Here is a 102,217-nt window from a genome sequence, read left to right as displayed (position 1 = left end):
TCCTGAATAGGCTTCTTCTGCGCCTCGCGCGCAATTTCAATGTCCGATTTATAGCTCATTGGGCAAAACCCCCGGTTAGAAAAGTCTGACAACGTCTTGGCCGGATCGGCAGCGCACCAACCCAGATTCGTTTATTTTTCTTTAAAGTAAATAATTATTCCCCTGGGTCAATACACGAGTTGTAGTTGCCAAACAGCCCACAGCCAAACTCACCATCAATGCCCAGCCACCAACAACCCAATTCAGGCGTATCTTTTCCGACCTTCACTAAGACCCAGCAGCCAATCTTCGACTATCAACTGCTCTGGAAAAGCACTGTTGAAAGGCCTTTTCAGCAGGTAATATCCCGACTCAGTTCGCACCGATGCGCCCTGGACTGGCCTGACCAAAGCGCCGCTTTCAAGCAATGGGTCAACAAGATGGGCCCAGCCCAACGCAATGCCCAATCCATCAACCGCTGCCTGTACTGACAATGGGTAAGTGTTGAACGCGACTGCCTGTTCCATTGATGATGTTGATACACCATTGCCGCTGAACCACGCTCGCCACGTCATCCATTCTGCATGCGCGCTGGTGACCTCAATAAGGTCAAGTTCCGGTAACGCAGAAATATCCGCGGCATTGGGATTACTTTTGAGGTACTCGGGGCTGCAAACCGGAAAAACGGTTTCTCCGAACAGAAGCTTTGCCTCGTACCCCGGCCAGTCGCCATCCCCCCGCAGAATTGTCAGGTCCATAGAATCTGACAGGCATTCTGCGTCACTGTCAGAAGACACTAAAGAGATACGTATTCGGCCATTGGATTTGTTGAACTTGCGAAGTTGCGGCATCAGCCAAAGAGACGCAACAGAATTGGTCGCCGAGATCGAAACCGTATTTGCCTGATGCTTGGCCAGCATGTCTCGGCTGACATCCCGCATCAGGTCCAGTGATTTTTCCACGGTCGCCAACAGGATGGCACCCTGTTGAGTAAGGGAAACAGAACGATGACCCCTTACGAATAAGGGCACGTCATAGTGCTGTTCCAGCAAGCGTACTTTGCGGCTGATTGCGGTCTCTGAGATGTTCAGCACCTTGCTGGCTCGCGCAAAACTCTGTGCCTTGGCGGCGGCTTCAAATGCCAACAAATAGTCTAGCGGCGGCAAGACTTTCCCGGTGACTGGCGCTTTTTTTGGCATTTGGGGGCCTTTTCCCGAGCTGGACGACGGCGCGATCAAAAACATTTGCCCGCATCTGGCAACATTCGATCAGGCAACTGTCTGTTAAGATAGCAAAAAGTCGGATTAGCCTCAAGAAATTATGGTCAAAGCCCCTCAAATTTCTGTTCTGCACATTAGACGATCTTAGGCAGAATGCATGAATTCGGGGCCGGAAGAGTCCTCAACTCAAAAATGAATGTCACTCAGGGAGCAAACATGAAACTTACAAACCTACTTTCTGCTGCAACCTTGGCAGCAGTAGCGGGAACTGGCGCGGCTGCCGAAGACAGCAGCGACCCGATCGTAATCCCCATTCACAACTGGTCCAGCCAGATCGTGATGTCGAACGTTGTAGGCCTGATCTTCGAAGAGATGGGCAACAACGTAGAATATGTCACCACCGACAGTCAGGCCGTCTATGAATCGGTACGTTTGGGCGATGTCGCGCTGGAGATGGAAGTCTGGGAAGGTGCCTTTGGTGCATCCTACCGCGCGGCACTGGAAAAAGGTGGTCTGCATGATGCGGGCGATCATGATGCGGTCACGCGCGAGGATTGGTGGTATCCGATGTGGACCAAGGAATCCTGCCCGGGCCTGCCTGACTGGCAGGCACTGAACGACTGTGCGCACCTGTTCGCCACAGCCGAAACCGGTGACAAGGGCCGTTATCTGGATGGGCCGGTCGACTGGTTGAAGCATGGTAAAGAACGCGCCGAAGCACTGGATCTGAACTTTACGGTGATCAATGCGGGTTCAGCCGCAGCCCTTTGGGCTGAGATTGGCGCGGCAGAGGCCGACAAAACGCCGGTTTTGGTCTTTAACTGGACGCCAAACTTCGCCGAAGCTGTTTGGCCAGGTGAGTTCGTTGAATTCCCGGCATGGGAAGATGGGTGCGACAAGGATCCAGCCAAAGGTCCCAACCCGGAAGCGCTGTATGATTGTGGCAACCCTGCCGAGGGTTACCTGAAAAAGGCGGCTTGGGATGGCATGAAAGACAAGTGGCCGGCCGCGTATTGCGCCCTGACCGAGATTTCTTTCACCAACCCGCAGATTGCTGAGATGGCGAAGCTGGTCGACACTGATGAGCTTGAGCCGGAAGAGGCAGCCGAAGAATGGCTGGACGCCAACCGCGCCGTCATTGATCCTTGGATCAGTGCCTGCAGTACATAATCCGGTTGCATCCACCGAAACTGGCGCGGCCTTGAACATCTCAGCGATGCAAGGCCGCGCTCAACACGAAAGAAAGGCAGCCATGTCCGCCTCAGCGCCTGTCATCTCAGCCAAAAACGTCTGGAAACTGTTTGGGCCCTCGCCAGAGAGCTATCTGAAATCTCTGGCCGCTGGCCGCAGTTTCGATGAGATCCGCGCGGATGGGTACATCGCCGGTGTCAAGGACGTCTCGATTGAGGTCGCTCGTGGCGAGATGCTGGTCATTATGGGCCTGTCAGGATCAGGCAAGTCCACGCTAGTGCGGTGTTTTTCACGCCTACACGATATTACAGGCGGAACGATTGAAGTTGACGGTCAGGACATCATGAGCCTGACTGAACGCGAGCTGATTGAGCTGCGCCGCAACAAGATGGGGATGGTGTTCCAATCCTTCGGTCTGTTGCCACATCGCACGGTATTGGACAACGTCGCCTTCCCGTTGGAAATGCGCGGGCAAGATCGCTACGACCGGCGCGAACGCGCACTGGAGGTCATCAAATTGGTGGGCCTTGAAGGTCGGGAAGAATATTTCCCGCGTGAACTCAGCGGCGGTCAACAGCAAAGGGTCGGTATCGCCCGATCACTGGCGATTGAGCCGGATATCTGGTTTCTGGATGAGCCCTTCTCGGCGCTGGATCCGTTGATCCGCCGTGAAATGCAGGATGAATTCCTCCGTCTGCAAGAAATGCTGGGCAAAACCATCGTCTTCATCACGCATGACTTCGATGAGGCGCTGCGTCTGGCCGATCGGATTGCCATCATGCGCAACGGCGCGGTCGAACAGTGTGACACCCCCGATCAGATCGTGATGAACCCTGCCACCGAATATGTGGCCAAATTTACCGAAGATGTCGACAAGGCCCGGGTCGTACATGCGAAGGGGCTTGCAAAGCCCGTGAATGGTCATGCTTTGGAAGGCGCGCCGATCAATGGCGGCTCGACTATTCACGAATTGGCGCGGGTACTGGTAAATGACAAGCGCATCCTGTTGCCGGTCGCGAATGACAAAGGCGTTGTCACCGGGGTTCTGGAACGTGACACCGCGTTGAATGTTCTGCTTGGGGCGGAATGATGGCGACGCTGTCCACCGACATATCGGACACAAGGGACGGCCCGTGGGGGCAAACCAAAGTCCTAACCGCGCTGCTGGTCACCGCTATTGCACTGATCCTGGCTAAGGCAATTGGCATTCTGCCCGAGTGGCTGAATCGCATTCCTGAGGCTGCAATCCCGCCAACGGCACAGGTTTTGGACGCGATATTCAACTTCATTCAAAACGATCTCGGTCTGATCTATGTCACCCGCTTTATTGCAGAAGGCCCGCTTGAGTTTCTGCTGGATACCTCGGCGAACCTATTGGAGGGCAAGCGTCGCTGGCCCTATCTGGGCCCGATCCCATGGTCCGCGATTGCCGCAGTGGCAGCCGTCGTCGGCTATGCCGTTGGTGGATGGCGGTTGGCTGCCTTGGGCGCGGGCACCTTCATCTGGACCGCGGCAATCGGACAGTGGAAAATCGCCATGCAGACGATGTCCGTCATCGTGGTTGCGGCTCCATTGGCTTTCTTGCTGGGTCTGGTACTGGGCATCGCGGCCTGGAAATACGGTTGGTTCGAGCGGTTGCTGAAACCTATCCTGTCCGTACTGCAAACCCTGCCCTTCTTTACGTATCTCCTGCCAGCAGTGATCTTCTTTAAGGTCGGACCGACAGCTGGGGCCGTCGCAACAATTACCTTTGCCATCCCACCAATGATCCTGATGACCACTCTGGGCCTGAAAAAGGTCAGCCCCGAAGTGATCGAAGCAGGCCAGATGTCTGGCTGCACACGCTGGCAGATGTTGCGCCACGTCTACGTTCCAGCCGCGCGCACCGAGGTTCTGGTCGGCGTCAATCAGGTGATCATGCTGTGTCTTGCGATGGTTGTTCTGACCGCTTTTATCGGAATGCCCGGTCTTGGCGCGAAACTGCTGGCGATGATGGGTAGTTTCAAACTGGGCCGTTCTTTCGAGATTGGCGTAACCATCGTCCTTCTGGCTGTCACGTTGGATCGGATGTCAAAGGCCTGGGTCGTTAAGCAGCCGGTGCACTTCGAACGCGGGACCCCGTGGTGGAAACGGCACCAGATTTCGCTGGTCGCGCTGGGTCTGTTTGTTGGATTTACTCTGCTGGCACAGGTGTTTCCGATCCTGGCTGAAGTTGGTCGCAAACAGCATCTCAGCCAGGGCAAGGAAATCGACGTGGTGATCAAGTCGTTCTTGGCCATAGACGCGATCAAGGGCACAACCGAATGGCTGCGCTGGTTCCTTAACGTCAAGGTTTTGATCCCGTTCCGGAATACGCTACTCGCCATTCCGACTCCTGCTTTTATCCTGCTGGTTGTGTCCTTTGCGTATTGGGTCGGTGGCCGAAAGCCCGGCATCTACGCCGCGATCTTCTTTACGATTGTCGCCTTCTCGGGCTGGTGGGATCGGTCGGTCATCACGCTTTATACTGTGATTTCAGCAGTCGCGCTGGCGACTATGATCGGTATCCCCTTGGGCGTTGTTGCAGCGCGGTCCAACCGCTGGTCCAAAAGCATCCTGCTGGCCTGCGACACCGCGCAAACCTTCCCAAGCTTCATCTACCTGATCCCCGCGATCATGCTGTTTGGGGTCAATGATGTGGCAGTTGTGTTCTCAATCCTGATCTTCGCCGCCGTGCCGCTGATCCGGTACACGATTATTGGCCTCAGTAATGTACCGCCGGAAATGACCGAGGCGGCAGACATGTCCGGCTCGACCCGTCGGCAAAAGCTGATGTCGGTGCAATTTCCGCTGGCACTGCCGACAATGGCGGTCGGGTTTAATCAGGCAATCATGTTCGCCTTTTTCATGGTTATCATTGCCGCCTTCATCGGTACGCAGGATCTGGGGCAAGAACTGCAGCGAACACTGGCGGGCACCGAACTGGGCAAGAATTTTGTGCTGGGTCTGAACGTGTCCCTGATGGCGCTGACCTTTGACATGGCGATCAGCAGTTGGGCTGAAAAACGAAAAAAACGGTTGGGGCTTGATTGAGATGGCACAGTATCAAATCCCACGCACCGTTACCCGTTTCGACGATCCCGGATTTGTCCGGATGCGTATGGAAGGCCGACCCGACGAGCAAGTCTGGTGGAAGAATGTCAGCTTTGATGAGGGAACCGGGCAAGGCAGTTATCTGATGAAGATGGCAGCGGGCACACGTTCAAGTCCGCATATCCACCATGGGCCAGAAGAGTTCTTCATCCTCGAAGGCGATCTGACAGATCACGATGGATTTAACTATCGCAGCGGCGACTTTGTCAGCCTCGCTGCTGGGTCCGGCCACTATTCGCGAACCGAGGCGGGATGCCTATTGGTTGTCACCCACCGCGGTGCAACCGAGATCATTCAGGAAGATGCACTATGAATGTGAAGCCGGTATTCGAAGTTCCGTTCGAACGCAGCGGAGTTCTGGCCCCCGGCCTTCCGATCCTGCCGCATGGAACGGAACGCCACCCGGTCCCAGGAATGGGGTCGCGCGCTGTTCCGATTTCCAAAGGTGATACGATAACCTTGTTGGACCGCGACGGGATGCAACAGGCCGAGATGGTCTTCTTTGGCCCTGACCGGAGTTCTGATGCGGCCATGCTGGGTGCTTTGGGACATGGACGTCCGGATGGTTTGATTGCGACGCTGGCAAATGGATCGCCGTCTGGCAAGAAAGTGCTGCGCGCTCTGGAAGTTGCCGGATTTGACATCGGAGTAGGTGACGCGGTTCGGGCGTTTACCGACGGGTCGCGCCCCGGTGACATGGTGCATTTCGTCGCCGAATGTGATGGCCTTCTGATCGTGGCTGCACCCGGCAAGGCGATGCGCCCCGAAGATAACGACCCTCCCACGGATATCATCCTGTACATTCAGCGCTCTGCACCCGGTTTGGAAAAACCCGATGTGGGCCCACCCGAACCGCTGGCCGATCCGCTCAGGGACTTCAATATTCAGCCGGGCAATGCCCACTCGTACGAGGTCAGGGCCGGTGAGTTCATTCAGATTGTCGATGTTCGCGGGCGTGAGTGCTCGGATTTTCAGGCCTTCAGCCGACGGGCACTGGATCAGGGGATCGAACGCGAGATTGATCCCACAACAACGCGTAGCCTGATGGGCAGCTTGTATCCGAAACCGGGGATTTTTTCGAAGTATTGGTCAGTTGATCAGGAACCGCTGATAGAGATCGTTCAGGATACGTGCGGACGCCATGACACGTTTGGCCTTGCCTGTACGGCGCGGTATTATGAAGATCTCGGTTACCCCGGCCACGTGAATTGCTCGGACAATATCAATAAAGACTTGGATCAGTATGGCATCAAATCACGTGGTGGTTGGCCTGCAATCAACTTCTTTTTCAACACGATGCTGGACGACACCAACGCCATTGGCATGGACGACCCCTGGTCGCGCCCCGGTGACTTCGTCTTGTTGCGCGCGCTGACCGATCTGGTCTGCGTCAGCACCGGCTGTCCCTGCGACATTGATCCAGCAAATGGCTGGAATCCAACCGATATTCAGGTGCGAACCTACAAGGCGACCGAGGATTTCAAAAGATCCTACGGCTATAGAAAATCTGCGGAGGCGGATGTGGAAGAAACCAAGAAAACTGCATTTCACGACTGCTTTGCACGGCACACCCGTGATTTCGTCGAATATAACGGCTATTGGCTGCCCAACACGATGACCAATCACGGCGCGATTGCCGAATACTGGGCCTGCCGCGACAAGGTTGCGGTTATGGACCTCAGCCCTTTGCGGAAATACGAAGTTGTCGGACCCGATGCAGAAGAGCTGTTGCAGCTTTGCGTAACCCGCAACATGAAAAAGCTAAGCGTTGGTCAGGTCGTGTATACCGCGATGTGCTATGAACACGGCGGTATGATCGACGATGGTACGGTTTATCGATTGGGTGAAACAAACTTTCGCTGGATTGGCGGGAATGACACGAGCGGATTGTGGCTGCAGGAACAGGCCCTCAAACGCAATATGAATGTCTGGGTGCGCAATTCGACTGATCAATTGCACAACATTGCGGTTCAAGGGCGGTACAGTCGCGACATCCTTTCCAAGATCTTTTGGACACCGCCTCAGCAACCGACGATCGAAGAACTGCCATGGTTCCGGCTTACCGTGGCTCGGGTTGGTGATGTGCAGGGGACATCTGTCGTAATTTCTCGGACCGGGTATTCAGGTGAGCTGGGATATGAAATCTTCTGCCATCCCAAAGATGCCGTCGAGATCTTTGATCGCGTCTGGGAGGTTGGCCAGGAATATGGCATAGCTCCGCTTGGACTTGCGGCACTGGATATGGTGCGGATCGAAGGTGGCTTGATCTTTGCCGGGTCCGAATTCGACGATCAAACCGATCCCTTCGAGGCAGGCATCGGCTTCACCGTTCCACTGAAGTCAAAGCCCGACGATTTTATCGGGCGGGCAGCGATTGAAGAACGCAAGACCCATCCTCATCGCAAACTGGTCGGTTTCGAGATTGAGGGCGGCACGGTCCCCTCGCCCGGCGACTGTGTGCGTTTAGGAAAGGCGCAGGTTGGAGAGATTACCAGCGCGATGAAATCACCCGTTCTGGGCAAGGTTATTGCGTTAGGCCGGGTTTCGGTCACTCATGCCGTCGTCGGAGCTGACATTGAAATCGGGCAACTGGACGGCCAACAAAAGCGTCTGAAAGCCAAAATAGTGCCTTTCCCTCATTTTGACCCGACAAAGGAACGTGTAAAGGGCAACTATTCAATTGTTGATGTTCCTGATGCAGCAGAATGACGACTCCTTAACAAAACTGTTGGTCACAGAGAGTCTCCCGTCAGGGTGCATCGTATGCGAAGAATGACCTTCGCAAAACTGCGCGACAGCAAGAGTTTTGTCTGCCCCGCTCCAGCATCCGATATCGAACCTCGCAATAGCGTCTCGTTGTGTTTTTGGCTTTCACTTTTAACGGTTATACTCGTTCATCCGACCATTGGACTGGCTGCCGGATGCGCACGAATCTCTGCACTTGAGAGCTTTAATGACACCGGGGTTGCTCCATTTGGGTCGGTATGTCTGGCATTCGATGGTTTAGGTAATTCCCGCGGCGTTTCGTGCTATTGGGAATTTCAGTTTAGAAGCGATGAGGCCGCAAGCTACTTTGACGACACATGGGCTGAAATAACCCATTGTCGAGACGGTACTCCTGCTCCAAACGATCCGCATGTCAATCATCCCGACAGCTATAAGCTTAGAGAATTGGACGCCGGAATCCGTGTCTATCGGGTTGCCATTAAAGACAAGAGCCAAGAGGAGCGCACACTGGTTTTCCTGAGCGTCGAGCACAACAACTGAGACGACTGTTTGACGTCATTTCCATTGGGATCGTTGAAAACTGCGTTTGCTACAACCAACTTGAATGTGAAAAGGGTTCTGTCTGGCGTCAGGAACCGTGATCTTTAATGACTTTGTCGCAAACTTTTTACCTTCTGACTGAGGTGAGGCCATCGTGTAAAAGGCGTTACGGATATAGACGGAAGCTAGCCGCGGCAATCTCATTCAAAGGTGCGCATTTTCCAAAAGAAGTGATCCTGCAAGCGGTGTTCCTCCACCTCCGGCACTCAGTTTCGGCTACCCGATCCTGATTGATGTGGTCAGGCGGAAATCCATGAATAGCATCATTGAGCAAGATCACCCTTTCATCAAACGGCTCACCATCTCAATTGGCATCGGACAACCGAAGCTCTTCAGCATTTGTTGGTAGCCTTGAGGCTCGCAATGTTGGCACCGTTTTTGTCGATCACAATCTTCTTCGGCAACGCATTGGTCTCCAACATTTGTCTCTCTCGGTTTGATGACTTTTTCTGGCCAGTTCTCAGCCCTTCTTCCTGTGCCTCATCGCTATGTTTTTTTGGCCGGCGTCTTTGGTTTCACTCTGACGGCAAAAGTTCAGGCGTGGACTTGGGCTGGCCTGGCTTATGATCCAAGCGGCCTGTCAGAAGGGGCAGCGCAATTGCCGTGCTGGGATTTGGTGAGACCAAAAATATTCCACCCTGGTTGACCTGGCTCAGTATAGTATTTGGTGTTGAACAGACCATCGAAACCATCTCGAATTTCGGGCATTCCGGGTTCAATGCATCGGGTGAAAAAATGAATGTCTATCTTGGTTGTTTGCTCGGATTTATCTTGGTGGGCGGGGTCATTAGCTGGTCAATGCAACGGTTGGAAAAAGCGTAAAGGTTAGCATCTTCCGTGCGAATTGATTGTGGGTGTCCATCGTTCCGCGGTGTCGAGTCCGGGCACAATGGAAGCGGTAGACCGATTAACATTTTCGTATTTGGGACACGGCTCTTTTGACTATCCCTAGCTCCAGAGACTGGCAGTACTCCGAACTGCTTGCGACCTATCTGTTGGATGAGATTCCCGGCCAAAATCCGCTTCGGGGAATCTGCAATGCAGCGTGAGCAACTGAGACGAATGGCGGTTCTGGGCCGCGAATTACTCGGGCACGCCATCGCGCGCGAGTGTGTTGGCTCAATCCGGAAAGTTCCAGTCGCAAGCTCGTTGCATTTTTTGTCGTATAATGCTGACCTTACCAGACAGATGCGTGCAACCTGTGCGTGCCGATCCGAAAGGGCATCCTATGGCCAATACTGATCCTGCAAATTTGCACTTTGTGACAAACCCGCTCCTGAACAAAGGTACTGCCTTTTCTCTAAACGAACGAGAAAAGTTTGGATTGTTGGGTCTTCTTCCACCACACATCGAAACGCTCGAAACCCAGGTTGACCGCGTCTATGCCGCCTTTGAACGTGAAGAGACGTCGCTGGATAAGCATGTCTATCTGCGTGGCCTGCAGGATGACAACGAAGTTCTGTTTTACGCTCTATTGGTGCGACATCTAACAGAGATGATGCCGATAATTTACACACCCGTCGTGGGTGACGCATGCAAGAAGTTCAGTGAGATCTACGATCACCCACGCGGATTGATCATTTCCTACCCCGAGCGTGACCGGATCGATGACATACTTGAGAATGCCGTCCTACCCTCAGTTGAGGCCATAGTCGTCACCGATGGAGAGCGGATTTTGGGTTTGGGCGATCAAGGCGCGGGCGGCATGGGAATTCCGATCGGAAAGCTCTCGCTTTATACCGCTGCGGGCGGAATAAGCCCGTCTGTAACGCTCCCGGTGGTACTGGACATCGGCACCAACAATAAAGAACGGCTGGAAGATCCCCTCTATATCGGATGGCGGAATGAACGCGTCAGCGGCGATGAGTACTTTGACTTTGTCGATCTTTTTGTACAGGCGGTAAAGCGCAAGTGGCCGGATGTTTTGCTGCAATTCGAGGATTTTGCTCAGCAACATGCGGCACCCCTGCTTGCGCGGTATCGTGATCAGCTCTGTACATTCAATGATGATATTCAGGGCACCGCAGCGGTAACGGCGGGCACTTTGCTGGCTGCCTCAAATGTCACTGGCATACCACTAAAGGACGCTACCATCGCGTTTCTTGGAGCGGGATCAGCGGGAGTGGGTATCGCCGAGCAACTTGTTCAACTCATGGTCCGCCAAGGATTACCCGAGACCGAGGCGCGCGCGCGTATCTACATGGTGGACCGGAATGGGTTGTTAACCGATGCGATGAAAGACCTCCTGCCGTTCCAAACGCAAATCGTCCAATCCCTCACCAAAGTGGAAAGTTGGTCCGATGGTAATATTTCACTGCTGGATGTGATTAATCAGGCCAAACCCAACATATTGGTGGGTGTCAGCGGTCAGGCAGGCTTGTTCTCTGAAGAGATCATTCGGGCGATGGCGGCTCACACAGAACATCCTGTCGTATTGCCGCTGTCGAACCCGACATCGCGAATTGAGGCCGTACCAGCGGATATTATACGCTGGTCAGATGGTCATGCATTGGTTGCCACCGGAAGCCCGTTTGATCCTGTTGTCTACAACGGCAAAACGCATCATGTCGCGCAGTGCAACAACTCCTACATTTTCCCCGGTATGGGGTTGGGCGTGCTGGCGTCAGGCGCGCGCCGCGTCACGGACGGAATGTTCATGGCCGCCGCCGAGGCGCTCGCCACGTTGTCACCTGCGAAGTCCGATCGCACAGCCAGCTTGCTGCCCGATGTGGGGGACATTCGCGAGGTCGGCAAGGCTATCGCATTTGCCGTTGGTCAACAGGCGCAGTTGGATGGGGTTGCGCCTAAATCCTCGGGGAATGACTTGAAAGCGGCAATAGATGCGAAGTTCTGGACCCCGCATTATGAGGAGATTGCCTAAAGCAGGTCAGGTTGGAGTGACCGGAAGGTCTCACATTGCGCATTCAGAACCCACCGCGTCCAAATAGGGAATGAATCAGTATGGTTCTGAATACGACGGCTACGCCGCCTCACGCCTGAGCGGCTTTTGCATCGCAGCACAAAGGGCACCCACCAGCAGGACCGCAGAAGCCACGACGAGGCTATCTCCTATTTCTCCGGTTAAGTCGCCAATGATACCAGCCCCGATTGGTCCCAGTGTCTGTGAAATTGCGAAAACAACTGTAAAAAAGCTTATGGTTGCACCCCAATCCTGCTGATCCACGTTCTGGCGGACAAAGCTGGTGACTGCAGTGGGTGGCATAAAGACCGATAGCCCGAACACCAGTGCCGACAAAATCAATCCATATCCAGATGGAACCAAGATTGGCAGGGCTGATCCAAATGCGACCCCGGTAAGGATTAGCGCCAACGGCGTTCCGGATGGAAAGCGGGCCAAGACCCCGCGCCAAACAAAAGGAGACGCCATAATACTGACCCCAAGAACCATCCATGTTGCGGTGGTCAACAGGACGCTGGAGTGCTGCTCTTTCATCCAGACCGAGATAAAAGTGACGTACACAATGTAACCCAATCCAAACAGCGCATACCCGCCGAGTTCGCCAAGCATTCTGCGCACCGGCGGGATGGAAGGCAGTGCGGCGTCGTGTTCGGTTTCGTTCAATTTTGTGGAAGCCCAAACCGAAAATGGGCAAATGACCAGGGCTGCCAACCCGACCCCGATCCACGCCCAGTCCCAATATTGTGGTCCGAAAACCTCCAACATACTCGGAAGGATCGCGCCACATAATGCGATACCAAATCCACCGCCACCGCCAAAGTATAAGGCGATGGCCAACGCATTCTTTCGGGCGCTGGTTTGGAACAGAGATGCTGCCAGTACGCCGCCGGACACAAAGGAAAGTGCACCAAACAACCCAACCAAAGTACGACAAGCAGTTTGAAACACGAGGCTCTCATCAAACCCGGTTGCCAAAAGGCACAATGCGGTCACCACAGTTCCGCTTGCAAATAATCGCGACGGAGAAAAATGCCGGATCAGTAAAAGCGTTAGAATCGAACCCACTATGTAGCCAATCGAATTGGCCGTATTGAGCCACCCGGATTGAGTGAGGCTCCAACCAAGGCTACTTTTCATTGATGGCAGGATTAGTCCGTATGCAAAGCGACCAAAAGCGTTGGATATGCTGACGCCAAGCGCAAGGCCAAGCAATATGAGCCACGGGTTGGTAGGTTTTGCAGCGGCCATGAACATCCTTCCAGGTTGAACCACACCGTGCCTCAAGGCACCTGACCGTGCAATCCCAACTGTTCGGGCGCGGATACTTTCGGTAGGGCTTGAGCAGCTTAAGAGTGCCTATTTACAACAAGTTGCGGTTCGACTTCCAATGCCGCATTCCGCGCTGAGGGAATGAGATCCTCAGTTCCGTTGCCCATCGTCACCGCTTCTTATCTCAGGTCAGCATTTCGCATCTGCGACCTGATCGTCCACGGTATCACAGTATATGCGCGGCACCGCTTTCTTTCGCCGCCATCCGCTTCAACGCCATCCGGTCCAACTTGCCTCCCATGGTCAGCGGCAATGCACTAACGATCCGAACCACATCCGGCGCCTTGTATCCGATCTGTTTCTGCGCGAAGGCGATGATATCTCCGGGGCGCACCGGTTTCGCCCCTTCGACCAAGCTCACAAACGCCCATACATCTTCACCGTGCATCTCATCTCGCACCCCAACCACCACTGCCGCTGCAATGGCGGGGTGCGCTGTCAGGACATCTTCAACCTCTGCCGGACTGATGTTCGAGCCGTCATGCACGATGATCTGTTTTTGCCGCCCCCGGAACCAGAAATAGCCATCCTCATCCCGTCGCATCAAATCGCCTGTATCGAACCAGCCATCCCGAAACGCTGCCGCTGTCGCACCTGGATCGTCCCAATACCCGGTCATCATAGTCGGGCTCTTGACCCAGTGCCGGCCGTCCACTCCCACGGGCACCTCCAACCCGGCCTCATCACGAAGCGCCGAGACATAGCCTGGATTGTTCAATCCAATGGAACCGACTTTCTCAACTCCTCCATGTGTGTTCGAATGTGACGTCCCCATTTCAGTCATTCCATAAAACGCCCCGATCGGCACACCCGCCAACGCGCCAAAGGCGTCGACCAGTGTCTGCGAGGGTTTGTCGCCACCTGCCATCATCGTTCTTAATGAAGCAAAGTCTTCGCGCACTGCACCGTGCCCCGTTACCAATGCAGCCAATGGCGCAGGCAATATCTGCGCCACTGTCGGCTTCGTCTGTCGCAGGAGCCCTAGGAGTTCGTCGGGCGAAAACAGCCGCACTACGTTCGTTCTGGCACCGGCCCAAAGCCCTGCAAACGTCAGCCGCAACCCGGCTGTATGGGAAATCCACGACGCCGGAAGCACCACATCACCGGGTCCCAACCCCAACCCCTGAGCATTGCTTGCCACCATAGCCCCCATGCTGGCATGGCTATGCGTCACGCCCTTCGGCTTGCCCGTGGTCCCTGAAGTAAAAAATATAAACGCCGGGGCGTCCGCCCCAATCGTCGGCAATGTCCCCTCAACCTCACCGTCCATCAGGTCCTTCAAGACGAGCGCCCCGTCCACTTCGCCTGCATAGGATATCAACCCCAAAGGCAGTCGCCCGACGCCTGGCACTGCGGCCACATCCTTGGCGCGCTCGCCATGCACCAACAGCGCCGCCGGCGTCGCCAACCGAAGCGCATGGTCGATATCCGCGGCCGTATAGCGATAGTTGAGCGGCATCGCCACCAAACCGGCCCGCATGCAGGCCAGATAATGGATCACCAACACCGCGCGGTTCGGCATAATCGAAGCTATTCGGTCCCCCGGATTAAGCCCCAGGCTCAGATATCGAAGCGCCAGCCGTGTACAGGCGGTATCCAGCTCCTGCCAGGTCAAAGCCCCGTCCAACGCGTAAAGCGCAATCGCCTTGGGATCCGCCGACAATCCCCGCCGAAAAAGGTTCGTTAAATCCGCGGGAGCGGCCAGCGGTGGCCCGGTTACCGGCATGCTTTTCTCTCCAAATGGACCCGCGTCCGAGGGTGCCCTCAACAATCTTCAGTGGACGCGCAACGAGCGGAAACCAAACACACAATTGGTTGGTCGGTGGATCGAGCATACTGCATTGTTATCCACTTCCAATAGGGAGCGGCAGAAACGCCCACAAAGAGTAAATTTGTCCAATCTGTGGTTCGAGTTGATGTAAAGGCCCATTCAGGCTCAGGATCTTTTCTGTCGATTTTATCGCGCGATGTCATTCGACTGGGTGGCCGCACAGACCGATAGCTGAGTTTTGACGCAGACAGCACCCACTAGTTCAAAACAGATTTCGGCTTCCAGCTTCTCCGTGACAGAGCCAAGCGCAACTCTCTTGGTTTTGCGAATCCGGCTTTCGTGAATAGGATGTGCCAAGTTCTTTTTGATAAATTGTATTGGAGTAATGGCATGGCAACAGAGCGCTGGACTGTCGGATCATATCTGGCGAAGAGACTGCAAGAAGCTGGAATTGCGGATTATTTTGTGGTTCCCGGCGATTACAATTTGGTGCTGCTGGACGAGCTGCTTGGCAATCGGGATCTGCGGATGATCAGTTGCTGCAACGAGCTCAACGCAGGCTACGCAGCAGACGGGTATGCTCGCGCAACCGGGGGGCCGTCAGCGGCTGTCGTCACTTATTCGGTCGGAGGGTTGAGCCTTTTGAATGCCGTCGCAGGCGCCTATGCCGAAGATCTTCCATTGATCGCGATTTCCGGTGGGCCGAACACAAACTCAGAAGCCGAGTGGGAATATCTGCACCACACGCTTGGCGAGGTTGAATACGATTACCAACGCGAGATGTTCGCCCGCGTCACTGCAGAGGCTGTCACGATTCATCATCCGTCTCTTGCGCCTGTCGCGATCGACAGGGCGATAGACACCGCAATGCTTCGACGCAAACCGGTCTATATCGAAATCGCCTCGAACATTGCAGGTGCACCTACGTCCGCGCCTGTACCGCGTAGTTTCGCCAGGCAGTCCAGCAGTGATCCGAACACATTAGCGACTGCGGTCTCTCAAGTTTCTGAATTCCTGAATACGGCAGAGCGGCCAGTACTTGTCGCGGGAAGCAAAGTGCGCGCGGGTCAGGCCGAACGCCCCTTGCGCAGCCTTGCCGCGGCCTGCGAATACGCCCAGGCATCTATGCCCAACGCCAAGAGCTTCCTGCCTGAGACAAGCGAAGGCTTCATGGGGATTTATTGGGGGCCGGTCAGCACGCCGGGCTGTGGGGAAATTGTCGATGCCGCCGACGGGCTGCTGTTTGTCGGCCCTGTTTTCACCGATTACACTACGACGGGTCATCAGCTTGGTTTTGATCCCGGCAAAGCGGTTATGGTGCATCCAACGTCCATACAGTTGGGTGACACACATTTCAGCAATGTCCGCATGGATGAATTTCTGGATGCGCTAACTGACAAGCTTACGCCGAACAGCGGTGCTGTCGCGGCCTTCGAACGTGTCAGAACCGAACAAAACCCGCCAGCGCCCGGTGAAGCCGAAACACCGGTGACGGTTCGCCAACTATTCGCCCGCGTGCAGAAGATGCTGGATAAGGACAGCACGTTGCTCGTGGAGACGGGTGACTCATGGTTCAACGGCATAGAGACCAAACTGCCCGAGGGCACGCGTTTCGAGATACAGATGCAGTATGGATCCATTGGCTGGTCTGTCGGTGCATCGCTGGGATACGCCTTAGGTAACAGGAAGCACCGGTTGATCTCGTGCATTGGCGACGGTTCGTTCCAACTGACCGCGCAAGAGATTTCGACCATGATCCGGTACGATGCAAAGCCAATTATTTTCCTCATCAACAATGGCGGCTACACAATCGAAGTAGAAATCCACGATGGCCCATATAACACCATCAAGAATTGGGACTACGCCGGTTTGATTGATGTGTTTGGCGCCGGAGAGGGTAACGCCTGGGGATGCAAGGTGAAAACAGAAGGCGAGTTGGACACGGCCATCAAAACAGCTCTGGATCATGACGGTCTTTGCCTGATCGAAGTTCTGATCGATCGGGATGATTGCAACGTCAACCTATTGCGGTGGGGTAATCAGGTCGCGCGAAACAACGGTCGGCCCAATCGATGCAGATAGAGAGTTACTCGGGACAATCCGGACAGTTGGTCAATTGACAACACATGACTGGCGCAATCCGATCCGCGGTGTTTTTTTCGCCGAACATAGGGAATTAATATGCTGAATGGTGCGATGCTCGTCTGGTTTCTTTTGACTGGTGTCAGCGTGGGCTTTGTCATTTGGGATTCGATCAGCAACGGCGTTACGAGTTGGGTACAGCGAACCGCATGGATACTCGTAACGTTATACACCGGTCCGGTCGGCTTGTTCTTCTACTTGCTTGCATGTCGCCGCCCATTCCCGGGAGGTCACGACCAGTATACGCGCGCAACTTGGAAACAAGGTATCAATAGCGAAATGCACTGCGTTGCAGGTGATGCCACGGGCATCATTTTTGCTGCCATCCTCGTCCACTTCCTGGACCTTTCAAATGGGTGGGACATCTTGGTCGAGTATGCCTTTGGGTTCGTATCTGGTTTGTTTATCTTCCAGGCTCTGATGATGATGCCAATGTTCGGGAGTTACGGGCAGGCCGTTCGAAAGACGCTCTTTGCAGAAACGGTTTCGATGAACATGGTTATGACCGGAATGATCCCGACGATGGTTCTGCTTACGGCTGCGTGGCCGGGATCCGAGGACCCGCTTACCCCACAATTCTGGTTTCGCATGAGCCTTGCGACTGTTGTCGGTGCGGTTGTCGCCTTTCCGATGAACCGATGGTTGGTGGCGAACCACCTGAAACACGGTTGCATGACACTTCCCGGTGCTGATGGCCCGGCACCAGCACTTGGTCATGTTTCCCACGAACACAGCGAAATGGCAGGTCAAAACGGGCGCCAAATGGCCGGGCATCATCACATGCAGATGAAAAGCCTGCCTATTAGAGAAGCAACCGCTTGGGTTCTTTCAACTTACGTAATCCTTATCGCAGCACTGTGGCTGACATCTAAATTCGTGCTGATCAAATTCTGAACAACTCGATTGCGAATTTGTGTTTTCCTGCTTGTCGGCAGAAAAGCGAAATTTCAGCGTCGAGTGACCACGCAAAAAACCTCAGGAGGCTATTACTTCGCCAAAAGTAGCGCCCGGTTTTCAAGGCGCTCAGCCTGAATGTAGAAGGAGGTTTGTTTGGCTCCGAACTCGCCACTGGCCTCAGTGTCGCAAGCTGGTTCCCGCACGTGTCACATATCTGTCATATTCGTGCGCTAGTCCAAAGTTGCAAAAAAGAGAAAACATAGGAGGCTCCGATGACCTCTCTCAATACTCAGCTATGGGAGCTGATTAAGACGCATAAAATGCCTGATGATGCTGCAGGCTCGCCGTTCATTGAACAACTAATGGCCGAAAACCGCATCTCTCGCGATACCGCCAATGTGGCGATCGCCGAATATCAAAAGTTCATGTATCTTTGTGCCACCCGACCAGAACGCAACGTGCCCTCAAAGGCGGTCGATTTGGTTTGGCATTTGCACATGCAACACAGCCGCGACTATTGGGACGTCTTTTGCAAGAAGCTGGGCAAACCAGTACATCACAACCCCGGCGGTCAAGGTCTCCAACATCTGGATGACTACAAATCCACAGTCAAAGCCTATTCGGACTTGTTTGGAACGCCCCCAAAAGGGATTTGGAAGCGGAAAAACAGAGTTGGAACTTTCATAGTGCTGATCTTCTTGCTGGTGTTCATTTGCATCGGCGCCAGTTCCATCGTTCAAAGTGGCGGTTTTTTGTTTGGAGTGCTTTGGCTAAGCGTACCTCTCTTCGTTTTTGTGATCACGCTTAATAGCCTGACCTCCAAAAGTGAGCTGACGCTAATTTTTGAATGCAACGACCCCTTCGCCGACGAGGATTCAGGTGATTGTGGCTCAGGAGATGGCGGCGGTTGCGGCGATTGAATCGCCAAACGTTCAATCTGATTAAATTTGCTCTGCACCGTACTCCAGTCGTAGAACTGAAGCTTCGCCCTCGATCCGTGTACCTCGTAATCGTGATCCTATGACTTTCGGTTAGCCGTTGTAGCACGATGCCACGCAGACACAGATAGCTCATCGCTGGGGTTTCAGGAGTTTGGTTTGGGCACCAAAGATGAAGGCAAGCGAGTTTCTGAAACGTATGAGGACTGCGAACGCTTCAAGTTGGGTTGTCGATCAATTCACTTTGATATCCAAAGAGTGCGGGCAATCCACCCGAATGTAACAATACGATTTTTTCGCCTGGCTTGATCTTCCCGCTTTCGACCAGGTTCAGCAAACCAGCGAACGTTTTCGCAGAATAAACAGGGTCAAGGAAAACCCCTTCCGTCCGTGCCATCTTTTCCAATGCAGCGCGCGTTATTGCATTCACTTTGCCATAACCCGGCGGCAAGGCTTCGTCGAAAACATCGATCTTGTCCTGTAGAAGTCCTGCGTCGATATCCAGCAAGTCTGCAAGCTTCTGCAAAACGGCCTTCATTCGGGCCTGCTGCTTTTCACGATCTCTGCGCACGCAAATCCCAAACACCGAGGCAGTGCTTTCTTCTAACGCCAGACCGGTCAGCAGTCCGCCATGTGTGGCACCGCTACCCGAGGGGACGACGACCGCGTCGAAGTCCGGCATCTGCTGATACAATTCCTGTCCGGCCACGACGTAGCCCAAGGCACCCAAGGGCGGATGGCCCAGCCCCAGATGAATAACGTACGGTTTGTGACCTTTGGCTTTCAATTCTACTGCGCGCGCGTGCAGTGCTGCGTCGGCTCCCGCTTCGTCTTCACCTTCAGGGTAACCCATTTGCTCGGCACCAAGGATTTGTGCCAGCAGCACATTCCCGGACGAATAGTACTCCGCCCCCATGTCAGGGACACGCTCTTCCAACTGAAGCACGGATTGCATGCCCAGCTTGGCTGCCGCAGCGGCCGCAGACCGAACGAAATTGGATTGAACGGCGCCGGTGATCAGTATGGTATCAGCACCCTGCTGACGCGCATCTCCGAGATAAAATTCAAGCTGCCGTGTTTTGTTGCCACCAAAACTAAGCCCAGTCAGATCATCACGTTTCAGCCAAAGGTCGATATCCAGTTCTGCCGACAAGTTGTCCAAACGCTCCAAAGGGGTTGGACCCGACATAAGTTTGGCACGTGGAAACCTGTGCAGATTGTTGTTTCGTGTCATCTTGTGACCTTTAAGGTTAAGCCATTGAAAAAGCCCGATGGAACAGAACGCAGCAGGCAATCAAGGATACCACGCGGATCACTGCGATGACGATCGGCTGTGGCAAATAAGGGCCTGCTGCACGACCAATTATGCTGCCGATCAGAGTGATCGCAACGAACCCTATTAACTGCGGTTCATATGAGATTGCTTGGGTTTCGGACAAATTGTGCAACAAGAAAGCTATGCCGTATGCCACCAACGCTATCGGTTGAACCAGTTTCGCTACTTCTTTGGCGGAACGGCCTTTAGCTATCAAACCGAACACCATAAGAGGGCCCGGTGTCGCTGCCCAAACAGTCGCAAGCCCAGACAGTCCTGTAACGACTAAAAACCCAGCGTTGCCAATGGATCCCCGCAAGGGGAGCAAGGTCGTAATCAACCCGATCAGCAATAGACACGCCGTCAGGGCAAGAACAAATGCTTCGCTCAAAAAGGGATACACAACAAGGCCGACGGCAACTCCAACACAGCAACCAATGACCGCGGTGCGGATTAGTTGATGGTTGTTTTTCAGAACATGCCGGTCCGTCGCTACTACTGATACAAACGTGTTCAGCAAAAGCAAAACGGGAACCGCTGTCGACGTGCCAAGCAAAATCATCATGGGCGGTCCCGCGATGATGCTGAACCCGATACCAACGCCGACTTGCAGCATTGCGCCAAGGCAGATGGCAATCATCAGGATGGACAAGTCAACGGACACTCACAACTCCTAGGGACCAAAGCAATGTCGCAAGGCCTCAGATATCCTGAGTTCCCGGCCAGGGTCCATTCTATTTCTCTTTCATTGACTGTTTTGGCACGGTCAGCGCTGCCACGGCATCATTCCCAAGTATGGCACCCGGGTCGTCACAGCGTGCGCCATTTGCGCCAGTGTGGTCAGGTCAAAGACAGGAAGCTGCAGCTCTTCCTGAAGCCGCGATGCGTAAGGCGGCAGGTCCGTGCATTCCAAAACCAACGACCGAATGTCCGGAGCTTCAAGAACCAGATTACGGGCCGCATCCATGACCTCGGTCTTGATCAGGTCCGTGTCCATCCGGGTCCGCGTGTTCCGCAAGATCACTTCGGCGAATTCTGTTGTATCCTCCAATCCCTTCACGGCCACAGGAACACCTGATGCACCAACACCTTCGAAATGCCGGGGCGTCAATGCGGATGCATCCGCAGTTAGCACGCCCACTGGCGCGTTGGCACCGGTCATTTGAAAGGCCAGCGGCACCTGGATCAGGCTGGAGGCAAAGACAGGCACTGAAACCGCAGCAGCCAATTCTTTTTGAAACAAGGCTAGAAAGCCGCAACTGCCTGTGATGGCTCGCACGCCTTCAGCCTCAAGCCGCTTGGCGCCTTCGATGAACGGTGCCAGTAACTCGGGCGAAGGGTTGTTCAGCAAGTTTGGTACCGTCACACCGTCGATCATCTCATACAGAACCGGAAATGGCAGACTGGAAGGGTTCTTGATATGTCCCGGTGGTTTTGGAAAATAGCTTTCAAGGCACAGAACACCAATTGACGCCCCGCAAATGTTCTGACCACCGTTGTAGATTGGCATAGTCATCGGATCCTTCTGATTTGAAACTTTAAAACCGGGCCAGAGAAAACGGAGCCAGATCGATGTTTGGGCTGCGACCGGAAACCAGATCGGCCACAAGCTCGCCGGTCTTTGGGGCCATCATCAGCCCATAGTGAGAATGCCCGAACGCGGTATAGAGCCCTTCCCGCCCGTTAACTGGTCCGATCGCCGGCAAACTGTCCGGAAAGGACGGGCGTCGACCCATCCAAAATTGTGCCTCGCCTGTATTGAGGCCTGGGACCATGGCCTTGGCTTGTTCGGTCAGGATTTTTTTCTTACGTGGATCAGCGGGCGCGTCGACGCTACCAAATTCGGCCGTGCCAGCGACTCTCAGACCGTCCTGCATTGAACTTGCGACCACCTTTGCGTCTACATCCATGACCGAATTGTTCAATTGGGCCGAGGGCTTAGGGAATTCGACGTGGTAACCCCGCTCGGCCACAAGCGGCACAGGCATCCCCAGTGGTTTCAGCAGGTCGGCGGACCACACACCGGCCGCGAGGATGATGCTGGCGGCACGCAACGTGCCCTGCGAGGTTGTAATCTGCCAACCACCATCTTCAGCCGGTGTCAGTTTGGTGACTTCGGTTTGTACTATTTCGGCGCCTTGCGAGCGCGCTTTTTCAGCCAGTACCGCCCCCACACGTCCTGGTGAGGTTACGCGTGCCTGACCTTTGATCATGATCGCGGCTTTGAATTCCTCTGACAGTGCAGGTTCCAGGCCGCGCAACTCGGCACCATCGACAAGCTCCAGATCGCCTCCTTTTTCCTGGCGGATCAGATATCCAAGCCCATTCAGATCAGCCTGCTTCCGGTGGCGAAAAGCGTGAATATAGTAGCTGTCAGTGATCAGGTTTTCGTGCCCGGTGCCTTGAAGATGACGACGATACAGGTCGATGGAAGGCCGGCACAAAAGCTCCATCGCGTCCGAGATTTCGCGCACTGATCTTTCGCCAGAGTTTCCCAAAAACCGCAGCCCCCAGGGGATCATTTTTGGCCAGTAACTGGTTCTGACCGAAAGCGCGCTTTTAGGGTCCAGTAGCATCTGGGGCAGAGATTTCCATATGCCCGGCATCGCTTGCGGAATGATTGACCACGGCGACACTACACCTGCGTTCCCGAAAGAAGTTTCCTGACCTGGTTCACCACGGTCAATCAATCGAACCGGAATGCCGCGTTCCTGTAACGACAAAGCGCAACAAATGCCGACGATCCCTGCGCCGATGATGGTCACTTGTTCTGTCATGGTTTCACGCCGGAGAGTGACTGCGATTGCGGGCAATCAGTTGGGTGACGATGACAGGTGATGCCACGGCCAGCGCGATCAGATCAGCAGTCAGGCTGGGCGCGACAAAGATAATCCCAGCGATGGCCAACAGAATGCGCGATGCAATATTCAGCGGACTCAACCAATACCCAACCACAGCCGCAGACAGGGCAATAACCCCGGCGATGCAACTGGTCGCGGTATAGGTGAATTCCCATAGGTTGAACCCGGTTGACGAGACGAACAGCAGGACCGGCGCATAGACAAAGGCCATGGGCGCGATCACTTTGCCCAATCCAAGGGTGAAAGCAGAAAGGCCAGTTCGGAACGGGTTTGAGTTCGCAATGGCAGCCGCGGCATAGGCTGAAGTACAGACCGGTGGTGTAATCTCGGACACCACACCATAGTAGAGCACGAAAAGGTGGCTGGCGATGGGTGGAACACCCAGTTGCGCCAGCGCAGGCTGCGCCACTGACACCAGCATGATATACAGCGCGGTGGTCGGAATGCCCGCGCCCATCAGGATACAGACGACGGCGATGAACACCAATGAGATGAACAATTGTAAGTCTTCCATCGCAAAGAACTGGAAGCTGCCGAACGAGATCATGTTGTACAGATCCGATGCCAGGTTGCCTGCGCCCTGTGTAACCATGAAACCGATGCGGAACCCGATGCCAGTGGTGTTGATCACGCCTACCACAATACCGACCGCAGCAGCGGCGGCGCCCACGGCTAGCGAGTATTTCACACCCAGTTCTACCGCCTGCAGCATCTCGGGCACTTCGATGCGTTTTTGAGGGTTCAATGTTGCGACCACCGTCAATCCGCACAGGATTGTAGTCATGGTCAGGTCAAAGCCGCCGTCTGAGAACTTCCACAGTACAAAACTGAGGAACGCTGCCGCATAGATCAGTGTCGGAGGTTGCCTCAAGCGCGACATGCCCGCGATTACAGCAAGTGATATGCCGCAGAAGGCCGACATGAAGGGCGTGTAACCCGTGAACAGAACCACTAGCAGGCCGATCAGGGGCACTATGTTGGCCCAGCCTTCGGCCCAGACGGCTTTGAGCTGCGGCAGTTGCTCTTTGGTGAGACCTTTGAGATTCAGCTTGCGTGCCATCAGGTGCACGACAGCAAAGACGCCAACATAGTGCAGGAGTGCTGGGAAAATCGCAGCAATAACGATGGTGGTGTAGGGAACCTCAAGAAACTCTGCCATGATAAAGGCAGCGGCACCCATGATCGGCGGAGTGATCTGACCACCCGCCGAGGAAGCAGCCTCGACCCCACCCGCAAAATGGCCGGGGTATCCAAGGCGCTTCATGTTGGGAATTGTCAGCGCGCCGGTTGATACGGTGTTGGCCACCGAAGAACCCGAGATCGTGCCGAAGAAGGCCGAGGATACCACCGACACTTTTGCCGGACCGCCGGTATAGCGGCCCGCCAAAATGGTGGCGTTATCGATGAAAAGTTGCCCTAACCCGGTGCGTTGCGCGATCACGCCGAACAACACGAAATGGAAGACGATCGTCGAGACGACCCACAACGTGACGCCGTAGATGCCCTCCTGCGGGAAGTACATCGACGAAACGAAGGTTTTGAAGTTCACGCCAGGATGCTGCAACAATCCGGGGAAATACGGCCCAAGCAAAGCGTATGAGATAAATACGCAGATGATCAGCGGCAGTACCCAACCAAGCGTGCGGCGTGCGATATCCAGCACCAGCAGGATGATGATCACACCCAAAATCACGTCATAACTGTTGGGGTTACCCATACGGAAGGTCTGTTCCTCAATCCCAAGAAACGGAATGCCACGCCAGGCGACGCCCACATACAGCGCCGCTATGATCCCAAGAGCCATGAAGACCAGATCGTAAAGAGGGATGTTGCCGATCCGGAACCGGCTGACCTTAAGCGCATATAGGCTTTTGGCCCCGATAATCGGGATTGTCGCGTAGACCAGAATGAACAGTAGAGCCAGATAGATGCCCATGTGCCAGTGATCGGCCGGCAGGCCAAAACCGGCCGTTAAGAATTCGTAAAACGCAAAGATCAGGGCCACAACGCGCAGGACCTTGCCAGTTGTCGGCGTAACCTGCCGGACGGCAGCACCCTCGTCGAACTGTTCTTCGATAGCCGCTAATTCTTCGGCTGTGAGTTCGTGGTCATCAAGATTCTTAGTCGTGGACATGATGGCCCCCTGATTTCGCGCATTTAGAGTGTGCGGTGCCCCAAATAGGGGCACCGGACGATGAGTTGAGATGAGAACGGGTTACTGAAGAAGTCCGGCTTCTTTGTAGAATTTCTCCGCACCCGGATGCAGCGGAACGCCCAGTGCTTCGACACCATCCAAAGCAGTATCAGGGGTGATCTGCTTGCCCTTAGCATGGCCGTTGTCCAGTAGCTTGCGGGTATTGTCGTTCCACATCGCCTTGGTCAGCTCATAGACCAGATCGTCAGACAGGTCTGACGACACAACCAGCATCGCGCTGACCGCAGGGGTCTTGGTTTCGCCGTCGATGCCTTCATACACGCCACCTGGAATGGCTGAGGGGATATAGGCCGGAATGATCTCGTTGATCTTGCCCAGATCTTCGTCGGAGAAGGAGTGCAGGTTCATACCTTTTGTCGAAGACAGCTGCACCATCGCTGCAACCGGCCAGCCTGCCGCATAGAAATAGGCATCAAGCTGACCATCGGCCAGACGTTCGGCGCTCTGACTGTTGTTCAGCTCGGCCTCATCCATGTTGTCACGGTTGACGCCCCAAGCATCCAGCATCTGCAAAACGGCAACCTGCGTGCCGGAACCAGCCTGCGCAATACCAACGCGCTTGCCTTCCAGATCACTCAGATCATTAATCGTCGAGCCGGCCGGAAGCACCAGGTGCAGGTCTTCGGGGAACAGATTGGCGACGATGCGCAGTTTGGGATGAGGTTTACCTTCGAACTTACCTTCACCCAGATACATCGAACGGGTGACGTCGGCTGCAGCCAGCCCGGCCTCAAGTTCTCCGTTCTGCACGGCGGCATTGTTGAAGACCGAAGCGGTGGTGGATTGCGCGATCGCGATCAGGCCCGGAACACCGCACTGGCCGCCTTCTTCACACGGGCGCGATCCCGGAGGGGCGGAGATTCCGTTTGCGATGGTGCCACCGATGGGGAAGTAAGTGCCGCCAGCGCCACCAGTGCCAATACGGAAGAACGTTGGGTCCTGCGCCAGCGCGGGGGCTGCCAGCGCGCCCGCCAATGCAAGACCAGTCAAGCATTTCACAAATTTCATTATCATCTCCCTTGTTGGAATTTCGGTTTTGGTTTTCCCAAACTTCGATCCTGCAAGCGTAGAGACAAACTGCATAAATACAAATTTGTTATATTTCACTAAACTAAAGTTTTGCTTATATTTAAAAATATGAACCTAACTCAGCTAACTGTATTTCGTGAGGTGATGGAGTCCGGCTCCATCTCTCAAACCGCTAAGAAACTAAATCGCACGCAGCCCGCGATTAGCCTTGCGTTGAAAAACCTTGAAAAGACATTGGGCCTGACGCTTTTCGAACGTAAGGGAAGACGATTGGTGCCAGTCCCCGAGGCGCACTATCTCTTAGCCGAAACTACGGGTATTTTGGATCGCTTGGCGACAATCTCCAGCACGATGGAAGGACTTATCAAAGGGCATGCCGGAAGCTTGAATATTGCAACGATGCCGGGTCCATCTGCCTTTTTGTTCCCACGTTTCATAAGCCAATCAGTTGGTGAAAACCCCGATATTCGCATCACACTTTCGACACGCAGCTCACCGCAGATTATGGAACTTGCCGGGACGCAAAATATCGACTTCGGCTTTGCTGACTTCGAGCATTCAGCCGGCAAAGAACCCCAGTATTCCGCTGAACTTATCCGGGCTGATTGCTTCTGTGCTATTGACTGTGAACATCCTCTTGCGTCGCGCAAGTTCCTGACACTATCGGATCTTGACGGAACGCCAATGGGCGGCCTGCATCCTTCACACCCGTTCCAACGGAAAGTCCGGCAGGAGTTTGAGGACGTTGCCGCGGAGTACAATCAGACTGTTACCTGCCAGTATTTTCTACCTCTTATCCCCTTTGTCAGTTCGGGGCAGTGTTGCAGCATCGTTGACCCGCTGACTGTTGCGACCGAAAAAGAGCTTAATCTATCCAACGGAAAGCTTGTGTTTTTGCCTTTCGAGAAACCGCTAAGATATGAATACGCTCTCCTCGAACCCGACCACCGACCACCGTCCCAATTGGCAATTCAGATTAAAGCGGGCTGGAAAGCAGAAGTGTTAAAGAAATTGGAGGCGGTGCAGGCAAACCCTCACGCAACATCGGTTGATGATGCGCGGCGCGAACAGAATTAAAGCTGTGAGGATTGCGACCTGAAATCCAATAAGAACGAATATCGGCAATGACCAATGTGCTTTTATCCGAGGCTGTTTTGCTCAAATTGCGAGCGTTCCACCCAACTTCCCCTACCGCCTTGATGCCTGTACTGTCAAAGAGCAGGTTCAGCGGGCTATTGCCAACGCGATAGGGCAGGCTCACGTTCCATGATCCGAACGAGGAAACCGTTTGCTCAACCGTTTGCGTCCCGGAGACTTTGTTTTGAACGAACCGCGCGCTCGATCAACATTTGCGCCTTTTGACTTTGGGCAACCGAGATAGCTTGGTCAAAGGCGGCATTTGCTGAATCGATATCTCCTTGTGCTGCACTGATTTCTCCTTTGATACGGAGCAACTCAGCCTCAGCCCAGTGTTCTCCTGTGATATCCTGTTCTCGCAATGCGCGATCCACTGTACGTTGGGCAGCGCTAGGATCACCGGCCCTGAGAAGGGCTTTCGCGTGTTCAGCCAAATAGAGCGTTACCCAAAGCCAGCATCCTTTTGCGCGATACTCTTCTAAGGCCTTGTCCAGTTGATGGACAGCGCCGGGAACATCGGTCATGCAGGCTAGGACAGCATCATGAATGGCAACAAAATCCTTCCACAACGCCATGTCGTGCTCGTCCGAGACCCGTCGCATTTCCTCATTGATCTCGGTTGCGTTTTCTATGTCGCCAATCCAGATCGTCAGGGTGACTGCGTGCAGACCTGCGTAACAGATTGTGTTGGCGTGTTTGAGCTCGCGGGCTCGGGCAAGAGCCTTGTCGCAGGTCTGCCGTGCCATGTCTTCGTCGCCGCACATCCATTGTGCAAGGAGCATGTAGCACCAGATCTGCACACCCGGATCCTGAGCGAATTTCGTAGAGAAATCTACGATCTCGGCCGAATGATAGAGCTCATAAGCGACTTCGAGATCTTGAAGTGCCTCAGCAGACCGGCCCTTAGCGATCAGGGTCGCAGCCCGCATCCGGCGAGAAATCAGTTTTGGGATCGGGTCAGGTTCGTTCGCCACGTCCTTTACCAGTCTCGAAACCAGATCGAACGCTTTGTGCAGATCGTTGCCGATATATGGCGCGATCCAGGTCCCATAGTAGATTGCGACCGTGAGTTCCGGGTCCTTGGTTGCCTCTATCCGTTCCAATGCTTTCGAGAATGCTTCGCTGGCTTCAGCTGATGCATAGCCATCCTTCGCGATATGTACTTGCGCGAGTTGCACCAGAAGCGCTAGCTCTCGTTCGCGCCAATCCGGTTTGTCCAGTAAACCCGCGACCAGCGTCAGGGCATTTCGCAGGTGATTTCCCGCCTCAATATATGCCGGTCGGGCCTGAGCTTTTCTGGCAGCCTCGCCCCATAAAGTAATGGCCTTTTCCCTCAACCCAGCCTCAGTCGCATGATGTGCGATCAATTCCGGGGGTGCATTCGGGTCAGCCTCAAACAGATCCGTAAGTCGGTGATGGATTTCCAGACGTCGGCGTTTCAGCAAGCTTTCATAGGCTACGTCCCGAACCAGAGCATGCTTGAATACATATGTCGCATCCGGAGGAATCCCCCGCCGAAATACAAGTTCGCTGCGCTCAAGCTGTCCCAGCGCATCGTCCAGCGTCAGATCATCGACGCGGGCGATTTTTGCCAAGGAGGCTCGGTCGAAACTTCGGCCGATGCAGGCGGCTATCTGGGCGATTTCTTTAACCGGCTGAAGCCGGTCGATCCGGGCCATGAGGGAATCATGCAATGTCGCAGGTATAGTCACCCGGTCGATGGGACCTGTGAGTTGGAAACTGTCCTCGGTCTCAATAAGGTCGCCGGACTCCAATATGGTCTTTGTCAGCTCCTCGATAAACAGTGGCACGCCGTCAGTTCGGTGGATGATTTCCCTGATCAGTTCGTCGGGAAGGGTTTTTCCACCAGATATCTTTGCGAGAACACCTTCGATCTGCTCCGAGGCCAGCCGGTTCAATGTTAGCTTGGATACAATTGGATGGCCTCCAAAAGCGTGCTGGAAAGTCGGCCTTGCCGTAATCAAGATCATGACCCGCTCGGCCGCAATCCGGTCCAAACAGGCTTCTAACATCGCAAGCGTCGAGGCATCGCACCAGTGTGCGTCCTCCACCACCAGCAGAACTGGTTTTTCCCGTGAAAGGGCCTGCACTTCTGCCGAGGTTTCTTCCATGATCCGGACGCGAAGTTGTTGTGGCGTCAGAATGAGCTTTTCGGCGGATGGACCCGCCTCAATCTGAAGGAGTTCAGCAATGATCTTTGGGTCGGCAGCCCGGAGTTGCTGGCGGAGCTTTTCGATTTTTACACTTGCCGAGTCGGTTTTCTGGTGGCTCATGGCATGTGTAAGCTGCTGGATAACAGGAAAGAAACTCGAATCCGTGTGATAGGGAGAGCAGTGATAGTTCATCCGGAAATGATCCTGCGTTGAGACCGCATCAATGACGGCACGTGTCAGCCTGGACTTGCCGATGCCTGCCTCACCAATAAGGACAGCGACTTGGCCTTCGCCAGAAGTTGCGCGCTGCCAGCGATCCATGATCAGCCCCAATTCATGATTCCGCCCGATCATGGGCGGAACGGGATTGAGATCTTCCGTTTCGAAACGGCTTTCTAGGCTGCGCTCAGTTCCCACCCTCCAGGCCGGTACCTGCGAATCCAATCCCTTAACGTCGAAATGACCTAACTCTTCTAACTCGAACGTGTCTTGGATCAATTGCTTAGTCGATTCCGGAACCAGAACCTGTCCCGGCTCGGCCAATGCCTGAAGGCGTGCAGCAAGGTTTGGCGTGTCGCCAACAACAGTTTCTTCCCGCGATGCCCCTTCCCCGATGAGGTCGCCGACGACAACCATGCCGGTCGCCACTCCGGCTCGAGCAGATAGTGCCTGCCCATCAGGGGTGCGTATTTCGGCGATCGATCCTACGATTTCCAACGCGGAGCGTGCGGCGCGTTTGGCGTCGTCTTCATGCGCCACCGGCCAACCAAAATAGCACAGGACACCATCACCCATATATTTGGCTACATTCCCTTCATAACGTGTGACAATACCGGCGACCGTGTTTTGATAGTGCTTGATCACCTCGCTCATGTCTTCGGGGTCCAGCCGCGCCGACAATGCCGTTGATCCGGCCAGATCCACAAACAGAGTCGTTAGATGGCGACGCTCGGCCTCGCGTTTGATTTCCGTTACACTGGTCGCGTCAGAATGAGATTGATTGGGTTCTCCAGCATCGATGGCAGTCCGCAACCGCTTTCGCGCGCCCAGTGAAAGGCCGATCTCGCGCATATCCTCATCTGTTAGATCAAAAAGGATATCAAGATCGACCTCATTCTCGACCAGAACCGGCTCCAGATTAAGGAGCTTCATTCGTGACAGCCATTCAACGAGATCGGACATTAGGTGACGGGTCCTCGACGAGGGTCTAAGAACCGTAGTTTTCCCGATCAAGAAGGTTTGGGCAATCAGTAATCCCCAGACGTCGAGTTTGCACAAATCGCAAAAGATATCGCCATATATGGCATGTGGGCATAAGAACAGAGAGCCAACTAGGTTGGCTTGGGACCTAGAGATGAGAAAGCCAGAATGCGGCTAAACAAAAGAGCATTCAAAAAAAATTACCTGTGTAGAAAACGCTGGGAACCGCATCGTCGGGCTGGGAACCATTTGATAGTTTGTCGAAATTGCAAATGTGCTAGTTAACCGCGGTGTGTGAGTGCACCTAACTCCAGGGTTCTGCGCCCGCGGGGGTCGGCAGGTTCGACGGGCCGCATTGCGGCTTCCATTATAGCAGGTAGGTGTCGGCCAAGATCTGGAACCGGCCCAGAGCAGTCAGTCGTTGGGGTCTTGCCATGCGGCGCTTGCAGCTCGCATTGCTACCATTCGCTGCGGACGCGAAGACATGACCTCATGTTGATATCCACGTCTTTTGCATTGTTCCGGCGGACGCCTCTGATGCGTATGTTCTTCATTTTAGATCGACCTGACATCACCTGCTGCTTGACCAAGAATCCAGTCGATCCCACACAGAAAGTCATCTATTGTGAGCGGATTGTTTTCTCCGCTGGATGCAGAGAGTACAAACCCATGTGCATAGTCGATGAGCACGTGAACAAGGACGTTACCGCCATCGCTGTTTTCAAGTTGGTCCGTGCTGGCCTTTAGTTCTACCGCCACGTTCATAAGGTCCGCGCTCATGAGCGTCACATCGTCCAGGATGGCACGGAGTAGATTGGCGTTCTTCAAAGCGTATGCATAGTAAGTCGCCATAATTGCTCGGGCACGCTTGACCGGAGCACCTCCGCCCACACCATCCAACACGCCTGCAAACGCCACTTCTACCAGATCGGTCAAAAGCTGTTTCTTGCTACCTGCGTGATAGGTCACGGCCATCGGAGTGACGCCGAGTTGATCCGCAAGAATGCGAAAGGATAGCGTATCAACACCGGCGCTTTGGGCGATCGGCAATGCAGTCTGCAGGATCACCTGTTTCGAAAGGCGCTGCTCAGCCTTTGGCGGCCGCCCCGGTGGGGCAGTTTTCGTCATCTGATTTTCAATCTGTAATCGAGATCAACCAGACCAGAGGGAAAGCTGCTAACCGAAACCAGTTCTAGATCAACGTCGCCTTGTGTCTCGCCGAATATCCGAATGCCTTCACCAATCAGGATGGGAATCAAAGTGATCCGCATGTCTTCAATCAGCCCGGCTTTGAGGAATGAACAGATGATTGATCCGCCATCCACGTAAACTCGACTGAAACCACGCGCGTCAAAGCTCATCATCAATTCGTTTGGTGTTTTGTCTGAAACCTCAACCTTCTCACGTAGGTCATTAGGGATGTCGTCGGCTGTCATCGAGCGACTGAGAACCACCACAGGTTTCGTGTATGGCCACGCTCCAAACCCCCTAACCGTCCGGTACGATCCCGACCCCATTACGATCACATCGACACTGTCCTGAAAGGCTGTGAACCCGTGATCTTCATCCTTGGTGGGTTGCTTATTCAACCAATCCAGCCTGTGATCCGACCTTGCAACAAAGCCGTCCAGACTCATTGCCATCATAATATGTCCTGTGGGCATCGTCTGGATCTCCTACACATTTTTATATGCCGTATAATAATATCCTTGCGACGCTCAAGGGGGAAAAACTTCAGGCTTAGCTCTGAACCCAATCCGAGAATGCCCGCACTGCGCCAATTGGAGCGGTTCTGTGCGGTTGAACTAAGAAATACCCGTATTCAGGCAGAACGGTTTCCGACAATCTAAACAGCCTTTCCGCATTCAAATCGCCCCCAACCAAGTCATCCATCAAAGCGATGCCCTGTCCGTCGATGACCGCTTGCACCCGAACATTCGGGTCAGGAACGATCAGCACATCTCGCCTTGATTGCCGAGGAAGCTTTGCGGCGTTCAGCCAATCTGACCAAGCGCTGCTGTCATCACGATCTCTCAGCAACGTAAGTTGCGATATTGCCGGCCCTATTCCCAACTCATTCACCAGGTCGGCCGCCGCCCGATTACCTACTGGATACGGCCGCAAATGCATGAACGGTGTAACGGTGCCATCACTCCAATTCCCGTTGCCCCACCTAATTGCCAGGTCCACTTCCTGCATCTCTGCCTGCGAAAACTCGATCATCGGTTGAATGCGAAGCTGCACATCCGGGTGGTTTTGCATGAATGACATCAGGCGTGGCGACAGCCAGCGCGCAGCGAAATAGGTCGAGACACCAACAGTCAAAGAGCGCGACGAAATCCCTTTCAACGCCTGAATTTCGGTTTCGATTTCTTCGTATCGGGTCTGGCAGATTGCGAGCAGTTTCAGCCCTTCACCGGTGAGTGTGACACCGCGCGTTGTGCGCTGAAACAAAGCCATCCCCAGATCGGCCTCAAGCGTTTTGATCTGATAACTGATCGCGCCCTTTGTCATATTGAGCGCCGACGCTGCCGTCGAAAAGCTGGAATAGCGGGCGATCTCGGCAAATATCCTAAGCAAGTCGTGGTGATAAAAGCGGGCAGTCATAAGTGCAGCGTACAAATTTTCTGAACACTGAGAAAAGAAATTTTCGATTTTCGAGGCAATTTTTTAAGCCCAAAATTTGCATCTAGTTGCGTGAAACGAAAAGATGACGTTGGACCCTTTGAACGCTGTAGCAGACACATCAACACCGGCGGGGCGTCGCAGACGCGTGCGCCGACGCCGCTTGGCCCGTGACAATGAGCCCTCTGAAAGCACGCCGTTCACAGGGCGCAAGATACCTGCATATAATCTTTTGAGCGAAACGGCACTGACCCGGATCGAAGATCAAGCCGATTGGATTCTAAGCAATATTGGTGTCGAGTTCCGGGGGGATCGTACCGCGCTTGATCACTTCGCCCAAACCGGTGCACGCATCGATGGCGAACGTGTACGGTTTGAACCGGGTCACGTCCGCGCGCTTTGCGCTACCGCCCCTTGTGAATTTCAGTTGCATGGTCGAGACCCGGCCAAAACAGTGACACTTGGCGGCGACAACGTTGTGCTGATGCCGGGATATGGCTCTCCGTTTGTCAGCGATCTGGCGAATGGCCGCCGCTATGCGACGCTGGAGGACTTCCGCAACTTCGTCAAACTGGCCTACACTGCCCCTGCCCTGCACCATTCCGGCGGCACGGTGGTCGAGCCGACAGATGTACCGGTGAACAAACGACATCTGGACATGATGCTGGCGCATCTGACGCTGTCGACCAAACCCTTTATGGGATCTGTCACAGCACCTGAGCGTGCGCGGGATAGTATCGAGGTGGCTCGCTTAGTCTTTGGGCGCGACTTCATGAAGTGTCACGCGGTGATGCAGGCAAATATCAACGTCAATTCGCCGCTGGTTTATGATGATACCATGTCGTCGGCTCTGCGTATCTATGCGGAGGCAGGCCAATGTGTCTGCGTCTCCCCAGCGATTTTCGCGGGTGCCATGGGGCCGCTTTCGCCGGCGGCGGTAGCGGCGCAAACTCTGGCAGAAGCGATGGTTGGCATTGCGCTTGCGCAACTGGTGCGCCCTGGTTGTCCGGTGGTCTTCGGCTCGTTCCACTCCACAATGAACTTGCGTACGGGCGCTCTGACCTTTGGATCGCCCGAGGCGAACATGACCACGATGGCGCTTACTCAATTGGGACGAAGGCTTGGCGTGCCTGTGCGGTCCGGCGGCGGACAGATCACCGCCTCCAATGCGCCCGACGGGCAAGCGTTGCAGGATAGCACCGGTGCAATGTGGTCCACGCTTTTGTCCGGGGCCCATCAGGTTTGGCATGCGGCGGGCTGGCTCGAAGGTGGGCTTGTGATGTCCTACGAGAAATTCATCATGGATCTCGACCACTGTGGCGCGATGCTGAAACTGTTGCAGGGCTTCGAAACGGATGACGAGGCCTTTGGCCGTGATGCCTATTTTGAAACGGGCCCGGGCGAAAATTTCCTGTCGACCAGTCACACGCTACGGCACTATGCGACGGCGAATTTTGAGCCACAGATTTCTGACGCCGGACCCTTCGAAACCTGGTCCGAAAATGGTGCTCTTACAACAGATCAACGTGCCACTGGGCGGTGGCGTCAGATGTTGAACGACTATCAATGCCCCGAAATGGAACCCGAAATCCAAGCCGCGCTTGAAGACTTCGTGTCAGATCGCAAAGCACGAATGCCGGACGAATGGTACTAGAGAGAGGAACCCCCATGGCCGAAGAACTTAGCCGCACATCCGCGCTTGCATCCCGCCACACCGCGCTTGGATCGGGGCTTGAGGATTGGAATGGTATGGGCACCGCCTGGACCTACCGCACCGACCCCAACGATGAACACGATGCGGTTCGCGAACGCGCGGGAATGTTTGACATGTCGCCTCTGAAAAAGGTGTTCGTGCGCGGTCCTGACGCCCAAGCGGTTCTTGATCACCTTACCACACGCGATCTTTCCAAGGTCACACCGGGAAAGGCGGCTTACCTGTGCGTTCTGACAGATGAGGGCGGGATCGCCGACGATGCCATAGTGTCCAACAACAGCGGTGACGAATGGATGATCGTGCATGGCTCGGGCAACACGATGGCGCTCCTGGAGAATTCGGCGGCAGGGCGTGACGTCCAGGTCGAATTTACCGACGACTTGCATGACCTGTCCGTGCAGGGGCCAGCCTCGCTGGATATCATCAATGCTCATATCAACATCGATCTCGCCAAACTGGGCTACTTTGAACATGCGCCTGCTGTGCTCTTTGGTCATCCCTGCCGCATTTCGCGTACCGGATATTCCGGCGAACGCGGCTACGAGATTTTTGCCGATGGCTCTGTGATCACCGACATTTGGGACAAACTGGCGGAGGCAGGCGTCATGCCCTGCTCCTTTACAGCACTCGACAAGGTGCGGATCGAGGCGGGGCTGCTATTCTACGGATATGACATGACCGAAGTCAACACGCCCTGGGAGGTCGGCCTTGGCTTTACTGTCAACAAATCCAAGGGCGATTTTCGCGGCAAATCGGCCGTCATGACTGCAAAAGGTTCCGAAAAGGTCAATAACTTCTGCCTGGATATCGATCATTCTGACATGGTCGATGGCGGAGAAACCCTGTTATTGAATGGCGCGGCGGTGGGCGTCATCAACAGCCCCTGCTTCTCGCACCGTTTGGGCAAATCGCTCGCCCTTGCGCATGTTCAGCCCGAGCTTACCATCGGAACCACGCTAAAGGTTTCAGGAAATGACTTCGCGACAAACGCAACAATTGTGTCCAGCCCGATTTACGACCCCGAAAAAGTTCGCACACATAGTTAGGGAGGTCTTGGCAGGCAGCGACGGTGCCTGTGTTTCAGCCTCGCTAGCAATGTCTCGGTATGGTTCACGGATCGATCTTGCCACTTTGCGTTGCGGCTCTTTCGGGCGGCATCGGTTTTTCAAAAGGCAGGGTCGATGTCTGATTTTCGGACAAAGTTATTTGGTGCACAAGCAACGCGGTTACTAGCTCTTCCGTCACATCCTACACGCCATTTTTGGCTGCACACTCCATTCGGGCCGAATTCATAAGACAGTTTGGCGATTTTTTGCTAGTCTATCTTATTGTCACTGCACTCGACTTTACGTGGGGGCGTTGGTCTATTGAAAAAACTAATTTTGAAAGCAGCGGTCGTTCTGAGTACAATCTGTCCGCTTAGTCTGGACGGTGTTGCGGCGCAAACCGCCGAAGAAGTTGAAACGGGCAACCGACTGGCGGCAGTGCTACGGGCCGGCAGAAGTGTCGTGTCGAACAGTCAGGACTTAATCAACAATCCGGATATTACCGACAAAGGGCTGTCCGGTGATGTGTTCTACAAGCAAGTTATTGAGGCCTACTTGGAGGCCAATGGTGAACCACCACTGCATGATGGGTTGGACCCACTGGAGCAAAAGCTTACAGAAACGCAGCTGGACGCTATGGTCACGGTAATCGACGCAAACCAAGAGATAATAAATGCCGAGGGAGTGGCATTCAAAGGATTTATTCCGGCGGTTTTTGCGCGGTTGGTAAATGAACAGTTCGCTGATGAAATTGGCACGTCTGCCATGGTCAAGGTAACGGCGCCTTCAGAACTTGTCCGCAATCGCATGGCCCGTCCGGATACTTGGGAAAACTCGGTCATAGAGGAAAAGTTCAAGGACACATCTTGGACCGAAGGGCAGCCATTTTTCGAAGAAACCAACGTTTCTGGAACACCTGCTTTCCGTATGCTGATTCCAGAATACTACTCTGAGTCCTGTCTTTCATGCCACGGATCGCCAGCGGGTGAAACGGATGTGACTGGTTTCCCAAAGGAAGGTGGGCAACTTGGTGATCTGGCGGGTGCAATTAGCATAACCCTTTTTAGATGAAACAAGAATCTGGTGTGAGTAACAATTGGCGGTGGGTGTCCGAAAATACTATTCCGGTGCGCATAGGATCACTGTCGGCGCTCTTGTTAGCTGCTTTGGTCGTGAGCACCATCGTGATGGTCTACGATCTGGCGCGTAACCAAGCCCGCATACAAGACGCAAATACTGAGTTTCACCGGCTGGAAGTGGCAGGCCAGGCAGATCGTCAATTTGGAGAAATGAGGTACTGGCTGACGGATCTTTCTGTCAGCTTACTGACCCTTTCTGAGCGGCGCGCCAACGAAGCAAGTACAAAGCTCAATAGCAGCCTCGAACAGCTCTCCGATTTTGCACCCGAGTCCGCAGCCAGCGTACAAGAGCAGGCAAACTCCTATTACGATACTTCCATGCAAGCAGCCGATGCTTACACCGACGGCAACAGAGTGCTGGGAAATACTTTACTTGCACAGGCCCGAGTGGCCAGTGATGCCGTCGACAAGACGCTGACGCAATTGGTCGATGACCTATCTGAAAGCGCCGACCAAACCAGAAATGAAGCAACGATTGCCGCCAAGGCAGCGATGAACCGAGCGATCATTGCATGTGTTGTCATTGTGATATTGGGAGCGCTTCTTACTTGGCGTGCTCTGAGGTCGATTGTTGTGCCTCTGCATGCAATCAACATTGCGATTTCAGGCCTAATCCGGGGTGAACGGGATGTCACGTTGCCGCCCGAAGGCCCTGATGAGCTAGGCCGGATGTCCCAAGCGCTAAGAGCGCTTCGCGACAGTCAGGACAAACGGCGCGAACTAGAAGAAGAAGCGCGTGCGCAGCGCAATACGATTCTGACAGCAATTGAAACAATTCCAGACGGATTTGCGCTGTTCGACAACGAAGACGAGCTCATACTCTTTAATGACCGGTTCCGCAGCATTTTTGCACATGTAGACGACATACTTGGGCCGGGCACGCGGTTCGAGGATATCTTGCGGCTGCAACTGGAACAAAAATCGGTTGATACCGATGGTGTGCCTGACGAAGAGTGGATTAGCAGCCGGCTTGCACGACATCGCAGACCTGACGGGGATCGCCAAGAAGTCTTGCTGGGTGGCGCATGGATTCAGGTGTCAAAACGCCAGACACCAGACGGGGGCACGGTCGCCGTATATAGCGATATTTCTGACCTTAAGTCCAAACAGGAACAACTTGAAGAAGCCAACGCACAGGCGATCGCCGCCAGCTCTGCAAAAAGCCAGTTTCTGGCTTCCATGAGCCACGAGTTGCGCACTCCTTTGAACGCGATCATCGGTTATAGCGAAATGCTGTCCGAAGATGCACAGGATATGGGATTCGAGACAGCGACCGATGATCTGGAGAAGATCATGGCATCCGGGCGACATCTGCTCTCGCTTATTAATGACGTTCTTGATCTGTCCAAAATCGAAGCGGGCAAAATGGAAATGTACCCGGAACGCTTCGCCCTCCGGCCTTTGTTGGACGAAGTCGCTTCAACGGTGGTGCCTTTGGTGAGCAAGAATGGAAATGAATTGGTTCTCTCTGTTGATCTCGAAGACACTGATGAGATCGAAACCGATAAAACCAAACTCCGACAGAACCTCTTCAACCTGTTGTCCAACGCTGCAAAGTTCACCGAAAGTGGTAAGATTGAACTTCTTGTCTCCAAACTTGAAAAAAACGACCAGGACTATTTTCGATTTTCAGTGACAGACGAAGGTATCGGCATGACTCCGGAGCAACGCGACAAGCTGTTCCAGGCGTTCGTACAAGCTGATCAATCAACTACGCGAAATTTTGGGGGCACCGGGCTTGGGCTCGCCATTGCACAGGAATTTACGCGTATGATGGGTGGACACATATCCGTCGATAGCAAAGAGGGTGTTGGATCAACCTTCTCTTTTGAAATTCCGGCGCGCTACGATGCCGTTTCTACTTTGGTTGACGATCAAAGGGAGGCGTCACCAGGCACTGGTCTGGGCAGCGTGCTGATCGTAGATGATGAAGAAGACGCACGGAACGCGGTTGCACAAATCGTGCGCGAGGAAGGATATGATGTCTTGCTGGCATCGAATGCGGAGGCAGGCATGGAAATCGCGCGCTCGCAAAAGCCTGACGTTATTCTTCTGGACGTTATTATGCCCGAACGCGACGGTTGGTCGATGTTGAAAGAACTCAAGGCAGACTCAAAGCTGTGCGAAACACCCGTCGTCCTGGCCACGATTGTCGCGGATCGCGACATGGGCCTTGCCTTCGGAGCGATCGAACACCTGATAAAACCGATTGATCCAGAGCGGCTGATTGCAACACTAGATTCAATCGCCTCGGGTCGCGACAAAGACGTGCTAATAGTTGACGACGATATGTCAACGCGGAACCTGTTTCGCCGTATTTTGACGCGCAATGGTTGGACAGTGCGTGAGGCGGCAGACGGTCACGGCGCGCTCAGCCAATTGAAATCCAAAAGGCCGACTTTGATGGTATTGGACATTATGATGCCGAATGTGGACGGTTTCGATGTGCTCAAAACGGTTCGCACAACCGATGGGCTGACAGATTTGCCGGTTATCGTAGCCACGTCTAAGGATCTAACGCGGGACGAACTGGATTGGTTGAAAGCCCATTCAGATGAGGTCATCCGCAAAGGAGATACGGGTCGAGGTGATCTGATTGCGGCACTGAAACGCCAGTTACAAGATTATTCATAAGTCGGAAAGTTTAAGGCGATGGCAAAGATACTTATTGTGGAAGACAACGATATGAACCTTGATATGCTGTCGCGCCGACTGCAGAGAAAAGGCTACGATACCGTATCGGCCCGCGATGGTCAGGCTGGCGTCGAACAAGCCCTATCGGATAAACCAGATCTGATTTTAATGGACATGAGCCTGCCAGTAATCGACGGTTGGGAGGCGACAAGACAAATTAAAGCAAACTCAGACACAAAAGCTATCCCAGTTGTCGCTTTGACTGCCCATGCGATGCAGAGTGATCGCGACAAAGCCATGGAGGCAGGTTGCGACGAATTCTATACCAAGCCGATCGAACTGCCTGGGTTGCTGGAAATTATTAAAAAACTGCTGGACGGGTAGCGCAGCATGGTTTCAGAGACCCGGAAAGACAAGTTGGCACTAGCCACCCGCATTTCCCAGAACCTCAATGGGCCGTCAGAAGCGATCGTAGGGTTTCATAACCTGCTAACCGAGGAAGTACGCAGAACAGGGCCAGCGGCTGCGCTGGAGGATTTGCAAAAGATTGGCGTCGCCGCCAGCAACCTTACTCAGATGGTCGAAATGTTGGGGAAAGGTGCGCACCAAATCTCTGCCGACAAAGACGCTCAGGCAAAGTTGCGGCATGATTTACGCTCACCTATCAATGCGATCATTGGTTATTCCGAAATGGTTCTGGGTGATTTCGAGGCAGATCTGAAGCCTTCCGCTCGCAGCGACATAAACGCGATCCTGAGCGAAGCGCGTAAGCTGGCGCTACAGATCGACAGCACCATCAGTGATGCGGACATTCCGCAAAGCGCTGAGGACAGTGACCGGGATCAGGAAATTGCGGCCAGCCTTGAACGCAGCCTTGCGAGCTCAGATGCCGGTCGCGAAGCCCTGACCGGGCGTATCTTGGTGATCGATGACGAGGCGGCTAATCGGGAAATCCTGACTCGTTTGCTAGAGCGCCGAGGACACAGTGTGCGATCGGTCGGCTCGGCCAGCGAAACTTTTGAAGCACTAGATCGCGAGGGCTTCGACCTTGTTCTGTTGGATATCCTAATGCCAGAAGTAAATGGCATCGACGTCCTCGAAAGAATGAAAAAAGATCCGTCTTGGCGCGAAATACCCGTGGTCATGGTTTCAGGTCTGAACGAGACAAACGCTATCGCCAAATGTATCAGTGTCGGCGCTGAAGACTATTTGCCAAAACCTATCGACCCGGTGTTACTGCACGCGCGCGTGGATGCCTGCATGGAACGCAGTCGCTGGCGCGCTAAGGAATTGGCGTTCACAAATGAGATCACCTACGAACGTGACAGGGCAGACAAATTGCTGCACTCGATGCTGCCCGCGCCGGTTATCAAACGACTAAACGATGGCGAGACAAACATCGCTGATCGTTTCGTCGGCGCCACCATAATATTCGCGGATATCGTGGAATTTACACCACTGGTAGCCCGCATGGACGCCGGTGACCTGATCCTGGAATTGTCAAACTTGTTCACTGCATTTGATGACCTGGCCACCCTGCACGGTATCGAAAAGATCAAGACGATTGGAGACGCCTACATGGCGGCATCGGGTATTCCTTTGCGTCGCGAGGACCACGCGCTAGCGGCAATAAGCTTTGCGCGTGACATCCTGAGAACGATGTCCGACAGCACAGTTAGTAGCGCGGGTTTGCAAATCCGCATCGGTATCCATTCCGGACCCGTCATTGCTGGTCTGATTGGGCGAAAACGTTCAATTTATGATGTTTGGGGGGAAACCGTGAACCTTGCCAGCCGTCTCGAGGCCACGGGAAGGTCAGGGCACATCCACATCTCCGCGGAAACCAAGGATGCACTGGGTGATCATTTGTCCAACGCGGAAGCGCAAACTCATTTTGTAAAAGGAGTGGGAGAAATAACATCTTACTTCGTATCTTAAGGCTTGTGACACGGTTCTGAGCCCCATCAGTTCGACCGTTTGATAATTTCGAGTTGGAACTTGGCCAAACGGCCTAATTTGTGTCTCAAAAAGCTGATCGTTGCGTTTGCAAACCCTTGGTTCTGGACCAATAAATTTGTTGTCCCCATCTCGGCGACATGGTTCAAGCACCTGAGATGTGGGGGTCATGTTGAGTAGTCTATTCTGGTTGTTGGACGAGTAGATGGCGCGGCTATAGCCTTACTGCGCAAAGGGCCATGATTTCGTCCAAATTCCGGTAAGACACTCCGTACCGCAGGTAGAAGAAAACCGCGAGCGTGATCACGTCATTCGGAAAATGCGCGCCTTCAACGAGATTGTCACGGCCTGCTCTTGTCATGTTCTTGTGCACGCGACCAGGAACGCACTCGACCTGACAGGTAGAGGCAAAGTTTGCGACAGCCCCCCCTCTCACCGCGCTCAGCCATGATCTATCGCAAACTTGAGTTCAAGGAGTTTTATGATAGCACAGCGCCAGTTTCCATAATGATCATTAAAACAGCTTTTTGCTCACTACATTGATGATCCGCATTTGCGCGAGCTTTTAGATGTTATGCGGCCAATGGAAACGTACATCATCCGCTTTGTTCTGATTTCGCCACAAAACTAACCAAGGTGGCGCGCGATCTGTTCTATCAGTTCTTGAGCATCCTCGGTTGATACTCCCCGCACTCGGACTCGAATGCGAACTTCATCTGGTGACAGCTCTGCCTGTACTGTCCCCCCTCCACCCAACTTGATCGGTGTCAACGGTTGGACTAGCTGCGGACGCCCGCCACGGGGCTTATCGGTAGCAGGCGGAGGAGACGACTTCATTGCATTTTCCAGAGCGTCCCATTCGGTTTTAGGGTCAATAACCTCTGCCTCTGCCAGTGCACGACGAAGTTTGCTCTGAGCCCCCCCTCTCAGCGCCGATGCGAGTTTTAAACCCGCCTTCTCCGAAAGCGCCACAGGATGTTGCAGCAGGTCACCGAGAGCTTCATGGACCATTGCAAAGCTGCGAACTTTTGATCTCTTGGCTTTGGAGGCGGCTGCAAACAGGACATCAACTGCTGCCTCGGTAGACTCGAATATCCCCTGCCCTACTGCCAGAACTGCAATACGTCCACGCTCGTATGGGCTTAGGTTAGAGCGTAGCTCATTTTCCTCGACCATCGATACGTAAGCCCCCTGCCCCGAACCGGCACCTCTCACGAAGGCAGGAATGGTCGCAAACCGATCATCAGTTTTGGACAAACGTCTAAATGCGTCTAAGCGCCTGAACCCCGAAATAAGACCATAGCTTTCGCCTTCACGCGTCACTTCAATAGGTGTACGCAGCCCGTTTGTTCTCAAAGACTCCAAGAGCTCTGCCATAGCCTCTTCGTCTTCGACCATCCGATCTCGACGAATATACTCAGCATCAATCGACTCAATCGGTAGCATTTCAGCCACCAAACCCGCATCCTTTGCGTCTCGCCACCTTGCTGCGTCGCTTTGATCCTTGGCTAATTCCACACGGTCCGTCACAGTCGCCATTCCGCTTAAGGATGCAGCCTCTGCTGCTACCTGTGCAATCGGTGGTGTAGGCGTTTTACCGTCAAACGGGTTCAAAGAAGGTTTCGCGGCGAAACCCACCTCCAACTCTTCTAATTCCGCTGTGTTTGGAACGGCAAGTCTTCTACGTTTAGCCATTCGACTCTCCTCCCATTTGGGCATCCCGCCACCAACAACCTATTAGAACTTCCTTGAATTCCGCGTAGGTACGATCAAAAGTTTCACGTCCACGGACATAGGTTTCGCGGTTAAAATCTCGGTAGTCAGCCTCGTAAATACCGTTCACTTGTTCACCGGCCTGCCCGACCAAAGCAGTGAAGTCCTGTCGGTAAGCGTTCATGAAGTCGCCAAAATACGCCTGGATCACGTTCGCCATATCTGTCTGTTGGCTGGCATCAAATCGGGTAATGATTGCCCGAACGACATCCCATTCGAACTTCAACTCTGGCAATCCGGCTGCTCGCTGGGCGGTGTTCTCCCCATCTTCGATACTTGCGAACGTCGTATACAGCATGTCAAAGAAACGGCCGGTTGAATCGAACTCCAGGAATGACGCTCCAAGCGGGACCAAAAGGATATCCGCTGCGGCCAATGCGTTGATCGTTAGGTACCCAAGTGCAGGAGGGGTATCAATGAATACGATGTCGTAATCGTTAAGAACACCTTCAGTCTCAAGGAAGTTGGTCAGACCATCCCACAATGGCCAACTTTTTAACCCCATACGCCAGACCGGGATTTGGAATTCTGCCCAATACAAATTCAGTTGGGCTCCTATAAGGTCGATATTGGGCCAATGGGTTTTCTGAATAACATCAGTTGAACTTGTTGCAAGCGCCTCTTGCAGTGTCTCATCCAAAGGGATTTCGGCCTGCCCGCCAACCTGCCGGACGCGGTTCTCTTCTTGAACGGCCCTCGCGTAATCTTTGGCTATCAGCGGAAAAACTGTTTGCCACTCGTCCGCAACTGTTCCGCCAAGAATTGACGTCATCGATCCCTGGCTATCTAGATCAATTACCAGAACTTTGTAGCCATCTAATGCCGCAGACATAGCAAGGTGAGCAGCGGTTGATGTCTTGCCAACACCCCCTTTGAAGTTCGCTACTGATACGACTTTGGCAGGCAGGCCTTCCGGACGATATGGCAAGTATTCCTTAGTACTGACACCTTCTGCGGCAAAGTGTTTTCTAAGCGTCAAAACCTCTTCAAGAGTAAACCACTTTGAACCTGCTTCTCCCTCTCCTTGTGGGAGTTCGGTATTTGCTTTGAGGACACGTCTTAGGTGAGCAGGAGCTACGGGAATTAAGTACTTGGTGATCTCCCAGATAGAGAAACGACGTAGCCGTTTTTCACCGTCGGGTGCGTAGCCTCTCCGGGCTAGATCCTCGCGCCCTTTTGCGCAGAAAGTGGCAGCTTTAGCGAATCGTGAAGTTCCAATAGGATCAGGTAACTTTGCCGCTGCTTTTTCCGGATCGAGATTGAGATAAGGGGGCAGGGGAGGTTGGTTGTTCTTATTCACTGTCGGTACCTCAGGTAATGTTCGCCTTGGCGGCGTATATAGCGCAATGTAGCGAACATTTGGAGGAGAGGCTATCCTTCCTCTTCGTTTTTTCCACTGAAGTTGTAGCTGCGACCGGGTTTCGCCACGAAACCTGAATAATGAATAAAGCAGAACGCAACAAATCGTTTAGTTACTTTGTATAATTTAGTATATTTGGGATGGAAAAATCTTTTTAATACAAAAGATTACATATTGTTGAGTAACCATTTACAGGGTCAAGGGGACCCGCATACGGGATTAAAAGTACCCAAGTACAGGACGTATGGCGCCAAGTTTCGGTTTGACGGGTCCCGATTCTCAGGACGCCAGTATTTACATTGAAAAAGGCTCTAAATTGGGGTTCAGGGCACGAGAGTTTGCGTGTTCTTTGCTTCGTGCGAGTCTTTCCCATGCGTTTCTGTGGATAACTTTTGGGCTTACTTCGAAAGGTACCCATCCACGGGATCGGCGTCATCCTGTATATAGGCACCTAAAATAGATTGCAACTCAGGTACCTATCATGCAAATAATGAGCAAACGAGCAGCCAGGCAGAATCATGCCGGATACACAAGTAAACATGGACAACCTCTCAGGCGCGTTGCGTCGGGAGACAGTTAAGAAAAACGTCGCCGCGATTCACATCAGCGGGAAGTTGACGCTGTTGCAACGCAAGTTGTCGAACGTTTTGTTGTTGAATGCATATGACGCGCTGACGTCCGCCCCGACCCATACAATTGACGCCCGGACGTTGGCGATGATGGTTGGATATAACTCAAACGACTTTGACACGTTGCGAGCAAGCTTGCGCGCTCTGGCTGAAACGGTCGCTGAATGGGACATGTTGGATGAGCAGGGACGCCAGGAATGGGGTGTTTCATCTTTGTTGAGTTTTGCAAAGTTGAAGAATGGAATCTGTGAATACGCATATTCACCAGCATTGGCGCAGAAACTTTATGATCCGAAAATCTACGCGTTAATAAATGTCCAAATTCAGAGAAATTTTAGTTCAGGACACGGCTTAGCGCTTTATGAAAATTGCTATCGATTTGTCCGGACAGGATCGACGGGTTGGTGGGCGCTGGATGTCTTCAGAAAGCTCATGGGTGTCGACGGAAGCGATTACTATGGCAGCTTCAAGCACCTAAATGCCAAGATCATTAAACCAGCTGTTGCCGAAGTTAACAAAAGCTCTGATATTCTCATTGAGCCTGAATTCCAAAAGAAGGGCCGCACAGTTACAGATATCCGGTTCCTGATAAAGGGTAACCCGCAGAAAGCGATGTTTGAGATTGATGATGAAGATGGCGTTCGCAATCTGACAATCTACAAGACGCTGCGCCAGCAAGGTGTGTCCGACAGATTGGCGCGACAATGGATTTCTGAACATGGCGAAGACTATGTTCGGGAAAAGCTCGAATATGCCAAGGGCAGGGATGGAGTTAAATCGACTCTTGGTTTCCTGTCCGCTGCCTTGCGGGACAACTATCAAGCGCCAGAAAAGAAGACGTCGGCGGTGCCAGGCCCATCAGTGGGTGAAGCTGTAAAACGCAGGACTGCCGAACAAGAGCAGCAGGACAAGGAATACGAAGCAAGAACTGTAGAGCGGACCGAACGTGCGCGGCGATTGGCAATTGTTGAGGACCTGGTTTCGCGGCGAAACCCAACGCAACGCGATGCCGACAAGCGGCTCTTTCTATCGGGCCTTGATAATGATCTCGACCGTGAACATTTCAGAGCTCATGGGTGGCGATCAGGGTTGAACGCCACAAAGATATTTGAATTCTGGGAGGAGCTTGAACCTGAAGCTTTCACCTGAGCGTTGTTTCAGTAACGTGCATCCAGGCTATTGCTTTTTGAGCGCAGACTTTAAGGCGTCACCAAGTGCGCTGTGGTGCGCGTTTTCTCTAGATTTTGCGTATTGCGCCTGTTTCCCTTTTGGGCGGTATGGGCGTTTTTCTGAACCCTTGCCGTCCTGTACTTGACGCGCCGAGGCTCCGCCATCCTTTCGCATGGTCAGAGCAATACGTTTGCGTTGCACGTCAACCTCGACCACAGTAACTTTGACCACGTGGCCCGTTTTCACCACTTCATGCGGGTCTTTGACAAACCTGTCCGCAAGCTGACTGACATGGACCAAACCGTCCTGATGCACGCCCACGTCGACGAAAGCGCCAAACGCGGCGACATTGGTGACTGTCCCTTCCAGCACCATTCCAGGTTTCAGATCGGTAATCTCTTCGACCCCATCAGTAAACGAAGCGGTCACGAAACTAGGGCGGGGATCACGACCTGGCTTTTCCAGCTCTGAGAAAATGTCTTGCACAGTCGGAAGGCCAAAATCTTCATTCACGAACTGTTCTACGCGCAGCCCTTTCAAGGCACCGTCATGACCCATGATTTGGCGAATATCACGACCACAGGCAGATACGATCCGTTTCGCAAGCTTGTACGCTTCTGGATGCACCGAGGACGCGTCCAAGGGTTCCACGCCATCCCGTATCCGCAAAAAACCTGCGCACTGCTCATAGGCGCGCGGCCCAAGACGCTCGACGCGCAGCAACTCCTTGCGGGATTGGAACGCGCCGTTGAGATCACGATGCATAACAATAGCCTCCGCAAGGCCGGGCCCAAGACCAGAAACGTGTGAGAGTAGGGGGGCAGAGGCCGTATTCAGATCCACACCCACAGCATTCACAACGTCTTCGATTACGGAAGCCAGCGACTGTGACAGGCGATGTTGATCAACGTCGTGCTGGTATTGACCGACGCCAATGGATTTTGGTTCGATTTTTACCAGTTCCGCCAGCGGATCCTGCAAGCGGCGGGCAATCGAAACAGCGCCACGCAGCGATACATCCAGGTCTGGAAATTCACGCGCGGCCAATTCTGATGCCGAATAGACCGAAGCTCCGGCTTCTGAAACGACAACCTTGGTTGGGGCTTTGACGCCCTTCGGCAGCAGTTTTAACGTGTCAGCAACCATCTTTTCGGTCTCGCGGCTCGCTGTACCGTTGCCGATAGCGATGAGGTCGATCTTATGGGTTGAGATCAAGCGCAGGATCGCCGCCTGCGATCCGCGCAAATCATTCTTGGGTTGGAATGGGTGCAAGGTTTCCGTCGCAACCACCTTGCCTGTTGCATCAACGACTGCGGCTTTGACGCCGGTTCGGATTCCAGGGTCCAACCCCAAGGTAGCCCGCGCGCCGGCAGGCGCGGAGAACAATAAGTCTTTGAGATTGCGGGAAAAAACATGAATTGCTTCGTCTTGTGCACGGCTGCGTAAATCGGCCATCAGCTCGACCATCATCGAAAGGGACAGTTTTACCCGCCACGTCCAGCCGGCAACTTTCCGCAGCCATTTATCACCGGGTGCATCGCTGCGTGTCTGCAGATGAGCAGCCACCATAGCTTCGGCTCGAGCGGCGCCAGCTTCGGGCTCGGGGGCGATGTCCAGCGTCACGATCCCCTCTTTCGAAGCTCGTAACATTGCCAGGGCGCGGTGCGATGGGGTCTTGGCCCAAAGCTCCGAATGATCGAAGTAGTCGCTGAATTTGGCGCCTTCTTGCTGTTTACCCTCGATCACTTTCGAGGTCAGCAAGGCCTCGCGTTGCATGAAATTCCGCAATTCACCCAGAAGGGCGGCGTTTTCAGTCAACCGTTCAGTGATTATGTCCCGCGCGCCATTCAATGCGTCTTTTGTCGTGGGAACCGGCTCGCCAATGTAACCCTGTGCCAGCCCTTCGGGATCGGTGGAACGGTTCGCTAGGATTGCATCGGCAAGCGGTTCCAGCCCGTTTTCGCGCGCAATCATCGCCTTGGTGCGGCGCTTGGGCTTGTAGGGCAGGTAGATGTCTTCCAGTTGGGCTTTGGTGTCTACCTGCGCGATGGATTTCGCCAACTCGTCGGTCAACTTGTCCTGATCCTTGATTGAACTCAGGATGGTTGCGCGCCGCGCCTCTAGTTCGCGCAGATAGGTCAAACGGTCCGACAAAGTTCGAAGTTGCGTGTCATCCAACCCGCCAGTCACCTCTTTGCGGTAACGCGCCACGAATGGAACCGTGGCCCCTTCGTCCAGCAATTTTACCGCTGCACCGACCTGTTCGGCGCGGGCGTTGATTTCGGTGGCGATGGTGCGGGCGATGCGGTCCAAGGGGGCCTCCTGAATTCAATTGGGAGGAACTTCTTAGCCAGCCGCACCGCTAAGGGAAAGAGAAGATCGCGGGCCTTACACCTATTCGGCCAAAACCAGCAAATCTTCGTACAGGGTTTTCGCGATCTCAACGTGTCCACGGGCGGTGTTGCGTGCGCGAGCAGCGAAACGTCTTTGCGACGGCAGGCGCGCACCTTGATCGACGATGTCGGCAAACAAGCGTTCGGCGCGCTCATCATTTGCTGCGGCACGACCACCGCTGAACTGGGCGGGGTCAAAAGCCAGAATGATCTCGCCGTGATAGGGCGCGCCGCCTTGGCCCTCGGCAAACTCCATGCTTTCCAGGCTGGTCAGGTCGTCGATCAACGGACCGGCCAACAGCTCGATCATGATCGACAAGGCCGAGCCTTTGTAACTGCCGAAGGTGAGCATCGCCCCCTCCATCGCGGTCTGCGGATCAGTGGTCGGATTTCCATATTTGTCTATGGCGACGCCTTCGGGCAGGGGCTTACCCGCCCTGTGATAAAGCTCAATCTCACCACGGGCAAAGGCGCTGGTGGCAAAATCAAACGTGAATGGGTCTTTGCCCTGACGCGGCCAGCTGAAAGCCAGCGGGTTCGTACCCAAACTACCCCGAGTGCCCCCAGCCGGTGCGACCCAGCTGTGGCTGGGCACCATCGCCATCGCGGCCAGACCTTCTGAAGACAGACTTTCCACTTCGGGCCAAAGGGCCGAGAAGTGAAAACAGCGGTTGATTGCCATTGCAGCGATGCCGTGGGTGCGGGTCTTTTCGATCAGCACAGGCAATGCTTCGCGAAAAGCCAGCAAAGACATGCCTCCGCGCGCATCGACACGAACAATGGCATTATCCGAAGGCGCAAGAGCCGGGGCCACATGCCCGTCAATCTTGCCGGTCTTCATGGTGTCATTGCACATGAACAGGCGGAACAACCCATGAGATTGGCAATCGTCGACCTGGCAGGTCGTCAATACATCGGCAATGGCGGCCGCGTGTTCCGGGCCAAACCCCGACTTGGTCAGGATGGACAGGCTGAGGTTTCGGATCTCGTCCAGTGTCAGTTTGACCGTGTCGCTCATGCCGCGCGTCTCCCTTGTCTGAGGTCAGACAAGGGATAGCGTGGCGGTGCGTGTAAAGGGAACCCGCTTTATTGGATTGGTTCAGGTTTAACCCTGTGCTTCGGCTTGCAAATAGGCGATCACATTCACGATATCGGATTCCTTTTTCAGGCCGCGAAACTGCATCTTGTTGCCGGGAACTGTGCCTTTGGGATCCGCCAGAAAGGCGGTCAGGGTGTCGGTTGTCCAGACGATACCCGACCCCTTTAGAGGTTCCGAGAACTTAAATCCGTCAGCTTGACCCGCCGTAGCGCCGATAATGCGGTGAAGCGATGGGCCCACCGTATGGCGGTTTTCGTCCAACTTGTGGCAAGCGCTGCATTTACGGAACACCTTCTTACCTGCTTTGACGTCACCTTCGATAGCAACCGCAGCAGTTACGGCGGTGGCGGCAGGTTCGGCTTGGGCTTTCTTTTCGTCCAGGTTGAATATCAGACGCGCTGTAATGGGTACGGTCCGGGTGATGCCGGGCAGGTCGGCCAATTCCATCAACTTTTCCACACCAGCATCGACGCCTGCATCTTCTGTACTGATGAACACCATGTCATTTGTTGAAACCATGACTGATGTTTCAGACAGGCGCGCCACAAACATCTCGGCATCAAACGCTACATCTGTACCTGCCAGCGAAAGCATCGCTTCGACATCGACAATCGTGGTTTCGCCAACGCTCAGGGCCGTTACATCTGCCATGTCGAACTGCGCCGTCAGTGATGCTGTACCCGCTTTTTGGAACACGTATTCGACCATACGTTCATTGCGAATGTCGATATTGGTTTCCACCGATGACAGGTCAATTTCAATATCGGCTTTCCCGTCGGGTCCAACCTGACCGGAGAGACCTGTGAAAGAGTTTACCTCACCCACGGTGTCTTTTTTGATCGAACCATAGGCCAGATGCGAGCCTTCAGGGTCCAGCGTCCAAGTTTGCGCAAGAACCGGGGTTGCAACAATTGCCGACGCAATCGTGACTGCCTTCAACAGAAGTTTCATTTCTTTCCTCCTCGGGTTATGTCAGTCCTGACCCCGCGGGCCCGGTCCGTGAAAAGCAAACACACACAGGTCGCGATTTATTCGATGAGTCCCGATATTTCCTCCGAACAGGCCGTGCGCGGCGCAATCCAGACGCATTCCAAACGGGTCTGGCGGTTTGGTCTTGCACTTTCGGGGGCGTCGGACGTCGCAGACGATCTTTTGCAATCGACGTGTCTGCGTGCGTTGGAGCGTCATCATCAGGTTACGTCGCATGATCGGCTGGGCAGTTGGCTGATGACGATCTGCCGCTCGATCTGGCTGAATGAGGTGCGGGCACGCTCTGTGCGTAAGGCCCAGGCGCTGTCCGTTACACCCGAAGCCGAATTAATTTCGACCGGACCGGATGCAGAAACGAATATTTTCGCCGCTGAGGTGTTTACACAAGTGATGGAGTTGCCAGAAGCGCAGCGGGAGACAGTCATGCTTGTGTTTGTTGAAGGATACAGCTACCGCGAAGCCGCCGCGTTGCTGGAGGTGCCAATAGGCACTATCATGAGCCGGTTGTCCAACGCCCGGCAGAAACTGAAAAACGTGATGCAGCATGATGCGGCAGACACCGTTCGACGGAGTGGCAAATGAAGTTTTCCGACGAGACGCTGAGGGCGTATCTGGAAGGCAATGCGGATGCGGCCGAGGCCGCCGCAATCGAAGCGGCGATCGAAACCGATCTTGCACTGGAACAACGCCTGATGACACTGGACCCGCTGGCACCTGTGGTGCAATCAGTGTTCGAAAACATCCCTGCGGATGCACCGAAGATTGAATTGCCGCAGCCAATGCCGGTCAGTACGACCGACACCTCAGGCGGTCTCTGGCGCTTGATGGCAGTTGCCGCGTCGGTTGCCGTCGTGGCCGTGTCCGCAACTTTCTGGGCGACACGCCCAGAGCCAATGGGTTGGGCCGAACAGGCAGCAATCTATCAGTCGCTTTATTCGCCGGACACGATTGAATCGTTGGACAGTTCTCCGGTTGCGCTGGATGCGCAATTTGCGCGGGCTGAGGCACAGTTGGGCCGGTCGCTTAACCGGGACACACTTGAGACGCTGCCCGGGCTGGAATTGAAGCGCGCTCAGGTACTGTCCTTTAAGGGAAAACCTCTGATCCAGGTAGTTTTTGCGGATGATCAGGGCCAGCCGCTGGCCTTCTGTGTGATCCGCCAGGGGGAAGGTGCGCCGGCAAAGGATGTCAAACTTGCGGCGATAAGTGGTGTTGCCACTGCGACATGGGCGCAGGATGGATATGGCTATATGCTAATCGGCAGCAGCGAGCAGACCGATCTTGACCAGCAACTGAACATTCTGACCACAACATTCGCAGGTTGACCGGGGGGCAGGGCGGAATACGTCTTGTGAACCGCACGAAATGTCCGAAATATAGCGGGCATGACGATGAAACCTGTGATGCCGGACCCGGATGAGGATGACGACGCGATCGGTCCTCCCAGCATCTATGACATCGGCCCGGCTGAGGAAGATGATCTTTGGTTCCTCCCTCCCGATGAAGGTATGGCACAGGACGTATTTCTGCCCCCCGGTCCGGCAGTCGATCGCCGCCTTCTGTTTGACCCAAGGGATTGGCGCGCGGCGCAGGCCGAGCTGTCTTATGAACTGGCGGAACTGGCGGCCACGTTTGGGGCGTTGGACGAACGTTTGCGCGCAGGGCCGAAAGGGTGGGGACACCGGCTGGCGCTGATGGATGTGTCTGATCTGGGCTGGTGGACGGGGGATAGGATCGGTGTCGACCGGCTTGCATTGTGGGTCGGATTACGGATTGGCGCAACCGGCGATGATGTCCAGGCGATGTTCCGGGCAGGCTGGGCCGTGCGCCGTCTGACGGCGGGGGCTGGCCCGGCAGAGGACGGCTGGGCCACTGGCCTGACCGCATTCCTTGATCGCATGTCACAGGGCATCGAAGACATGCCAGAGGCGATCGCCGATTTGGCTGAGATTATGCAGAACGCAGAAGGCTTGCATCCCGTCACACAGGCCGCAATCGGGTTTCATGCCTGGCGCGCCCTGTCAGAAGGTGTTGGTCAGGACACTGAGGCAGCAATTATTGCAGCCCGACATGCTGCGTCGATGGGGCGGGGTGGGGCGATCTTCATGCCGTTGGCGCTGTCGGGTCCGGGGGCGTTGCGCGGGGTTGGCGAGCCGCAGGAAAAACTCGCGGCCTGGATCAGGGGGGCAGGGCAGTCGATATTAGCGGCTTTGTTGCACCTGGATCGGGTCAGCGCCTGGGATCAGCGCGCCCGCGAGGCGACAAGTGACCTGAGCGGCCGCACGCCACCGCGCCTGATCGACGCGCTGACCGCATGGCCCATGGTGTCTGCGCCGCTTGCCGAGGACCTGACGCAGGCTTCGCGCGCTGCGGTGCAACGCAATATCGACCGTTTTATGGGGCGCGGTTTGATCCGAGAGGTAACGGGGCAGGGGCGTTACCGGGTCTGGACCGCTGCGCTGTAATCTTTGAACAGCCCGCGACATGTCCGGGCAGTAAGCGCGGCTTGGTCTTCGGTCTTTTCATGTGCTTCAGTTACTCAGACGAAGACCGAGTGAACCGTCGCAATTCCGCTGGGAAACAGGTCGCGTCGACGGTTCTTTGGGTACAATGGCAGCATCTGCCTCAAGATGGTGTTGATGGATGCTGCATGTTTAATTCGGCGTGGATTTCATAGAGATTTAGTATCACTTCAACGGTAATTTCTGCCGTGTTTCTGAGGTTCTAGACCAAAGCATGTAGAGATCTTTATTTATGCTTCGCAGCCATGTAGAGAGCGCAAGCGCAGGTGCTTTGCGTATATTTGGCATCAGGGACATTAAGCTTGATATGAAGCAAACTCCGATACACGACGTAGCGACTATATCCGGGCGTACCCCGATAAATGACACGTCGGAAGAAGACACGATCGACCTTGGAGTTTTGGCCGGCATTTTGTGGCGCGATAAGTGGATTATTGCCCTGTGCACCACAGCTGCAATTTTGTTTGGCGCGTATTACGCGTTTGTGGCCTCTGTTCCGCTATACCGGTCCACAGCCGTCGTCATATTGGAAACCGAACAGGCCAGCGTCGTTGATCTTCAAAGCGTAGTGGGCGGTCTTGCCGGAGATACGGTTGAGGTCAATTCAGAGCTCCAAGTTCTTCAGTCGCGCGGCCTGATGGCCAAGGTTGTAGACAAGCTGGACTTGGTATCGGACCCCGAGTTCAACGCCGCGCTTCAACCTGTAACCGCGCTAGACAGGGTCAAGCAGTTTATCAAATCCTTGCTTGGAGTTAGGAGCGACCGCGAACAGGTGCCCGAGGATATAGCCGAGCAGCAAATTCGGGACGGTGTGGTTTCGGCCATTCTGCAAAAAGTTTCAGTGAAAAACGTGCGGCAAAGCTTGGTCTTTACAGTCACGGTGGAGACCGAAGAGGCGCGAAAGTCTGCATTGATTGCGGACACTATTGTCGAGCTTTACGTCCTGAACCAGATCGAAGTGAAGTTTGAAGCCACAGAACAGGCTACTGCGTGGCTGACCGTGCGCGTGGCCGAGTTGCAAGTTGAGTTAGAAACTGCCGAAGCGCAGTTCAATGATTTCAATGCAACAACGGCGTTGATCTCACCTGAAGCGCTTCAGTTACAGGAAGTTCAGCTTAAGGATCTGCGTGAACGTAGCATTTCGGCTGAAGCAACTCGCGCCTCGGCCCAGGCGCGATATGAAGCACTTGAAGCTGCTGATAGCCGCGCGGGCCAGGTCGAAGCCAGCCAGGACCCGCAGTTACAACGCATATTCTCGCAGATCAACGCATCCGACACGGGTGAGGTCGCGTTTGACACCGCCTTTGAGCGCCTGCTTGCGCGCTCTGAGCTTGAGGCGAGGCGCGCGACCCAACAAGTTCAGGCTTTGACGCAATCATCTCAGGAGTTGGGCGAGCGTATCGCGCTGCAGAATGCAGACTTGATCATGCTGCAACAACTGGGGCGCGAGGCAGAAGCGGTCCGGTTGTTGTACGAATATTTCCTAGCACGCCTGAAAGAGACAGCCGCGCAGGAAGGAATTCAGAAAGCGGATAGCCGGCAGTTGTCACGCGCCGTAGTCCCCAGCGATCCGTCGGAACCGCGAAAACCGGTGATCCTTGCTTTTTCAGCCATTATGGGCGTTTTGTTGGGTGCTGCTATTGTTGTGCTGAACGAAACAAGGCGCAAAGGTTATCGCACGGCGCACGAGATGGAGCGCAAAACCGGGTACAGTGTTTTGGGCCAAATCCCGGTCTTTCCCGTTCGCGGGCGCCGCAAGGTTTTGGAGTATCTTGTCAACAAACCCTCTTCTGCTGCAGCCGAGGCAGTGCGTAACTTGCGCACTTCGCTGATGTTGTCCAATGTGGACCGCCCACCGCAGATTATCGTGATGACATCTTCGTTGCCGGAAGAAGGCAAGACGACAAATTCTATGGCATTGGCGCAAAACTTTGTCGGCATCGGCAAGAAGGTGCTGCTGGTTGAAGGTGACATCCGCCGCCTGACGATGACGGCACAGTTGCAGGAAGCGCCAAAGAAGGGGATCGTTTCGGTTCTGGCTGGGGATGTAAAGGCGCAAGAGGCGATCTTTATTGACCCGCTATTGGGTTGCGATGTTTTGGCTGGCGAGAAGACTGCGGCGAATGCGGCGGATCTAATTGCTTCGGATCGTTTCCGGCTCTTTTTGGAAGAGATGCGCGAGATATACGATATAATTTTGATCGACACGCCGCCAACGCTGTTGGTGTCTGACGCTCGGCTGATTGCGCGCAATGCGGATGCAGTGTTGTTGACGGTCAAATGGAGCGCCACCTCCGAGCAGGATGTTACCGAAGCTATGCGACTTTTCCACACTGACAACCAGCGTCTGACCGGTCTAGTTTTGGGCCAGATCAACGCTCGCAGCGCCAAGCACTACGGCTATTCATACGGCGGGTATGCCAACAAATATTACAGCAACTAACGGCCGATACCTAAGAAGAAACACAACATGGATTTGCCGGTAAACCCCTGAACGGGCTGGCTTGGGTTGTTTTTGAGGCCTTGGTGCCGACACTCATTAAACTCATGGTTCTAGCTATATTGGCCCAACACTGGTTCAGCTGCCCCACTTGTCTCTGAAGCATATTAACGCCGCAATGACTTTGGCTGTTCCTCTCACCGGGCTTTAATGGTCAACAGAACGCTGGAGCAGTTTCTGGAGATCTGGTCAGGCGAAGGCGACTGTATTGCCCAATTCAGAAGTGATGCAATGAGCAATGAACCAATTTTAAGCACGACTGACACATCACTTCAAATTCGTGCCCTCGACGTACGAAGACATGAACTGCCGTTCAGATGCCAGCAACTCTTCGAGGAAATTCAAATCGCTGTCGGTCGCAGCCAGCTTCGCCGTTTTGCCGCCACTAAAAAAAACCGATTTAAGGCCAGCACTTTTGAGCGCGTTTACAACCGAGTAAAGCCCAATGAACCGTAGTGCACGAGCACCATAACGCCCAATACGCGCGAGAACATAAGATCTGGGCGCCGTCGCCTCATTGACGCGCCGCTCAGCCATATTTCCAGCGTCTTTGATCGGCAAACTTAGCCCATTCGAAAGTGTCTTTACATAACCGTCAGGATCTTCGGCAAGATCTGATTGTTGTAGAACGGTGACCCTGCTAAAATGCGCCTTCCAGATTGGAAGGTGCTTAGAATACCGACTTGCTTCGATGATCTCAGGAAACTTTTGCACGGCTTGATGCACGGGAAGCTTTGTGTAGCCACGGGCCATATGCTGGTAATGCGACCATGCCCGCTTTACCGGATCGCGCAGAGTCACAACAATCGGAATATCGCCTAATTCTTCGAAAATCTTCGGGGCGGCGGTGCCAGAGGCATGAAAGAGAGAAGGACCCACTTCGATGATTGCGACATTTTGGTCGGGGGCGAAATGCCTAAAGTGTCTTTCATACCATGCCAACCCGCGGTGATGGTACCTGTCGTAGTAAAACGTCTCTTTGACGCCACTTGGAAGACAGATGTCCCTGCGACTTTCGAAATACTCGTGTATCCAGCTTGTGCCACACTTCATCGGACCCACCACAAGCGCAGTAGGTTTTGGGTTTTTAGGCGTGATCATTTTCAGGAGCCCTTTGTCTGAAAAGAGTGGTGGGCGGATCAATCGCAAGACTAGTAATCGCTGCGTGCCGCAGTGCAAGACTTGAGACAACGATGGCCAGGAATGCGGCCATGGCAGCGCCGTTCGTCCCAAAGAACGGAATGAGTGCCAAATTCAGCACGATGGTAGACGCCAATGCCAGTGCAAACGACATGAGAGTACGATTCTCGTTGCCCGTCATATTGAGCAGGGGGATGACCGCGCCGTTTAACATAGCCAAAGTATTGCCGGCCGAAAGGATCAACAGGGGGATAAGTGCAGCAACGGCATCTGTTCCAAAGAGTAGGGCTAATATCTGTTCACCAAAGGCTGCATAAATCAGCAGCCCTGGCACCGCCACGCAAAGCGACAATACGATGCTGGTACGCAGTAGGACGACTAACTCGTCCTGGTTTCGGCCTTCGCGCAGCTGAGCGATACGCGGGGCCAGCACAACATTCACCGCCTGCGATCCAAAAGCCACCAGCATTGCACCTTGCAGGGCTATTCGATAGACGCCAACCGCCGTTTCCCCGACCAAGAGCCCAAGTAGGATCAGATCTGCCTGCCTTGTCGCTACTTGCACGCCGCCGATAGCAGTAAATGGTAGAGCAGATCGTAGCCACGCACGATGTTCAATCTTCGCGTTCCCAGTAGCAGCAAGCGCGGCAGGAACTTTGTGCCAAAATAGGTAATGATTAAGCGCAGCTGACAAAGACACTGCTGCAACCATTGCTAAGGTAGCATGGGTTGCCGTCATCGCTCCGGGTAGCAATACGTTGAGGATGAGTGAAATTATGATCAGAATGACCGGACGCAGCACCGTATCGGGAAAAAGCGCTGCCACTGGCTTTCCCAAGCCGCGCAAACCGCCGGACCAGTTTCCAATCAAGGAGAACCCGGGCAACAGCAGTGTTGAAATGGCAATTGAAAACGCGAGATCACTGGCCGGGAAGAACGTTATGGCGACGAACGCAACGATTCCACCGACCACGGCGCAATAGAACGCGCTGAAAAGGAGAACCCAACGTAAAACGCCATGCAGTTTTGCTGGATCGTTTGCGGCAGCCGCTCGGGAAACCTCGCGCACGACAAGCTCTGTTACGCCGTTTTTCGTCGGAATCGCAAGCCCGGTAGCCACGGCCAGACCGAAAGAGAAAAGACCAAACTGAGCAAGACCAAGAATCCGGGTCATGACAATAGTTACAAGGACACCCATCAGCGCCTGTGAGACCTTTAAGCCCCCAGTCCCAAGGCTTTTACTCAGAATACCACGGATCATATTTTTGCCTCTTGAGTGACAGTCTCAATACGTTGCCCTCCTGACGTTATTCCGGGCCGGCGATGCCGGTTCTAACGGAGTGTTCCAAAAGCCTCTATTATGAAGCGACAGGTTTGCAGGAATGCTTGCCCGCTGAGGTATTTCCGCCGCTCCGAAAGAAAAAATGAACGAAGGGACGGCCACAATTTGATTGCCCACAGCAGGGCCAAGTCTAGTCGTGAATGTTGTGGAGATCCGCGTTTGGAGCCTCAGGGCAATGCTTCAATGATGTATCTCTGGCCGCCATATTCTGCGGAGCTACCTTGTTTTCTGCGCCGCTACGTCGATAGGTGTCATGTCCCACACAACGTTCGGATTTCCTGGACGTATTTGGCGATGACTATGCTCTCGTCGAACTCGTTCTCCATCTTGGAGCGCCCTGCGCGACCCATCGCGCTGCGAGCCTGAGGCGAAAGTTCAATCACGCGCTCCAATTTGTTCTGAAGGTCCGCTGCATCACGCAAACCGCAAATGAAGCCATTGACGCCATCATCCACGGTCTCGCGGCAACCGGGGGCATCGGTAGTGACAATCGGCCGACCGACAGACGCGGCCTCGAGCAGGGTGCGTGGCGTGCCCTCGGGATAAGCCGAGGGCAGCACGATGCAGTCCGAGTCCACGATTTCCTGAACTACGTTGTCCGAATAGCCCAAATATTCGATGTCACCTGCATGTACCCAGTCATCCATCTGCGCGCGCGAAATAGCAGCCGGATTGTCGTTGTCGAGAGAACCCAGCAGGCAAAAGCGCACATCGCCATGGTGGTGGCGGATAGCGCGTGCGGCTTCCACGAACTCGCCCACACCCTTGTCCCACAACATTCGCGCGATAAGCACAAAGCGCAAAGGTGCGCCACGCCCTGCCTCAGGTAGCGGAGTGTAGGCGAATTTCGTTAAATCAACGCCAGAGCCAGGCAATAGGTCGTGCTTATCGTGCCGGACGACGCCGTTGCTGATAAACAGCTCGCGATCGTCTGGGTTTTGGAAAAAAACCATAGCCGCTTGCTTTAAAGCCATTTGATAGAGGCCCTTGGCGACTCGTGTCACTAAATTGTCTGACACAAAGACCGTACCCAGTCCCGCAATGTTGTTGATCGTGGGAATGCCCAGCCGGTGCGCAGCGAGTGAGCCATAGATGTTCGGTTTGATCGTATAGCCAAGGTATACATCTGGGCTAACTTGCTGCAATGCCTCCCTAAATCGACGGTAAAGAATGTAATCCGACACTGGATTCTTGTTCATTTTCATAGGCACGTCTATATGGGAAGCACCCATTTTCATCAGCGACGCGGTGTATTCATCCTTTGGTGCCACGATGACAACGTCATGACCCTCTTTCTGGATTGCCCGAATTAGATTTCTGCGTGCTTGCCACACGTAATGCGATGTATTTGCGCCTATTGCAATTTTCTTATTAGTATACAATGAGTTGAAATCCCAAGATTTAGTCTGACCCAGTCCCTCGTACGGGCAGCTTGGGTGTAGAATCCGTTCCTGTTTTTTCTTGTGAATAGGTTGTGGTCAAGGCCTGTTTGGCGGGATCTTTGCGTACCTCAAGCCAAACAGGTCGTGTGGCGCGGTTTAGATTGGTGTCGGATGAAAGTTGCGACTGGGTTTTCTGTCTGACACAGGACGTTCAGTGTAATAGTGAACGGCCAGCAAGAAAACGAACAATGGGACTTTGTGGCGTAAACCGACACCTGGCGTATATGATGAGATGCCAAACACGACGTGGCAAATCAAAATAGCAGAGATCGCCACAAAGAAGGGCGCTAACCTCAACTTCCAACACAAGAAAACGCACAACACTGAAAAGAGTGCGCTGATTGCACCTATTGCTAGCGAAATCGCGCCCGCGTCGGGGGCAAAGAACGGGAATGTGAATTGTAGTACCGCAAGAGCCACGCCATTCGCTTCATATGGAAATCCACTTACAAGCAGCCACCCTGCGTAAGAGGTATCGCCCCTTTCCGTTGCAATTCGGAGCTTTGATTCAACAGCTGACAACGCGGCATCAGGCCCTGAAAAAATGTAGGCTTTGGAGACAGACGCAGCAAATAGGTCCCAATAAACAAAAAACAGCAAGGCGGCAGAAAGCAAAGCAATCAGAATTAATTTGAGATTGCGTAAGAAAACTGATGCTACAAAAAGGTTACCGGGGTGCGCCAACACAAGTGTAAAGAACGCGACCACCGCAAGCAAAGACGATCTAACTGATTTTGCGGGCGACTGAAGGAAAGATGGCGGTTTCATGGAAATGAAAGCGATGTAGATCGCCAAAATGCAGTAGGTCCACTCCCCCATACCGCTTGCTGTTTGGTAAGCGGCAAACGTCAATGCGATCATGAAAAAGATATTCGTCCTGAACGCCCCGGCCATATCAAAGCACTTCTTGTGTAACTTAAAAGCAAACCATCCGAACAAGACTGGCCATAACGGCCCCAGGAACGTGCTCATGAAACCTAAAATGTATGTATGAACTCGATCACCGCACAGCAAAATGTTGAATTGACACGAGTTAACTGTGTCAACGTATGCAATCGTGTCCGCCACGGGGCCAATGAAAATACCGGCTGCCGCAAGCAACTGGACCATAAGTGCGGCGAGGACAATGAGGAGAAGTCTGGCGCTCACGACATAATTTTGGGCCACCAAATACGCGACTAGGGCGGACATGTAGCCAAAGGCCATTAACCCGAAAGACAACTATTATACCTAGCCTAATTGCATATTTTTACTAACCAACAACGCTGGTTCGGCCTCGCACTATCAGCCTGAATGACACTTGGCAAGTTTCGGCAAAGCGCTTCCGGTGCTAGGGCGTACCAAGCGGCGGAATCTAGGTTTCACAGGGAAACGTCTTACTGTGAACATCGCTGTCAAACTTAAAAAGAACACGCCATGTTCCGAAACGTCATCAAACCTGCTTTCGCGGGGGAAGCCCGCAGGTATGACACAATACAAAACTGGATATCGAGGCCAGGACTATCTTCAAGAGGAAACGCTAGGTCGTACTCTTTGGCGGTTGGTTCACTGGCGGCCACGTTGAAATCTTGTAGGCGCAGGATCGTAAAGAATTTCTGAGCTGCGGGGACGCGGTGGAAACACTTTTGGGAAAGTGCGTGAAGTAACTTACGCATTCGAAATGAAGATTAGCCCGTCGGGTCGGGCGCACAAATCATCCAAGGAGAAAACTAATGGCAGACGATTTCGCAGATCTCCGCGCCGGTCTGGATAGCCCTCAGGAACATCACGCCGCAGTCTTCCCAAGCGATACCGTTGATCTCCCCAACGCTACTCGGGCGCTGTGGGTCGGAAATGGCGGCAATATCACAGCAACCACGATTTTTGGTGAGACGGAAGTCTATGAAAACGTCCCAAGTGGTACTCTTCTGCCTGGGCGGTTTACTCGGATTCACGCGACCGGTAACTCAGCAAGCAGCATTTTGGCTCTCTGGTGATCTGATATGATCAGTCTAGGGCTTTCAATCACATCACTGGCCGCGCGGTCGCGGCATGGCACCGCGTCACTGAATTTGGTGGCTAACGGCAGCTTCGAAGCGGAAACAACTGGCTGGGCACCATTCAGTTCAACTACACTTGCAATAGAAGCCGGAAGACTGCGTGTCATTGCTGGGGCGGCGGCAATCAGGGTTTCTCAGGACGTCAGCGCTCTGGTACAGGGTCAGCAATACCGGTTAACCGCTGATATCGACGCATCCGCTAGCAATGGAACCGTCACAGCTCGTATCAACAACACTGTCAGCACAACCGGTTCCCTCGTCGTTCTCAGTGTCGAGGCCGGGCAATCCGGTACTTTTGAGGCAAATTTTACCGCACGTGCGGAAGATGACGTCCTGCTGTTCAACAACACTCGGGGGCTTGGCGACTACTGGCTGGACAACATCAAGATTGAGCCGGTCTAGTCACGTCAGCACTAACAACAAATAGGCGGCTAGCGCCACGACGATGAAAATCACAACCACAGACGGTGGGTTACCGATGTCCAAGGGTTTTTGCTAGATCGCCCCGGCCTGGTACGCAAGATCTAACCCTGCTGCCAGCAGATAAGGCTACAGTGTCGATGCGTATTGTGACCCTAGGCTGGTTCGCCTACGTCCATTGTGAACCAAATCCTGACAGACCTGCAGTCGCCCGACCCATGTGGTCGGGCCCTTTATTTTTGGAAGTTGTCCACAATTCGTGTTCGTAAATTTCGCGGTGCTGTAAAAGGCCAGTATCGTTTCACCTTTTGAGTGGATAATGCCCTTTGCCTTTATCGGGCCATCGGCAAAACGGTAAGACTGGTGACTTCATGCCGTCAAAGCGCCGGAACAAGGCCATCGCGACGAAGTTCTTCTCCCGCTCCTTAGATATGAACGGCCTACCACGCAAATTTGTTGTCGACAAAAGCAGTACCAACACAGCTGGCACCAATTCCACAAACAAGATGCTGAGGGGCCTTGGATACCCAATCCAGATCGAGATGGTCGACATGATCCGAAACCTGTCCTTTCAAACAGTTCGCGGAGTTGGCCGCTTAACTCGCCGGTACTAAGCTATCGCTGTGGTCAGTTAGTACTTCGCAACAGAACCCGTTTGGGCATCACAGCACGCGTGAAAGGAATGCCTTGGTGCGTGGTTCGTGTGGTTGGGAAAAGAGCACCTCGGGCGGGCCCTGTTCCAGGATGCGTCCGGCATCAAGGAAACACACTTTGTCTGCCAGCTCACGTGCAAAACCCATTTCGTGGGTGGCTAGTACCATGGTCATACCCTGCTTTCGCAGGTCCCTCAGAACGTCCAGAACCTCGCCTACCAGTTCGGGATCCAGTGCGCTTGTAATCTCGTCAAACAGCATGATCTGTGGCTCCATCGCCAGCGCACGGATGATAGCCACTCGCTGCTGCTGGCCGCCCGATAGCTGGTCTGGATAGTGCTCCATCCGGTCGCCCAACCCAAAGCGCGTGAAAAGCTGGGTCACCCGCGGGCGCAGGTCGTCTCTGCTCAGCCCGCGTACACGACGTGGCGCGAGCATTACGTTCTCTGCCGCTGTCATGTGAGGAAAGAGGTTGTAGCTTTGGAAGACTATGCCGATCTGTTGACGCACCGGCTGTGGGTCCAGTCCCGGTTCAGAGATGTCTTTCCCGTCCAGCCAGATCTCGCCGTCATCGATGGGTTCAAGCAAGTTCATGCAACGCAAGAGTGTGGATTTGCCAGAGCCTGAGGCGCCAATCAGGCACACCATCTCGCCCTCAGCTACATCCAGGTCAATGCCCTTGCATACCTCGTGATCATCGAACCGTTTCCGCACCCCGCGCAAGGATAACTTCGCTGTCATGTACGGGCCCTGTTCTGCTTGTTCATAAGGTAGTCCGCATACCGCGTTGCTGGTATGGTCAGCGCAAGAAAGATAAGCGCTGCGCCCACATAAGGCGTAAAATTGGCATAGAGCGATTTGTAAACACCAGCCTGACGGAAAATCTCAACCGGGCCGATAAAGGACAAAAGCGCCACGTCCTTCTGCAAAGCGATGAACAGGTTCATATTTGCAGGAACGACGTTTCGTATGGCCTGCGGCAGGACCACATAGCGCATGGTGTCCTGATCACTTAGCCCCAGCGAGGCCGCGGCGGATCGCTGCGACTGATGGATAGAGTCAATGCCCGAGCGGATCACTTCGGCCACATAGGCCGAATAGACCAAAACCAGCGCCAGCGTGCCCCAAATGTAGGGGCTGTTCCAGGGCCTCGGCAGGCCCAACCCGGGCACGCCAAAGCCAATAATGTAAATAACAAGAACCACTGGCAGGCCACGGAAGATGTCCGTATATGCAATGCCGAACAGCCGCAGCGGAAAAAGTGCTGGTGCGCGCGTGTCCCGACACAGCGCGATAACCAGACCCGTGATCGCGATAAGCGGTGCAGACCACGCGAATATCATCACGTTCATCAGAAAGGCTTCGAGCAATCCGGGAAACGTCTCGGCGAAGACCCGGCCGTTAAAAAACGAGCGTTGTACGGCCTCCCAACCGGGGGCGAGCGGGACGAGGACGACGATGGCAAGAGCCACGCTGACCACTGAAATCAGCGCGATGCGATTTGAGCGACGCCGTACCTCAGCTTCATAAACCTCGCGACGCGTGGGCGTCGCGGCAGGGCGCTCAACCGAGTCTTTTTGCAATGACGTTTCTTCCATCTACTCGATGACCGGCACACCTGTAGCCTCGGACAGCCATTGGGTTTCAATCGCGGCAAGCTCGCCGCTTTCGGTCAGTTCTGTGATGGCCGCGTTGACGCATTCCTTCAACCCGTTGCCCTCTTCCATCAAAACGCCGAACTGATCAGGACTTTCGGATTGTCCCGCAGGGAACTGGCCAAGCAATGCACCGTTTTCGACCACGACAGCCGACAGATAGAGTGCCGTAGGCAGGTCATAAATTGCGGCATCGATCTGGCCAGCCATGATGGCCGCATTCACATCAGCATTGTCGTTGTAAAGCAGCGGTTCACTAGACGGCTGGATCACGTCGTTCAGCATCGGGATCGCTGTCGTCGTGGCCACAGCGCCCCACTTCAATTCCTTGAGGCCGTCCAACGTCGCTTCTGCGCCGGAATCGACAACGTTCTGGGTGGTCAGAACCGCCATGGCCGAGGTGTAATAGGGCAGGCTGAAATCAACCATTTCTTCCCGTTCGGGAGTGATCGAGTACTGCTGCATGTTGAAGTCAAAGTTCTTAGCGCCGGGCTGAATCGCCTCGTCAAAACTTGTACGAACCCAGGTGACATTGTTCTGGTCGAAGCCCATTTTTTCGGCGATTGCATAAGCAACGGCGGCTTCGAATCCTTCGCCGCTTTCGGGCGCGTCATTCATAACCCAAGGATAGTAGGCCGGATTACCTGTTGCGATTGTCAGGGTGCCCTCTGTTAGGGTCTTGCCTTTGGCGCAGGTCCCATCGCCCGCAGCAAGCACTGAGGTCGTCGAGAAAAGTAAGGCCAGAACTGGGCCAGCAATCAGTTTCATCAATCTTCTCCCTGTTTTTGTTTGGTCACAGGTTCTTATGCGCAGGGGGATTTGTCTAGGTGTTTGATCCCGCAGTGTGATGTCGGGTTCTCTTCGTTCGTCAAGACCTTTGCAATAGAACCAACACAAATACGTCGCAGCGGCTTTGTCAGGTTGTTCGGTGTTTGCAGCACAGGGCTATCAGAGTGGAGTTCAGAGGTTCAGTTCGCGCGTGTAATTTTGCCAAATATCAAAAGCATCAGCTCGGGCGTGACGATAAGAACTGGCAGAAAGGCGGCGGCAATTTGGGCGGAACAATGCGGCGATTTGGTCATGAGGCGCCAGAAATCTCTGCGCCTGTCCGGGTGACTTGAACGGTCCATGATCTTCTCCTGCTGGCGGGTGTGTTGATGCGAGGCCTCAGCTCGGTTGTTCAAGCCCTTGTACTGGCGATGCTCGATCCCCGGTGCAATCTCAGCTATTGCGGCGGCGTAAGACCGAAGCTTGTCTGTAACGAGTAAGCGATAAAAATTGCTTTCACGGGATGTTGTGGCGGGCAGCGCACTGCCCACCACCTCTTACCAAATGCTTAAGCGTTCTTCTTTGCCATGGCTTTGTAGATAACGCCGCCAAGGATTGCACCGATGATCCAGGCGTAGCCTGACAGGATGCCAAGGGCCGGGACCCAGACCGTGGCGACCGAAAACACCGAGGCGACGCCGAAGGCAATCAGAGCCGAGTCGTTCCAGCCATTGCCATAGTGGTACTCGCCCCCTTGCATGTTGTAGAGGTCATCCCTGTTCAGCTCTTCTTTGCGGATCATGTAATAGTCGACAATCATGATTCCGAAGATCGGAGCCAGTGTTGCACCCAGTGTATTCACGAACCCAGCGATGCCGATATTCGAGATTATGGCCGTCCACAGGCCACCGATGACCAGTGCAAAGACTGATGTGGCCAGGCCTGCCTGACGGAAGCTGATTTTCCCAGGTGCGAGGTTGGCGATGCCATTCACCGCAGGGATGAAGTTCGCGACAAGATTGATACCAACCGTAGCAGCGAAGAAAGTGATGGCGGCGATAATGCCCAGCAGAACACTATCGGTCTTTTCAACGATCTCGGTCGGGTTGATGATCTCCTCACCGAAGACTACGGCTGCACCACCGGTTGTCAGCAGCGCCAAGGCCGAGAACAGGATCATGTTCAACGGCAAACCAGCCAGGTTACCCGCCTTCATAGATGCTTTGTCTCGTGAATAGCGCGAGAAGTCCGAGAAGTTGATCATCACAGCCGAGAAGTAGGCAACCATGGTGCCGAAGATGGCGATAAAGCCTTTGACCTCAGACCCGAACGTGCCTTCGGGATTGGAGAAGATCGTTGCCGTTGCGCTCAGAAGCTGCCCGTCTGAGCGCTGCCAGAGAACGATCACAAGGCCGATCATCACCGCATAAACGAAAGGCCCGGCGAAGTTGAGGAACGTTTCGACCCAGCCCATACCGCGCCAGAAAATGACGATGTGAAACACCCAGACGATGAAGAAGGCGAACCAGTCGATACCAGTCAGGCCTAGCATCTCGGCCCCGCCATCCGCGCCGGTGATCGAACGGATCAAAAGTGACAGGGCGGTTGAGGCGAAATAGACCTGAACGCCGTACCAGAACACCGCGACTGTGGCCCTTAACACCGCCGGGAGCTTGGACCCAGCCGTACCCATACTGGCGCGCGCCAGAACCGGGTAGGGAATGCCGTATTTCTCGCCTGGTGCACCAGACAGATTCACCATCCACATGACGAACAGCCCGGCCACAATAAGCGCCAGAAAGGCGGTCCAACCGCCAACGCCGTATGAAATGAACAGCGACGCGACAAGTGAATACCCAAACAATGATTGAACATCGTTGGCCCAGATGTTGAAGATCGCAAATGCGCCCCATGTTTTTTCATTGGGCGATACCGGATTAAGCGTATCGCCTTCCGGATCTGTTGTACCTGCGCCTTCGACAGAGGTTGCTGTAGTTACCATTATTTCCTCCCGTTTTGATACGGGGGTAAGCCCCCCGGAGTTTGCGACAAAAGTCGCCCTTCGCTTCAGGCATCCCACCCGAACCGTTGCCGTCGCAGGGTTGCGACGTTCAATCCCATTTCAGCTTTTGTCCGGGACAAACCTTCCCTGTCCGACCACGCGTAGCGGTGATCGGCTTCTCTGCCCTCGGGCATCGAATTGGCTAAAGTCTCAGCCAGTCAACGCTTTGCAATTGCCCAGTAGAACACACCTCCGAATCCTGCGCCGATCACCCATGCAAAGCCCGAAAGTGTGCTCAGCATTGGGACCCAGACTGTGAGAACGGAAAATATGGCCGGAAGGATGAATGACACGATTGCCGCCATGTTCCAGCCATTGCTGTAAAAGTAAGGACCATCCCGCGCAGCCGAGAACAGCTGATCAACATCCAGATTGCCAGATTTCACCAGATAAAAATCGGTGATGATGATGCCGTAGACTGGGGCCAGAACGGCCCCAAGCGTATTCACAAAACCCAGAATGCCGATCTGGCTGATGGTCGAAACCCATAAACCGCCTATCACCAGCGCATAGGCCGAAGTGATGATGCCGGCGACCCGGAAGTTAATCCGGCTGGGCATCAGGTTGGCAAGGTCATAAGCAGGTGGGATAAAGTTTGCCACAAGGTTGATCCCAACTGTGGCGGCGAAGAAGGTTGCCGCAGCCAAGAGCGTCAACGGTAAAGAATCGATCCGCGCGATGATTGCCGTGGGATTGGTCAGCGCTTCGCCCCAGATCGCGACGGTTCCTGCTGTGACGATCAGAGCAATCAGAGAAAAGAAGGCGATATTGATCGGCAAGCCTAGCAGGTTGCCTTTGCGCATTTCATGTTCCGAGCGCACGAACCGCGAAAAATCACCGAAATTGATCACCACAGCCGAAAAATAGGCGATCATCGTTCCGACCACCGCCGCAAATGCACCTAACTGACTGCCTTGATAACTGCCGGTTCCACGAAAGATGGTTCCAAGCTCGCGCCACAGGTCGTTACCAGCCTCAATCCAGATCATGACGGCCAGCGCCACCATCACTGCATAGACGAATGGCCCTGCAAAATTGAGGAAACCCACAATCGGATCTATCCCGTTCCAGAACAGGGCAATCTGAAAGGACCAAACCGCCAGAAAGGCAATCCATTCAATAGCACTGAGGCCAAGAAAGACGGGTGGTCCCTGAGTGCCGATCAACGCGACCATGGCAAGTGCAAGTGCGGTTGAAGCGAAATAGGTCTGAACACCATACCAGAAGATTGCCACCACGGCGCGGATTAAAGCTGGGAAGTTTGCCCCTCGCACACCCATACTTGCGCGGGCCATGACCGGGAAAGGAATGCCGTATCTGACACTCGGCTTGCCGATCAGGTTGACCAGTCCCATGACGATGAACCCGGCCAAAACAATGCCCGCAAACACAGTCCATCCGTTCAGCCCATAAGTCAGAAACAGTGAGGCGGCCAATGTGTATCCGAACAGTGATTGCACATCATTGGCCCAGACATTGAACAACTCAAACCAACCCCAATCGCGCTTTCCAACAGGCACCGGCGCCAGATCCTCATTGTAAAGGCTGGCATCTCTGGGCGCTTCTGTAAAAGAATGCTGCATTGAGTCCCGGTCACTCGCTAAGGCGATTGTCATTGCACAGGTTCAGCGCTATATTCGTGCAGAACTGCGTGCAAATAAACGTTCATAATTGCGTGCATAAGTCAAGAACTTACTGTGGAACCAATTCTACGAGATTGATTTAGAATGGTAAAAATCGGATATGCGCGGGTATCATCGAAATGGTATCGAAGTGAAGTTCAACTAAGCGAGCTGAAGCGCCAGGGATGTGATCGTATCTGGAGTGATACCACGCAAGACGGCAATGACCGGGGAGAAACACTGGAAACTTTTCTGGCGGATGTGTCCGCTGGTGATGTAATAGTGGTTTCGCGCCTATCTGCGATTGCGGACTCCATCGCTGAACTGGTCAACCTGTTGCGGCAAGTTCATGAAAAGGGAGCTGCTTTCCGATCTATGTCCGAGCCTTGGATCAACACTGAAGGCGGACGGGCGGAAACAGTTCTGGATGTGTTGTCCGGCGTCATCGACTATGAACTCGGGCTGGCCGATCTGGAAAGCCGTACTGTCGAAGACCGACCCAGATCCTTCGGCCTGAGCAAAGGGCGTCCCAAGAAACTGACTGCAACGGAGCGCGAAGAGGCACTTTCCCTGCTGTCTATGGGCAAAACTGCCGCAGAAATCGGAAGGATGCTGGGCGTAAGCAGATCAACAATTTCGCGACTTAAGAACATGCTGCCTGAAACGGGTTAACTTTTATTTCAATTTTTCACTGATAATTTGATGACGAAGTCGAGAGACAGTTGACCACAATCCGTCTCCAAGGGAACAGCCAAATTAGCCAGGAATGATAACGACCATTTTTTCCACAGACAGCCATTAGCACAAGCGCGGCGAATTCTCGTTTGGTTACGTGTCTTACTTTTCTGACCAGGCTGCGTTGAATTTGCAGTTTCGTTTCCGTTCAATTCGACATCAGCGAATGACCAGATCGACGACACGCGCTGCGCCGCAAAAACAAAAATGCCGCAACTACGCGCGGATACTGCGTCAGCAAGCACCCGAAATGAATCGGCGGCAAAATCCCGCGATGTCTAAATTTGTTAGTAGGTAAATTATGCGCTTGCAGCGAATGACATTAAAGCGGGCTGCGACCGCAAAAACTTGCCTGGGTGTTCAATGTCCGGAAGGGGCCGGCCACGTCTAGGAAAGATTGACGTGTATTCACGCTTCCTTATCGTTCTCAAGCATCGCGATCACCTCTATCTCAATCACCATGTCTTCGTAGATCAGATTGGGCACCGGAATGCCTGTCGTGGCTGGGCCAGGTGCGATGTAGGAATTGGATCGGATCAGAAGGTTTTCGTGTAGCGCTTCGGCCGAAGCGCTGCCTTGATAGAAGGTGGTGACTTTGACCACATCGTCCAGAGTAGCGCCGAATTCATCCAATACGCGAGCCACATTCTCCATTGCGATACGGGTTTGGGCGACCATGTCGCCAGGTTCCAGAACCTTTGCTTGCTTATCCAGTGCCACCTGGCCGCCCACATGGATTAATTGGCCGGAGCCGATTCCGTGTTTGTAAGGCAGTGCAGTGGTCCAATTCCAGTGCCCTTCAGGCCAGGCATGACGGATGTGGTGCGCTCCCGGGTCGCAGGCTGTAGCAGCGATTCGTGTCGTCAGCCCGTCATGGGGAAAGGACGGCACAGGAATGCCGGTGGGCGCCGGACCGGGATTAGGGAAATAATCGGCGCGGATGCAGGCCGAAACTTCCCAATCTTCTGCTGTGCCGTCGCCAAGATAGAACGTGTTGACCTTGACCACATCCTGCATCCCTGCGCCTGCGGCCTGAAGTGCTTGGGAGAGACGCTCCATCATCAATCGGGTTTGCGCCACGATATCGCCGGGATGGGTGACTGATCCGTCGGCGGAGCGGGCGGTCATGTCACCGGTAAAGATCATGTCGGCGCATTTCACCACATGCGAGAAGGCTTTAGGCAGGGGTGATTGGGCATCGAGATGGTAATTCTGACGGGGCAGAGCGCTGCCATCAGGCGCGCGCATGGCGACGCCTTCAATTTCGCACAGCATGTCAGGGTAACAGAGTTCAGGCAGGTTGATCAGATTAACCGCGGGTTTGACTTCATTTCCGATGATGTCGACCAGAAGGTTCAGCATCCGGGCCTCATCACTCGCGTCACCGACATAATAGACAACCAACCGCACCAGATCGGTGAAACCCACGCCAAGGTCAGTCAGAAGATCCTGCATATAGGCCATCGAATTACGCACCTGCGCATCCAGATCGCCGATGTTGCGTACGGTTCCCTGGGTATCCAAATCCACTTGCCCGCCAGTAAAGATCATGTCACCCGCACGCACTGCGTGGTGGTGAGTCAGCTTTATTGGCCAATTCCAATGTCCCTCGGGAAAGCTGTATTGCCTGGTCATTGGGCGGCTCCTGGCTGTTTGATGCCTGTAAGAGCGCAAGTAATCATGAGGCCGAGGGTCTGGCCAGTGGTTTGTCAAACACGCATGTGACGATAGCACAATTGTGCAGTTTGAGCCCATGTCGACCGATGCTGCGCGCTGCGTGAACGATCGGATTACGTAAACATCACCACCTTCATCAGGATGCTATTGAGGCATAGCTTCCATCTTCGCGATGTACTTCAGGCCCGCTGAGCGGCGGATTGAAGACGCAGACAAGTCGCAGATCAGCCTCTGTTGCACGCACCAAATGTCGGTCATGTTGGTCCAAGGCATAGAGGGTAAATGGTTCAAGGGAATGCCATGTTTCTTCACCAGACGCTCTGATCTGCCCCTTTCCTTCGATACAGTAGCACGCCTCCAAATGATGTGTGTACTCAAGCTCAAGCTCGGCACCGTTTTTGATGACCGTATCCGTGAGCGAAAAACCCATTCCATCAGACGCCAGCAATAACCTTCTGCTGTTCCAGCCCGGACCAGAAACATCGCGATCTGTTCCAAGGGTTTCACTGAGTGCTGTAACAATCATACTTCCCCGCCTCTTTGCTATCGTACCGCCCGGTTCATCCCGCCGTCAGACAGTATGCTCTGGCCATTAATATACCGGGCGCCATCGCTGGCAAGAAACACGCAAGCTTGCCCAATTTCCTCAAATGTTGCCGGCCGCTGAGCAGGGATTTCCCGGCGTGCCCGCTCAGACAGGTTTACGTTTTCGCAGAATCCGGGGAGCAGGTTGTTCATGCGAATGTTATGCCGTGCATAACGATCCCCATAAAGCTTTGAGAAACTATGCAGGGCACCGCGCAACATGCTCATCGGATAAGGGGCTCGCGGCTCGATTGTGTTCATGGACGAGATGTTTACGAAAGCACCGCCGCCCTGTGCGATCAGTAAGGGTGTGACGATACGGGCAATCTTGACGACGTTCAGCACATACATGTCCAGGCTTTCGTGCCACAACTCGTCGCTGAGTTCCAAAAGCGGCCCGTCAAAGTCGGGATCAAACCCTACCGTCTTTATGGCTTCTGGCACCGAGCCACCGTGGCCCATATTGCTGACGATTGCATCAATTCGTCCATATTTGCTCATGGTGTCGTCGATCATCGCTTGCAGATCATCAATATCCAAAACAGAGCCGCGGCGGCCAATGCCTCCAAGCTCTTCCGCCAGTTCGACCGAGCGATTGGACGGAGACATCAGCGAAACTTTGTAACCTGCCTTCGCCATCTCAACGGCGCAGCCCCGGCCAATGCCTTGTCCCGTTCCTGTCATCAGCGCGACTTTGATTTCAGGCATGGTGTCGCCTTTCTCTAGATGCAGAGTATGTGAGAATTTTTGTGCTGAAAGCAGTGTATTTTCTTGGAATTAGGTAAACCTATCGAGTTTCATGAACATTGATGTTAGATTTTCTCACATCGTGGAAAACCTCAGACACCTTCGTGCCCTTCAGGCCTTTGACGAAACCGCAACCCACTCCAGCCTGACCAAGGCGGCGGATGTGCTCAACGTCACTCATGGCGCGATCAGTCGGCAAATCAAGCTGCTGGAACTGCATCTTGGTGTGACGCTCTTTCACCGCCGCCCCAATGGCGTTGAACTGACGAAAGCCGGAGAACGCCTGCATCAATCAACTCGTGGGGCGTTTTCGGCGTTGCAGCTGGGCGTGATGGAGGTGAAGCGATTGCATCACCGCCAGTCGATTACGGTGTCGCTGTCCACATCGCTGGCGCTCAAATGGCTTGTTCCGTTGCTAAGCTCGTTTCAGCAAGAACATCCGGGTATCGCATTGTTGTTGGACACAAACGATACCTTTGCGGATTTCGAATCCTCCGAGGTCGATGTCGCTTTGCGTTTTGGGCAACCAGGCTGGGACAGGCTATATCATGAACAGATAAGACAAGAGGAATTGATTGTCGTGGCCGCGCCGTCTCTTGTTGAGAAAGCCCGATTGCCAATGCGCGCCCAGGATGTGGCTGACCTCCCGCTATTGCACGACGCCTTCAACGTCGGATGGGAAAGCTGGGCTGCGCAAGTTGGTTTGAATGCCAATCGGATCAACGCGCAGAGCATCAAGTACGTGGACAGCGCTGTTCTTTTGGAGGTCGCGATTGACGGGCAGGGCGTGGCACTAGCAAGGCATCTCTTGGCGGAAAGGGACTTGAAACTTGGACGGTTGATCCGCCTTGATAAAAGCCGTGTTCCATTGGATCGTGGGCTCTACTTCGTCTGCCGCCCCGGCGATCAGGAGCGGGTCACGGTGAGAATTTTCAAGAAGTGGCTCATGTCGATTTGAGCTCTGGGTTTCAATTGAAGCCCGGGAAAGCGGTCATTGGCTCGCGCTCTGCATAGGTCCGAATCGTCCGCGATCCATGTATTCTAAAAGATCGAGTTATTGCGATTGTAGCGAATACCTGGAAAGCGGGCTGCAACTGCAGTATGGACGTATGTCCTTGGAAGTCTACTTAGGGCTGAAACTTACCTAATGCTGCGTGGTGCGCTAGTCGGTGCGGTGGTGCGCTTAGCTGAACTTGGGTGTCTGCGGAGATTCAAAGGGGGAACAACCTTGCTTGGGTGCTGAATTCGACCGGGTGATTTCTTTGGCCAAACTCCCTCAAAAATGATGGAGATTTTATCGTGTCGCTCCGGCACGTAAATGACGGAGCGAGGCGGCAGGCTCAGCTTAGTTGCCGTTGGCTTCGGTCCTAGCATATTCGGTAAGAATCAATTCGAACGGACCTTCGGTGGCAACTGCATCCTCATAAACGAGAAATGGTCCCAACTCATCCTCAGCAATCCAGATCGTGCCGTTAACATGTCCATAGATACCCATGCGGAAAATCCGGAAAATGCGCGTCGGCGTGGACCGCTCACTGTATCGTCTGCGCAACCTGGTCGAACGATGCTTCAACAAGCTTAAGAACGCTGGCGTGTCGCAACCCGCTGCGATAAGACTGCGGAAAGTTTCCTAAGATTCATCGATATCCGACGATCCGCCTCTGGCCTCGCCATTTGTCAACATGACCTAACGCCATGAAGATCAATGATCCAAAGTTTGCAACAAATCCCGTCGCAGGTGCTGTTCTGTGGATCAACAGCTCAGACGGGTGACAGAAAAAGATACACGCTGTCTCAGTGTGGCCCCTAAGCACCGGTGCCAGTGAACTCGTCAAACGCTTCCAGCGCTTTTGCGCCAAAGGCGATCGAAGGGCCACCGCCCATATAGCCGATCATCTCCAAGGCTTCGCAAAACTCCTCGCGGGTGGTGCCGAGCCGGACAAGCGATTTGGTGTGAAACCCGATACAACTGTCGCAACGCGTCGAGATTGCGATACCCAGGGCGATCAGTTCCTTGGACTTTTCATCCAGCGCGCCATTGCGTTTGGCGGCTTTGGACATCGAGTTGAACCCCTCGAACATACCCGGCGTCTGTTTTTGCAAAACGCCTATACGTCCCATTGTTTCAGTGAGAAATCCGCTCCAGGACATCGTGTCTTTCCTTTTCTTGACTGGTTCTGTTAGCTGGCAATATGCGATTGGAAGAGATGACCTGGACCGAGGTTGAAACATACCTCAAGACCCAAAAGGGAGTTATTCTGCCGACCGGGTCTGTCGAACAGCACGGGCCCATCGGTCTGATCGGTACGGATGCCATTTGCGCGCGCGAGATCACTTGGGCTGCGGCCGATATCGCCGGCGCGGTCGTGGCACCCGAACTGGCTTACGCCCCTGCGCCGTTCAACATGAGCTTTCCGGGCACCGTCTCGCTGAGCGCCGGTCTCTACTGCGATCTGGCGAGAGAGGTTATGCAAGGGCTGGCCCATCATGGATTCTCGATGATCTATGTTTTGAACGGCCACGGTGCCAACCTTGAGCCCTTGCGGAAGGCGGCACACGACGTAAGTGCGACAATCCGAATTCGGAGCTGGTGGGACTTTGACCGTGTAAACAAACTCCGACGTGGCTACTACGGCGACTGGGAGGGTATGCACGCCACCCCATCCGAGGTCGCGATCACGCAGGCCACCCATCGCGTTGTTCAGGCCGGAGACACGAGTCCTCCGCGCAAGCTTTCTGCCGAGTACATCGCGGCCCACGCGGGTGACCGCCATGGGCCGCCCGATGAACATCGGCGCGACTTTCCCGATGGGCGCGTTGGGTCCTATTCTGAACTGGCCCGACCCGAACACGGGCGTGAACTCGTCAATGCCGCGGCGCAGGCCGTCGCCGCGGATTTCGCCAGCTTTGTTCATTGATCAGCGGCTTTCGTCCGATCTCATTTTTCGTTCCAGCCAGCGCACGAAGAAGCTGATGATCAGGACGAGAACAAGATATTCAAAGATCAAAAGCGTATAGATCTCAAGCGGTCGGTATTCCGTTACGACCAACTCGTTGGCACGGCGCGTCAACTCCTGCATCCCGATCACCGAGGCAAAGGCGGACATCTTTACGATATAGATGAACTGGTTCGCCAACGGTGGTAGAATCCGCTTGATCGCCTGCGGTAGGATTACATACAGCATCGTCTGGCGGTAATTCAGGCCAACAGTCTTTGCCGCTTCGGTCTGGCCTTTGTCAATCGACTGGATGCCCGAGCGGTAGATCTCGGCGGTGAAGGCACTATCCGAAATGGCCAGCGTGATGATCGCGCCCCAAAAAGCGTCGATGCTGATACTGATACCGATAGATTTCAGAACAACCGGGAATCCGTAAAACACCCAGAACAACATCGGCAGGAGCGGTATGGCCCGGATGAATTCAATGTAGACCCTGCTTGGTAACCGAAGCCATCGGTTTGACGACATGCCCGGCAGTGCAACCAGAAGCCCGATGGCCATTGATAGAACGGCGGCAATCAAAGACAGGCTGATCGTCGACCAGAAGCCCGACAAAAGAAATCGAATGTTGTTCTGACCCGTTTCTGTCGAGGGGTTGACGACGTACCATCCCCAGTTGCCCGAAGAACTACAACCGGCGAGAATAACAAGCGCACAAAGAGCGACACGCGTTGTACGTTTCATGTGATACCCCTTAGTGCTGAAGGATCTGGCTGAGGAAAAGCTTGCAACGTTCTGATTTAGGTGCCTCAAAGAAATCTTCGGGTGTACCTGTTTCAATCACTTCGCCCTGATCCATAAAGATCATCCGGTCCGCTGCCTTTCGCGCGAATCCCATCTCGTGGGTAACGCAGATCATCGTCATTCCCTCTTGGGCAAGATCCACGATCACGTCGAGCACTTCCGAAATCATTTCGGGGTCTAGCGCCGAGGTGGGCTCGTCAAAAAGCATGATCTTGGGCTCCATGCAAAGTGAGCGTGCGATGGCGACCCGTTGTTGTTGACCACCGGAAAGTTCGGTTGGCCGTTTGTGCGCCTGATCAGGAATCCGGACCCGTTCGAGATATGTCATTGCGCGTTCTTCCGCGTCCGATTTCGACAGGCCACGCGCCTTGATTGGTCCTAGCGTCAGATTTTGAAGAATTGTCAGGTGTGGGAACAAGTTGAACTGCTGAAACACCATGCCAACCTCGGATCGGATTTCTTCGGCGGCCTTTTTGTCCGTCATTTTGATCCCGTCGACCGTGATCGAACCGGAATCATGCTCCTCCAGAGAATTCACACATCGGATGAGGGTTGATTTGCCGGATCCCGAAGGTCCGCATACAACAATTCTTTCCCCAAGCGCGACATCCAGATTGATGTCTCTGAGCGCGTGATAGTCTCCGTACCACTTATTCAAGTCGCGGATTGTGATGACCGGCGATGCATCTGACATAGACCTGCCCCTTTGAGATTGTTAGCGTAAGACTAGCTTTGCCTTCAAATTAAAACTATACAAAATATGATAAATACAGACATAAATCTGGTTGCGAACGCGCGAACAAAAGGGGAGGAAGCGATGAAGCTGCTGAAATCAATGGGCCTGGCCGCGGGTCTTGTACTTGGAATGCTCACAGGGGCGGCCAATGCCCAATCGGCTCTGAATGACATACTGAACAATGGGGTGCTGAAAGTCGGGACAACCGGCGACTGGAACCCGATGTCCGTTCGGGATCCGGCGACCAATTCCTACAAGGGATATGATATCGATGTCATGACCCAGCTCGCCGAAGATCTGGGCGTGGAGCTTGAATTCGTGGCAACGGATTGGAAGACCCTGGTAAACGGTGTCGTTGCCGGGAACTATCACATTACAGGTTCTGCCTCGATTAGCCCGCCCCGCCTGAAAGCTGCCGGGTATTCGAATAGCTATATCTCAGTTGAAATCTATCCCTTTACCACTGAAGAACAGGCCGATAAATTCTCGGATTGGGACTCGATCAACAACGGGGAAGTCAAGGTTGCGACCACCTTGGGGACGACTTTTGAGAAAAGCGTCCGCGAGTGGTTCCCTGACGCTGACATCAAGGTCGTTGAGGCCCCGGCGCGCGGTTTCCAGGAGGTTCTGGCAGGGCGCGCTGATGTTTTCATCACATCGAATATCGAAGGTTCGACCCTGCTCGAAAAATTCCCAAACCTGCGTCAGATTGAAGTAGCCGAGGCGCGTGCACCGACACCGATCGCGATGCTGATGCCCCAAAGTGATCAGGTATGGATCAACTATGTGAACAGCTGGATCGAACTGCGTCAGTCGCAGGGATTCTTCGCAGCGACCGCTGCAAAATGGGGCCTGTAACGTTCTGACTTTGACATTGTAAAAGGCCCGCTGCGATAATCAATCGGTGGGCCTTTTCTGTGCGCTACGTCAGTAATCGAGATGTCAGGAGAGACCGATATGCGCATTGACATGCATTCCCATTACTACGGTGGTGGGCTGGTCGAGACTTTGCGCGCCCGAAAGTCGCATCCTCGCCTCAGAACACGCACAGATGGTGTCACTGTGATGTCAGCGATGAATGGAGAATTTCCGTTCACCGATGCCTATCATGACCCGCAAGTGTGTCTGGCCGAAATGCGAAAGCAGGGACTGACGCACCGCTTGCTGACCTTCCCCGGAGCACTTGGCGCTGATCTGTTGCCCGCCACGGAAATTGCACCGGTTATCTCTGCCTTTAACGATCACCTTGCCCAGTTGGGAATTGATAGCGATGGTGCCCTGATCGGGTTGGCCGGAGTGCCGCTGGATGATCTTGATATTGCCTGTGCAGAGCTTCGCCGTGTTCGTCGCGACCTGGGTTTGCCGGGAATTATTTTGCCGTCGAACTATTTCAACTCTTTGGCCGAAGCTGACACATTGCGACCGCTATTGGCAGCGGCAAATGAATACGGCTGTCACATCATGCTGCACCCTGGTCTGAAAGTCGGGCAAAACCCGCCGCCGCGCCCTGCGGACCTGACGCAATATCGACTGTCCGCAGTGGAACTGCAATCCAGCGCTTCTCAGGTCGCCTTGACCATGATCATGTCAGACCTGTTGGATTCTTACCCGGCTGTTTCCTTTCAGATAGTCAATTTGGGCGGCACGCTCCCCTTTATTTTTGAGCGGTTAGAAAGCATTGCGCGGCATCGCAACCCGGATGATCCGTTCCCGACCCAGCGTCTGCGTCGGCTCTGGTACGATTGCGCTTCACTTGGGCCACGTGCGTTGGAGGCAGCTGTTAAGCTTTTGGGCGCAGACAGGATTATGCTGGGATCGGATTATCCGATCTTCACGGACGATCCTTATACGCATGCGGTTGTTCCGGCAGCGCTGACCGCCGAAGAAAAGGAGCAGGTGACGTGGAAAACAGCGAACGCATTGCTGAGCCACCTGTCGGAACTTCGCGCGCAAAAATGCACCCCGGGCTAATTTCAACGCGTGATGGCTAAGTTACCTCCTATAGTCGATTGAGGTTCTCTTGCCCGCTATCGGTTCTTGAGGCGCGCCAATAATGTAATGCTGTCCTCAAAACCGATGGTTGTGAAATTGCCATCCTTGAGGATCGCAGCCTCAGTGGGCTCAACCCTATTTCCGTCGATAGAGCAGCCCTTGTACACTGAAAACAGACACAGAACTTCGTTCGGACCCGCTTGGAGCTTATGGGGGTCCTCACCGGTCAGGCAATCTACGGATGCAGCACACTGAACAGGATCAAAGATTACGTTAAAATTACGCACTGGCCCCGCTTCCAGCCGGCACCACAATTCCAGATTGCCTGAAAACCTGAGTGGATCGGAAAACCGCGCGTTCAACGGTGTCGCAGGGCCAACCAGATCAAAGCCATCTCCCTCTACAACGGTCAGGATACGAGACATGCCCGGAAATGTGGAAAATGGCCCGTCAGCCTCCACGTCAGCAAGGCTCACACGCCAGACGACGCCCTGCTCGCCACTTCCCCGTGCAATTTCTCGCGTGGTCCCCAAGCCGTTTTTCCACAAGACGGGCTCCAGGGTTCTGGTTCGGACATGTTTCATTTCTGGTCGCATTTCGGGTTAGTCATAGGAAGGCAGCGTATGCTTGCTGTTGTTCGAACTAGGCGTGCCGACGGTTGCAATCCCTAGCCGCATACGAGTACAAACATTATGCAATTAATTTAGACATATTATAGGCCATTTGTCGTGCGGGTGAGCTATCAGGATATAAAATCAAACATCCTAGGCCGCATTCGCGACAACACCTGGCCTCCCGGCGCGGTAGTGCCTGGTGAGATTCAGCTTGCCAAGGAATTTGGCTGTGCGCGGGCCACAGTAAACCGTGCAATGCGTGAACTAGTTGACGATGGCGTTCTTGAGCGCAAGCGCAAGGCAGGAACACGGGTTAAAACAGCCCCGACGCGCCAGGCCCGGATCACAATTCCGCTTATTCGGGAAGAAATCACCAACCTAGGGGCCACCTATCGTTATTCGCTTGTAGAGCGCGAGGTCATCGCCGCCCCCGGCTGGTTGCGTGCTCAGGTCAAGATCCCAAAAGGGGGTGAGGTTCTGCATCTCAGATGTATGCACTTTGCCTCAAACAAAGCCTTTCAGTTCGAAGAGCGCTGGATCAATATTGCGACTATTCCTCAGGCACGCGATCAGTCGTTCGAAGAAATTGGGCCAAACGAGTGGCTTGTCCGTGAGGTTCCGTTTACCGAGGTTGAACTGACGTTTTCAGCGACCAACGCCAATCTGGAGGTTGCGGAGTTCCTGGGGGAAAACGAAGGAACGGCCTTGTTTACCGTCGAAAGAACCACTTGGCTGGAGGAGAACAACGTGACTCATGCCAAACTCTATTTTCCTTCCGGTTACAAAATGACGACCAAGCTGTGATGGCATTCGCATTGGGTAGGTTGGCAACCTCGGAAAGGGATCTGTTGCAAACTTTAGACCATTGACCTTCATGGCGTTACGTTGATTGAGTGGGCAGGGCCGGATCAATCTGATCTCACCGCACAGCAATGTTCTTTGGACGCGAAAGCATGAAAGCCCCCTAGAATTGTTGAAGTTGAGACGCCCCCGCGGATCGATTGTTCTTAGGAATTTGGTGGGAACGAACTTAGTTTCTTTTGGCGCATGGACAAATGGTTGCGCGAGCCGGACAAGTTCACACGGGTGTAGCGGTTTCATTGCCATTTCAGGTGATGAACAACCTGATCACGTACGCGACAATAGCCAGGCACAAAACACTGCCGAACCAGATCGCGCCGAACCAGAAAACTTGTTTAAGCGTTTTCAATGGTAGTTCTCCTCTGGATCGATCTTCCCGCGGAAAACCCAGTAGGTGTAAGCGGTGTAAGCCAGGATCACTGGCAGCAGAATGACTGCTCCGACCAGAGCGAAAGCCAAACTGCTGTCTGGCGCGGCGGCTTCAGCAATCGTGAGGCTTGGAGGCAGCATATAGGGATAGAAGCTGATCCCGATACCAATGAAGCACACGACGAACAGGGCAATGGCGCAGACAAAGGGCTGATAGTCGCGATGTTCCTTCAGGCCACGATTGAGCTTCCATGCAATGGCAGTTACAAGAGCCGGCACAAGCACAGTGAAAACGACGCCGGGCCACGAAAACCATCTGACCATATAGATCGGGTCTTGGAATGGGGTTAAAAGACTGACGAGACCGATCAGCCCGAGTGTCATAAGCATCAACGGACGGACGTAGGAGCGCATCTGACGCTGAATCTTTCCAGTGGTTTTCATGTTGAGCCACGTCGCGCCCAGCAAGGCATACCCGATCACAAGGGCCACACCTGTCAGGACAGAGAACGGCGTCAGCCAATCCCACCATCCACCGGCATAATGCCGACCTTCGACCGGGATGCCCTGAACCAGCGCGCCAAGCGCGATGCCTTGGCAAAGTGCGGCCACGGTTGAACCACCGTGAAATGCAACATCCCAAAGCCAGCGCCCGCGTACCGTTCGCCATCGGTATTCGAAGGCAACGCCACGAAAAACAAGCGCAAGCAGCATGATGATGACAGGCAGATAAAGCGCGGGCATCACTACAGAATAGGCCAACGGGAAAACAGCAAACAAACCTCCGCCGCCCATGACCAGCCACGTCTCGTTTCCATCCCAAACCGGTGTGACCGAGTTCATCATGACATCACGGTCCTTTTCGGTTTTTGCGAATGGAAAGAGGATCCCAATTCCAAGATCGAAACCGTCCAGGATCACATAGGTCAGAACGGCAAAGGCAATGATGCCTGCCCAGATTGTCGAGAGTTCAAGCATCACGCTGCCTCCGCCAAAGTAAAGATTTCAATGGGTTTTTGAAATTTCTGGAAATCTTCGACAGGCGGTTTTCCCATGAGACGCAGCATGTAGAACGTGCCTGCTCCGAACACCGCGAAATACACGACGATGAAGGCAATCAGAGACGCTGCAACTGCAGGCGCATCCACTTGGGAAAGGGAGTCCGATGTCCGCATCAGCCCGTACACCGTGTAAGGTTGGCGCCCCACTTCGGTGGTGATCCAACCGGCCAGTACCGCCACAAATCCGCTGGGCGCCAACAGGACGGATGCGCGGTGCAACCAGCGATCTTCGTTGAGGCGGCCCCGAACCCGCTGAACAAGCGACCACAACCCGACGCCCAGCATGGCAAAGCCGATGGCAAGCATGATGCGGAAGCTATAGAAAACGATCGCGACCGGGGGTTCTTCGTCGTCGGGAATGGTGTCCAGCCCGTCAAGCGGCGCGTTCAGATCATGTTTCAGGATCAGCGACGATAGCTTCGGAATTTCGATGGCGTAGTCCACGCGCTTTTTATCTTCGTTTGGAATGCCGAACAGGATTAGCGGTGCACCTTCGGGGTGGCTGTCAAAGTGACCTTCCATCGCCATCACTTTCTGCGGTTGATGCTCCAGCGTGTTCAAACCATGAAGGTCGCCCGCGACGATCTGCAGAGGAGTAACCAAAACAGCCATCCACATTGCCATCGAGAACATGCGGGTGACCTCGGCCGTTCGATTGCGGCGTAATAAGTGCCAAGCCGCAACCCCCGCCACCACAAAGGCAGTGGTGAGATATGCCGCCAGCACCATGTGTGTCAGGCGGTAGGGGAAAGACGGGTTAAAGACGATCGACCACCAATCCACTGGGATGAATTGCCCCAGCTCGTTGACGTCAAATCCGGCCGGGGTCTGCATCCAGGAATTGACCGAAAGAATCCACGTGGCCGATATCAGAGTGCCAAGGGCAACCATCGCCGTGGCCATCATGTGCAAGCCGGGACCCACGCGTTCGCGACCGAAAAGCATGATGCCTAGGAAGCCTGCCTCAAGGAAGAAGGCCGTCATCACCTCGTATGCCATCAAGGGCCCGATCACAGGCCCGGCGGTATCCGAGAATGTGCTCCAATTCGTGCCAAATTGGTAAGACATCACAATGCCGGACACGACACCCATCGCGAAGCCGACAGCGAATATCTTTTTCCAGTAGTTGAAGAGATTGAGGTAAGCCTTGTCCTTGCGCCAAAGCCAAAGGCCATTGAGGACGGCCAGGAAGCTTGCCAGGCCGATGGAAAAGGCCGGGAAGATGATGTGGAACGACACAGTAAAGGCAAACTGGATGCGTGCCAGGGTCTCTGCGTCAAAGTTTGCTAGTAGGTTCATTGCCGTTTCCTTTGGCGTCGGATTGGAAAGAGCGGCAGTCACCTGGGTTGCTTCGGTTGCCAGCTCGTCGATGTTATTCAGATGAGCAGGATTTGGGGCAGAGGGCGTTTCAGTTCGTTTGGGTTCTGGACGGTTGTTTTTGGATTTTGGACAAAACCCAGGTCGAGAATGGCAAGAAAGGAAGCGGAATTTGAAACGCGAAGTCAGGGCACGGCCGGTATTCAAGTGCCCTAAACAAAGTTGCCACCCGGCTCGTTTGTGAGCCGGGTGGCAACCTATCAGAAACTGTGCGAGTTTCGTTCGGGGTGGTCAGTCACGTTGCGTCTGGATGCTAACAGCGCAGGGCCGATGGACCTTATGCTGACCTGTCAGTTTTGTTCGGCTGTGTTTCCTCCTTTTTTCGGCGCGTTTGGGATGGCGTTTCAGTCTTCGTTCCAGTCCTTATGGTCATCTTTGAAGTCGTCGCGGCGTTCTTGTGCCTCGTCCTGCGCGTCTTCGAAATTGTCCTTCTGGATCGCACCGCCCACGGCACCAACCGCAGCGCCGGCGGCTGCGCCGCCTACGATGCTTTCGCCGGCAATGCCCGCGACAGTAGCGCCGACAACTGCGCCTTTGATGGCCTTATCGGTGACATAATCAGCATGAGCTGTGGCTGCCATGGTGATCAGAAGTGCGCCGGAGATCGGGGCGATAAAGAGTTTCTTCGAGGTTTTCATAGGTTCATCCTTGTTCTGGGTCAGCAACCACCGCGGCTGCCGTGTGCCATTGAACTAGGTGACCCCATGGGCTGCTTTCTTTTGGGGACAGGACAAGGTTTTGTGGATCTTGGACATCTTATGGCCCCGCGCGCTGCACAGGTCAGGAGACTTAGCGGCCAGCTTTACGAAACCTGGCTGGCGTTTCACCTGTCCATCGCTTGAACGCCACTGAAAAGGCCGCCTGATCCGCAAATCCAAGCATGAAGGCAACGCGGGCAACACCCTCCCCATTACGAAGCATCCGTTTGGACAGGTCGCACAACACCCCCTCTAAAAGTGCTTTAAAGCTTGTTCCTTCGGCTGAAAGGTGCCGGGTCATTGTGCGTCGGGTCAATCCAAGCTCTCCGGCTATTTGATCGCCGTTTGGTATTGGACCGGGAAGACGTTCCCCGAGCATGTCTACAATGCGATCGGACAGACTTCGGACCGCATCAGGTTGAGCCTTTAGCTGCTCTTCCCCATGCCGACGCAAATGCCCCAACAAAGTAGGGTCTGCAGTTGGAATCCTAAAGCTCATACCGTTTGGGGGCAGAGCCAACGCATATCCGGACTTGAACCCTTCTACGGCGCACCCGGCCAACTCGGCTAACAGCTTACAATGCTCGACGTCGTCCGTTTCCAACTCGATTGAGATAGGGGCAAATCCGCCCGAGGTGATCTGTTGAACGCGCTTATAGAGACCGAAAACCAGCATTTCGCGATGGCGAGGATATTGATGCGCCGGGATCACGCTACTTTCCAGCGTGATCTTGGGTTCATCTGGCGCCCCTACAACATCCAGATGCAGGTCAGGGTCTTGCATTGCATAAAAGCGCTGTGTCAATGCCAGCGCGTCTTCGACCGTTTCTGCTGCCCGCACAATGTAAGCCAAAAGCGTTCCGGGACCTTGCGCCGAAAGCCCCACCCGCGCGGCAAAGGTCTTGTCTTCCAAAACACGACACACAGTTTCAACGGCGCCCGCTTCATGAAGCAGTTCGACAGTGGCGTCTGGGCTGTTGACGATATCCGAAGGTGCCCCCGCCATTTCCAGAATTTCAGGAAACGGTATGCGCGCACCGGGCTCTTGCGAATAACGCAACCCGACACTTTGCAGTCTGTATGCACTGATCCGTGGCACTTTCGCTTCCTCCCCTGACGGGCACAAACGGCCCTGTAATTCCCGCAATTGTCCAAAAGCCAACAACAAATGTCCAGAACCCTAAGGATCGCGGGGGCGATGACGGTTAGGTCCCGATCATCAGAAAGGACAAGGCAATGATCTACTTCGCAAGGTACTACCGCGTTTTTAAGGCAATCAACGACTCTGCCAGACAGGAATTGTCCGGAGGCAACATTTACGGCCTGCACGCTTCGTTGCTTGGCGAGAAAACACCGAACGGGCGTCGCTGGGATCCCCCCTACGCCCCGCCGGAACAACCCTCAGAACCATCACAACAACCGACCGAGAACTGACGTTCTCAAGACACCTAAAATCTTCACGCACCGCGTGACTGCGTAAATCAAGGACCTGAAACATGAAACCACCCGCGTTCCTGATGGCGCCTGTACTTGGCATCATCTCAACTCCTGCCTTCGCCGCTGGCGGCGACCCCAGATGGTGGGTCGCGCCCAATCAGACTGACACCTATGCTTGGGTCGGACTGATTGTTCTTTTCCTTGCGATCCTACTGGTCGTACACCTCTATGCCCGCTTTGAACGCTATACGGAGCGCAAATCAATCGGCACTCCGCTGCGCACAACCATTCCGGTGATGCTTACCATAGCCTTGGCATATGAATTGATGCCCGCGCTCAGCCACTTCAGCATTCTGCTGCCAGGCGCGTTGATCCTGACTGCAATCGCCCGCGACTTCATGTTGTGGTGGCGGCCTTCGAAAGAGGAGTTGGTATAATGATCGAATTGCTCGTCACTTCTTTTCCGTTTGTCCTGCGGGTGATCTACCTAAAATGGCGCGGGATTCCAGTCACCCTCTACAACGTTCACCGGGCGCTATTCATGTGGTTCGTCCTGGCCCTGATCGTGTTCTTTGCTGTATTTTACTACTACCCCAAGTCCTACACTGGCCTTGTGCCCTTCAGAACCGTTCCTGTCGTCGCCGAGAACGGCGGAACAGTGACCGATATCTATGTAAAAGGTGGAGATCGTGTCGAACCGGGCGACCCGCTTTTTGCAGTTGAGAACTCCTCCGAAGAGGCTGCCGTAAAATTCGCGATGCGAAAAGTTGAGGAAATAGAAAGCGCGAAACTGGCAGCTGAACTGCAAGTCGAAACCGCCCAAGCCGTTCTTGATGCTGCGATTACTTCAAGGGAGCAAGCCGAACTGTCCCTGATGGATCATCGCGCACTTCAAGCCAAAAACTCTGCTGCATTCCAAGTGAGCCAGCTGGAACGCGCACAAGCCACCCTGGATACCCGATCAGCAGAAGTTGAGGCCGCGGAAACTCAATTGGGTGTGGCCCAAGTTCAGGCGACTGCCGTATTGCCTGCACAGCTTGCATCGGCACGAGCTTCGCTGGAACAAGCACAAGTGGAGTTGTCCAAAACTCTGACGCTCAGCTCCGTTGACGGAGTGGTAGAACAGGTCACTCTCAACGTCGGATCACGCGCCGCACAAGCCGCAATGAGCCCCGCAATGCTCATCGTGCCAGACAGGAAAGATGTTGAACGTGGACGTATCGTTGCCGGTTTCTCGCAGGTTTCACGCACGGAATTGTACGAGGGAATGGCGGCAGAAGTGGCATGCGAAAGCAACTTCAACATCTCGATGCGCAATACCGTTCTTCCCGCAAGGATCGTACGCATTCAAGAGTCGATTTCTTCCGGTCAGCTTGCGCCCAGCGGTCGCCTGATCGAGCCGAGTGAAAAGGCAAAACGGGGTCAGATCGTTGTTCATCTTGACCTGGTACACCCAGAGCACCGCGATCTTTTGGTACCAGGCAGTGGTTGCATCGTCCAATCCTACACCACTAGTTTTGAAGGTGATATGGAAGGCACAATTGTCGCTCACGGGATCCAGGCCATGGGTATCATCAAGGCCGTCGGCTTGCGGGTCAAAGCTTGGTTCGGTCTGACTTCGGGTATCGGCTTGATCGGTGGTGGGCACGCCTGATATTCTAAATACCCTCATCTTCAACAACACGGCTTCCGACAAAAGTTGGGAGCCGTTTCGACTTTTTGCTGACAGAGAACATACCAAGTAAATTATGGTTCCATTGCGATTTTGCGGTTTCAGCTAAAGTCGGGAATGCGGGCTGTGACCGCACCATTTGAAGACCGTTCTAAAGGTCGGCTTTGGGCTGCCCACGCTTGGGCAGCATGAACCAAAGGGTGAACATGGAGCATCCGATCTGCCAGCCGGTGAGAGCTCGATGCGGTAGGGCCTGAAATGCCCCGCTCAAGGTTCACGCAAAAATAGTCGAATTCGCAATTGGCAGCTCGTCGGAAGCTACTCTGAAACAACAGAGAAGACCTAAACTTGCTCCCTGATGCCATTCATCTCCACCTCTCCCTCGCTTACTGTCTCTATTACGCTTTCAACGGCTGCCCAAGCTTGGGCGGAAATCAGTATCTCATTGTGGGTGGCCACGTCGCAAAGCCGCGCGGCCATGTTGATCGAGGTTCCAAAGGCAGTGTACTCAAATCGTCCTGCTGAACCGACGATACCGACCGTGGCATAGCCAAACGAGATGCTAACTCCATAACAAACCCGATGACTTAGTTTTCCCATTTGGCGCAGAGCGATTGCAGTGTATCGCGCATGGTCGGCGCCCGGCGCGATGGCCTTGGTCGGCTTGATATAGTTGCGCAGCTTGCCCGTGATCACGACACGTGGTTCGCCATAGGTTGCAACCAGTCGGCCGACGGAACGCTTTGCAGCCTCGGCACTGCGGCGAGATTGAATCACAATGTCGGGTACATCTCAAATGCCATCGATCGTACGCCGTAGCCAATGTTTCCCGCCGTTGATCGGGACGACCACTTCGTCAATATGCCATTTGTCGTGCGGCCGGGGCCGGTCGTGCCGGATACAGGCCGCGAACTGAGACCCGAAGCGGTTCACCCAGAGACGAACCGCTTCATGACTGGCAATGACGCCACGCACCGCCAGTAGGTCCTCGATATCTGCCGTGCGAGAGCAAACCAGTGATATGCCCTCACCGTATAGACGATGATTTTGCAAGGAAAACGGAAGCCCTTCAGCCGCGGCAAAGAGGACGGTATAGCCATGGGACCGCGCTATCCGAGAAGGGCAACGCGAACAGATTAGCAACGCTTTTCAAAGAGAACATGCCGAAAACTGTTAAAGAACTAAACGCCGAGAACAAACGTCGGAACCTGCGCACTTGTCAATTCAGATAAAAAGTTTGCTGCACATCCTTTTTTCACCCCGTGGCAGGCACCCACAAACCGCCGATTTCTGTCTTCGCAATACGTATGGTCAACGCCATAGCGACTATCCAGCCGGTCACTACGGCCGCGGCCGTTCCGAACCACACCCCGGTTTCGTTGAATCCCAATATGCCAATAAACACCCAAACAAAGAACGCGACCCCAAAGGCCTGACGATAAAGGCTGATCCAAACGGTCCAAATAGGTTTTTTGAAGGCCTGCAAAAGTGAGTTGATTGAAAACAGCATCATGTAAAAAGGCAGGATCAGACTGTCGACTCGTAGATATCCCACACCAACGCGTACAACCTCTGGGTCCGCTGTAAAAAGGCGCATCACTAAGGGACCACCAAGCCAGAGGATCGGGATCGCAACCAGCGACATATAAAACCCGACTCGCCAGCAATAGAACAACGCGGCGCGCACCCGCTGGCTGTCCCGAGCACCGAAATTCTGTGAGGCGATTGGCAGTAGGGCACCCGTGACACCCAGAATGGGCAGCAACAAAACCTGTTCAAGCCGTATAGCGATTGCATAACCAGCAATTGCATGTTCACCAAACAGCTTCAGCGCAAACTGCAGCACAAAGGCCGACAACAACATGATCGTAAACGAAAAGGCAGTGGGCAGAACCTGCAGCGAAATTTCTGCAAACCGTTTTAGGCGTGGTCTGAAATAGGCCGCGCGCATACGTTTCATTCGCCTTCGCCGAAGAACCTGCCGGATCAAAAAGATCATCACGCCTGTCTGGCTGATCACCGTGGATAAAGCCAAACCGTTGAAGCCGATGCCCGGAATCACGCCCGGAATTCCGTAGATCAGAAGGGGATTCAGGATGATGTTCGCCAGAAACGCGACGATAAGTGCCCGTTGCATAGACACTGCGTCGCCATGGGCCTGCAAGATGCCATTACATCCATGAGCCAGAAGAAATCCCGGCATTGCCAAAAGCAACCAATAGAAATAGCGAAGCCCGGCTTCACGATAAACGCCTGGTTCCGAGACAAGCTTGATTAACAATGGGCCGAACCAAAGCCCTGCCAGGGCAAGCAGGCAAGACGCAACGATTCCGTAAGTTATCCCTTGGGCCGCTAGACGTCGTGCCGCTCGGTTGTCGCCTGCACCCAGAGCGTTTCCAACCAGTGCACTCATAGCTGCACCCAGCCCGACGCCCACGGAAATAGAGATGAAGAAAGCTTGAAAGCCAAGGGCCAGCCCAGCTTGGGCGCTAGTCGACAACAGCCCGGCAAAGAAGATGTCGACGATGTTGTAAAGTGTACTGAAAAGCATTCCGACCGCGCCGGGTATCGCCAATGTTCGGAAATGGCCTGCAATGGACCCTTGGGTCAGATTAAGGTCGATTGCCTGAGCCATGTTAACTGGGTGTCATGGGCGCTCGGCCTGAACTGTTAGAAAGACAAACTCAGGGGTCAGAACATCTTCGAACCCGTGGTTGAGTTCAGCGTCCACACTGATCGTGTCGCCAGCTGACAGCGTAAAGCGGGCCTCGCCATATCGGTAAACGGCTTGGCCCTCGAGTGCCTGTACAAACACTACGCCGTGGCCGACATAAGTGGGCGGCGGCCCGCCTTCGCGCAATAAAGTCACGCGACGCGCCTGAAATCGCAGGTCTTTACGAGAATGCAGTGAAAGATTGACATATTCGTGGCTGTGCCCCGCCGAGATACGGTTTGATTTCAGTCCCTCACCATGGCGCACGAGAGTGTAGTCAGTGTGATCTGTACGCGCTTCGCGGAACAAAGAAACAATCGGAACTTCGAGCGCTTCGGCCAGTGCCGCCAGAGTGTCGATTGAGGGAGAAACCAACCCATTTTCGATCCGGCTGATCATAGCGGCTGAGATACCGGACTGTTCTGCCAGCCTTCGCGCGGATTGCTTCCGACTTTGCCGCAGTTCCTTCAGCGAGGCGCCGATGGCACGGTCGATCTGTCTGCCTGGAGTGTCTCCTTGCATGATCCGTCCTTTCAGTCGCTGCTATAATACCCCACCACATCGCCATCGGTGGTGACGCCAAGGCCATTCAGCAACCGGTTGGCGTAGTTGAAGTAACCTACGATCTGGTTGATTTCGAGAATCTCGCCGTCCTCCCAACCGGTGTGTTTCAGGGCTGCCACATCAGAATCGACCATCGTACCCGGCGAAAGTGTAAGCTTTTCCGCATAGGTCAGTGCCGCCAAATGTGCGCCGTTGAACGCATCCTGCGGGCGATGTGCCTCGAGTGCGGCTTCGATCTTGTCGGCGCGTATGGCGTCGTCGATCAGGTGACGGGCGTTGGACCAGTGGTTAGCATAGGAATAGGGGCAGGTGTTGAGAGTGGATACGTAGGAACTGATCACTTCCTGAAACCACATGGGAACTTTGTTCGCCTCATCGTGCAGACAGGCTCGATACAGAATCACATGCCCCTTCATGGTGTTAGGCCGCAGGGAATGCACCCGCATGACATTGTCGATAGTGCCGTGCGGTGTACGCGCCAGATCCAAAGTGGCCTTCAGATGCGAGTCAGCATCTTCGTCAGATATCATGCTGATCCAGGCAGACATTTGCGGTTCCTCCCTTGGTCGTCAGTATTATCTGAGGGCAGATCATAAATTGTCCTCTGAGTTTTTTATTGACGAGTATTGCATATTAAGCAACCATATTAATTAGTGTGCAACGTATTTGAGGAGGCTCAGGCCTTGCCCGACTGCCGCAAACAATCGCAGCGCCAGCCCGGCCTCGGCTGTTTTGTCAGGCCTGGCACCACGACATGCCGGCCTGCCTTTGCAGGAACGGTGGAGAAAACTCCTTTGCACGCCCGGTCCATCAAAAGACAAATTCGCATGGTGTCCCGAACCCAAGCAGGTACGACATGAACCAAGCCACTCCGATGATTGAAGTGACCAATCTGGATAAATATTACGGTGCGTTTCACGCGCTGAAAAACATCGATCTGACGGTCCATCAGGGTGAAAAAGTCGTGATCTGCGGTCCCTCGGGATCGGGGAAATCGACGCTGATCCGGTGCTTTAACGGGCTGGAGTGGCACAACTCCGGCCGCCTCGTGATCGATGGGATCGAGGTTTATGACGGGGCCAAAGAAATTCGCGAGCTGCGGCAGGAAGTCGGTATGGTCTTTCAGCAGTTCAACCTGTTTCCACACCTGACAGTGCTAGAGAATCTGACGATCGGTCCGATGAAAGTGCGCGGGATATCCAAGGCGCAGGCCGAAGAAACTGCACGCAACTATCTTGAACGTGTTCATATCCCGGAACAGGCCGACAAGTACCCGGCGCAGCTGTCGGGCGGGCAACAGCAGCGCGTGGCAATTGCGCGGTCTCTGTGCATGGAAACTCGGATCATGCTGTTTGACGAACCGACATCCGCGCTGGACCCCGAGATGATCAATGAGGTGTTGGATGTGATGGTCGAGCTGGCCGATACCGGCATGACTATGGTTGTCGTCACTCACGAGATGGGCTTTGCCCGTAAGGTCGCTGATACGATGGTCTTTATGGAGGCAGGCCAGATCGTCGAGGTTTCGCCACCCGAACAGTTTTTCACCAACCCCTCGAGCGAACGCTGCCGTTTGTTCCTAGATCAGATCTTGGCGCATTGACATGAGCGATCTGGGCATTTCCCGGCCAAAAGGTCAGCCGCTGCCAAAGCCGCCTTTTTTGAAGCGGTTTTTTGACTCGACCCTGATTTCGGTCGGGATCTATGCCGTTATCGTCGGGCTGATCGCCTATGGTGCATATATCGGCGCGCAGGGCATGGGGTATAACTGGCAATGGTACCGGGTGCCGCAGTTTCTGTATCGCAATACCGAGGTCGGGTTTGAATGGGGTGAAATTCCCATCGGGCTGGTCGCGACGATCAAATTGTCGGTCACGGCTTTCATTCTGGCTATGCTTATAGGCCTGCTTGTGGCGTTGCTGCGTCTGTCGGATCTTGTCATCGGGTCCGCAGTTGCGGTTGGATTTCTGGAGCTGATCCGAAATATCCCGCTGTTGGTTCTGCTCTACCTCTTCTATTATGTTCTGGGGCCGATTTTTGGGTTTGACCGATACACGGCCAGTATCCTTACCCTGGCCGTTTTCCATTCTGCCTTGATTTCGGAAATCTTCCGGGCCGGGATCAACGCCGTCCCCACAGGCCAGTGGGAGGCCGCTAAATCCATCGGGATGAGCCCGTCCCAGACTTATCGCTATATCATCCTGCCACAATCCGTCCGCTTCATGCTGCCGCCGATGACCGGTGAAGTCGTTCACCTCATCAAATCTTCGGCCATTGTTAGCGTGATTGCGGTGGCCGAGCTGACGACCTTCGGACGCAACATCATTTCAGACACATACATGAGTTTCGAAATCTGGTTCACCATCGCACTGGTTTATCTGGTGGTGACCCTGATCCTGTCGATTGGCGTAAGCCATCTGGAGAAGAAATATGCCGTCGACCAATAACCCAGAAAATATGTCGGACAACAAGGAGAACCAAGATGAAGCTTTCTCGCAGAATGCTCGGGGCTGCCCTCGGCGCGGTCGTGGCTACCGGTGTGGCGACCTCAGGCTGGGCGCAGAGCGCTACGCAGGAACTATCCAGCGAAAGTGTGATTGAAACTATCAAGCAGGATGGCGTGATCCGGATCGGTCTGTCGCTGTTCGTGCCATGGTCGATGCGCGACAAGAATGGCGATCTGATCGGATTCGAACTGGATGTTGGCCGTCGGCTGGCCGAGGATATGGGGGTTGAGGTCGAATTCGTGCCCACCGCTTGGGATGGTATCATCCCGGCGCTGGTCTCAGGCAATTTCGACGTGATCATCTCGGGCATGTCGGTGACAGCGCAGCGGAACCTGACCATTAACTTTACCGATCCATACGCCTATTCGGGTCTGGCCATTCTGGCCAATAAGTCGATGACCGAAGGCATGACGCTTGAGGATTTCAACAATCCCGAAGTGACCTTTGCCGCCCGGCGTGGTGCAACACCTGCGGCGGTGATTGCACAGAACTTCCCAGACGCGACCTTGCTGTTGTTCGATGAAGACGGTGCCTCGACTCAGGAGGTTCTGAATGGGAACGCTCATGCTTCCATGGCAGCGCAGCCAACTCCGAACCGCGAGGCTGGGTTGCACCCTGAAACGCTGAGTGTGCCGTTCGAAAATCTCTATGATCCGCGCGGTGAAGCCTTTGGTGTGCGAAAGGGCGACCCGGACGCCATGAACTATTTCAACAACTGGATCGCACAGCAGTGGCGTTCCGGTTGGCTGAAAGAACGTCATGACTATTGGTTTGCTGGAAATGAATGGGCTGACCAGGTCGCCCAGTAACCCTGACCCACCCGGGGGGCAGCGATGCAGCCCCCCGGATCTGATACGGAGCGTCTCGCGTGCAGGATTTTCTCAAAAAACTCAGATGGCCGGACTACCTGATCGCCGCGGTTCTGTTCGTGTTTTTCGGGTATATCTGGCTGTCGATTGAAGGCACGCTCAATTATAGGTGGCGCTGGGACGTCATCCCCAGTTACATTGTCGGCTGGCATTCAGGTCGTGAGGAATACTTTGCCAATTTGCTGCTGCAAGGGTTGGCCGCAACGGTTCGCATCAGCCTCTATGCCGGAATTCTGGCGTTGATCCTGGGCACCATTCTGGGTGTAGCCCGCTGTTCATCAAATCTGACCATCCGCATGCTGGCGCGCACCTACTTGGAATTCTTGCGCAATGTGCCGCCGGTTGTTGTCGTTTTCATTTTCTTCTTCTTCCTGTCCCAACAACTGATTGATGCGTTGAATCTGGAACGATGGGCGCGCGGTATCGCGCGGCAGGAAAACAATCAGATCTGGGAGTTCTTCTTCGGTGAAATGCGCCGCTTCCCATCGCTTGTTTCGGGCGTCATTGTCCTGGCCCTTTTTGAGAGCGCATTCGTTGGTGAAATTGTGCGTGCCGGCATCCAGTCGATCCCAAAAGGTCAGCGGGAAGCCGCGCGCTCTATCGGTATGAGCCGCCTTCAGGAACTGCGCTATGTGGTACTGCCGCAAGCGATGAAGAAAGTGGTGCCACCGCTCGCCAATCAGTTCATATCGCTGATCAAGGACAGTTCAATCCTGTCGCTGATTTCTGTGCAGGAACTGACTTACAAAACGGTTGAGCTTGTGGCCTCATCCCGCATGATTTTTGAGGCGTGGATCACCACGGCCGCTTTTTACTTTGTGGTTTGCTTCGGCCTTAGCCGATTGTTTGCGCGGCTTGAAAAACGGTCAGATAAGCGCTGACATATAGGCCAGTATGATACGGCTCTATGATTTCCCGCTTTCGGGCAGTTGTCACAAAGTACGACTGCTGCTGTCCATGCTGGCGCGGGATCATGATGTCGTCGACGTAGACCTGCTGAACGGTGACCAAAACCAGAGCGCTTTTTTGCAGGTCAATCCGCTGAACAAGGTACCGGTTCTGGACGATGATGGGTTCGTCCTGCGCGACAGTACTGCCATCATGGTCTATCTGGCACAGAAATACGGCGCAGCCGAATGGGCCCCGACCACACCGAAAGAACACGGCGACATACAGCAATGGCTGTCGTTTTCTGTGAATGAAATCTTCCACGGCCTTGCAATGGCCCGGGCGATTGTTCTGTTTGAACGCGACACCGATCTGGCTGAGCCGCTGGCGCTTGGGCGGAAATCCCTGAAGATCATGGAGCAACACTTGTCAGACCATCGCTGGCTGGCCTGCGACCGTCCCACCCTCGCAGATCTGGCCTGCTATCTTTACATAGCTCTGGCGTATCAGGGTGGAATATCGATGTCTCCATACCCGGCGGTGCGGGCATGGATCGCGCGTGTTGAGGCTTTGCCCGGATATGTCCCGATGCCGGGGTTGCCGGCACCGGGTTAAGGGCAAGCGGGCCTATGCTCTGATCTGAACCATGCCGTTTTCGATCCGGGATTCAAACACTTTCATCGGCCGCGTCGCAGGCGCTGAAACCGGGCGCCCGTCTCGCACATCAAATGCGCCCTGATGCAGGGGGCACTCGATGACATAGCCATCGAAATACCCGTCACACAGATCCGCGCCGCCATGATTGCACAGCGCCAGTGAGGCATAGATACCACCGGGTGTGTCGTAGATTGCGATGATACGTGAGCCGAGTTCGACCCGTGTGACCCAATTTTTTTCCAACCGAGCAGCCTCGATCACGTCCCTCCACGGTTTTACATCTGTCATGGATCACGCTTCCTCCTTGTGCCGGATCTGACGCAGGATTTCGCGGTGGGCAGCCAGATAGCCGCCGGGCTCAATATGGATGTGGTCTTTTAGCTTCTCATGCAAGCGCGGGAGCGCGTGAAACGGGACCGAAGCGACATAGTGATGTTCCGCGTGGTAATTCATGTTCCAGCACAGAAAGGACCACGGTGCCGAAACCAGATTGGTGCGCGTATTTTCCGACATCTGCGCGACGGTCGGGCGTCCGACATGTTCGGTCATCCGGATGAAGCGCATCACCGGCTCGCCCAGAAACAGGGGGATGACCCAATACCAGATCAACCCCCACCAACCCGTGATGGCCATGCCCAGAAAGATCGCCGTATAAATAGCCAGCATTCTGCGGGCATCGCGATATACGGCCTGATGTTCGACTTTCGGAATGAACCGCAACTCGGTCTCGCTGAGATTGCCGCTGGCGTGGCGAAACAGTTCCGTGAATTTGCCGCGCCAATAGGGCAAGGCGGACAGATAAAGCAGATATTTTCCCATTGTTTCGGGCAAAGGGATCAATTCGGGGTCTTCCCCGGTCAGTTGCGTATAGGTGTGATGATCGCAATGCTCGTAGCGAAAGAACCGATGTGGCAGAATGATGATCAGGCCGCAGATCTGACCTACCAAGTCATTCAGCCACCGGGTTCGGAACACCGTATAGTGCACGCATTCATGCTGTAGTGAGAAATGGTGCACCAGAACGATGCCTTGCAGGAACATTGCGGGCCAGATTAGCCAGCTGTTCCAGGCTAGGGTGACAAGGGTAGTTGTGCCAGCTAGTACCAGTACCCAAAGCGCCAGATGGCGCAGGCCGGGGCCGTCGGACCGTTGCATGAGTCCTTTCAGTTCTTCACGCGTGAGCTTGCCTTCGGCCAGTGCCTGAGACAGGGGCGTTACGATTGCTTGTGACATGTGAATTCCACATTTTTGCCGGTGCGGGGGCCGTGCCCTCATCGCATGTACCGGCACCGGAGACGGGAGTGCTCCGCACCATAGGACCTTGTCAGGTGGACCTATTGCAATCAGTTTAGCGCGATGGCACGCGTTCGATCAAGCGGGAAGGCTCAGCCAGTGCGGCGTAGACCAATATCCAGATCGGGGTCGGCGAACAGGGCAGCCGCGCAGGGGTGCTTGCCCAGAATGGTGGCTCCGCCAGGCAGACGGTCGGCGTGGAAAGCCCCGTTTTCCCAGTAGGTCACACCGTCGATTACGATCGTCGGATCAAACACGTTCCAGCTGATTTCGCCTGGGGCATAAGCACCGCAGGTGTGGAAGTGCAGAATACGCGGATTTCCGAAAGCGGACCCGCCCCAACGCTCGAAATTCTCGCGCATGTCCCAAGGGTAGCCGCAGCCCGGGTGGATGCCCGCATGCCAGGAATGCACGAAGTTGCGGTCGATGCCAAACTGACCCGCGACCCGGTCATAATGAGCCTCGGCCCGTGCGGCGTCGGCAGGATCGCCGTCAAACCCTGTCAGGCGCCCGCTTTCCAGCATCGCAAACACCGGTCTTTCGAACTCTACCGTATAATCATCATAGTATTTTGATCCGGTGCCCGTCAGAAATTTCAACGCCACCCTGCCCGAAAAGCTGTGTGCCGGGACTGGCGTGAAGACCGACATGGGGAAGCGCAGGATCGACGTATCGCCCGTCGTATCCGGTTTCATCTCAGGCCGCCCCTGAAAGTCCGTGCCCAGAGGGCAGGTGACCCGCACGTCGGTGGCCCTGTTCAGAACGCCATTGATTCCAGCCTTGATGTCGAGGAATGCATCGTGATGCCCGTTGGAAAAACCAGAGCCAAAAAGCTCGCGGCTCAGGGCGAAACTGACGATGATCTTCTTGCCCTGTGGCATTTCCGAGAACCGGAGCTGATCCCCGAGACGGGCTAGAAACAGGATAATATCGGCGGTTTCGAACCGCGCCAGGAGATCAGCGGACAGGTGTGGATTGTCCGGATTAAAACCCACATCCACCGCATCAACCGACAGTCCCATGGATCGCGCGGCATGAGTGACGATTTGAACACTATCCGCATCGAAATAGCCATGTTCGGGAGGTTCATAAGCGATCAACAACCGGTCGCCTGCCGTTGCGTGGGCGCAATTAGTCAATAGATTTCGCGCGCCGCGCTCGGGTGTGATGTCCGACATTCGCGTCTCCTACGGGTTCCGGTCAGTATAGATTAGGCTCGGGTTGTGCGCCTAATCTATTTGAAAGTGATTATGCCTGACATTAGGGTGACTAATATGATCGTAAACCTGCCCTATTCCGCCCTGCGCGCCTTCGAGGCAGTTGTCCGACATTCCGGCTTTTCCCCGGCAGCAGCTGAGCTGGGTGTCAGCCAAAGTGCGGTCAGTCAGCATGTGCGGGCGCTTGAGGAATGGCTTGGTCTCGAATTGCTGGTACGTGGTGCACGGTCATCGCGTCCGACCCGCGAAGGGGAACTGCTGGCGCTGGCCATTTCTGAAGGGTTGGGGCGTATTTCGGACGTTTGTACCCAGCTGAGGGACAAGACCCGCACCGACAGGACCATCGTGATTTCATGTCTGCCGGGTTTTGCGTTCAACTGGTTGTTTCCACGCCTTTTAAACTTTGATCTTGCTCATCCGGACCTGTCGATTTCCATTGCCACGGATACCGGGCAATATCCGTTTTCAGGGGCGGATGCGGATATCGGTATTCGCTATGGCCTGGGTGATTACCCTGGCTATCAGGTCGATTTGCTGATGACCGAGCAGCTGTTTCCGGTCTGCGCTCCCTCTTTGATACCAAGCTTGCGTGGGGTCGAAGATCTGGCGCAGCACACGATGCTGGTGGATGAGAACCTGCATCATGGACCCGCAAGTCCAACGTGGGATTTTTGGGCGCGGCAATGCGGGCTGACGCTACCGTGGCCCTTGCGAACACGGAGGTTTGGGCAATCCAATCTGGTTGTTCAGGCGGCCATCGAGGGGCTTGGTGTCGCTTTAGGGCGGGAACCTCTGGTCATCGACACGCTGTGCGATGGACGTTTGGTGCGACCAATTCAGGAGCTGACGCAGTCTCCGCTGTCTTATTGGCTGGTTCGACCCCATGAAACTAAGGACAGCCCGAAAGTTGGTGAGTTTCTGAACTGGATCCGTGCCGAGGTTGAGGCGCAGCCGGACATTCCGCCAGCCGCGGGCGCCGGGAATTAGCCTGACTTATACGAGTCATTACCATTCCAGCATGGTGCAAGATCGGCTTGCCGCCCATACTTGCACAAGCCATCTGACAATCTGGAGAGCATTTCAATGTATCTGAGAAACTGCTGGTATGTCGCCGCCTGGAGCAAAGATATCGGTCGCGAGCTGAAGGCCGAGACGTTTTTGGGCGAGAATATCGTGCTTTACCGGCAGGAGGATGGCAGGCCAGTCGCATTGGAGGATGCTTGCCCGCACCGCAAGCTGCCTCTGTCCAAGGGCAACCTTATCGGGGATGTCGTGGAATGCGGCTATCACGGGCTTAAATTCGACTGCACGGGCAAGTGCACCGACAGTCCGACGCAGCGCGGCATGACCCCGCGGCGGGCGGTGGTTAGATCATATCCGGTTGTGGATCGGTATCGGTTCCTTTGGATATGGATGGGCGATCCGGAACTTGCGGATCCCGACAAGATCTTCCCGATCGAGAATTTTGACGATGACAGCTGGGGCAAGACCGACGGTGGGGTAATGGATATCGACTGCCATTACCTGTGGGTCTGCGACAACCTGCTTGATCCCAGCCATGTCGCCTGGGTGCATGTATCTTCTTTTGCAGGCGCTGGAACGGATGAAGAGCCGCTAAACGTCGAGCGGACCGACCGTGGCGTCGTCGTCTCGCGCTGGATTGCAAACAAACCGCCATCGCCCTATTACGCCAAACTGGTGGCATTTGACGGCGATTGCGACCGGCTGCAGCATTATGAGATGTGCATGCCCGCGATCGGGCTGAACAAATCCATCTATACGCCGGTCGGGACCGGCGGGTATGACAAGCAACCCATTGCTGAAACGTTCATCAATATCTCCTATAATTTCATGACCCCAATCGATGAAGATCGCACCAGATACTTCTGGTTTCAGCACCGAAATTCCGATCCCGAAAATGCGGAAGTGTCCAAATTCATGAATGACGGTGCGCGCATGGCGTTTCTTGAGGACAAGGACGTTCTGGAAGAAGTCCACAAGGGTATGAAGTACGCCAAGACGCCCAACATCGATCTCGGGTTGGACGCGGGTGCCAAACTGTTTCGCAAAACGCTTGATCGCGCGATCGAAGCCGAAACCACCCCTGTGAGTACAACAGTTCCGGCTTGAGGCGCCGTCTGCGAAAGTTACTTATGTAGTTTCACTTGATCGAGCTATTTGAAGTTGACCCCGCCCTGCCGACCGAATTTTTGGCAAGAAGGGCGGAGTTTGCCACTTGCTTGTTATGTCGCTCTGTAGATCACTGGAAACCGGCCCCCGGCGAAGGGCGCACCGGGGCGTAAGCTGTCGTCGTGCAGCCATTCGGTGACAGTATCGCGGGGCTCATAGGTTGCGCCGTCCACAGCGAACCGGATCGCATAGCCGCGTCTGCGCCGGGTTGAGGTGCGGTTGCCCATCGCTGAATGCACAATCATACCGTCAAATGCCAGCGCATCGCCGGGTTTCATCTTCGGGTAGTGAAAGATGTCGTAGTCGGCGCGGTTCATCTCGAAATCGGGCATGTCGATATAGTTTGGGTTGTCCACTTCGAGATAGTGCAAAAAGCCCCCAAGCTGGTCCGTTCTGAAGGGCCGGTATTTGGCGCCCCAGGCATGCGAGCCCCTTACGAACTCCAACGCACCGTTGTCGGGGTCCACGGGGTCCAGCGCAATCCACATGGTCATGATCGGGCCTGAGACCGGCCAATAGGGTTGATCCGTATGCCAGCCCGTTTGTGTCTTTGTGCCCGGTTCTTTGGCAAATATCTGGTCGTAGATCAGCGAGGTCCAGGGGCTGTTTGCTACCTCTGCCACACGCTGCCCAATATCAGAATTCAGGCAATAGTCTTGAAACACACCAGGATTTTCACGCATGTTTTTGTAAGCAAAGTAACGGTCGCCTTTGGCAACTTCGTCATCGACAGCCTGGCGCAGCTTACTCAGCCAATCCTGCGACAGCACTTGTTTCAGCAGCACGACTCCGTCGCGCGCATAGGTATTCTGAACGGTTTTCAGGTCAGGTGTTTGTGTCATGTAACGTCCATTTCTGTCACCTCATTCACAGAGGCGGTTGCAGAGGGAAGGCGCGTTGCGCCCGGTTTTTCTGGCGTTACGAGGCGGGTGAACTGCGGCAGTTTATGATGAAGCAGGGCCAAAGCGACCGGGCCGACCATTTGCCGGCGAGACGTCGATGGAACTGTTCCACGCGAAAGCTCATTGCGTCACCTTTCTCCGTTATCTTAGCCGCAATTTCGGCATTGGAATAGAACCCGTGGCGAGTTGTTTTGCATGTCGATTAATTTATTGACTAAATGTGCATACTGATAAATATTATTACCATCATGCAAAATTACTCTGTTTTCTCGCTCGCCCGTAATGCGCTAACCGGGCACCGGAATTGGCCGCAGGTCTGGCGCAGCCCGCCGTTGAAAGACCGCTATGATGTCGTGGTGATCGGGGCAGGAGGTCACGGGCTGGCAACTGCCTATTATCTGGCCAAGGAATTCGGCATCACCAATGTTGCCGTGTTGGAACGCGGCTGGTTGGGCGGCGGCAACATCGCGCGAAATACGGTGACCATTCGATCGAATTACATGAGGGATGAGTCAATCCCATTCTATGTCAAATCCGTCGCCATGTACGAAGGGCTCACGGACGAGTTGAATTTCAACATGATGCATTCCAAACGAACCATGGTGGATGTGGTTCAGACCTGGCCCAAGCTGCGCGAGCTGCG

At 54.3% G+C, this 102,217-nt stretch carries 90 protein-coding genes and 6 pseudogenes (1 of these 96 running past the window's edge); 43 read left to right on the top strand and 53 right to left on the bottom strand.

All coding sequences use genetic code 11. The annotated features are described in order from the left end of the window. Positions 1–242 precede the first annotated feature (242 nt). Positions 243–1,178, bottom strand: coding sequence for a LysR substrate-binding domain-containing protein (locus AC2FID_RS17155; protein ID WP_496837889.1), 936 nt, complete (start codon positions 1,176–1,178; stop codon positions 243–245). A gap of 237 nt (positions 1,179–1,415) precedes the next feature. Here AC2FID_RS17155 and AC2FID_RS17150 point away from each other — a divergent pair, with 237 nt between their 5' ends. From AC2FID_RS17150 to AC2FID_RS17125, 6 genes are all read left to right on the top strand, one after another. Next, positions 1,416–2,369, top strand: coding sequence for an ABC transporter substrate-binding protein (locus AC2FID_RS17150; RefSeq protein WP_058277107.1), 954 nt, complete (start codon positions 1,416–1,418; stop codon positions 2,367–2,369). Between the two features lie 82 nt (positions 2,370–2,451). Further along, complete coding sequence (locus AC2FID_RS17145) at positions 2,452–3,480, top strand: quaternary amine ABC transporter ATP-binding protein (protein WP_058277106.1); 1,029 nt, start codon at positions 2,452–2,454, stop codon at positions 3,478–3,480. Then, positions 3,480–5,462 carry an ABC transporter permease gene (locus AC2FID_RS17140; RefSeq protein WP_496837887.1) on the top strand — a complete coding sequence of 661 codons (1,983 nt, stop codon included), beginning with the start codon at positions 3,480–3,482 and terminating at the stop codon, positions 5,460–5,462. The genes AC2FID_RS17145 and AC2FID_RS17140 overlap by 1 nt, the downstream gene beginning before the upstream one ends. Position 5,463: 1 nt before the next feature. Continuing rightward, positions 5,464–5,835 (top strand): cupin domain-containing protein, encoded by a 372-nt coding sequence (locus AC2FID_RS17135; protein WP_496837885.1) that lies wholly within the window; start codon positions 5,464–5,466, stop codon positions 5,833–5,835. Beyond that, entirely contained in the window at positions 5,832–8,231 is a 2,400-nt protein-coding gene (locus AC2FID_RS17130) for a trimethylamine N-oxide demethylase (protein ID WP_496837883.1), read from the top strand. Before AC2FID_RS17135 ends, AC2FID_RS17130 begins: the two co-directional genes overlap by 4 nt. A 54-nt stretch (positions 8,232–8,285) precedes the next feature. Further along, positions 8,286–8,789 (top strand): hypothetical protein, encoded by a 504-nt coding sequence (locus AC2FID_RS17125; protein ID WP_496837881.1) that lies wholly within the window; start codon positions 8,286–8,288, stop codon positions 8,787–8,789. A 357-nt stretch (positions 8,790–9,146) separates the two neighbouring features. On the opposite strand, the pseudogene AC2FID_RS17120 reads toward AC2FID_RS17125, so the two are convergent. Then, a pseudogene (locus AC2FID_RS17120) lies at positions 9,147–9,268 on the bottom strand (IS6 family transposase); the annotation flags it as partial. A 184-nt stretch (positions 9,269–9,452) separates the two neighbouring features. On the opposite strand from AC2FID_RS17120, the gene AC2FID_RS17115 reads away from it, so the two are divergent. After that, the gene (locus AC2FID_RS17115) at positions 9,453–9,671 is read left to right on the top strand and encodes a hypothetical protein (protein WP_496756900.1); all 219 of its coding nucleotides are present in this window, start codon (positions 9,453–9,455) and stop codon (positions 9,669–9,671) included. A gap of 346 nt (positions 9,672–10,017) precedes the next feature. Beyond that, complete coding sequence (locus AC2FID_RS17110) at positions 10,018–11,730, top strand: NAD-dependent malic enzyme (RefSeq protein ID WP_496837879.1); 1,713 nt, start codon at positions 10,018–10,020, stop codon at positions 11,728–11,730. Positions 11,731–11,829: 99 nt separating this feature from the next. On the opposite strand, the gene AC2FID_RS17105 is transcribed toward AC2FID_RS17110, so the two are convergent. Further along, the gene (locus AC2FID_RS17105) at positions 11,830–13,017 is read right to left on the bottom strand and encodes a YbfB/YjiJ family MFS transporter (protein WP_496756895.1); all 1,188 of its coding nucleotides are present in this window, start codon (positions 13,015–13,017) and stop codon (positions 11,830–11,832) included. Between the two features lie 247 nt (positions 13,018–13,264). Further along, positions 13,265–14,824, bottom strand: coding sequence for a class I adenylate-forming enzyme family protein (locus tag AC2FID_RS17100; protein WP_496837877.1), 1,560 nt, complete (start codon positions 14,822–14,824; stop codon positions 13,265–13,267). Between the two features lie 435 nt (positions 14,825–15,259). Here AC2FID_RS17100 and AC2FID_RS17095 point away from each other — a divergent pair, with 435 nt between their 5' ends. The 3 genes from AC2FID_RS17095 to AC2FID_RS17085 all read left to right on the top strand — a co-directional run bounded on the left by AC2FID_RS17095 (position 15,260) and on the right by AC2FID_RS17085 (position 18,828). Next, positions 15,260–16,951, top strand: coding sequence for a thiamine pyrophosphate-binding protein (locus AC2FID_RS17095; protein ID WP_496837875.1), 1,692 nt, complete (start codon positions 15,260–15,262; stop codon positions 16,949–16,951). A 99-nt stretch (positions 16,952–17,050) separates the two neighbouring features. Further along, positions 17,051–17,905 (top strand): DUF4396 domain-containing protein, encoded by an 855-nt coding sequence (locus tag AC2FID_RS17090; RefSeq protein WP_496837873.1) that lies wholly within the window; start codon positions 17,051–17,053, stop codon positions 17,903–17,905. 275 nt (positions 17,906–18,180) lie between these two features. Continuing rightward, positions 18,181–18,828 (top strand): glycine-rich domain-containing protein, encoded by a 648-nt coding sequence (locus AC2FID_RS17085; protein WP_496756884.1) that lies wholly within the window; start codon positions 18,181–18,183, stop codon positions 18,826–18,828. A 235-nt stretch (positions 18,829–19,063) separates the two neighbouring features. On the opposite strand, the gene AC2FID_RS17080 is transcribed toward AC2FID_RS17085, so the two are convergent. The 6 genes from AC2FID_RS17080 to AC2FID_RS17055 all read right to left on the bottom strand — a co-directional run bounded on the left by AC2FID_RS17080 (position 19,064) and on the right by AC2FID_RS17055 (position 26,245). Then, complete coding sequence (locus tag AC2FID_RS17080) at positions 19,064–20,080, bottom strand: D-cysteine desulfhydrase family protein (RefSeq protein ID WP_496761163.1); 1,017 nt, start codon at positions 20,078–20,080, stop codon at positions 19,064–19,066. A gap of 16 nt (positions 20,081–20,096) precedes the next feature. Next, entirely contained in the window at positions 20,097–20,801 is a 705-nt protein-coding gene (locus tag AC2FID_RS17075) for a TSUP family transporter (RefSeq protein WP_496837899.1), read from the bottom strand. A 126-nt stretch (positions 20,802–20,927) separates the two neighbouring features. After that, positions 20,928–21,677, bottom strand: coding sequence for an aspartate/glutamate racemase family protein (locus AC2FID_RS17070; protein ID WP_496837871.1), 750 nt, complete (start codon positions 21,675–21,677; stop codon positions 20,928–20,930). 22 nt (positions 21,678–21,699) lie between these two features. After that, positions 21,700–22,938 (bottom strand): NAD(P)/FAD-dependent oxidoreductase, encoded by a 1,239-nt coding sequence (locus tag AC2FID_RS17065; RefSeq protein WP_496837869.1) that lies wholly within the window; start codon positions 22,936–22,938, stop codon positions 21,700–21,702. A 4-nt stretch (positions 22,939–22,942) separates the two neighbouring features. Continuing rightward, on the bottom strand, positions 22,943–25,156 hold the full coding sequence (locus AC2FID_RS17060) for a TRAP transporter permease (RefSeq protein ID WP_496837867.1): 2,214 nt from the start codon (positions 25,154–25,156) through the stop codon (positions 22,943–22,945). A gap of 81 nt (positions 25,157–25,237) precedes the next feature. Beyond that, complete coding sequence (locus tag AC2FID_RS17055) at positions 25,238–26,245, bottom strand: TAXI family TRAP transporter solute-binding subunit (RefSeq protein ID WP_113788396.1); 1,008 nt, start codon at positions 26,243–26,245, stop codon at positions 25,238–25,240. Positions 26,246–26,374: 129 nt separating this feature from the next. On the opposite strand from AC2FID_RS17055, the gene AC2FID_RS17050 reads away from it, so the two are divergent. Next, a complete protein-coding gene (locus AC2FID_RS17050; protein WP_496837866.1) occupies positions 26,375–27,343 on the top strand; it encodes a LysR family transcriptional regulator in 969 nt (322 codons plus the stop codon). An 88-nt stretch (positions 27,344–27,431) separates the two neighbouring features. On the opposite strand, the pseudogene AC2FID_RS17045 reads toward AC2FID_RS17050, so the two are convergent. From AC2FID_RS17045 to AC2FID_RS17025, 5 genes and pseudogenes are all read right to left on the bottom strand, one after another. Further along, positions 27,432–27,527: pseudogene (locus AC2FID_RS17045) on the bottom strand (IS5/IS1182 family transposase); the annotation flags it as partial. 31 nt (positions 27,528–27,558) lie between these two features. Continuing rightward, a complete protein-coding gene (locus AC2FID_RS17040) occupies positions 27,559–30,759 on the bottom strand; it encodes an ATP-binding protein (protein WP_496837864.1) in 3,201 nt (1,066 codons plus the stop codon). A gap of 573 nt (positions 30,760–31,332) precedes the next feature. Beyond that, on the bottom strand, positions 31,333–31,905 hold the full coding sequence (locus tag AC2FID_RS17035) for a TetR/AcrR family transcriptional regulator (RefSeq protein WP_496837862.1): 573 nt from the start codon (positions 31,903–31,905) through the stop codon (positions 31,333–31,335). Continuing rightward, entirely contained in the window at positions 31,902–32,420 is a 519-nt protein-coding gene (locus AC2FID_RS17030; RefSeq protein WP_496837860.1) for a dihydrofolate reductase family protein, read from the bottom strand. Before AC2FID_RS17030 ends, AC2FID_RS17035 begins: the two co-directional genes overlap by 4 nt. Before the next feature lie 97 nt (positions 32,421–32,517). Continuing rightward, a complete protein-coding gene (locus tag AC2FID_RS17025) occupies positions 32,518–33,384 on the bottom strand; it encodes a LysR substrate-binding domain-containing protein (RefSeq protein WP_496756834.1) in 867 nt (288 codons plus the stop codon). Positions 33,385–33,487: 103 nt separating this feature from the next. Here AC2FID_RS17025 and AC2FID_RS17020 point away from each other — a divergent pair, with 103 nt between their 5' ends. The 6 genes from AC2FID_RS17020 (at position 33,488) to AC2FID_RS16995 (ending at position 41,873) form a co-directional block, all read left to right on the top strand. Then, positions 33,488–35,056, top strand: a complete 1,569-nt coding sequence (locus AC2FID_RS17020) for a trimethylamine methyltransferase family protein (RefSeq protein ID WP_496837858.1) — start codon at positions 33,488–33,490, stop codon at positions 35,054–35,056. Positions 35,057–35,070: 14 nt separating this feature from the next. Further along, positions 35,071–36,162 (top strand): aminomethyl transferase family protein, encoded by a 1,092-nt coding sequence (locus AC2FID_RS17015; RefSeq protein ID WP_496837857.1) that lies wholly within the window; start codon positions 35,071–35,073, stop codon positions 36,160–36,162. Between the two features lie 321 nt (positions 36,163–36,483). Further along, a complete protein-coding gene (locus AC2FID_RS17010) occupies positions 36,484–37,233 on the top strand; it encodes a Tll0287-like domain-containing protein (RefSeq protein ID WP_496837855.1) in 750 nt (249 codons plus the stop codon). A gap of 14 nt (positions 37,234–37,247) precedes the next feature. Continuing rightward, on the top strand, positions 37,248–39,935 hold the full coding sequence (locus AC2FID_RS17005) for a response regulator (RefSeq protein WP_496837853.1): 2,688 nt from the start codon (positions 37,248–37,250) through the stop codon (positions 39,933–39,935). An 18-nt stretch (positions 39,936–39,953) separates the two neighbouring features. Then, complete coding sequence (locus AC2FID_RS17000) at positions 39,954–40,319, top strand: response regulator (protein WP_496837851.1); 366 nt, start codon at positions 39,954–39,956, stop codon at positions 40,317–40,319. Positions 40,320–40,325: 6 nt separating this feature from the next. Beyond that, entirely contained in the window at positions 40,326–41,873 is a 1,548-nt protein-coding gene (locus AC2FID_RS16995; RefSeq protein ID WP_496837849.1) for an adenylate/guanylate cyclase domain-containing protein, read from the top strand. A gap of 253 nt (positions 41,874–42,126) precedes the next feature. On the opposite strand, the pseudogene AC2FID_RS16990 reads toward AC2FID_RS16995, so the two are convergent. The 3 genes and pseudogenes from AC2FID_RS16990 to AC2FID_RS16980 all read right to left on the bottom strand — a co-directional run. Beyond that, a pseudogene (locus AC2FID_RS16990) lies at positions 42,127–42,252 on the bottom strand (IS6 family transposase); the annotation flags it as partial. 266 nt (positions 42,253–42,518) lie between these two features. Beyond that, on the bottom strand, positions 42,519–43,586 hold the full coding sequence (locus AC2FID_RS16985; RefSeq protein ID WP_496837847.1) for a ParB/RepB/Spo0J family partition protein: 1,068 nt from the start codon (positions 43,584–43,586) through the stop codon (positions 42,519–42,521). Then, complete coding sequence (locus AC2FID_RS16980; RefSeq protein ID WP_496837845.1) at positions 43,579–44,964, bottom strand: AAA family ATPase; 1,386 nt, start codon at positions 44,962–44,964, stop codon at positions 43,579–43,581. The genes AC2FID_RS16985 and AC2FID_RS16980 overlap by 8 nt, the downstream gene beginning before the upstream one ends. Before the next feature lie 578 nt (positions 44,965–45,542). On the opposite strand from AC2FID_RS16980, the gene AC2FID_RS16975 reads away from it, so the two are divergent. Next, the gene (locus AC2FID_RS16975) at positions 45,543–46,802 is read left to right on the top strand and encodes a replication initiation protein (protein ID WP_282121591.1); all 1,260 of its coding nucleotides are present in this window, start codon (positions 45,543–45,545) and stop codon (positions 46,800–46,802) included. 27 nt (positions 46,803–46,829) lie between these two features. Here the strand turns inward: AC2FID_RS16975 and AC2FID_RS16970 are convergent, their stop codons facing one another. From AC2FID_RS16970 to AC2FID_RS16960, 3 genes are all read right to left on the bottom strand, one after another. Further along, positions 46,830–49,136 (bottom strand): Tex family protein, encoded by a 2,307-nt coding sequence (locus AC2FID_RS16970; protein ID WP_496837843.1) that lies wholly within the window; start codon positions 49,134–49,136, stop codon positions 46,830–46,832. Between the two features lie 81 nt (positions 49,137–49,217). Then, positions 49,218–50,234, bottom strand: a complete 1,017-nt coding sequence (locus tag AC2FID_RS16965) for an Ldh family oxidoreductase (RefSeq protein ID WP_496699215.1) — start codon at positions 50,232–50,234, stop codon at positions 49,218–49,220. 87 nt (positions 50,235–50,321) lie between these two features. Continuing rightward, positions 50,322–51,266 carry a c-type cytochrome gene (locus AC2FID_RS16960; RefSeq protein ID WP_282121594.1) on the bottom strand — a complete coding sequence of 315 codons (945 nt, stop codon included), beginning with the start codon at positions 51,264–51,266 and terminating at the stop codon, positions 50,322–50,324. Positions 51,267–51,314: 48 nt separating this feature from the next. Here AC2FID_RS16960 and AC2FID_RS16955 point away from each other — a divergent pair, with 48 nt between their 5' ends. From AC2FID_RS16955 to AC2FID_RS16940, 4 genes are all read left to right on the top strand, one after another. Then, entirely contained in the window at positions 51,315–51,887 is a 573-nt protein-coding gene (locus tag AC2FID_RS16955; RefSeq protein WP_496837840.1) for an RNA polymerase sigma factor, read from the top strand. Beyond that, on the top strand, positions 51,884–52,630 hold the full coding sequence (locus AC2FID_RS16950; RefSeq protein WP_496837838.1) for an anti-sigma factor: 747 nt from the start codon (positions 51,884–51,886) through the stop codon (positions 52,628–52,630). The genes AC2FID_RS16955 and AC2FID_RS16950 overlap by 4 nt, the downstream gene beginning before the upstream one ends. Before the next feature lie 66 nt (positions 52,631–52,696). Next, positions 52,697–53,770, top strand: a complete 1,074-nt coding sequence (locus AC2FID_RS16945) for a helix-turn-helix domain-containing protein (protein WP_496837837.1) — start codon at positions 52,697–52,699, stop codon at positions 53,768–53,770. Positions 53,771–54,134: 364 nt separating this feature from the next. After that, positions 54,135–56,270 carry a polysaccharide biosynthesis tyrosine autokinase gene (locus AC2FID_RS16940; RefSeq protein ID WP_496837835.1) on the top strand — a complete coding sequence of 712 codons (2,136 nt, stop codon included), beginning with the start codon at positions 54,135–54,137 and terminating at the stop codon, positions 56,268–56,270. A 324-nt stretch (positions 56,271–56,594) separates the two neighbouring features. Here the strand turns inward: AC2FID_RS16940 and AC2FID_RS16935 are convergent, their stop codons facing one another. From AC2FID_RS16935 to AC2FID_RS16920, 4 genes are all read right to left on the bottom strand, one after another. Continuing rightward, positions 56,595–57,428, bottom strand: coding sequence for a sulfotransferase domain-containing protein (locus AC2FID_RS16935; protein WP_496837898.1), 834 nt, complete (start codon positions 57,426–57,428; stop codon positions 56,595–56,597). Continuing rightward, positions 57,415–58,728 (bottom strand): oligosaccharide flippase family protein, encoded by a 1,314-nt coding sequence (locus AC2FID_RS16930; RefSeq protein ID WP_282170299.1) that lies wholly within the window; start codon positions 58,726–58,728, stop codon positions 57,415–57,417. Before AC2FID_RS16930 ends, AC2FID_RS16935 begins: the two co-directional genes overlap by 14 nt. A gap of 332 nt (positions 58,729–59,060) precedes the next feature. Next, complete coding sequence (locus tag AC2FID_RS16925) at positions 59,061–60,143, bottom strand: glycosyltransferase family 4 protein (RefSeq protein ID WP_496837896.1); 1,083 nt, start codon at positions 60,141–60,143, stop codon at positions 59,061–59,063. 204 nt (positions 60,144–60,347) lie between these two features. Then, positions 60,348–61,442 carry a hypothetical protein gene (locus AC2FID_RS16920; protein ID WP_496837833.1) on the bottom strand — a complete coding sequence of 365 codons (1,095 nt, stop codon included), beginning with the start codon at positions 61,440–61,442 and terminating at the stop codon, positions 60,348–60,350. A 521-nt stretch (positions 61,443–61,963) separates the two neighbouring features. Here AC2FID_RS16920 and AC2FID_RS16915 point away from each other — a divergent pair. Next, positions 61,964–62,227: a spike base protein, RCAP_Rcc01079 family gene (locus AC2FID_RS16915; RefSeq protein ID WP_282170302.1), complete on the top strand. Its 264-nt coding sequence runs from the start codon at positions 61,964–61,966 to the stop codon at positions 62,225–62,227. A gap of 6 nt (positions 62,228–62,233) precedes the next feature. After that, positions 62,234–62,692, top strand: coding sequence for a carbohydrate binding domain-containing protein (locus tag AC2FID_RS16910; protein ID WP_282170303.1), 459 nt, complete (start codon positions 62,234–62,236; stop codon positions 62,690–62,692). Positions 62,693–63,372: 680 nt separating this feature from the next. On the opposite strand, the gene AC2FID_RS16905 is transcribed toward AC2FID_RS16910, so the two are convergent. The 6 genes and pseudogenes from AC2FID_RS16905 to AC2FID_RS16880 form a co-directional block, all read right to left on the bottom strand. Continuing rightward, positions 63,373–64,104 (bottom strand): amino acid ABC transporter ATP-binding protein, encoded by a 732-nt coding sequence (locus AC2FID_RS16905; RefSeq protein ID WP_282121067.1) that lies wholly within the window; start codon positions 64,102–64,104, stop codon positions 63,373–63,375. After that, complete coding sequence (locus tag AC2FID_RS16900) at positions 64,101–64,961, bottom strand: amino acid ABC transporter permease (protein WP_109311164.1); 861 nt, start codon at positions 64,959–64,961, stop codon at positions 64,101–64,103. The genes AC2FID_RS16905 and AC2FID_RS16900 overlap by 4 nt, the downstream gene beginning before the upstream one ends. Further along, positions 64,962–65,786, bottom strand: a complete 825-nt coding sequence (locus AC2FID_RS16895) for an ABC transporter substrate-binding protein (protein WP_496837830.1) — start codon at positions 65,784–65,786, stop codon at positions 64,962–64,964. 192 nt (positions 65,787–65,978) lie between these two features. Continuing rightward, positions 65,979–66,289 (bottom strand): annotated as a pseudogene (locus tag AC2FID_RS16890) (DDE-type integrase/transposase/recombinase); the annotation flags it as partial. Positions 66,290–66,354: 65 nt separating this feature from the next. Beyond that, positions 66,355–67,788, bottom strand: a complete 1,434-nt coding sequence (locus tag AC2FID_RS16885; protein ID WP_496837828.1) for an NCS1 family nucleobase:cation symporter-1 — start codon at positions 67,786–67,788, stop codon at positions 66,355–66,357. A 218-nt stretch (positions 67,789–68,006) separates the two neighbouring features. Then, complete coding sequence (locus tag AC2FID_RS16880) at positions 68,007–69,431, bottom strand: NCS1 family nucleobase:cation symporter-1 (protein ID WP_282170308.1); 1,425 nt, start codon at positions 69,429–69,431, stop codon at positions 68,007–68,009. 144 nt (positions 69,432–69,575) lie between these two features. Here AC2FID_RS16880 and AC2FID_RS16875 point away from each other — a divergent pair, with 144 nt between their 5' ends. After that, on the top strand, positions 69,576–70,142 hold the full coding sequence (locus AC2FID_RS16875; protein ID WP_282170309.1) for a recombinase family protein: 567 nt from the start codon (positions 69,576–69,578) through the stop codon (positions 70,140–70,142). A gap of 471 nt (positions 70,143–70,613) precedes the next feature. Here the strand turns inward: AC2FID_RS16875 and AC2FID_RS16870 are convergent, their stop codons facing one another. The 3 genes from AC2FID_RS16870 to AC2FID_RS16860 form a co-directional block, all read right to left on the bottom strand. After that, complete coding sequence (locus AC2FID_RS16870) at positions 70,614–71,840, bottom strand: RidA family protein (RefSeq protein ID WP_496837826.1); 1,227 nt, start codon at positions 71,838–71,840, stop codon at positions 70,614–70,616. A gap of 178 nt (positions 71,841–72,018) precedes the next feature. Next, positions 72,019–72,408 (bottom strand): ectoine synthase, encoded by a 390-nt coding sequence (locus AC2FID_RS16865; protein ID WP_496837824.1) that lies wholly within the window; start codon positions 72,406–72,408, stop codon positions 72,019–72,021. A gap of 17 nt (positions 72,409–72,425) precedes the next feature. Then, positions 72,426–73,175 carry an SDR family oxidoreductase gene (locus AC2FID_RS16860; RefSeq protein ID WP_282170312.1) on the bottom strand — a complete coding sequence of 250 codons (750 nt, stop codon included), beginning with the start codon at positions 73,173–73,175 and terminating at the stop codon, positions 72,426–72,428. 91 nt (positions 73,176–73,266) lie between these two features. Here AC2FID_RS16860 and AC2FID_RS16855 point away from each other — a divergent pair, with 91 nt between their 5' ends. Beyond that, positions 73,267–74,172, top strand: coding sequence for a LysR substrate-binding domain-containing protein (locus tag AC2FID_RS16855; protein ID WP_496837823.1), 906 nt, complete (start codon positions 73,267–73,269; stop codon positions 74,170–74,172). A 387-nt stretch (positions 74,173–74,559) separates the two neighbouring features. Here the strand turns inward: AC2FID_RS16855 and AC2FID_RS16850 are convergent, their stop codons facing one another. Next, positions 74,560–74,709: a hypothetical protein gene (locus AC2FID_RS16850; protein ID WP_282170433.1), complete on the bottom strand. Its 150-nt coding sequence runs from the start codon at positions 74,707–74,709 to the stop codon at positions 74,560–74,562. Between AC2FID_RS16850 and AC2FID_RS16845 the strand changes: the two are divergent. Further along, positions 74,702–74,900, top strand: a pseudogene (locus AC2FID_RS16845) (IS5/IS1182 family transposase); the annotation flags it as partial. The gene AC2FID_RS16850 and the pseudogene AC2FID_RS16845 overlap by 8 nt on opposite strands. 120 nt (positions 74,901–75,020) lie before the next feature. On the opposite strand, the gene AC2FID_RS16840 reads toward AC2FID_RS16845, so the two are convergent. Beyond that, positions 75,021–75,365 (bottom strand): carboxymuconolactone decarboxylase family protein, encoded by a 345-nt coding sequence (locus AC2FID_RS16840; RefSeq protein WP_282170314.1) that lies wholly within the window; start codon positions 75,363–75,365, stop codon positions 75,021–75,023. Between the two features lie 41 nt (positions 75,366–75,406). Between AC2FID_RS16840 and AC2FID_RS16835 the strand changes: the two genes are divergently transcribed. Next, positions 75,407–76,132, top strand: coding sequence for a creatininase family protein (locus AC2FID_RS16835; RefSeq protein WP_282170315.1), 726 nt, complete (start codon positions 75,407–75,409; stop codon positions 76,130–76,132). Here the strand turns inward: AC2FID_RS16835 and AC2FID_RS16830 are convergent, their stop codons facing one another. Further along, on the bottom strand, positions 76,133–76,897 hold the full coding sequence (locus AC2FID_RS16830) for an amino acid ABC transporter permease (RefSeq protein ID WP_496837821.1): 765 nt from the start codon (positions 76,895–76,897) through the stop codon (positions 76,133–76,135). Positions 76,898–76,907: 10 nt separating this feature from the next. Next, positions 76,908–77,651: an amino acid ABC transporter ATP-binding protein gene (locus AC2FID_RS16825; protein ID WP_496699188.1), complete on the bottom strand. Its 744-nt coding sequence runs from the start codon at positions 77,649–77,651 to the stop codon at positions 76,908–76,910. A 123-nt stretch (positions 77,652–77,774) separates the two neighbouring features. Between AC2FID_RS16825 and AC2FID_RS16820 the strand changes: the two genes are divergently transcribed. Both AC2FID_RS16820 and AC2FID_RS16815 read left to right on the top strand, forming a co-directional pair. Continuing rightward, a complete protein-coding gene (locus tag AC2FID_RS16820) occupies positions 77,775–78,551 on the top strand; it encodes a transporter substrate-binding domain-containing protein (protein WP_496837819.1) in 777 nt (258 codons plus the stop codon). Between the two features lie 99 nt (positions 78,552–78,650). Continuing rightward, positions 78,651–79,664 carry an amidohydrolase family protein gene (locus AC2FID_RS16815; protein WP_496756782.1) on the top strand — a complete coding sequence of 338 codons (1,014 nt, stop codon included), beginning with the start codon at positions 78,651–78,653 and terminating at the stop codon, positions 79,662–79,664. Positions 79,665–79,720: 56 nt separating this feature from the next. Here AC2FID_RS16815 and AC2FID_RS16810 read toward each other — a convergent pair whose 3' ends face one another. Then, positions 79,721–80,269 (bottom strand): HutD/Ves family protein, encoded by a 549-nt coding sequence (locus AC2FID_RS16810; RefSeq protein WP_496837818.1) that lies wholly within the window; start codon positions 80,267–80,269, stop codon positions 79,721–79,723. Between the two features lie 144 nt (positions 80,270–80,413). Between AC2FID_RS16810 and hutC the strand changes: the two genes are divergently transcribed. Next, on the top strand, positions 80,414–81,103 hold the full coding sequence (gene hutC / locus AC2FID_RS16805; RefSeq protein ID WP_496837817.1) for a histidine utilization transcriptional repressor HutC: 690 nt from the start codon (positions 80,414–80,416) through the stop codon (positions 81,101–81,103). Between the two features lie 304 nt (positions 81,104–81,407). Here the strand turns inward: hutC and AC2FID_RS16800 are convergent, their stop codons facing one another. From AC2FID_RS16800 to AC2FID_RS16780, 5 genes are all read right to left on the bottom strand, one after another. After that, positions 81,408–81,509 (bottom strand): DUF2474 family protein, encoded by a 102-nt coding sequence (locus tag AC2FID_RS16800; RefSeq protein ID WP_109311912.1) that lies wholly within the window; start codon positions 81,507–81,509, stop codon positions 81,408–81,410. Continuing rightward, positions 81,506–82,507, bottom strand: a complete 1,002-nt coding sequence (cydB, locus tag AC2FID_RS16795; RefSeq protein WP_496837816.1) for a cytochrome d ubiquinol oxidase subunit II — start codon at positions 82,505–82,507, stop codon at positions 81,506–81,508. Before cydB ends, AC2FID_RS16800 begins: the two co-directional genes overlap by 4 nt. After that, positions 82,507–83,889, bottom strand: coding sequence for a cytochrome ubiquinol oxidase subunit I (locus AC2FID_RS16790; RefSeq protein ID WP_496837814.1), 1,383 nt, complete (start codon positions 83,887–83,889; stop codon positions 82,507–82,509). The genes cydB and AC2FID_RS16790 overlap by 1 nt, the downstream gene beginning before the upstream one ends. 422 nt (positions 83,890–84,311) lie before the next feature. Then, a complete protein-coding gene (locus tag AC2FID_RS16785; protein WP_282121054.1) occupies positions 84,312–84,605 on the bottom strand; it encodes a glycine zipper domain-containing protein in 294 nt (97 codons plus the stop codon). 151 nt (positions 84,606–84,756) lie between these two features. Continuing rightward, a complete protein-coding gene (locus AC2FID_RS16780) occupies positions 84,757–85,764 on the bottom strand; it encodes a helix-turn-helix domain-containing protein (protein WP_282170324.1) in 1,008 nt (335 codons plus the stop codon). A gap of 137 nt (positions 85,765–85,901) precedes the next feature. On the opposite strand from AC2FID_RS16780, the gene AC2FID_RS16775 reads away from it, so the two are divergent. The 3 genes from AC2FID_RS16775 (at position 85,902) to AC2FID_RS16765 (ending at position 87,756) form a co-directional block, all read left to right on the top strand. After that, positions 85,902–86,099 (top strand): hypothetical protein, encoded by a 198-nt coding sequence (locus AC2FID_RS16775; protein WP_145975875.1) that lies wholly within the window; start codon positions 85,902–85,904, stop codon positions 86,097–86,099. Between the two features lie 62 nt (positions 86,100–86,161). Continuing rightward, positions 86,162–86,539 (top strand): hypothetical protein, encoded by a 378-nt coding sequence (locus AC2FID_RS16770; protein ID WP_058273728.1) that lies wholly within the window; start codon positions 86,162–86,164, stop codon positions 86,537–86,539. Continuing rightward, positions 86,539–87,756, top strand: coding sequence for an HlyD family secretion protein (locus AC2FID_RS16765; RefSeq protein WP_282170325.1), 1,218 nt, complete (start codon positions 86,539–86,541; stop codon positions 87,754–87,756). The genes AC2FID_RS16770 and AC2FID_RS16765 overlap by 1 nt, the downstream gene beginning before the upstream one ends. A gap of 360 nt (positions 87,757–88,116) precedes the next feature. Here the strand turns inward: AC2FID_RS16765 and AC2FID_RS16760 are convergent, their stop codons facing one another. From AC2FID_RS16760 to AC2FID_RS16740, 5 genes and pseudogenes are all read right to left on the bottom strand, one after another. Further along, complete coding sequence (locus AC2FID_RS16760; RefSeq protein ID WP_496837895.1) at positions 88,117–88,374, bottom strand: adenylate/guanylate cyclase domain-containing protein; 258 nt, start codon at positions 88,372–88,374, stop codon at positions 88,117–88,119. Next, a pseudogene (locus AC2FID_RS16755) lies at positions 88,354–88,874 on the bottom strand (IS6 family transposase); the annotation flags it as partial. The pseudogene AC2FID_RS16755 and the gene AC2FID_RS16760, both read right to left, overlap by 21 nt. Positions 88,875–89,029: 155 nt before the next feature. After that, a complete protein-coding gene (locus tag AC2FID_RS16750) occupies positions 89,030–90,409 on the bottom strand; it encodes an MATE family efflux transporter (RefSeq protein WP_282121051.1) in 1,380 nt (459 codons plus the stop codon). Positions 90,410–90,421: 12 nt separating this feature from the next. Continuing rightward, positions 90,422–91,009: a helix-turn-helix domain-containing protein gene (locus AC2FID_RS16745; protein ID WP_282121050.1), complete on the bottom strand. Its 588-nt coding sequence runs from the start codon at positions 91,007–91,009 to the stop codon at positions 90,422–90,424. An 11-nt stretch (positions 91,010–91,020) separates the two neighbouring features. Then, positions 91,021–91,599 (bottom strand): carboxymuconolactone decarboxylase family protein, encoded by a 579-nt coding sequence (locus AC2FID_RS16740; protein WP_496837811.1) that lies wholly within the window; start codon positions 91,597–91,599, stop codon positions 91,021–91,023. A 308-nt stretch (positions 91,600–91,907) separates the two neighbouring features. On the opposite strand from AC2FID_RS16740, the gene AC2FID_RS16735 reads away from it, so the two are divergent. Genes AC2FID_RS16735 through AC2FID_RS16715 form a run of 5 tightly spaced genes read left to right on the top strand, consistent with a single transcriptional unit; the run spans position 91,908 to position 95,930 of the window. Beyond that, positions 91,908–92,654: an amino acid ABC transporter ATP-binding protein gene (locus AC2FID_RS16735; RefSeq protein WP_282121048.1), complete on the top strand. Its 747-nt coding sequence runs from the start codon at positions 91,908–91,910 to the stop codon at positions 92,652–92,654. Between the two features lies 1 nt (position 92,655). Next, complete coding sequence (locus AC2FID_RS16730; protein WP_496756767.1) at positions 92,656–93,498, top strand: amino acid ABC transporter permease; 843 nt, start codon at positions 92,656–92,658, stop codon at positions 93,496–93,498. 35 nt (positions 93,499–93,533) lie between these two features. Continuing rightward, a complete protein-coding gene (locus AC2FID_RS16725; RefSeq protein ID WP_496837808.1) occupies positions 93,534–94,367 on the top strand; it encodes a transporter substrate-binding domain-containing protein in 834 nt (277 codons plus the stop codon). Positions 94,368–94,426: 59 nt separating this feature from the next. Further along, entirely contained in the window at positions 94,427–95,308 is an 882-nt protein-coding gene (locus tag AC2FID_RS16720; protein WP_496699166.1) for an amino acid ABC transporter permease, read from the top strand. Between the two features lie 13 nt (positions 95,309–95,321). Beyond that, positions 95,322–95,930 (top strand): glutathione S-transferase family protein, encoded by a 609-nt coding sequence (locus AC2FID_RS16715; RefSeq protein WP_496837806.1) that lies wholly within the window; start codon positions 95,322–95,324, stop codon positions 95,928–95,930. Positions 95,931–95,942: 12 nt separating this feature from the next. Here the strand turns inward: AC2FID_RS16715 and AC2FID_RS16710 are convergent, their stop codons facing one another. The 3 genes from AC2FID_RS16710 to AC2FID_RS16700 form a co-directional block, all read right to left on the bottom strand. Further along, on the bottom strand, positions 95,943–96,260 hold the full coding sequence (locus tag AC2FID_RS16710; RefSeq protein WP_496837805.1) for a non-heme iron oxygenase ferredoxin subunit: 318 nt from the start codon (positions 96,258–96,260) through the stop codon (positions 95,943–95,945). Positions 96,261–96,263: 3 nt separating this feature from the next. Beyond that, complete coding sequence (locus tag AC2FID_RS16705; RefSeq protein ID WP_496706672.1) at positions 96,264–97,205, bottom strand: fatty acid desaturase family protein; 942 nt, start codon at positions 97,203–97,205, stop codon at positions 96,264–96,266. Between the two features lie 152 nt (positions 97,206–97,357). After that, a complete protein-coding gene (locus tag AC2FID_RS16700; RefSeq protein WP_496837803.1) occupies positions 97,358–98,443 on the bottom strand; it encodes a hypothetical protein in 1,086 nt (361 codons plus the stop codon). 96 nt (positions 98,444–98,539) lie between these two features. On the opposite strand from AC2FID_RS16700, the gene AC2FID_RS16695 reads away from it, so the two are divergent. After that, positions 98,540–99,469, top strand: a complete 930-nt coding sequence (locus AC2FID_RS16695; RefSeq protein WP_496837801.1) for a LysR substrate-binding domain-containing protein — start codon at positions 98,540–98,542, stop codon at positions 99,467–99,469. A gap of 96 nt (positions 99,470–99,565) precedes the next feature. Then, the gene (locus AC2FID_RS16690; protein ID WP_282154148.1) at positions 99,566–100,612 is read left to right on the top strand and encodes an aromatic ring-hydroxylating dioxygenase subunit alpha; all 1,047 of its coding nucleotides are present in this window, start codon (positions 99,566–99,568) and stop codon (positions 100,610–100,612) included. 113 nt (positions 100,613–100,725) lie between these two features. On the opposite strand, the gene AC2FID_RS16685 is transcribed toward AC2FID_RS16690, so the two are convergent. Next, entirely contained in the window at positions 100,726–101,514 is a 789-nt protein-coding gene (locus AC2FID_RS16685; protein WP_496837799.1) for a phytanoyl-CoA dioxygenase family protein, read from the bottom strand. 308 nt (positions 101,515–101,822) lie between these two features. Here AC2FID_RS16685 and AC2FID_RS16680 point away from each other — a divergent pair, with 308 nt between their 5' ends. Beyond that, positions 101,823–102,217: the 5' end (the start) of an FAD-dependent oxidoreductase gene (locus AC2FID_RS16680; RefSeq protein ID WP_282154146.1), read on the top strand. The gene runs 856 nt beyond the window's last position; 395 of the gene's 1,251 nt are visible here — the first part of the coding sequence; its start codon is at positions 101,823–101,825; the stop codon falls past the right edge of the window.

The sequence above is a fragment of the Ruegeria sp. CDSC068 genome (assembly GCF_059610545.1).
This window is presented reverse-complemented; position numbering and strand designations above follow the sequence as displayed.

What these genes read in the sequence shown, in the direction of transcription:
- AC2FID_RS16760 (WP_496837895.1), bottom strand. Translation starts at nt 88,374, where the DNA reads ATGGGAAAACTAAGTCATCGGGTTTGTTATGGAGTTAGCATCTCGTTT.
- AC2FID_RS16920 (WP_496837833.1), bottom strand. Translation starts at nt 61,442, where the DNA reads ATGTCCGCCCTAGTCGCGTATTTGGTGGCCCAAAATTATGTCGTGAGC.
- AC2FID_RS17075 (WP_496837899.1), bottom strand. Translation starts at nt 20,801, where the DNA reads ATGATTGCCATCTGCCTTGGCGCAATGCTGCAAGTCGGCGTTGGTATC.
- AC2FID_RS17150 (WP_058277107.1), top strand. Translation starts at nt 1,416, where the DNA reads ATGAAACTTACAAACCTACTTTCTGCTGCAACCTTGGCAGCAGTAGCG.
- AC2FID_RS16830 (WP_496837821.1), bottom strand. Translation starts at nt 76,897, where the DNA reads ATGAAACGTACAACGCGTGTCGCTCTTTGTGCGCTTGTTATTCTCGCC.
- AC2FID_RS16835 (WP_282170315.1), top strand. Translation starts at nt 75,407, where the DNA reads ATGCGATTGGAAGAGATGACCTGGACCGAGGTTGAAACATACCTCAAG.
- AC2FID_RS16995 (WP_496837849.1), top strand. Translation starts at nt 40,326, where the DNA reads ATGGTTTCAGAGACCCGGAAAGACAAGTTGGCACTAGCCACCCGCATT.
- AC2FID_RS17000 (WP_496837851.1), top strand. Translation starts at nt 39,954, where the DNA reads ATGGCAAAGATACTTATTGTGGAAGACAACGATATGAACCTTGATATG.
- AC2FID_RS17065 (WP_496837869.1), bottom strand. Translation starts at nt 22,938, where the DNA reads ATGACAGAACAAGTGACCATCATCGGCGCAGGGATCGTCGGCATTTGT.
- AC2FID_RS16810 (WP_496837818.1), bottom strand. Translation starts at nt 80,269, where the DNA reads ATGAAACATGTCCGAACCAGAACCCTGGAGCCCGTCTTGTGGAAAAAC.
- AC2FID_RS16785 (WP_282121054.1), bottom strand. Translation starts at nt 84,605, where the DNA reads ATGAAAACCTCGAAGAAACTCTTTATCGCCCCGATCTCCGGCGCACTT.
- AC2FID_RS16860 (WP_282170312.1), bottom strand. Translation starts at nt 73,175, where the DNA reads ATGCCTGAAATCAAAGTCGCGCTGATGACAGGAACGGGACAAGGCATT.
- AC2FID_RS17080 (WP_496761163.1), bottom strand. Translation starts at nt 20,080, where the DNA reads ATGACACGAAACAACAATCTGCACAGGTTTCCACGTGCCAAACTTATG.
- AC2FID_RS17135 (WP_496837885.1), top strand. Translation starts at nt 5,464, where the DNA reads ATGGCACAGTATCAAATCCCACGCACCGTTACCCGTTTCGACGATCCC.
- AC2FID_RS17040 (WP_496837864.1), bottom strand. Translation starts at nt 30,759, where the DNA reads ATGTCCGATCTCGTTGAATGGCTGTCACGAATGAAGCTCCTTAATCTG.
- AC2FID_RS16950 (WP_496837838.1), top strand. Translation starts at nt 51,884, where the DNA reads ATGAAGTTTTCCGACGAGACGCTGAGGGCGTATCTGGAAGGCAATGCG.
- AC2FID_RS16690 (WP_282154148.1), top strand. Translation starts at nt 99,566, where the DNA reads ATGTATCTGAGAAACTGCTGGTATGTCGCCGCCTGGAGCAAAGATATC.
- AC2FID_RS16935 (WP_496837898.1), bottom strand. Translation starts at nt 57,428, where the DNA reads ATGATCACGCCTAAAAACCCAAAACCTACTGCGCTTGTGGTGGGTCCG.
- AC2FID_RS16745 (WP_282121050.1), bottom strand. Translation starts at nt 91,009, where the DNA reads ATGCAAGGAGACACTCCAGGCAGACAGATCGACCGTGCCATCGGCGCC.
- AC2FID_RS16910 (WP_282170303.1), top strand. Translation starts at nt 62,234, where the DNA reads ATGATCAGTCTAGGGCTTTCAATCACATCACTGGCCGCGCGGTCGCGG.
- AC2FID_RS16820 (WP_496837819.1), top strand. Translation starts at nt 77,775, where the DNA reads ATGAAGCTGCTGAAATCAATGGGCCTGGCCGCGGGTCTTGTACTTGGA.
- AC2FID_RS16905 (WP_282121067.1), bottom strand. Translation starts at nt 64,104, where the DNA reads ATGACAGCGAAGTTATCCTTGCGCGGGGTGCGGAAACGGTTCGATGAT.
- AC2FID_RS16715 (WP_496837806.1), top strand. Translation starts at nt 95,322, where the DNA reads ATGATACGGCTCTATGATTTCCCGCTTTCGGGCAGTTGTCACAAAGTA.
- AC2FID_RS16705 (WP_496706672.1), bottom strand. Translation starts at nt 97,205, where the DNA reads ATGTCACAAGCAATCGTAACGCCCCTGTCTCAGGCACTGGCCGAAGGC.
- AC2FID_RS17105 (WP_496756895.1), bottom strand. Translation starts at nt 13,017, where the DNA reads ATGGCCGCTGCAAAACCTACCAACCCGTGGCTCATATTGCTTGGCCTT.
- AC2FID_RS16965 (WP_496699215.1), bottom strand. Translation starts at nt 50,234, where the DNA reads ATGAGCGACACGGTCAAACTGACACTGGACGAGATCCGAAACCTCAGC.
- AC2FID_RS16815 (WP_496756782.1), top strand. Translation starts at nt 78,651, where the DNA reads ATGCGCATTGACATGCATTCCCATTACTACGGTGGTGGGCTGGTCGAG.
- AC2FID_RS17055 (WP_113788396.1), bottom strand. Translation starts at nt 26,245, where the DNA reads ATGAAATTTGTGAAATGCTTGACTGGTCTTGCATTGGCGGGCGCGCTG.
- AC2FID_RS16855 (WP_496837823.1), top strand. Translation starts at nt 73,267, where the DNA reads ATGAACATTGATGTTAGATTTTCTCACATCGTGGAAAACCTCAGACAC.
- cydB (WP_496837816.1), bottom strand. Translation starts at nt 82,507, where the DNA reads ATGCTTGAACTCTCGACAATCTGGGCAGGCATCATTGCCTTTGCCGTT.
- AC2FID_RS16930 (WP_282170299.1), bottom strand. Translation starts at nt 58,728, where the DNA reads ATGATCCGTGGTATTCTGAGTAAAAGCCTTGGGACTGGGGGCTTAAAG.
- AC2FID_RS17155 (WP_496837889.1), bottom strand. Translation starts at nt 1,178, where the DNA reads ATGCCAAAAAAAGCGCCAGTCACCGGGAAAGTCTTGCCGCCGCTAGAC.
- AC2FID_RS16960 (WP_282121594.1), bottom strand. Translation starts at nt 51,266, where the DNA reads ATGAAACTTCTGTTGAAGGCAGTCACGATTGCGTCGGCAATTGTTGCA.
- AC2FID_RS17070 (WP_496837871.1), bottom strand. Translation starts at nt 21,677, where the DNA reads ATGACTATGCCAATCTACAACGGTGGTCAGAACATTTGCGGGGCGTCA.
- AC2FID_RS16840 (WP_282170314.1), bottom strand. Translation starts at nt 75,365, where the DNA reads ATGTCCTGGAGCGGATTTCTCACTGAAACAATGGGACGTATAGGCGTT.
- AC2FID_RS17020 (WP_496837858.1), top strand. Translation starts at nt 33,488, where the DNA reads ATGACGTTGGACCCTTTGAACGCTGTAGCAGACACATCAACACCGGCG.
- AC2FID_RS16985 (WP_496837847.1), bottom strand. Translation starts at nt 43,586, where the DNA reads ATGGCTAAACGTAGAAGACTTGCCGTTCCAAACACAGCGGAATTAGAA.
- AC2FID_RS16940 (WP_496837835.1), top strand. Translation starts at nt 54,135, where the DNA reads ATGAAGCAAACTCCGATACACGACGTAGCGACTATATCCGGGCGTACC.
- AC2FID_RS16900 (WP_109311164.1), bottom strand. Translation starts at nt 64,961, where the DNA reads ATGGAAGAAACGTCATTGCAAAAAGACTCGGTTGAGCGCCCTGCCGCG.
- AC2FID_RS16870 (WP_496837826.1), bottom strand. Translation starts at nt 71,840, where the DNA reads ATGACCAGGCAATACAGCTTTCCCGAGGGACATTGGAATTGGCCAATA.
- AC2FID_RS16945 (WP_496837837.1), top strand. Translation starts at nt 52,697, where the DNA reads ATGAAACCTGTGATGCCGGACCCGGATGAGGATGACGACGCGATCGGT.
- AC2FID_RS16750 (WP_282121051.1), bottom strand. Translation starts at nt 90,409, where the DNA reads ATGGCTCAGGCAATCGACCTTAATCTGACCCAAGGGTCCATTGCAGGC.
- AC2FID_RS16770 (WP_058273728.1), top strand. Translation starts at nt 86,162, where the DNA reads ATGAAACCACCCGCGTTCCTGATGGCGCCTGTACTTGGCATCATCTCA.
- AC2FID_RS17100 (WP_496837877.1), bottom strand. Translation starts at nt 14,824, where the DNA reads ATGCCGGTAACCGGGCCACCGCTGGCCGCTCCCGCGGATTTAACGAAC.
- AC2FID_RS17030 (WP_496837860.1), bottom strand. Translation starts at nt 32,420, where the DNA reads ATGGCAATGAGTCTGGACGGCTTTGTTGCAAGGTCGGATCACAGGCTG.
- AC2FID_RS16740 (WP_496837811.1), bottom strand. Translation starts at nt 91,599, where the DNA reads ATGTCTGCCTGGATCAGCATGATATCTGACGAAGATGCTGACTCGCAT.
- AC2FID_RS16725 (WP_496837808.1), top strand. Translation starts at nt 93,534, where the DNA reads ATGAAGCTTTCTCGCAGAATGCTCGGGGCTGCCCTCGGCGCGGTCGTG.
- AC2FID_RS16975 (WP_282121591.1), top strand. Translation starts at nt 45,543, where the DNA reads ATGCCGGATACACAAGTAAACATGGACAACCTCTCAGGCGCGTTGCGT.
- AC2FID_RS16700 (WP_496837803.1), bottom strand. Translation starts at nt 98,443, where the DNA reads ATGTCGGACATCACACCCGAGCGCGGCGCGCGAAATCTATTGACTAAT.
- AC2FID_RS17125 (WP_496837881.1), top strand. Translation starts at nt 8,286, where the DNA reads ATGCGAAGAATGACCTTCGCAAAACTGCGCGACAGCAAGAGTTTTGTC.
- AC2FID_RS16865 (WP_496837824.1), bottom strand. Translation starts at nt 72,408, where the DNA reads ATGATTGTTACAGCACTCAGTGAAACCCTTGGAACAGATCGCGATGTT.
- AC2FID_RS16875 (WP_282170309.1), top strand. Translation starts at nt 69,576, where the DNA reads ATGGTAAAAATCGGATATGCGCGGGTATCATCGAAATGGTATCGAAGT.
- AC2FID_RS16915 (WP_282170302.1), top strand. Translation starts at nt 61,964, where the DNA reads ATGGCAGACGATTTCGCAGATCTCCGCGCCGGTCTGGATAGCCCTCAG.
- AC2FID_RS17025 (WP_496756834.1), bottom strand. Translation starts at nt 33,384, where the DNA reads ATGACTGCCCGCTTTTATCACCACGACTTGCTTAGGATATTTGCCGAG.
- AC2FID_RS17015 (WP_496837857.1), top strand. Translation starts at nt 35,071, where the DNA reads ATGGCCGAAGAACTTAGCCGCACATCCGCGCTTGCATCCCGCCACACC.
- AC2FID_RS17145 (WP_058277106.1), top strand. Translation starts at nt 2,452, where the DNA reads ATGTCCGCCTCAGCGCCTGTCATCTCAGCCAAAAACGTCTGGAAACTG.
- AC2FID_RS16825 (WP_496699188.1), bottom strand. Translation starts at nt 77,651, where the DNA reads ATGTCAGATGCATCGCCGGTCATCACAATCCGCGACTTGAATAAGTGG.
- AC2FID_RS17090 (WP_496837873.1), top strand. Translation starts at nt 17,051, where the DNA reads ATGCTGAATGGTGCGATGCTCGTCTGGTTTCTTTTGACTGGTGTCAGC.
- AC2FID_RS16735 (WP_282121048.1), top strand. Translation starts at nt 91,908, where the DNA reads ATGAACCAAGCCACTCCGATGATTGAAGTGACCAATCTGGATAAATAT.
- AC2FID_RS17050 (WP_496837866.1), top strand. Translation starts at nt 26,375, where the DNA reads ATGAACCTAACTCAGCTAACTGTATTTCGTGAGGTGATGGAGTCCGGC.
- AC2FID_RS17140 (WP_496837887.1), top strand. Translation starts at nt 3,480, where the DNA reads ATGGCGACGCTGTCCACCGACATATCGGACACAAGGGACGGCCCGTGG.
- AC2FID_RS16885 (WP_496837828.1), bottom strand. Translation starts at nt 67,788, where the DNA reads ATGGTAACTACAGCAACCTCTGTCGAAGGCGCAGGTACAACAGATCCG.
- AC2FID_RS17110 (WP_496837879.1), top strand. Translation starts at nt 10,018, where the DNA reads ATGCTGACCTTACCAGACAGATGCGTGCAACCTGTGCGTGCCGATCCG.
- AC2FID_RS16765 (WP_282170325.1), top strand. Translation starts at nt 86,539, where the DNA reads ATGATCGAATTGCTCGTCACTTCTTTTCCGTTTGTCCTGCGGGTGATC.
- AC2FID_RS16685 (WP_496837799.1), bottom strand. Translation starts at nt 101,514, where the DNA reads ATGACACAAACACCTGACCTGAAAACCGTTCAGAATACCTATGCGCGC.
- AC2FID_RS16895 (WP_496837830.1), bottom strand. Translation starts at nt 65,786, where the DNA reads ATGAAACTGATTGCTGGCCCAGTTCTGGCCTTACTTTTCTCGACGACC.
- AC2FID_RS16880 (WP_282170308.1), bottom strand. Translation starts at nt 69,431, where the DNA reads ATGCAGCATTCTTTTACAGAAGCGCCCAGAGATGCCAGCCTTTACAAT.
- AC2FID_RS17095 (WP_496837875.1), top strand. Translation starts at nt 15,260, where the DNA reads ATGGCAACAGAGCGCTGGACTGTCGGATCATATCTGGCGAAGAGACTG.
- AC2FID_RS16790 (WP_496837814.1), bottom strand. Translation starts at nt 83,889, where the DNA reads ATGAACCTACTAGCAAACTTTGACGCAGAGACCCTGGCACGCATCCAG.
- AC2FID_RS17130 (WP_496837883.1), top strand. Translation starts at nt 5,832, where the DNA reads ATGAATGTGAAGCCGGTATTCGAAGTTCCGTTCGAACGCAGCGGAGTT.
- AC2FID_RS16730 (WP_496756767.1), top strand. Translation starts at nt 92,656, where the DNA reads ATGAGCGATCTGGGCATTTCCCGGCCAAAAGGTCAGCCGCTGCCAAAG.
- AC2FID_RS17060 (WP_496837867.1), bottom strand. Translation starts at nt 25,156, where the DNA reads ATGTCCACGACTAAGAATCTTGATGACCACGAACTCACAGCCGAAGAA.
- AC2FID_RS16850 (WP_282170433.1), bottom strand. Translation starts at nt 74,709, where the DNA reads ATGGGTATCTATGGACATGTTAACGGCACGATCTGGATTGCTGAGGAT.
- AC2FID_RS16710 (WP_496837805.1), bottom strand. Translation starts at nt 96,260, where the DNA reads ATGACAGATGTAAAACCGTGGAGGGACGTGATCGAGGCTGCTCGGTTG.
- AC2FID_RS17035 (WP_496837862.1), bottom strand. Translation starts at nt 31,905, where the DNA reads ATGACGAAAACTGCCCCACCGGGGCGGCCGCCAAAGGCTGAGCAGCGC.
- AC2FID_RS16695 (WP_496837801.1), top strand. Translation starts at nt 98,540, where the DNA reads ATGATCGTAAACCTGCCCTATTCCGCCCTGCGCGCCTTCGAGGCAGTT.
- AC2FID_RS16775 (WP_145975875.1), top strand. Translation starts at nt 85,902, where the DNA reads ATGATCTACTTCGCAAGGTACTACCGCGTTTTTAAGGCAATCAACGAC.
- AC2FID_RS17085 (WP_496756884.1), top strand. Translation starts at nt 18,181, where the DNA reads ATGACCTCTCTCAATACTCAGCTATGGGAGCTGATTAAGACGCATAAA.